Source organism: Sphingomonas kyeonggiensis, assembly GCF_030812785.1.
Classification (GTDB): domain Bacteria; phylum Pseudomonadota; class Alphaproteobacteria; order Sphingomonadales; family Sphingomonadaceae; genus Sphingomonas; species Sphingomonas kyeonggiensis_B.
Window position 1 is genome coordinate 1 of record NZ_JAUSTJ010000003.1, and the last position, 112,603, is coordinate 112,603.

Genomic DNA, 112,603 nt, shown 5'->3' on the forward strand with positions numbered 1-112,603 from the left:
CCCAACTTCGTCGGTGGCGCGGGATGGAGCAGCCCGGTAGCTCGTCAGGCTCATAACCTGAAGGTCGTAGGTTCAAATCCTACTCCCGCAACCAACACAACAAGACACCCGTCAGCAACACACGCTGGCGGGTTTTTTTGTGCCTAGCGTACATCGTCGAGGTGTTTCGCCGGGCCCGCTGACGGCTTCGCCGTTGACAGCGGCGCCGCCGCACGGCTTTCTCCGCCGCGATGAAGCGCATCCTCCTCGCAATTGCCGCCCTCGCCGTGCTCGCCGCGGGCGTCTGGTTCCTTTTCCTGCGCACGACCGGCATCCCGGTCTATGCCGTGACGGTCGCCGCCACGCATCCGCACGATCCGACCGCCTTCACCGAAGGGCTCTTCTTCAAGGATGGTGCGCTCTACGAGAGCACGGGCGAGGAAGGGACCTCCTTCATCCGCAAGGTCGATCCGGCGACCGGCAAGGTAAGCCAGCAGGTCGACCTGCCCGCGCCCTATTTCGGTGAAGGCATCGTCGCATTCGGCGACAAGCTCTACCAGCTGACCTGGAAGGACCAGACCGGCTTCACCTACAATCTCAAGGACATGACGCTCGGCGATACCTTCGCCTATCAGGGCGAAGGCTGGGGCATGACCCAGGACGGCAAGAACATCATCATGTCGAACGGCAGCGACGAACTGCGCTTCCTCGACCCGAAGACAATGCAGCAGGTCTCGACGCTCAAGGTCACCGCCAATGGCTGCCCGGTCAAGCAGCTCAACGAGCTTGAGTGGATCGACGGCGAGATCTGGGCGAATATCTGGCAGAGCAACCTGGTCGCGCGGATCGATCCGGCCACGGGCAAGGTAACGAGCTTCCTCGACGTCAGCGCGCTCGGGCCGAAGAATCGCGGCGTCGACGATGTGCCCAACGGCATCGCCTATGACGCCGCGGGCAAGCGCGTGTTCGCCACCGGCAAGCGCTGGCCGCAGCTCTACGAAGTGAAGCAGGGCGCCGCGGTGACCAACAATGCCGATGCGGCGCGGCTGACGACCTGCGCCGGTTGAGCGTGGAGCCAAGCAGCGGCACGATGCCGATGGGGCGGCGATAGGCCGCTTTCTTGCTGCCGGCGGTCGTGTGCCGCGCCCAGCGGACCGCCAGCTATCGGCGAGGTAGGCGTTGTGCTTGCCTCGCCCAAACCCGAGGTAGTCGGTACGCGGCTGGGCGGTGGCCGGTCCTTGGCGGGCGGTACGCTGATCGGTCGTTATGTGCGTGCCTGGCAGCACTAGGCCAGAGGTTGGCGCCTGCTGGTCGATCAGTTCGTGCCGTTGCCGCCCAGGTCCGAGGCCAGGGCTGGCGACGCTTTCCAGCCAACCCGCGGATCGTCGAAGTCCAACACCTCGCCAAGCTCCCAGACATTGGGATAGCCATAGCCGACCAAGTTGATGAAGGTCTGGATGTTGAGCGCGAGCGGCGCCGATTTGAGCGGCACCGGCGGGCGGTGGTTCGAGAAGTTGTTGTTGCAGTAGATCAGCACCGGACGGCCCCGATCGGCGCCGATCACCGCCGCGAGCGATTCCGCCGTGAAGTCGGTGAGCGGCAGGTTGACCGCGCCTTCGATATGGCCGCGGGCAAAGGCGTCCCTCGAGCGCGCATCGAGCAGCAGCGCGTTCTTTTGGCCCGCCATGGCCTGGAAGCGTTCGAAGGACAGCAGCCGCTTGGCCCGCAGTCCGCTCACATCGCGCGTGAGCGTGGTGAAGCCTGCGTAATCGATCTGGGGATTGGCGGGCGCCTCCTGCGGCGTGGCGAGGCTTAGCGCGAGGGCAGTGAGCAGCATCATCGGCATTCTCCCAGGCCAGTCGGATGCGCAACGATCGCCCCGGGCGGCTGCACCTTCGCTGAACAAATGCCCTGTCCTGGCGCGGGGTTCGCCCGCCCAAAGTGAAGGGAGTCGACCAACATGGTTTCACTTTGCCGCCGCTGCCCCGTCGCCGGCTGAAACGGGCGAGGCAGGAGTCGGGCGTCATGTCGAGGACGTAACCACGCAAAATCCTACATTGGAAGCCCCGGACGCGGCGCGAAACAAAGTTGCGCATGCTTCACATCGCGCTACACCTCTCGGCCAAGAGAGAGGGGATGTCAGATGGCCAGCCTGTTCCGGTTGAAGCAGATCGTCGCGGACGAGGACCGTCCGCCCGAGCATCGGCTCGCGCGCACCCTGTCCTGGCCGCATCTCGTCGCGCTCGGCGTCGGCGCGATCGTCGGGACCGGCATCCTCACCCTGATCGGCGTCGGCGCGGACCGCGCCGGCCCGGCGGTGATCCTGTCCTTCGTCGTCGCCGGCGCGATCTGCGCCTGTGCCGCGCTCGCCTATGCCGAGCTGGCGACGATGATCCCGGCCTCGGGCAGCGCCTATACCTATAGCTATGCCTCGCTCGGCGAGATCGTCGCCTGGGTGGTGGGCTGGAGCCTGCTTGCCGAATATACGCTGGTCGTTGCCACGGTGGCAGTCGGCTGGTCGGGCTATGCGACGCCTTTCCTGACCGGGCTGGGGGTGCCGGCGGAGCTCACCCACGGGCCGCAAATGGCGGGCTGGCAGATCGCCCATTGGGGCGTGAACGTGCCGGCGCTGTTCGTGGTCTGGCTGGTCTCGGGGCTGCTCATCGCCGGCACCCGCGAGAGCGCGACGATAAACGCGTTCCTGGTGGTGGTGAAGCTGATCGCGCTCGCTGTTTTCGTCGCGGTGGCACTACCCTATTTCAACGCCGCTAATTTCGATCCCTTCGCACCCTTCGGCTTCGCCAAGCACATGAGCGATGGTGGCGTGGAGCGCGGCGTGATGGCCGCGGCTGCGATCATCTTCTTCGCATTCTACGGCTTCGATGCGATCTCCACCGCGGCGGAAGAGGCGAAGAACCCCGGGCGCGACCTCGCCATTGGCATCGTCGGATCGATGGTCGTCTGCGTCATCATCTACATGGTCGTCGCGCTCGCCGCGGTCGGCGCGCTTTCCTATACCCGTTTCGCCGACAGCCCCGAGCCGCTGGCACTGATCCTGCGCGAGATCGGCCAGCCGGGCGTCGCCAAGTTCCTGGCGCTGAGCGCGATCGTCGCGCTGCCCACGGTGATCCTAGGCTTCCTGTTCGGCCAGAGCCGCATCTTCTTCGTGATGGCGCGCGACGGTATGCTGCCCAAGAGCCTGGCCAAGGTCTCGCGGCGCGGCTCGCCGGTGCGCATCACCATCTTCACTGCCTGCGTGGTCAGCGTGTTCGCCGCCTTCCTGCCGATCGACGAGATCGCCGCGCTGGCCAATGCCGGCACGCTGACTGCCTTTGCCGCAGTGGGCCTGTGCCTGCTCGTCATGCGCCGCCGCGCGCCGGACATGGTCCGCCCGTTCCGGACGCCGCTTCCCTGGGCGGTCGGGCTGGGAGCGATCCTGGGCTGCCTCTATCTGTTCATCAGCCTGCCGACCAAGACGCAGATCTGGTTCGGCTGCTGGAACCTCTTGGGTTTGGTCGTCTACTTCGCCTATGCACGCCGCAACGCAGCAAAGGGGTAAGTGATGGCTGGCTGGACGATCGGGATCATCGGCGGATCGGGTCTCTACGATGTCGAGGGCATCGAGGATGGCGAGTGGCTCTCGACCGAGAGCCCCTGGGGCAAGCCTTCCGATGACTGTTTCGTCGGCTGGGTCGGCCATGTCCGCGTGGTGTTCCTGCCGCGCCATGGCCGCGGCCACCGTATCTCGCCTTCGGACCTGAACGTCCGCGCCAATATCGACGTGCTGAAGCGCCTGGGCGTGACCGACGTGCTGGCGATCTCGTCGGTCGGTTCGCTGGCCGAGGAGCGGGCGCCGGGCACCTTCACCATCGCCGACCAGTTCATCGACCGGACCAAGGGCCGGCCCTCGAGCTTCTTCGGCGCAGGCATGGTCGCGCATGTCTCGATGGCCGATCCGGTCTGCCCGCGGCTTTCGGCGCTGGCGGCGGATGCGGCCAAGGCGGCGGGCGCCACGACCCATGTCGGCGGCACCTATCTGGCGATGGAAGGCCCGCAATTCTCGACTCGCGCCGAGAGCAACCTCTATCGCAGCTGGGGCTGCGACATCATCGGCATGACCGGGATGCCCGAGGCGAAGCTCTGCCGTGAGGCCGAGCTGCCCTATGCGCTGGTCGGCATGGTCACCGACTATGATTGCTGGCGCGAGGGCGAGGAAGCGGTCGACGTCGCCACGGTGATCGCCCAGCTCGGCACCAATGCCGACAAGGCGCGCAAGCTGGTGATGCACCTGCTGCGCAACCTGCCGGAAGAGCGCCCGGCCTCGCCGATCGATACCTGCCTCGATTTCGCGCTGATCACTGCGCCGAATGCCCGCGACCCGCATCTGCTGCGCAAGCTCGATGCCGTTGCCGGCCGCGCTCTCTCCAACTGAGGATCGAACATGTCGTTTCTTGCTGCCCTTGCCCTGCTCGCCGTGCAGGACGCGCCCGCGCCGGACCGCTCGCAGGACATGGCGTACCAGAGCCAGCAGATGCTGGCGCTCGCCAAGCTCAATGGTGCGCAGGGCTGGAACAGCACCCCGGAAGGGCTGCGCTGGCGCCGGATCAAGGGCGATGGCTCCGGCAAGCACCCGACCGTGGCCGACACGGTAACGCTGCACTATGCCGGCACCTTCATCGACGGCGAGACGTTCGACAGCTCCTATGACCGCGGCGAGCCGGCGACCTTCCCGCTCGCCCGACTAATCAAGGGCTGGCAGGTCGCAGTGCCGCTGATGGGCGTGGGCGACACGTTCGAGGTCGCGATCCCGGCCAATCTTGGCTACGGCTTCGAGGGCAAGGGGCCGATCCCCGGCGGCGCTACCCTGCTGTTCAGGATCGAGTTGCTCGACATCCCCGCCGCCGGCTGAGCCGGAGGCATTTTCCGGGCGCATCTTCGCCCGGACCAGGCACAAAAAAAGGGGCGGTACCCAAAGGTACCGCCCCTAGTTTTTGTTGCTCCGTTTAGAACTTGATGTTCGCGCCCGCGCGGAACGTCCGGCCGATCAGGCCGGCGGAGTGCCACGAGGTCAGGGTGTTCACCTGGCTCGGATAGGCCGTGTTCGCGAACAGCGGCGCATGCGAGTTGGTGACGTTGCCGACCAGGCCGAAGAAGCTGAACTTGTCGTTGACCTTCACCGTCAGGTTCACGTCCGTGTAAATGAAGCTGTTGATGTGGCAGAAGCTCGCCGAGCCGGTGGTCGGCTTGTAGATCGCCGAAGCGCACGAAATGTCGCCATTGATCGAGCTCGCCTGGTCGGCCGCAACCGCCTTGATCGAGCCGACATAATAGGTCGTCGTGCTGAGCGAGAACTGGTTGTAGGTGAAGGTGTTCTGCCAGTTGCCGCGCCAGCGCGGCGTACCACCGCCCGACGACAGATCTTCCGGACCCACGGTGCCGGCATAGCGCTGCACGGGCTGGCCCCCGCCGGGGTGGAGATCATACTTCAGCGTCTCCTGCACGTCGACACGGCTCTCCCAGCGGAAGTCCTCGCTGAACTTGATGCGCGCATCGGCGGTGAACTCGAGCCCGGCGATGACCATATAGGCCGTGTTCACATAAGGCGCGTTGACGACCAGCAGGCGCGGCAGTGCGTTGGGGGCGAAAGGATCGGCCCCGTCGACCACGTTGCACGAATAGCCGGTGCCGACCGCCGCCACCGCGGCGCAGCCCGCGGCCGCGGCAGCCGCGGCGTTCGGGAAGGTTTGTCCCGCAACCGAGTAATAGGCGTTGATCGCGTCCGGCGTCTTCGGGCCGGTGACGATCAGGTTCGACTTCTTCACGTTGAAATAGTCGGCCGTGAAGCTCAGCCACGGGGTCGGCTCGAAGATCGCGCCAAGGGTGAAGCTGCGCGACGTTTCCGGCTTGATCGCGGAGTTGCCGACATAGCCACGGCCCAGGCTGTACGGGGCGATGTAGGTCGGGTTGGCCGCGTGCGCGGTGACGAACGCACCGGTCGGCGTATAGCCGACGAAGCCGGAATAGGAGCTGCGCGGATCCGATTCCGCGAAGGTCGGTGCGCGGAAGCCCTCCGAATAGGTGCCGCGGATCGCGAGCTGCTTGATCGGCTGGAACTTTGCCGTCGCCTTGGGCGAGAAGCGGCCGATGCCGGTCGAATAGTGGTCGTAGCGGCCGGACAGGTCGACATTGAGCGAATCCAGCACCGGCACATCGACTTCGAAGAAGCCCGCCCACACCGACCGGTCACCATAGGCCTGCGCAGTCGAGAGGCCCGGGATGTCGAGGTTCGGGTTGGCGCTGTTGTTGGTCAGCTTCTCCTTGCGATACTGGCCGCCCACGGCGAGGCGCACATCACCACCCGGCAGCGCGAAGAGGCTGCGGCTGATCGATGCGTCCACGGTCAACTCGCTCGAATTCGAGCGGGCGGTGATCGGCGGAAGCACCGAGTTGCGGACCGCGGCGGTGTTGAGGCTCGGATTGACGAAATTGTACGAGCCGGTGTTGATCGCCTTGATCAGGCCGTTGAGGTTGGCCCAGCCATATTGCGTCAGGTTCAGGTCGGCACGCGAGTAGCCCGCCTCGACATTCCAGTCCCAGGTGTCGGCGATAGTGCCGTGCAGGCCGCCGGTCACGCGGTACACTTCGTTGATGCGCTCGCTGCCCGAACGGACGTCGCCGAACAGATAGTAGAGGCGTGCAGCGCCGGCGGCGGGGTTGAGGGCGTAAGCCGCCGCATAGGGGTTGTTCGGGTTGAGCTGGCGATCCGCGGCGGTCGCGCAGTTGATGCCCGACGAGCAGATATAGACCGGCAGCACGATGCCTGGGTTGGTCGTCGAGGTCGACGGAGCACCGCCGAATGCCTGGGTCTGACGGATCGCACGCGGCGGCGAGATGATGTCGACGCGGCTGTGCGCGAAGCTGCCGGCGACATAGCCCTCGACATTGCTGCCGACGCGGAAGCTCAGCCGTGCGACGGCGTCATAGCGCTCCTGCAGCGGCGTGACCTGCGCATATTCGCGGGTGTTGTCATGCTTGCAGGCGGTGCCCACGCGCGTGCCGTTTTCCGAATAGGTCCCGTAGGTGCAGTTCGCGAGCGGCGTCAGCGAGGTGAAGATCGCCGGCGAAGTGGCGTTCGCCACCGAACCCGCGAGCGGATTGTTGAGATCGGTCTGGGTCACGCGGGTGACGACCGCGTCGGTCGTCGCCGTGCCGAGCGTGTCGTCGGCGCGGTTGTTGTCGTTGCCGCCGATCCCGCGGAGATCGAGCGTGTCGAAGGGGAAACCACGCGAGGCAGCCGAGATGCGGCCGCCATATTCATAGTCGCCGCCGACATAGATATTGAAGCCCTGCGTGTCATAGTCGCCATAACCGAACAGCAGCTTCGCGCGGTACTTCGCGCCGTCGCCCTTCTCGGTGGCGCCGCCTTCGATGCCGGCCTCGAGCCCGGTCATCGTCTTGCGGGTGATGATGTTGACCACGCCGCCGATCGCGTCCGCGCCGTACAGCGAGGATGCGCCGTCCTTGAGGACCTGCACCTGCTGGACGTTGACCATCGGGATGCTGTTGAGGTCGACATAGGAGTTGTGGCCGTCGTCGCTCAGCGGGAAGTTCGTCGAGCGGAGGCCGTCGACCAGGATGAGGGTGGACGAGACGCCGAGGTTGCGCAGCGAAACGGCGGCGCCGCCGGCGGAGAAGCCGCTGGTGAAGCCGTTACCGATCGAGCCGGCGCCGTCGGCCGAGGCCGAGCGGATCGCGTCGGTCACGTTGGTGATGCCGGCCCGCTCGAGATTCTCGGCGGTGATGACCGTCACCGGCAATGCGGTGTGGGTGTCCGACTGGCGGAAGATGGTGCCGGTGACGACGATCTCGCCGTCGCTGGCAGGAGCCTCTGTCTGAGGCGCGGTGGCGGCGGCTGGCGTGTCCTGCGCGAAGGCGGGCGCGGCAAACAGCGAGCCGGCGAGCACGAACGCGGACAGGGCCGCTCCGGTGCGCAGGCGTGCGATCTGAGTCTTCTTCATTTCTTCCTCACTCTCCATGGATCTGCCCAAGGCAGTCAGTGGAATTTCCCCGAATCTTCGTCGCCCCGTCCCCTGGGGCTTGATGGCGAAGCTGCGGTGAGGATGTGAGAGTGTCTGATTTGTGTAAAGCGCCTGCGATTGTTGCTCCTCTGTTTCTCGATTGTGTGTTTCTGAAAAGCAACACATGCGAGGCGGCGCACGGTGCCGCGGTCATCCGGGGGCGGTCCGGCCCGCGGCCGCCGGCCTCCAGGTCTCTCTCCTCCGGGCACAAAAAAGGGGAGGGCACTGCCGCCCTCCCCTTGCTGTACCTTGTCGTGCCGATCAGGCGGCGAGCTTGCGCAGCACGTAGTGCAGGATGCCGCCGTTGAGGAAATATTCCAGCTCGTTGACGGTATCGATCCGGCAACGGGTGAGGAAGGTCTCCTTGGTGCCGTCCTCGCGGGTAAGCTCGACCTCGACGTCCTGACGCGGACGCAGGCCCGCGACGTTCTTGATCGTGAAGGTGTCGCTGCCCTTGAGCTTCAGCGTTTCGCGGGTCACGCCGTCGGCGAACTGGAGCGGCAGGATGCCCATGCCGACCAGGTTCGAGCGGTGGATGCGCTCGAAGCTCTCGGTGATGACGGCGCGGACGCCGAGCAGGTTGGTGCCCTTGGCCGCCCAGTCACGCGACGAACCGGTGCCATATTCCTTGCCCGCGACGATGACGAGCGAGGTGCCGTCGGCCTTGTGACGCATTGCGGCGTCGTAGATCGGCATTACCTGACCGCCATAGCGGGTCATGCCGCCCTCGATGCCGGGCACCATTTCATTTTTGATGCGGATATTGGCGAACGTGCCGCGCACCATGACTTCGTCATTGCCGCGGCGTGCGCCGTAGCTGTTGAAGTCCTTCTTCGAGACCTGATGCTCCTGCAGGAAGGTGCCTGCGGGGCTGTCGGCCTTGATCGAGCCGGCCGGGGAGATGTGGTCGGTGGTGATCGAGTCGCCGAGGATGGCGAGGGGCTTGGCTTCGATGATGTCGGTGACCGGGGCGGGGGTCATCGTCATGCCCTCGAAATAGGGCGGGTTGTGGATGTAGGTCGAGCCGGAGGGCCAGCTATAGGTGTCCGAGCCGACCACGTCGATCTTCCGCCAGTGATCGTCGCCAGCGTACACGTTCGCGTAGCGCGAGCGGAACATGCGGTCGTCGATGTTTGCGGTGATCAGCCCCGCGACCTCCTCGTTCGACGGCCAGATGTCCTTCAGGAACACGTCCGCGCCGTCCGAGCCCTGGCCGATCGGGGTTTCGTACATGTCCTCGGTCACCGTGCCCTTCAGGGCATAGGCGACGACCAGCGGCGGCGAGGCGAGGAAGTTGGCGCGCACGTCGGGGCTCACGCGGCCCTCGAAGTTGCGGTTGCCCGACAGGACCGAGGCGGCGACGATGTCGTTGCCGTTGATCGCCGCCGAGATCGGCTCGGCGAGCGGGCCCGAATTGCCGATGCAGGTGGTGCAGCCATAGCCGACCAGGTTGAACCCGATCGCGTCGAGATCCTCGGACAGGCCGGTCTTGTTGAGATAGTCGGTCACCACCTGCGAGCCCGGCGCCAGCGAGGTCTTCACCCAGGGCTTGCGGGTCAGGCCCTTCTCGCGCGCCTTGCGGGCGACGAGGCCGGCCGCGATCAGCACCGAGGGGTTGGACGTATTCGTGCACGAGGTGATCGCCGCGATCACCACGTCGCCGTCGCCGATGTCGTGGTCGCGACCTTCGACGTCCACACGGACCGCATGGTCCTTCTTGTAGACCTTGGTCAGGTCGCCGTTGAACACTTCGTCGACGCTGTCGAGGCTGACCCGGTCCTGCGGACGCTTCGGGCCGGCGAGGCTCGGGCGGACGCTGCTCATGTCGAGCTCCAGCGTGTCCGTGAAGATCGGCTCCTCGGCCGTGACGTCGTGCCACATGCCCTGCGCCTTGGCATAGGCCTCGACCAGCGCGACGGTCTCGTCCGGACGTCCGGTGAGGCGCATGTAATCGAGCGTCTTGTCGTCGATCGGGAAGAAGCCGCAGGTCGCGCCGTACTCGGGCGCCATGTTGGCGATCGTCGCGCGGTCCGCCAGCGTCATCGCGTGCAGGCCGGGGCCGTAGAATTCGACGAAGCGGCCGACCACGCCCTTGGCGCGCAGCATCTGGGTGACGGTCAGCACCAGGTCGGTCGCGGTGATGCCCTCGCCGAGCTTGCCGGTCAGCTTGAAGCCGACGACCTCGGGGATCAGCATCGACACCGGCTGGCCGAGCATCGCCGCCTCGGCCTCGATGCCGCCGACGCCCCAGCCGAGCACGCCCAGGCCGTTGACCATCGTGGTGTGGCTGTCGGTGCCGACCAGCGTGTCCGGATAGGCGATCGTCGCGCCGTCGCCGGTGACCGACGACCAGATCGACTGCGAGATATATTCGAGGTTCACCTGGTGGCAGATGCCGGTGCCCGGGGGAACCACCGAGAAGTTGTTCAGCGCCTTGGAGCCCCACTTGAGGAACTCGTAGCGCTCTGCATTGCGCTCATATTCGAGCGCGACATTGTCCTCGAACGCCTTGGGCGTGCCGAACTCGTCGACCATCACCGAGTGATCGATGACGAGGTGGACGGGGACCTGCGGATTGATCTTCTGCGCGTCGCCGCCGAGCTTGGTGATCGCATCGCGCATCGCGGCAAGGTCGACCACGCAGGGAACGCCGGTGAAGTCCTGCATCAGCACGCGCGCCGGGCGATACTGGATCTCGCGGTTCGAGCGCGCGTCCTTCTGCCAATCGACGATCGCCTGGGCATCGTCCTTGGTGACGGTGACGCCGTCCTCGAAGCGCAGCATGTTCTCGAGCAGCACCTTCATCGAGAAGGGCAGGCGGCTGATGTCGCCGAGCTTCTTCGCCGCCTTGGGCAGCGAGAAATAGTCATAGCTGGCGGTGCCGACGGTGAGCGTGTCGCGGGTGCCGAGGGTATCGTTGCCGATCGCGGTCATGAGGCGCGGGGTCCTTTCTTTTGTCCGGCCGGGCGCTCGGGGGACGTGGCTCCTTGAAGGGCCGCGCGGGCGCACCGGAGTGCTGCGAATGCGAAGATTCGCGGGTGCCGCTAGCACGCGGGAGGGGGGAGGGGAAGGGGAGGTCTCTGTAAACGATGCCCTAAGGCGCTCGGCCAAAACGTCCACTCGGAGCGGTAAGGAAATATCGATCGATCACGAATGGAGAGCATCCAATCTCAGAACTGCTATGCTTGTCCAACCCAATGACGAATGATAGCGATTCTATCTGACCTGCTGAGACCGAACGCTGCGACAATGGATACCTACCTTACTTTGGCTGAGCGAATTTTGGCTGAGCAGAAGCGCGCGCTTTCTGCGTTGGAGATCATTCGAATCGCTTATCGAGAGGAGATTGCTCCGGCCCATCTTACTGGGCGTACCCAGCACAAGACTCTTCAGGCTCGTTTGAGCGAGGATATCCTGCGATTTCGTGCTGGAAGCAAATTCTACCGGACGGCACCAGGGAAGTTCTTCCTTCATGCCCTCAAAGACGATCCGAGCGTTCCAGAGGGTGATCGGCGGCCGATGATTGCTCGGCGTCGGAAAAGAGACTTGCCCAAGCATCGTGCCCTCGCCTTCACGAAGCCGATTATCGCGGATGCTGCTGCGCCTGGCGGTGAAGTCTCAATGGAATCTTTCATCGGGCTCATAAAGCAAGGTTGCTATCATTATGCTGCGAGTTCGAAGCGGCTGAGCAAAGATGAGGTGCTGGTCTGGTCGTTTGGTGTCGTGTTGAAGGCGGGGCACGTGCTGACCTATCGGGCTGGCCCATACCGTGAGCAGCGCGATAGCTTCATGAGCAAGCGCGTCATTGGCTTCTATTCTCCAGTTGTCGAAAATGACCTCACTCTCTTCGATCAGGCCGATCATGGAGTGCTTTGGAGCGGAGTGAAGGCGCTCGCAAGCGATCTGGATTTGTATGAGGATGATGCTTGGCGAGCGTTAAATGCTAACAGTAAGCTCCAGGCAGTCGTCTATCCCGATCAGCAGGGGGAAGAGGCGAGCTTACTGGCGGTCGTCAGCTTTTTGTGCCCTGAGTGGTATGAGCCCACTTCTAGTCGGCTGGCAATCAACGACCTTGAGTGGCTCGACCTTAGAAGCCCAATGAATCATCTTGAAGATTTTGATCCTTGGTCCAGAACTTTGCTACCAGTGGCGCGAAGACTCGCACTTGGAGGGTAGCTTGGGGGATTGGTGAGGGGTAAAACTGGCGCGCGCGCTCGAGGGCGCGCAAGAGGTAGTCTGCGACCCGAGGAGCAGCGCTTCTTGGAAATCATGATCCAGCAAGGATCGGACGCCAACAAGAAGCAGGCGCTGCAACGGCTGTGTCTGCTTACGCGGAGGGGTTTTCGCTCCATAGCGCCGGTGCAGATGAAGTCTGCAGTACTCTACGCTTTAGGATCAGACGACCTGAAGGTGCGTCGGTGGGCATTTAATGCATTGGCGCTCATTGGCGACGAGCGGGACATTCCTGTTATGGAAGCCTATTGGCGCAGGAGCTTCAACGACCCCGATGTCTTCGAGGCTGGCCTCACGGCATTGGCTCAAATTCTGGATAAGCCTACGCTACTCAAAACCCTGAGTTCGGCCGGTGTTGCGCTCTCTCCCAGAGTAGTAATGGCGTTGGCGCAGCATCCAGGGGCCTTTGATGAGGAATTGGCAGGTCTCCGCCTAGATCTTAGTAAGGCGAGCGCAGGGGATCTGCGATCTGCAACGCTGCTTGTGGGTTTGCAGCGCGCGCCGGATACGCTTTTCTCGGATAGACACCCGGTTAGTTCTGTAATCGGTGATCTTAATACCCATGATGACGGGATTGTTGCTCAATATTCATTTTGGGCAACGGTTGAGCATCCTGATTTAGATTTAGGCAGTGTCAGCGTGCCGCCAGCGGTTTTCAGTCAGCTCCGGCCTAATGTCCAAGCGTGGGCTTATAGAGTTCTTACCAAAGACAATGTCACAGCAAAGAGGCACTATGACCTAATCGTTGAGGGTTCTGAGAGCGATTACGCGGACGTGCGCGAAGGCGTAGCGATGGGACTTCGGGATATCTTCTACGATTCGCTCGATACGATCGTGATCGACTGGTCTCTAACGGAGGAGGACATTGTAATCCGTGAGAAGCTTTGGGAGCATATGGCTGTGAATGCCGAATATAGCCCAGGCTATAGAGAAGAGGCTGAGAAAGCGTACCGTTCCTCTTCCGCAAACTCCGCGCTACGTGCGCGGCTTGAGGCCGCTGGGAAAGACCAAGGTCTATTATTGACCTTCCGTAAAATAGCACTTCAAACAGGTGATCCTGATCTGTTTACACAAATTGCAGGGAATACGGTGACTAACAACATCCAGAATTTCCAAGGGCCGCTTCAGGCCGGAGCGATATCCAATGCCGGACCGGGCAATACAGGTACGGTGAGTATTGGGCAGCAACAGCAGGCGGTAAGCTCTATAGAAGCGGACCTGAAACAGCTGCTGTCCGATCTGCAGCGAACCCAGACATCTCCGGAGCAGGAGAAAGTTGTTGCCGCAGTCGAGGATGCGATCAAAACGCCAACCCGGGGTAGGGTGGGAAAGGTGCTCGATTGGCTAAAGTCTGCGAAAGAGGGGATGACCTCGATAGCAGATTTCACAGAAAAGGCGGGCGCGCTTTACACGAAGATGGCACCGGCCCTCGAGCATCTGCCCGATGTCCTTGGCTAAGGCAAAGATAGTTCCATATTTGTTCTTCCAAAATAGGAAAATCCCCCATAACTGACTCCGCTCCTGCAGCAGCGGAGCGAGTCGGATGGCGGGCGAATTCGGGCGGCAATTTTGGTCGGGGGCGGTGCGGGAGGCGTTTCTGCGCGGGCTCGCGACGCATGGGTCGGTGCGGCGGGCGTGCCGCGAGACGGGGATGAGCGTCGCGGGCGCCTATGGCGTGCGCAAGCGGGATGCGGTCTTTGCCCGGCTCTGGGAGAAGGCGGTGGCGCGGGCCGGGGCCGAGCGGGTGGCGCGGCTCTCCGGGGCGGCGGCGCGGGCCGGTAGGCGCGACGGCATGTTCGGCGACTATCGCAAGCGACATGACGGCTGGACCGAGATCCGCACGCGCATCTTCCTGCGGGCGCTCGCCGAGACCGGCTGCGTGCGCGATGCCTGTGCGCGGGCGCATATCTCCGACCAGTCGGCCTATCGGATGCGGCGGCGCGACGCGAAGTTCGCCGCGGCCTGGGAGAAGGCGCTCGACGAGAGCGTGCCGACGCTCGAGCAGGCGGCCTGGGAGCGTGCGGTGGAGGGCTGGGACGAAATCGTGTGGAAGGACGGCGTCGAGGTCTCGCGCAAGCGACGCTATTCGGACGGGCTGCTCAAGTTCCTGCTCGATCGCCGCGGGGCCGCCGGGCTGCGGGTGCCGGGGCGGAATGCCAGCCGGAAGGAGCTGGTCGCCTTTGCCGAGGCGGCGGCCAAGGCGGCGGGCGGCTTCTTCGGCGAGCGCGCGGACCCCGAGGATACCAACCGGGCGATCCTGAAGAAGCTCGAGATGATCGACCGGGCGCGGGCGATGGAGGCCGCGGAGGACGCCGAGCGGGAGGCGGCGCGGACGGCCGGGGCCGGGGAGCGGGACGAGGTGGAGGACTGGGAAGCGGAAGGAGAAGAAGAGGCGGTGGTGGCTCCGCCGCCGCCTGCCGTGCTCCCGCGGATCACCGGGTGTCCGGGGGGATAGTGTTGGTCTTTCTTTTCCGAGGGCCGGGCCCGGTCTCCGCCGGACTTTCAAGTCTGGGCCCCGGCCTTCGCCGGGGAAAGAAGGTGTGCGGAAGGGGGCGGGACGGTGGCGCGGTAAGGGCGCGGGCCGGAGCCCGCGCCCACCGATGGTGACCGACGGGTGGGAAACCCGACAGCCCGCTTGGCCGCCGCATTGGGACGGCGGCCTTGCCTCTGGGGAGCGACGTCATGCCGCCCGAGTCCCTCGATTTGGGCCGGCTATTGGCGCGCGCGGCACTGCCCTCAAGCGAGTCGCTGCCCATTTTGGCGGAAGTGGTGCGCCGGCGGGCGCCGGATGCGATCAGTCGAAGGAAACCGGCTCGGGACGGCCGATCAGATAGGCGCGGGCGGGGTCGTGGAGCGGGAAGCCGTTCACCCCGAGCCGGGCGAGCAGCAGGCGGACGGTGGAGAAGCTGCGGGTGCTGGTGTCGATCGCCTCGGGCCGGTTGAGCCAGGCCTCGGACACCAGCAGCTTCTTGCCGATACGCTCGAGCCGGCCGTCGTCGAGCAGGCGGACGAGGCGGCGGCGGACGGTCGCCTCGGGCAGACCGAGCGCGCGGGCGACGGCGCTGGTGCGCACCGGCTGGCGCAGGTGGGAAGGGGGCTCCTTGCGGCCGTCGGCATAATGCCAGGCGAGCTCGCGATCGGCGTTGAGCAGGCGCGAATTGGCGGCGTAGATCGTCGAGAACAGGACGAGCTCGAGCCAGTCGGCATGGGCGCGGCGATTGGTGTCGATCACCGCGAGCATCAGGTCGATCGCGGCCTGGACGCCAGCGGCATGGTGATAGGGGCGTACGGTGCCGACTTCGGGCATCGGCACGCCGGCGCGGGCCATGTCTGCGACGAAGCGGACCGCGGCGTCGTGGACCAGGGTGAGGAACGCGGTCAGGTCGGGCGACTGGATCTCGGCATGGTTGGCGTGGACGCCGTCGGCGCCGCGCTTGCACCAGCCGGCATCGACCAGCGCATGGACGTGGCGGCGGACGGTCTCGTAGGGGCGCGACAGCGACATGGCGAGCGAATGGGCCGAGACGGTGGGGGCGAGACCGGCGCGCGCGTCGAACGGATAGGTGTCGCGGGCGATCACCGCGAAGATCGTCACCCGGTCGAGGTCACCGTCGAACATGCGGATCGCGCGGGCGAGCACAGTGGTCTGCAGCTCGGCAAGCAAGCGGGTCATGAGCCGGATCGGCGGGGGATCGAGAGGCAGACGGATCGACATGCTTCGGTCCGATCTTTGCCGCTGCGTGCGTCCGCAGCTAGTCCGGGGATTCCGCAATTCGCCATTTTGAGTAGCAGCAAATGTCGGATTCCCTAGGGAAATCCGTCTGGAGGCGCCGAATCGGTAACCATGTTTTGCGGCGCTTGCGGCGGCGGGCCGGGCGGGGGAGTATCCGCGGCGAGGAGACGGGCATGGGGATGAAGGGCTTGGTCGCGGGGGTGCTGCTGGGGCTGGTGGCGGGCACGATGCCGGCGGCGGCGCAGGTCGCGGCGCCTGCGGCTCCGGTGCCGCCCGCGCGGCCGGCGTGCCGCGAAGTGGCGGACCTGCCCTTCCTGAGCATCGACGCCGACAGCGCCGCGCGGCTGGGCGGGATCGGGCTCGACCGGGCGGCGATCTTCGCGCAGATGCACGAGACCTCGATCCCCGAGACGATGGGCTGCTGGGCGATGCCGGTGGGCAATTTCGACAGCCAGCTGGTCTCGGTCGGCATGGCGCAGTGGAATTTCGGGACGGGCAGCCTGCAACCGCTGCTGAAGGCGTGGAAACAGGCGCGGGGCGGCAGCTTCCGGCGCGCGCGCAAGGCGCTGATGCCGGTCTATGGCCGGCTGGTCTTCTCGCGCGACTGCCTGGCGGTGCCGGTGAAGGCGAAGTGCCGGGAGAAGATCCTCGCGGCGCATGGCAGCGACGGCAAGCTCGACCCGGTGCTCTGGGGCGAGTTCAACGCGCTGTTCGAGAGCGACGCGATGCTGCAGGTGCAGCTCGACAGCTACCTGGTGCTGCTCGAGGGGGTGCGGCAGGACCTGCTGCGCGTGTTCCCCGAGGGGCCGATCACGCGCCGGAAGGTGCGCTGGGCGGTGGACACCAAGGTGCAGCAGGGCGGCTTCCCGCTCGACGAGGACCTCGCCCGGCTGCGGCGCAAGCTCGCCGCCATGCCCGAGGGCGAGCGCTGGGAGCGGCTGGGGGCGATCTTCGCCTGGTATGGCGCGCTGGCGCGGAGCATCGACCAGGACGGGGTGCAGCGCGACTGGGCGTGGAACCTGGACCGCTGGCAATGCCTGCTCGACCAGCGGCGGATCGATCCGGAGCAGTACGAGATGCTCCACCTCACCTTCCTGAGGAGCCGCACCGCGATCGGCAATTCGGGGCGCTGGCAGGCGCTGACCTTCGAGCGGCGGGCGCGGATCATCCTTGGGGTGGGCAGCGTCTCCGGCAAGACGGACGGAGAATGTTTGCGCTGACCCCTTGGAACCGGCGGCCCCGACGGCCATTACGTGACGGGAACATTTATCCGGAGTGCGGGCGATGCGCGGTTTGCTGATTGTGGCGAGTATGTTGGCGGTGGCGGGTTGCGCGAAGCCCGAGAAGAATGCGCGCTACATGGCCGGCCATTTCCGCGCCCAGGCGGACCTGAAGATGGCCGACGGCACCGATGTCGGCAAGGCGATCGCCGAGGAAGTGGACGGCGCGATCCGCGTGATGGTCGAGGTGCACGGCATGACCAAGGGCGTGCACGGCACCCATGTCCACACCGTCGGCAAGTGCGAGGGCCCGGACTTCGCCAGCGCCGGCGGCCACTGGAACCCGACCGGCCACCAGCACGGCAAGGACAATCCGGCCGGCCCGCATGCCGGCGACATGCCCAACCTCTCGGTGGGCGACGACGGCCGCGACCGCACGATCTTCACGCTGCCGGGCGGCACCTATGCATGGCTGCTCGACCAGGACGGCGCCGCGCTGGTCGTCCATGCCAATGCCGACGACTACAAGACCGACCCCTCGGGCAATTCGGGCGGGCGCATCGCCTGCGGCGTCTTCCACGCGATGTGATCGCGCGGACGGGGGAGTAGGGGTGACGTCGGTCCTGTTCGTGTGCCTGGGCAATATCTGTCGCTCGCCGCTCGCCGAGGGCGCGCTGCGGGCCGCGGCGGAAAATGCCGGGCTGGATATCGAAGTGGATTCGGCAGGGACCGGCGGCTGGCATGCCGGCGACCCGCCCGACCGCCGTGCTCAGGCGGCGGCACGGCGGCACGGCACCGACATCTCCGGGCTGCGCGCGCGGCAGGTGCGGCCCGAGGATTTCCGCCGCTTCGATTTCGTCTTCGCGCTCGACCGGCAGAACCTGCGCGACCTCGGGGCGATCGCGCCGGCGGATGCGAGCGCCGAGCTGGGCCTGCTGATGGACCAGGTCGCGGGACGCGAGGGCAGCTCGGTCGCCGATCCCTATTATGGCGAGGACCGGGACTTCGACGTGACCTGGGCGGATGTCAGCGCTGCGGCGGACGCGCTGGTGGCGCGGTTGCGCGATCCGCGCGACGGGCCGCCTCCGGCGTAGCGGAGGCCCGGAAGCTATGGCATGCTGCCTTCCCGAGGGAGGCAGGTTGGCATGGCATATGATGGGGCGATGCTGCTCGCGTCGATCGTCCTCTTCATCCCCATCCTGGCGATTGCGGCGATACTCCATCTGATCCTTCGCAAGCTGCGCTTCGTGCCGGCGGCGCGCGCGGGACTGGCCGGCTATGCGCTGGTGGCGCTGGGTGGCTATGCCCTGCTCTTCCTGGGAAGCGCGCTGAACCTGCTCGTGCTGAAGCCCGCGCATTTGCAGGCGAAATATCTGGGCCGTGCCTATGGCACGCCGCTGGCGCTGCGCAGCTTCGAGCATTCGGGCTTCCAGGACCCGGCGGACGAATGGCACTACCTGCTGGACGAGACGGACCTTGCCGCGCTGAAGCGGAGCTGCATCGTGCAGCCACCCGTCGCAAAGGGACCCGAACCTTGCGTGCTTTATGCCGACAGGGACGAGCGCTGGTTTGCCGAGGTCTGGCTGGAAGGAAGTGAGTTGCGCATGATCGACGGGCTGCACTGATGGCCGTTCCCTCCCGGCGCGGCGTGTTCCTGCTTCTCGCCGCCATGCTCTCCATCCTGTCGGTGGGGGTAGGAGCCTGGTTGTTCTGGCTGTCGGGCGCGCGGCACCTGCTGCTCGTCGGCGGCCTGATGCTGTGCCTGACCGTGCTGACCTGGATCTGGTGGCGCCGCCTGCCGGCGGAGGTGGTCGCGCCGTCGCGGCGGACGTAATGTGGTGTGGCGTCGAAGGGCCGCTTTCGGCTTGCTCGTCATCCCGACGAAAGTCGGGATCTCGTGCAGCTCTTTCCCTGCGCCTTCGCCTGAGATCCCGGCTTTCGCCGGGATGACGGATTTAGCTGCGGCTGCGGAAAGAGGCCGGGGATGACGATTGGGAACGGAAAGGACGCCCCGCCAGCTTGACTTGCGCCGCAAAGACCCGGAATTGCGGGCGCATGGGGGCGGCGGTCTCCCCATGAGGCGTCAGCCAAAGTATCGCGTCCAACTCCAGAAGCGGACGCAATAGCGTGCATCTTCCCCGATATCTCCTTGCTCTGACCCTGTTGCCGGCACCTGCGCTCGCGCAGGATCTCGACGTATCGGGCACCGTCCGCATCCGCTACGAAGCGATCGAGAACCAGCCGCGCGCCGGCTTCAATCGCGACGACGACCTGGTCAATCTGCGCACCACGCTGCTGGCCAAATATGACAGTGGCCCCGTGATCCTGGCGGCCGAGCTCTGGGACAGCCGGGTTTATGGCGGCGATGCGGGGACGCCGGTGACGACCGGGGAAACGAACACGCTCGAGCTCGTCCAGGCCTATGCCTCGGGCGAGGTTTCGCTCGGGCGCGGATCGAAGGCCGTGATCCGGGGCGGGCGCTTCCTGCTGAACATCGGTTCGCGCCGGCTGGTCGCCGCCGACGATTATCGCAACACCACCAATGGCTATACCGGGCTCAACGCCGAGATCACCGCAAGGGGAGGCGTGACGGCGAGCCTGATCTACGTCCTGCCGCAACAGCGCCGGCCCGATAATGCCGCGTCGCTGCGGCACAACGCCGTCGCGCCCGATCGCGAGGGCTTCGACCTGGTGCTGTGGGGCGGCACGCTGGCCAAGGCCCGTGCGTTCGGCCCCCTTCTGCTCGAGGGCAGCTTCTACCATCTGGGCGAACGCGACATGCCGGGCCGGCCGACGCGCGACCGTTCGCTCAATACCTATGGCGGGCGCGTGCTGCGCGATTCCGCTCCGGGGAAGCTCGATGCCGAGATCGAGGCATTCTACCAGTCGGGACGGATCAGCGCCTCGACCGCGGCGAATGCAGTGACGCTTCCGGTGTCCGCCTGGTTCGTCCATGGCGATGCGGGATATACCTTCCGCGCCGGCTGGCGGCCGCGGATCGCCGTCGAATATGACCGCGCCAGCGGCGACCGCCCCGGCAACCGCTATGGCCGCTTCGACACGCTGTTCGGGATGCGCCGCGCCGATCTTGCGCCGTCGGGCCTCTACAACGCGGTCGGCCGCGCCAACATCTCCTCCGCGGGGATGCGCGTGGAGGTGACGCCGTCGAAGCGGCTCGACGGCCTTGTCAGCTATCATGCGCTCTGGCTGGCCGAGCCGAGGGACAGCTTCTCCACCACCGGCGTCCGCGACGCGACCGGCCGGTCCGGGCGTTTCGCGGGGCATCAATGGGACGCAAGGCTGCGCTGGTGGGTCAGGCCTGCCGCGCTGCGCTTCGAGGCGGATGCGGTGGTGCTTGCGAAGGGGCGGTTCCTGGAAGAGGCGCCCAATGCCAATCGCGGCGGCACCACCCTGTACGGCTCGCTGAACCTGACCGCGAGCTTCTAGCCGGCGGTTCCCGCTTCAGCCGCCGAGCGCGCCCAGCCCGCTCGCCATGCCGGGCAGCCACATCCGGTTGGCGAACTGCCAGGTGGCGAGGAGGATGAAGGCGCTTGCCCCCAGCAGCGCCGCCACTGCGCCGATGCGCAGCGCAGGCGCGGCATCGGCGCGCCGGGCGCGGATGAATGCTTCGGCGACGGCGAGGTTGGGCAGATAGAAGGCGAAGTCCATCACCAGATCGAAGCCGCCGCGGAAATCGGGGGTATGGCCAGCGGTGCCGAACAGCAGGAACCAGAAGCCATATTCCATTCGGTAGAGCCAGGAGCCGATCGCCAGCGCGAACAGCCGGATCGCCCAGGCGCGGTGGCGCTCCAGCCGGCGGGCGCGGCCATTGGTGAAGGCGAGCGCGGCGCAGAGCACCATCAGCGCGCCGTACAGGCCGAAGCCGATGTCCATGGCCGGGCCGCCCACCGTGCCCTTGGCCAGGATGAAGCCGAGCCCGCCCAGTCCGGCGATTGCGGCGGCGAGGACATAGAGCCGGCCGAGCCAGCGGTGGAGCGCGGGGATACGGTTGCGGACCGCCGCGATCAGCTGGATGGGGCCGAGCAGCAGCAGGATGCCGCCGGTGACGAAATGCGCGCCGATCGCGATCGTGGCGAAGGGCGTCGCGGCCTCGTGCAGGCGGGGCAGGTTCTCGTTCCAGCGATCGGGCGCGCCGCCCGCCAGCGTGCCGCCATAGAAAGCGAGGATATAGGCGCCGAACAACGCGGCACTCAGCCAGCTCGCCGCGACGAGCAGGATCGCCGTCCCGCGCAGCGCCGTATCGAGCGTGCCGCGGGATGTCCGTTCCGGGATGGCATCCGCCAGTGTCGCCATGCCGCGCCTCCGTCCTGGTCTTTGTCCCGCCCTGTATCGCGCCGCGGCGGCGGGGGACACTGTAAATGGTGCTAGCCTGCGGTTCCAAACCCTTGCCGGCGAGCGCTTTCGCCGTCTTTTCCTGCTTGGCTTTCGCTGTATAAACCATGCCCGGGCGGGGGCCTATGGGGAGCATGGATGGGCAATGCCGACACCGCCTGGCCCGGCCATGGCGGCGAAACCGGGGAGATGCTGCGCGCGCCGGGCTTCGCGGTGCCGGAGCTGGGGCCGATCGCGGGCTGGCCGCGCGAGCTGCGCGTCGCGCTCGACCTGATGCTGGCCTCGCCGCAACGGGCCTTCGTCACCTGGGGCCCGGACTATCTCTTCTTCTACAACGACCTGATCCTCGACGCCTATCGCGACGAGAACAAGCGGATCTTCGGCCGCTCCTATCGCGATAGCTGGCCCAAGGTGTGGGAGGATGTCGGCGCGATCTTCGAGCGGGCCTATGCCGGCGAGCCGGTGCTGCGGCCCGGGCTGCACGTGCAGAGCGTGCGCGGCAGCGGCGAGAAGATCGACATCCGCGTCGACCTGGCGATGACGCCGATCCGCGGCGAGGACGGCAGCGTGCTCGGCATCTTCGGCACCAGCGCCGACCGCACCGAGCATTACGATATCCAGCAGCGCGAGCACGCCGCGATCGAGGCGCTGGAGGAGAAAAGGCGCACGCTGGAGGTGGTCAACCAGGCGGGCGCGGCGATCACTGGCGAGCGCGACAGCGCGCGGGTGGCGCAGACCGCGGTGGACGCGGGCGTGGCGCTGATCGGGGCGAAGTTCGGCGCCTTCTTCTACAACAGCACGGACGAGACCGAGGGCGAGCGCTACATGCTCTATGCCCTGGCCGGGGCGCCGCGATCGGCCTTCGACAAGTTCCCGATGCCGCGGATCACCCGGCTGTTCGAACCGACCTTTGCCGGCACCGGGATCATCCGGGTCGACGACATCACGGTCGATCCGCGCTATGGCCAGAGCGGGCCGTTCCTGGGCATGCCCGAGGGGCATCTGCCGGTGCGCTCCTATCTCGCCGTGCCGGTGCGGACGCCGGCAGGGAACGTGATCGGCGGGCTGCTCTATGGCCATCCCGAGCCCGGCCGGTTCGGCGCGGCGGCCGAGGCCAGCCTGGTGAGCCTGGCGGGGCAGGCGGCGCTGGCGATGGACAATGCCCGGCTGTTCGAGACGGTGGAGCGCGAGCTGGTGCGGCGCTCCCAGGCCGAGGAGGAGCTGCGCGTGCTCAACGAGCGGCTCGAGGCGCGGGTCGCCGAGGCGGTGGCCGAGCGCGAGGCGGCGTTCGCGGCGCTCCACCAGGCGCAGAAGATGGAGACGATCGGCAAGCTGACCGGCGGCGTGGCGCATGACTTCAACAACCTGCTCCAGGTTATCTCGGGCAATCTCCAGCTGCTCGCGCGCGACGTGCAGGGCAGCGACAAGGCCGAGCGGCGGGTGGCGAACGCGCTGGCCGGGGTGCAGCGCGGATCGAAGCTGGCCAGCCAGCTGCTCGCCTTCGGCCGGCGCCAGCCGCTCGAGCCGCGGGTGCTCAATATCGGCAAGTTCCTGGGCGGGATGGACGACATGCTGCGCCGCGCGCTGGGCGAGGCGATCGGGATCGAGGTGATCACCTCCGGAGGGCTGTGGAACTGCCAGGTCGACCCGGCCCAGCTCGAGAATGCGATCCTCAACCTGGCGATCAACGCGCGCGACGCGATGCAGGGGACCGGCAAGCTGACGATCGAGGCGGCCAATGCCTCGCTCGACGACGACTATACCCGCGGCCTGGCTGACGTACCGGCCGGGCAATATGTCATGTTGGCGGTGACCGACACGGGCAGCGGCATCGATCCCGGACTGATCGAGCAGGTGTTCGAGCCCTTTTTCTCGACCAAGCCCGAGGGGCAGGGATCGGGGCTGGGGCTGTCGATGGTCTATGGCTTCGTCAAGCAGTCGGGCGGGCATGTGAAGATCTATTCGGAGATCGGCCACGGCACGACGGTGAAGCTGTACCTGCCGCGGGTGCGCAAGCGCGAGGAGGTGCTGGCCGCCTCGCCCGAGACGGTGGCGATGCGCGGCGGCACCGAGACGATCCTGGTCGCCGAGGACGATCCCGACGTGCAGGCGACGGTGGTCGAGTTGCTCGGCGAGCTCGGCTATACCGTGCTGCGGGCAAACGATGCGCAGAGCGCGCTGAGCGTGATCGAGAGCGGGGTGGCGATCGACCTGCTGTTCACCGACGTGGTGATGCCGGGCACGCTGAAGAGCCCCGAGCTGGCGCGGGTGGCGCGGGCGCGGCTGCCGGAGCTGCGCGTGCTGTTCACCTCGGGCTATACCGAGAATGCGATCGTCCATGACGGGCGGCTCGACGCGGGGGTGGAGCTGCTCTCCAAGCCCTACACGCGCGAGCAGCTGGCGCGGAAGGTGCGCGCGGTGCTGGAGGCGAAGCGGCGGTAGCTCGGGCGGGGCGTCAGCCGTCCAGCCGGTACCGCTCCACCGCCTCGTAGCGCGCGCCCTCGTGGCCGAGGCTGCTTTCGAACAGGTAGAAATGGTCGAGGGTGAAGGCCGGGCTCGCCAGGCCGGCATGCGCCTCGAGGAAGCGGTCGGCGGCTTCGGCGGGGCTGTTCATCCGGGCGAGGGTGATATGGGGGAGATAGGCGCGGCGCTCGGGCTCCTGGCCGGCGCGGACCAGGGCCTGGTCGATCTTGCGGTGGAGCCCGGCAAGCGCCTCGCGCGGGCGGATGCCGGCCCAGACGGTGTGGATCCGGCCGCGCTTGTCGAAGGTGCCGACGCCCTCCACGGCGATCTCGACCGGCGGCCAGTGCACCGCGGAGAGCGCCAGCGCGGCATCCTCGGCGGCGCGCTCGTCGACGTCGCCGATGAAGCGCAGCGTGATGTGGAGCTGCCCGTCGTCCTGCCAGCGCGCGCCGGGGATGCCGCCGCCGAGCGCGAGCAGCTGGGCGCGGATGGGGGCGGGAAGGCGCAGGCCGACGAACAGGCGGATCATACAGAGGGACTAGCCGCCCGGGTTTCGCTTGAAAACACCCCGTATCAGGGCGATATTACACCCATCCGGCAGGTGCCGGGCAAAGGAGTTTTGAAATGGCTGAATGGTCGGACCCCCGGACGGGCGCGCCCTATGTGGCCGGCGCGGGCGCGGAAGCGCGCGACGCGGGGCTCAGGTCGTACATGCTGTCCGTCTACAACTACATGGCCTCGGGCGTGCTGCTGACGGGCGTCGTCGCGCTGCTGTTCGCGATGAGCGGCGCGATCGACACGCTGTACGCGGTGCAGGCGAGCGGACGCGTCGGGCCGACGGCGCTCGGCTGGATCGTGATGCTGGCGCCGCTGGGCATCGTGCTGCTGATGAGCTTCGGCCAGATGCGCCTCTCGACCCCGGCGATGCAGGCGCTCTACTGGGTTTACGCCACCGTGATGGGCATGTCGCTGTCGACGATCTTCCTGATCTATAGCGGCACGTCGATCGCCCAGGTGTTCTTCGCCACGGCGGCGGGCTTCGCCGGCCTGAGCCTGTGGGGCTACACGACCAAGCGCGACCTGTCGGGCTTCGGCACGTTCCTGATCATGGGCGTGGTCGGCCTGATCGTCGCCTCGATCGTCAACCTGTTCCTGAACTCGGGCCCGCTGAGCCTGGCGATCAGCGCGATCGGCGTGCTGCTGTTCGCCGGCCTGACCGCCTATGACACGCAGAAGATCAAGAGCATGTACGCCTATGTCGCCGGCACCGACATGCAGGGCAAGGCCGTGGTGATGGGCGCGCTGACGCTCTATCTCGACTTCATCAACATGTTCCTGTTTCTGCTGCGCCTGTTCGGCAGCCAGCGGAACTAAGTGCTTTTTTGGTGACGCTGCGCTGAGCAGCGGCACCGGCCCGCTCCCCCACCCGGCCACCCATAGAATACTGCCGTTGGGTGGCCGGGTGGGGGAGCGGGCCGGCACCGAAGCCCTTGAAAAACGGCCCGGCGGGGAAACTCGCCGGGCCGTTTTCTTTTGCGCCCCGTTGGTTTCCGGCGCGGGAACGCGAATCGAATTGTGTTCGTTACATCAGGGCAACGCTCAGGAGAGTGACCATGAACGCGAACCCGATCGACCCGGCGCTGGACCGCATGTCGGTGGCACCGGGACCGGATGAAGAGACCAAGCGCACGCCGGCCCAGTCGGCGGACGCCGGCACGGACGAATCCATCGCCGAGCGGCTCTACCGCAATCCGGAAAGCAAGGAGGCGCGGCTCGACCGTGCGCTCGACGAGTCGATGGACGCGTCGGACCCGCCCGCATCGACCCAGCCTGTGCACAGCCACAGCGCCAGCGAGCTTCCCGAAAGCTCGGGCTATGACCCGAAGAAGGAAGCCAGGCTCGCCAAGGGCGGCGAGGAGAAGGGCGTGGTCGGCAGGATCCTGTCGAAGATCGGCCTCGGCTAAGGCTAGTGGCGGCTTCGCCCGCAGCGTCAGGCTGGCGCGCCAACATCGTCATCTATGCGGCGCTGGCCGCAAATCTCGGGATCGCGGTCGCCAAGTTCGTGGCGGCCGCGATTTCCGGTTCTTCCTCGATGCTCACCGAAGGCGTGCACAGCCTGGTCGACACCGGCAACCAGGGGCTGCTGCTCTACGGTCAGTATCGCGGCAGGCGGCCGCCCGACCGCGACCATCCCTTCGGCTATGGCCGCGAGCTCTATTTCTGGGCCTTCATCGTCGCCATCCTGATCTTCGGGCTGGGCGCCGGCGTCTCGGTCTATGAAGGCTGGAAGCACATCGCCGCGCCCGAGGAACTGCGCGACCCGCTGATAAACTATGTCGTGCTCGCCATCGCCTTCGCGCTGGAGGGAACGAGCTGGTGGATCGCGATGCGCGAGTTCGCCAAGCGCAAGGGCGATCTCGGCTGGTGGCAGGCGATCAAGGAATCCAAGGACCCGTCGGGCTTCATCGTGCTGTTCGAGGATTCGGCGGCGCTGGCCGGGCTGGTCGTGGCGGGCGCGGGCGTATGGGCGAGCCATCACTGGGGCGACCCGCGCATAGACGGCTGGGCCTCGATCGTGATCGGGGTGATCCTGGCCGGAGTGGCGATGCTGCTCGCACGCGAATCCAAGGGGCTGCTGATCGGCGAGCGGGCCAACCCGGACATGATCGCGGCGATCCGCGCGCTGCTCGAGGCCGAGCCGTGCATCACCCATGTGAACCATGTCCGCACGATCCACACCGCGCCCGACCGCGTGTTTGTCGCGGTGAGCGCGGACTTTGCCGACGCGCTGCCGATGGGCGAGGCGGAGGCGCTGATCGAACGGCTAGAACACCGGCTGAAGGCGCAGGAGCCCAAGCTCAGCTCTATCTATATCCGGCCCGAGAAGCGCGAGGATGCAGTGGACGCGGTGGCGATGGGGTGAGTTTCTGGCTTCAGGCGTGCTCCCCTCCCTGAAAGGGAGGGGTCGGGGGTGGGTTGCGAGCGTAGCGAGCCCAGCCAACCGTGACGTTGAATAGAGAAAAGGCCGGGCATCGAGCCCGGCCTTTTCTAACCCACCCCTAGCCCCTCCCTCTCAGGGAGGGGAAGTTTCTAAATCCGCCCGCAGTCGTTCGGCGGTCGTTGCCCCGCAAAGCGTGCGTCGAGCCAGTCGAGCGTGACAGCGGCGCTGCCGCGGGTGACGCCGGCATGGCCGCCCGAGGGGAGCGCGACATAGCGCAGCGGCGCGCCGCTGCGGCAGCGCTGGACGGCGAAGCTGCGGGTGACGGCGGGGGCGACCACCGTGTCGTCGCTCGCCTGGGCGATCAGCAGCGGGCCAGGCACGGCGCGCGGGAGGACGCTGTTGGCGCGGGCGATGCCGGCCCAGGGCTCGATCCGGCCCATGTCCTTGCTGCGCAGCGCATTGCGGATGGAAAGGATGCCGAGGATCGTGCCGATCCGCGGGTTCTTGCCAAGCTCGACGCAATTGTTGCGGGCCAGCCGCGTGGCGACGCCGGCATTGGTCTTGTTGAACAGGCTGGAGAGCGGATGATCGAAATGCTGCGACCAGCTATAGGCCGCATAGGCCGCCAGCATCGCGCGGACATTGAGGTCGCTGCCCGAGCGGAGATTGGCCGCGAGATCGGTGGGCGGCGCGGCGGCGGCGGTGCCGACCAGGCGAAGTTCGGGCGCGTAGCGGGCGGCTTCGGTAGCGGTCCACAGCGCGGCATGGCCGCCCTGGGATTCGCCCCAGACCGCGAAGTCGCGGCTGGCACCGGCCTCGGGCAGGGAACGCGCGGCGCGGACCGCGTCGAGCACGGAGCGGGCAGTGTCGGTCCCGACCAGATAGGGATGCGGCATCGGCGAGCCGAGGCCGGGATAGTCCGGCGCGACGACGAGATAGCCGCGCGCGAGCATGTCGCTGAGGGCAGGGGTGGCGTTCCAGAAGTTCGCGCTCAGCGAGGGCGCGCAACGCTCGACCACACCCCAGGTGCCGTGCGTCCAGGCGATCACCCGGCGGGGTGCCGGCGCGCGATCGCGCGGGGCAACGACCATGCCGGTGACCCGGATCGCACGGCCCCGCGCGTCGCTGGACCAATAGGCGATGCGCCAGGACCGGCTCGCCTCGGGCCCGCCAGGTACGGGATCGGCGGAGATCAGCGTGCCGGGCGTCTGGGCCAGCGCGGTGGCGGGCAGGGCGGCGAGGAACAGGATCGCGGACAAGAGGATGCGCAGCATGTCGGGCCTCCTTTGGCCGCAGCGTTATTCCAGATCGGCCGGGCGCCCTCAACCTGCAGGCTCCCGATCCATCGCTTGTGGAACGATCTATTTGCCGGCGCGGGCGCAGCGTGCGCTATCTACTGCGTCGATGGCATGCTATGACCAAGCCATCGCGAGCAGTTCCGACATGTAGGCGCCCGCGGCTGAGAGACTTGTGCGCTCCCGCTTACAAGCTGCGGAGGCACATCATGGATCTCAATTATCTCCTTCACCGCCACCAGATATCGCTGATGCGCGCAGGCGCCGCCGCATCGGTGGAAGCGCGCCATGCCCATGAGGGACTGGCACGCGGCTATGCGAAGCGGATCGCCGGACTGCGCGCGCTGCTGGCTGCGAACCAGCCGATCCTGGCTGCCCAATGAGCGAGGCGAATGCGCCCGCCATGGCCGAGGAGGCGCGTATTCCGGCCAAGCCCTTCCGCAAGCAGTACAACACGGTCCGGCTCGATCCCGAATCCGCCGAGCGGCAGGGCCGCGCGGCGCGCCTGGCCTTCGAGGCGCTGGGCCGGGACGCGGCGACGAGCTTCCTCAACGGACATGATGCGGCGCTGGGCGGGCGACCGCTCGACCTTGCCGTGGCCAGCGCGGAAGGGCTCGCCGCGGTGGAGCAGGCGATTGCCGCACGAAAGGCCGAGGCATGCTGAGCGGGACGGTCTATTTCTACCATGCCTCCGCCGGCTTCGGCGTGATCCGGGCGGACAAGGGCGGCGAGGATGCCTTCGTCCATGAAAGCGCGCTGCGGGTCTGCGGGCTCGATCGCCTCGAGCCGCACCAGCGCGTCACCTATAAGCTGCGCACCGACGCGCGGGGGCAGACCTGCGCGCACGACCTGAAGCTTTGCGGCTGAGCGCCTGGAGCGGGGAACTCGCCCGCGCGCATGTCACGCTGGAGCGCGGGGCGCAGTTCCTGGGGCGGGGACTCGATGCCGGCGCGGCGCGGACGATCGCGGGGCCGTACCGCGCCAAGGTGATCGGCAATGGCCTGCGCGAGCTCGACCGCTTCCTCCAGCTGCTGGTGCTGGCGATCGCGGCGGCGCGGGGGATCGCGCTGCCCGAGCAGGAGCGGCACACTGCCAATCTGGTGGCGCGGCTGCGCGAGACGCTGGGCGTGGCCGACCCGGACCGGGCGCGGCTGCTCGCGCTGGGGCGCACGCGCGATTGCCTGTTCCATTGCGGCGGCTTGGTGCGGCGGGGCGATGCGCGCGGCGGCGCGGTGATGACCATTGGCTGGCACGGCGCCGGCGGCGGCACTTTGCTCCGCGTCGCGGTGGGCGAGCGGCTCGACCCGTCGGCGCGCCAGCTGCTCGACATATGCCTCTATTATCGGGCGCTGGCTGCCGCGTTGCTCAGCGAGGCGGGGCTGGCAGTTCCGCCAGAATCCATTCGCGAAACGCCGCCATTGCCGGGCTCGGGCTGCGCGACTGGAGCCAGGTGAGCCAGTAGCGGCCGGTGCTGACTTCGAGGGCGAAGGGGCGGATGAGCCGGCCTTCGCCGAGATGGCGGGTGAGCATCGCCGGCGGGGCGAGCGCGACGCCGGCGCCCTGGACGGCCGCCTCGGCCATCGCCAGCGAGCTGTCGAACACCGGCCCGCGCAGCGTGGGCGGCGCGATACCGGCCTGGGCGAACCAGCGCGGCCATTCGTCGGCGCGGTAGGAGCGCAGCAAGGGCAGCGCGAGCAGGTCGGCGGGGGTGGCGAGACGCGCGGCGAGTTCGGGCGTGCAGAGCGGGGTGAGCGGCGTCTCGATCAGCGGCACCGCCTCGGTGCCGTGCCAGGCACCGGCGCCGAAGCGGATCGCATAGTCGAGCCCCTCGCCGGCCAGATCGACTCGGTTGTTGTTGGTGAACAGGCGGAGGTCGATGCGCGGGTGCGCGGCGTGGAAGCCGGGCAGGCGCGGCAGCAGCCAGCCGGTGGCGAAAGTGCCGACCGCAGCGACCGAAAGCAATTGCGCGGCGGTGCCGCTGGCGATCCCCTCGACCAGCTCGGCGATGCGATCGAAGCTGTCGCCGAGCGCGGGGAGCAGGGCCAGCCCCTCGTCGGTGAGCGCCAGCCCACGCGGCAGGCGGCGGAACAGCTGCGCGCCGAGCCGCTGCTCGAGGCCCTTCACCTGGTGGCTGATCGCCGCCTGGGTCACGCACAGCTCGATCGCAGCGCGGGTGAAGCTCAGATGCCGCGCCGACGCCTCGAAGGCGCGCAGGGCGTTGAGAGGGAGGTGGGGGCGGACCATCGGGGCGGAAGCATAAGTTCAGCTAATGGCGGGCGCCAGATGGCGTGGCGGGTTTACTGCGCGCGAATATACCTATAGGGGGTATGGGTATATGGCACATCTATCCCATGACAATGCCGCGCTGCTGGCGCGGGTGCGGCGCATCGGCGGGCAAGTCGGCGCGGTCGAGCGGGCGCTGGAGGGCGAGGCGGGTTGCGCCGAGGTGCTCCAGCTGGTCGCTGCCGTGCGCGGTGCGGTGAACGGGCTGCTCGACGCCATCATCGCCGACCATCTCGAGGCGCATGTCGCGGCGCCGGGGCTCAGCGATGCCGAGCGCGCGCAGGGAGCCGAAGAGCTGCTGGCGGTGATCCGCCGCTATTCGAAATAGGATCCCTCATGGCCAGCCTTCCCGAAATCGAAGCTTCCGCGCACGAGCATGTCTTTCTGGGCGCTTCACATGACGACAACGCCCGGCGGACTTTGTGGGTGGTGGCGCTGACCGCGGTGATGATGGTCGGCGAGATCGTCGCCGGTTACTGGACCGGGTCGATGGCGCTGCTCGCCGACGGCTTCCACATGGCGACGCATGCCGGGGCGCTGGCGGTGGCTGCCATCGCCTATTCCTATGCGAAGAAGCATGCGCGCAACGCCGCCTACAGCTTCGGAACCGGCAAGGTGGGTGACCTGGCCGGCTTCGCCTCGGCGATGGTGCTGGGGCTGATCGCGCTGGGGATCGGCGTGGAATCGGTGCTGCGGCTGTTCGAGCCGACGGCGGTGGCGTTCGGCGAGGCGGCGATCGTCGCGGTGCTGGGGCTGGCGGTGAACCTGGTGAGCGCGGCGCTGCTCTCGGGCGGGCATCATCATCACCATCATCACGGGCATGATCATGATCACGGGCATCACCACCATCACGGCCACGACAACAACCTCCGCTCGGCCTATGTCCATGTCCTCGCCGATGCGCTGACTTCGGTGCTGGCGATCGCGGCGCTGCTCGCCGGGCGGTACCTGGGCTGGGGCTGGATGGACCCGGCGATGGGGATCGTCGGCGCGGTGGTGATCGCGCGCTGGTCCTGGACCCTGATGCGCGACACCGCGGCGGTGCTGCTCGACCGGACGGACGCGCATGTCGCCGGGGAGGTCCGCGAACTGCTCGGCGACGTGCGGATACTCGACCTGCATGTCTGGCGGGTCGGGCCCGAGGCGCGGGCGGCGATCGTCAGCGTGGCGGGCATGGATGCCGACACGGTCCGCGCACGGCTGGCGCAGGTGCACGAGCTGGCGCACCTCACCGTGGAGTGCCGGCCCTAATTGGCGGTGGACAGCTTCATCAGCACCAGGCCCGAGACGATCAGCGCGGCGGCGCCGAGGCGCATCAGGCTGGCCTGCTCGCCGAGCACGACGACGCCCACCGCGAAGGCGCCGACCGCGCCGATGCCGGTCCACACCGTATAGGCGGTGCCGAGCGGCAGGCTGCGCATCGACAGCGAGAGCAGGCCGAAGCTGGCGCCCATGGTGACGAGGGTGACGATCGAGGGGACGAGTTTCGTGAAGCCTTCGGACTGCTTCATGAAGAAGGCCCAGACGACTTCGAGCAGACCGGCGATAACGAGAATGAACCACACCATGGCAGCCTCCTTGAACAGAGCTGCCGGGCCGTCCCGGTCTTGAACCTCCCGGGTGGGAGACGGGAACGTGGTCGCCGCGCCGGTCATCTAGGGCGGGGCGGCGACCGGATCAAGGCGGGGTCAGTCGATCGCCTCGATGCCCTGCGCCTTCAGCCGCGCGAGCGCGTCCTTCATGTGCTGCAGCTGCTCGGGCGCATGGCCCTGCCATTGCTCGACCTCGCCGGTGACGCGCAGCGGTTCGCGCGAGCGGTAGGAGAGGGTGGGATTGCCCGGGAATTTCTGGTCGGTGAGGTTGGGATCGTCGGCGAACTCGCCGGTCGGCTCGACGATGTAGATCCGCTCGCGGCCTTCGCCCTGGGCCAGCTCCGCACCCCAGATCGCGGCTTCGAGCGTGCCGGCGAAATAGACCCAGGGATTGGCTTTGCGCGCGCCATAGTTGGAAGCGTAGCCCGCTGCGATCAGGTCGCCGGGGCGAAGGTCCGCGCGGGTGCCGTGATAATAGATCATGTGCCGTTGCTCCTCGTCTGCGAATCGAGGGCAGCCATATGCAACAGGGACCCCGGCTTGCCGCAATCCCGGTTCCGGGTTAGACAATGATAGTGGGAAGAGGCCGCGACGACTCGCTGGCGCCCCGCACTTCCAATTCCAGAGCGTGATCCGGACAGTTCCGTCCCTCATTCCGTCATCCCCGCGCAGGCGGGGATCCAGAGCCACGAACCGGGCGCGTGCGGTTTGCTCGGGCTGGGCCGGTGACGGTGTGCTCGATGGCCCCGTCCGTCCTCGCGCTACCCTGGATCCCCGCCTGCGCGGGGATGACGAGGGGGAAGCGGAGATGCGGGAGGAATAAGTCGCTCCACTCCCGGCTTTCGCCGGGGAACAGGGCATTCCTGTGCGGCGCGAGCTACTTCTTCAGGATATCCAGCGCCGCCGCGGTCATCGCCTCGGTCGCGGTGCCGACCACGGCCTCGGCATCGGGCGCCCAATAGGCGCTGTGGAGCGAGGGCAGGGGCTTCTTGCCATTGTCCGACGCCGCCCATTTGTCGGCCGGTACTCCGCCGACCCAGAAGATCAGGCTCTGGATCGAATTGTCGGCGAGCCAGTAGCGGCTGAAATCCTCGCCGCCCATCACCGCCTTGGTCTCGACCACCCGGTCCTTGCCGAAGCGCGCCGTCCACAGCGCCTTCATCCGGTCGGTGATCGGCTGGGTGTTGAAAGTGGCGGGGGTGAAATTGTCGCGGACCTTGACCTCGGGCATCCGGTCGTCGGGCACGCCCGCGGCGATCGCCTCGCCCCTGGCGATGCGGGCGATGCCGTCGAGCAGCAGCTTGCGCACCTCGGGCTTGAAGCTGCGCACGGTGAGCAGCATCGTCACGTCACTGCCGATGATGTTGTGGGTCGAGCCGCCCTTGATCATGCCGACGGTGACCACCGCGGCTTCCTGCGGATCGACTTCGCGGCTGACCAGGGTCTGCAGCGCGCCGACGATGCGGGCGGCGAGGACGATCGGGTCCTTGGTGGTCTGCGGATAGGCGCCGTGCCCGCCGACGCCCTTCACGGTGATGTCGACCGAATCGACATTGGCGAGCGCATAGCCGGGGGTGACGCCGATCTGGCCGGCGGGGGCCCCGGCGCTGTCGTGGAAGGCGAGGGCGAATTGCGGCTTGGGGAAGCGGGTGAACAGCCCGTCGTCGAGCATCGCCCGGGCACCGAGCCCGCGCTCCTCGGCCGGCTGGGCGATCATCACCACGGTGCCGTGCCATTTCGCCTTCATCGCCGCGAGGTTGCGCAGCGTGCCGATCCAGCTCGCCATGTGGGTGTCGTGCCCGCAGGCGTGCATCACGCCGCTCTCGATCCCGTCGTCATTGGTGGTGCGGACCTTGGAGGCGAAGGGCAGGCCGGTCGCCTCGGTCACCGGCAGGCCGTCCATGTCGGCGCGGATGAGGAGGACCGGGCCGGGGCCGTTCTCGAGCACCGCGACGACCCCGGTGCCGCCGACCTTCTCGGTGACCTTGTAGCCGGCCTTGCGCGCTTCCTCGGCAAGCTTGGCGGCGGTCTTCACCTCATGCGTGCTGAGCTCGGGATTGGCGTGGAAGTCGCGGTAGAATTCCATGAGCTGGGGAAGCGCGGCCTGGGTCGCGTCGTGTACCGGATCGGCGATGGAAGGCGTGGTGAAAGTCATCGCAGTGGCGAGAAGAAGCGACCGGAGCATATGGTTCCCCCTGATGGAGGCGCGAATGTCGCTTGGGGATGGGGGCGTGTCAAACCTCTGGCTCGCCTGAGGCGAGGCCCCCTCCACCACGCGCTGCGCGCGCGGTCCCCCTCCCCCGCTTCGCGAGGGAGGAACTTTCCAGTATGTTGGCGTTCGCACATTCCTCCCTCGCTCCGCAGGAGCGGGGGAGGGGGACCGCCGCCGAAGGCGGTGGTGGAGGGGGCGAATGAAGCTCAAGGGCTGGTCGGGCGGCAGGCCGTATGCGCGCAAGCTTCGACGCGAAATGACGCTGCCCGAAGTCCTGCTGTGGCAGGAACTGCGCAGGGAGCCGGGCGGCTGGTACTTTCGCCGACAGCACCGGGCGGGGCCGTATTTCCTCGACTTCTACTGCGCCAGGGCGAGGCTATGTGTCGAGGTGGATGGGGAGATTCATGGCCGGGGCGACCAACCGGCGCGGGATGCGGCCAGGGACGCATGGCTGGTGGAGCGTGGCGTGTGCGTGTTGCGAGTGCCTGCGGTCGAGGTGCTGCGGGATCTGGACGCGGTGTTGCGGCACATTCTCGACGTGGTGTCCGGCCGATAGGCCCCCTCCACCACGCGCTGCGCGCGCGGTCCCCCTCCCCCGCTTCGCGAGGGAGGAATTTTAGGCCGGGGTGAGTTCGATGATGTCGAGTTTGGATTCGAAACCGGGATAGGGGAGGACAAGCCGCCAGCGGTTTTCGTCGATGCGCTCGATATAGCCGATCATGTCGCGCTTGCGATCGACGCCGTACCGCAGCGGCGCGGTCTCGTCGCCGAGGACCATGACGCCGATGAACATCGCCCGCGCATCGGTGTTCATGTAGATCAGCCCGTCGGGGCGCTGCTGGCCGTCGAGCCGGACGAAATGCGTCTCCTTGCCCTGCACGGTGATCCGGCACTGGCCGGCGGGATAGGCCGTGAAATATTGCGTGATCGGCTGCTGCGAGCCGAGTTTCACCGTGCGGCAGCGATAATCGCCCGCCGGGGGCAGGGCATGGGCGAGCGCGACGTCGGGATCGAACAGCTTGGGATCCGCCGCGATCGCCGCGGGCGACGCCGCCTTTGCCGGCGCGAGACCGTCGTCCCAGGCACGGCGCCACTGGCGGATGCGATCGGCATCCGCCTCGGACATCACCTTGCGCCAGCTCCAGCCGGCGGGCGGGCGCGTGGCGGTGGCGTCGCGATAGACGCTGCAGCCGGTGGTGAGGCCGATCGCGAACAATGCCGCGGCGGCGGGGATCCCCTTCATGCCTCTTCCCTTCTTCAGGCGCCAAGCCGCCTTAGGCGGCGGTCCAGCCGCCGTCGATCGAGTAATTGGCACCGGTAATCTGTGCCGCCTCGTCCCGGCAAAGGAAAAGCACCAGCGCGGCGACCTGTTCCGACGTGACGAACTGCTTGGTCGGCTGTGCATCGAGCAGCACGTCGTTGATCACCTGCTCGCGGGTGAGGCCGCGCGCCTTCATCGTGTCAGGGATCTGGTTCTCGACCAGCGGGGTCCAGACATAGCCCGGCGAGACGCAGTTGACGGTGACGCCATAGGTGGCGACTTCGAGCGCGATCGTCTTGGTGAGGCCGGCAATGGCATGCTTGGCCATCACGTACGCGCTCTTGTTCGGGCTGGCGACGAGGCTGTGCGCCGAGGCGGTGGAGATGATCCGGCCCCATTTCTGCGCCTTCATGAACGGCACCGCGGCGCGCGTCATGTGCCAGGCCGAGGACTGGTTGATCGCGATGATCGCGTCGTACTTCTCGACCGGGAAATCCTCGATCGGCGCGACGTGCTGGATGCCGGCATTGTTGATGATGATGTGCGGCCCGCCCAGCTCGTCATGGCAGCGCCGGACCATCGCATCGATCTGGTCCGGCTTGGTCATGTCGGCAGCGTCATAGAGCGCCCTGGCGCCGCTGGTCGCCTCGAGCGCGGCGCGCTCCTTCTCGATCGCCGCGGCATCGCCGAAGCCGTTGATCATCACGCTCGCGCCCTCGGCGGCCAGCGCCTTGGCATAGGCCAGGCCGATGCCCGAGGTGGAACCGGTGATGATGGCGGACTTGCCCTTGAGGAACATGGGGGACTCCTTTTCTTGCCTGTCGTCACCCCCGCGAAAGCGGGGACCCATCTCCCGGACGCGCAGCAATCACGACGGACGTGCTTGCGGATGTCGTAGGAGATGGGCCCCCGCTTTCGCGGGGGTGACGGCTGAAGGGGGTGGAAATGGCTCGCGTCATTTCTGGGTGAGATCGAAGGCGGCGGTGTGGCCGTCGAGGATGTTGCGGGCGACGATCTGGGCGTTCGCCATGGTCTCGGCCACCGCCATGCGGCCGGCCTGCCAATGCTCGTGCATCGAGCGCGCCGAGAATTCGAAGTCGCGGGCGCCGCCTTCCCAGGCATTGGCGCGGTAGATCAGCTGGACGAGGCTGACCGGAAATTCGGAGACGCGGGCGCGGACCGCCTGGACGTCGGGATCGTCCATCAGCTCGGGCGGCAGCTTGTCGAGCAGGCGGCAGACCATCTGCCGTTCCTGGCGCAGCCGCATCCGCTCGTCCGAGACGCTGCGGGTGCGGCTGGAGAAGCGGATCTCCTTCTCGCGCGCGATGACGTCGGTCATCGTGCGGGGCAGCTCGTCGGCGGCGGGGAACAGGTCGATCTGGAAGATCAGGGTCTCGGCGTCCTGCCGGTCGAGGACATGGGTGAGCGGGGTGTTGGAGACGAGGCCGCCGTCCCAATACCAGCAGCCGTCGATCTCGACCGGGGGCAGGCCGGGCGGCAGGGCGCCCGAGGCCATGATGTGGCGCGCGTCGAGCTTCTCGTCGCGGGTGTCGAAATAGCGGAAATTGCCGCTCTGGATGTCGACCGCGCCGACCGAGAGGCGGACCGGGCCGTTGTTGAGCAGGTCCCAGTCGACCAGCCGGTCGAGCGTCTCGCGCAGGGGCGAGGTGTCGTAGAAGCTCAGCGCCTCGGGCGTGCCGGGAAGTGCGAAGGCCGGGGGCAGCAGACGCGGGCGGAAGAAGCCGGGGACGCCGCCGAGCATGACCAGGCCGGCCGCCCATTCATGGCTGAGCTCGCGCGCGGCATCGTGCAGCGGCAGCGAGAAATCGGGGAGCGCGGCGGTGGCGTCCTCCCAGAAGGTGCGGATCGCAGCCAGCCGCTTCTCGGGCGGGTTGCCGGCGAAGAGCGCGGCGTTGACCGCGCCGATCGAGATTCCGGCGACCCAGTCGACCTCGATGCCGGCGGTGTGGAGCTCCTCGATCACGCCGGCCTGATAGGCGCCGAGCGCGCCGCCGCCCTGGAGGACCAATGCGACCGTATCCGGCAGCGGCAGGCCGGGGGCTTGGCGGCGGGGACGTGACTCGGCGTCTGCCATGCCGGTGCTGTGGCCGAAAGCCGGGGCCGAGGGAAGTGCACATTTTGGTATGGCTTGTACGTGCAACGCAACGCCAGTTCGGGCATTGTTGCGATGGCTAAATAAAGAGGATCGCCATGCGGCTCGACGATATCGACCCTACCGACAATGCCGACGACCTGGGGAGCGGCGGTGGCGGCGGCGGTGGTGGCTTCGGGCTGCTCGGGCTGCTGCCCCTGCTGCTCGGTCGCGGCATGGGCTGCGGCAGCATCGCGATCATCGGCCTGATCGCCATCGCCTGGTTCGCGATGGGCGGTGGCGGCGGGCTGCTGAGCGGCGGCGGCGGGAGCGCGGGCACCGGCCAGTCGCCGACCGCGGGCAAGAGCGGACGGCAGGTATGCACCGGCGAACGGCTCGAATCGTGCCGGGTGATGAAGCTCGCCGACACCACCTGGGAGACGATCTTCCGCGAGGCGGGGCAAAGCTACCGGCCGGCGCGGATCCGCTTCTACCAGGGCAATGTCGATTCGGGCTGCGGCGCGGCGAGCTCGGCGGTGGGGCCGTTCTACTGCCCGGCGGACAATGGCGTGTATCTCGACACCAGCTTCTTCCAGGAGCTGGAGCAGCGCTTCGGTGCCAAGGGCGACTTCGCCCGCGACTATGTGATCGCCCACGAGATGGGCCACCATATCCAGAACCTGCTCGGCACCTCGGACAAGGTGTCGCGGCTGCAGGCGCGGGCGAACCAGGCCGAGGGCAATGCGCTGTCGGTGCGGCTCGAGCTGCAGGCGGACTGCTTCGCCGGGGTCTGGGCGGCGCGCAACAAGGACCGGATCGAGCCGGGCGACATCGAGGAAGGCATGACCGCGGCCAATGCGATCGGCGACGATACGCTCCAGCGCCAGATGCAGGGCACGGTGGTGCCCGAGAGCTTCACCCACGGCACCTCGGCGCAGCGGACGAAGTGGCTGAAGAAGGGGCTGGACAGCGGCGACCCCGGCCAGTGCGACACCTTCTCGGGCGCTATCTGAGGCGGATGGGCGCTAGTCGATGCGCACCGGCCGGGAGCGCTTCGACACGCCATTCTCGTCGAACGCCTCGACCGCGACCCAATAGCCGACCCCGGCATTGAGCGCGCGCAGGTCGAGCGCCGTGCCCTGATCGGCCCAGCGCTGATAGGTCAGTGACAGCCGGTCTGGGCGCACGCCCCACAGGATATTGTAGCCGACGGCCCCCCTGACCGGCTTCCAGGTCACGCGCGCGTTGCGGACGTCGCTGTCGCGCTTCGCCGTCACGCCGGCGGGCGTGGCAGGCGCCTTGCCGTCTGCATTGCCGAACACGCGCAGGTCGCTGATCGCGAGGTTGGCGCCGCCGACATGGCCATGGACATAGCGGACGAAGCGCGCCCGCACCGGCGCCGGCAGCTGGAAATAGGCGTTTGGCCGGTCGCGGCGCGGCGCCTCGGTCTTCGCGAGCGGGCTCCAGCTCCTGCCGTCGAGCGAGGATTGCAGCGCGAACTCGGTATAGATGTCGGGCGCGTCGCCGAAGCGGCCGGCCTTGTAGTCGGCGAAGTTGACCTGCACCGCGCGCAGCGTCCTGGCGCCGCCCAGATCGACGGTCAGCGTCTCGCCCGGCTTGTTCTGGCCCGCCACCCAGAAGGTCCGCGGGTTCTCGTCGGTCGCGCGGCCGGCCGCGAACTCGCCGGAGGTCGAGGAAGCCACCGCCGCCTTCTTGTACGAAAGCAGCATCCAGCCGGTGAACAGGCTCTCCGGATCCTCGACCTTGCCGGTCGGGGCGTAGTGGGGGAAGTCGCCGAAGCGGGTCGAGACCGCCATCTGCCCGTCTGCCCAGAACCGTGCCGGCCACATGCCGATGCGCCGCTCGAAGGTCCAGTTGTGGCCGATCCACGGCGTGCCGGTGTTCCACCAATTGCCGTGGACGTCCTCGAAGGTGGAGCCGTGCCCCGCGCCCTGGACGAAACCGCCGGGCTTGTAGGCGACCGGGTTCCACGGCGCGTACTCGAACGGCCCCAGTGGCTTGTCCGAGACATAGGTGCCGTTGGCATAGGCGTTATATTCGGTGCCCGGCGCGCCGTACTGGAGGAAGTAGCGGCCACCCACCTTCGTCATCCAGGCGCCTTCCATGAAGGGCTTGATCGGCGTGCCGTCGGGCAGGGTGCCCGAATGGTCCTGGCCGAAGCGCTCCCAGCCATGCTGCTCGGGATGCAGCGCCAGCATCGGCCTGGGTTTGCCCTTGTAGGCCAGCTTGCCGTCCTCGAACGCGATCTCGATCCCGTAGAGCGGGAAGACGTTGGACGAGCCCCAGTAGAGGTACCATTTGCCGTCATCGTCCTTGAACAGCGCGGGGTCCCAGGGGCCGGGCGGGACCTTGTCCTCGCCGGGGGCGGGGACATGGCCCTCGCCGACCGAATCGACCAGTTCGGGCATGCGCCGCACGAAGAAGTCGAGCTTGCCGCTGTCGGGATCGCTGGTCGACAGGATCGATTCCGCCCGGGTCATCGAGGGCTGGATCAGGATGCGCTCGCCATCGCTCCACACCGCGGGCGCGACGATCGAGTTGAACGGCCAGCGGCTGGGCGTGACGAAGGTCCAGTGGACCAGGTCGCTCGACGACCAGTAACCGTCCGCCAGCGTCTGGAAGAGATAATATTTGCCCTTGAAGGTGACGACCGCCGGGTCGGCACCGGTGCGGTAGGAGACGCCCTGGTTCACCTGCTCGAAATTGTAGCGATAGTCGATGTCGATCGGGTTGGCATAGGTCTGGCGCGTCTCCTGCGCCTGTGCGGTGCCGAGGGCGAGCAGGCCGGCGCCAAGCGAGAACAGGATACGCATCTATCTTCCCCGGAATGAAAAGGGGGAGGGGAGCCTGCCGGCTCGCCTCCCCCGAAAGTGACCGTTCGAACCCGGCTTAGAACTTGTAGCCCAGGCGGAACTGGATGCGCCGTGGCAGCGTCAGCGTGTTGGCGCCGATCCGGCCCGGATCGAGCGGATCGGTCGCGCTGAAGAAGCCGTCGAAATCCTTGAAGTTCTTGTTGTTGAACAGGTTCAGGACGTCGACCGCGGCCTCGAGATTGTCCCTGCCGAGGATCTTGAAGTCCTTGGCGAGCGAGACGTTGACCTCGCAGAAGGCGAACAGGCCCTCGATGCAGTTCTTCTCCGGATAGGCCGTGGTGAACCGCAGCGCGCCGGTGTCGAAGCCCTTGGTCGCATCGGTCACCTGATAGCCCGCGCCGCTGCTCAGCGTGGTGAGCGTCGAGAAGCGGAAGCCGAACGGCAGGTCGACCATGCCCGAGATCACGATCCGGTGACGCTCGTCGCCGGCCTTGGGACGCCAGCCGTAATTGTCCGGCGTCAGGCCGTCGAGGCTGAACAGGTCGTTGCCGTTCTGCTCCGCCTTGGAGAGCGTATAGGCGATGTTCAGGCCCCAGCCCGAGGACTTGGTGTAGTTCTTGTCGAGGGTGAAATAGAGCGCCTTGTAGCGCGTATCGAGCCCGTCATAGCCGATGATCACATTGGCATAGCCGAACGGGATCACCGGCGCGGTGTTGCAGCAATTGCCGAGGCCATTGTTCTGCCGCGTCGCGAACAGGTTGGTATAGCCGTTGCGGCCGCGCTGGTACGAGCCGGTGATCGAGGCTTCGAACACGCCGATGCGCTGGCGCACGCCGAGGCTGAACTGGTCGTTCACCGGGGGCTTGGCGTTGTTCTTGACCGCGAACAGCTCGGGCAGGCCGGCGCCCTGGGCGCTGGCGACCAGCGCGAGCAGGCCTTCGCGGGTCGCGTAGGACGGGTTCCACACGATGGTGGGCAGGCCCGAACGCGGCAGGCCGTTGCGCGAGAAGCGGAACACGCCGATCGGGTTGATCGTGCGCGACAGCTCGTCGACCGTGTTGTTGAAGTTGTTGCGGTCGTAATAGCGGCCCGCGCCGCCGAAGATCACTGTCGAGCGATCGCCCTTGATATCCCAGGAGAAGCCGAAGCGCGGTGCGATCGCGCCGCCGAACGGCTTACGCTGGCTACCGTCGGTGATGTAGTTCTCGGGGTCGAAGTAGAAGGTCTTCGGCAGCGCGCGCAGCGCGGCCGCGGCGGCGGCCGGCGTGCGGTAATGGTTGTTGAAGCCGTTGGTCTCGTAATCCCAGCGCACGCCCAGATTGAGCTGGAGCCGGCTGGTGACGTTCCAGTCGTCCTGCAGATAGAGGCCGACCTGGGTGTTCGACGCGTTGATCTTGCCGCTGCCCAGGCCCAGCCGCGCCTCGGCCGGGATGGAGAAGTCGGTGTCGTCGCTCGGGTCGAGCGGCGTGCCGGCATCGTCGATGCGGTAGGTGTAGCGCGGCTGGATATAGGCGTTGTTGTCGAACTGGATGTCGGTCACCTCGACGCGCCCGCCGAACTTGATCGCATGCCCGTCGAACCCGGTGAAGGTGAAGTCGTTGCGCAGCGTGTAGCTGCTCTGCGTCTCGTTGCGGGTCGAATCCTTGCCGCCGAACAGGATCACGCTGGCATAGTCGTACGACGGCAGCTCGGGGTGCAGCGAGGTCGGGTTGAAGTTGTAGTTCAGATAGCTGGCGTTGAATTCATTGGTGAAATTGTCGCCGTTATATGCCCATTTGAACAGGTAGGTATCGACCTTGTTCTTCTTGTTCTCGGCATTCTCATAGGCGGTATTGCCTTCGAAGCCCTGGATGTCGGTTTCCTGGCGGCGGCTGAACGACAGGTCGAAGGTCTGGCGATCGTCCGGCGTCAGGGTCAGCTTGCCGAAATAGAAGTCGCCGCGGAACGGGCTGACGAACGCGCCTTCGAACTCACTCAGCTTGCGGCCCGAATATTGCTCGAACTGCTGGATCGCCGCGGCCGAGCCGGTGCTGTCGACATTCTTCGAGCGGTTCTGGTCGTTGCCTTCATAGGCGGCGAAGAAGAACAGCCGGTCCTTGATGATCGGGCCGCCGAGCGAAATGCCATATTGCTTGCGCTCGAACGGGGGCTCCGCGCGGTTGTTGCGCTTGTCGAGGTACGACTTCTCGCTCAGACCCTTGTCGGTGTACTGGCCGAAGATCTCGCCGTGGAACTCGTTGGTGCCCGACTTGGTGAGCGCCGTGACGATCGCCGCACCGGCCTGCTCATACTCGGCCTTGTAGTTCTGGGTGAGGACGCGGAATTCCTGCACGGCGAGCTGGCCGAACGGGTTGCCGCGGCTGTTCTGCTGGCCGGCGATGCCGCCTTCGCGCAGCTGGTTCTTCAGGCTGACGCCATCGACGAAGACATTGACCTGGCTGGCGGTCGAAGCGCCGGAGGTGAAGCCCTTGTCGGTCTCGCTGTCGTTGTACTTCACGCCCGGGGCGAGCGCGACGAACGACAGGAAGTTGCGGTCGGTCTGCGGCAGGCGCTGAATCTGCGTCACGCTGACATTGGTCGCGACTTCGCTGGTACGCACTTCGCGGGCACGGGTGCCGGTGACGACGATCTGCCCCTCGGGCACCGCCGCGGCTGCACCGCCGATGGTCAGGTCGAGCGTGGCGGACTGGCCGATGGCGACCACCACGAGCTGGCTGGTCGTCTCGGTGCCTGCGGTCGCGGTGACTTCATATTCGCCGGGGCGCAGGCCGGTCAGCTGATAGGCGCCGCCGGCATCGGTGGTGGCGCGCCAGGTCTGGTTGGTCGCGGTGCTGCGCGCGGTGATCTGCGCGCTTGCGGCGGCGCTGCCGTCGGCACCGGTCACCTGGCCGTTCAGGCTGGCGGTGCTCACCTGTGCCGATGCCATGGTCGGCACCAGCACGGCGCCAGCCGCGAAAACGGTCGCGGCGGCCATCGCCGTCGCCGAGATGCCGCGCGTCAGGACGCCACGCTTCGAATTGGAAATCGCCATTCATTCCTCCCCAGCCCAAGGCTGTAATCGGTTACAAGCTCGGGTCTGCATTGTTCTTGTTTTCGTTCGCAGACAGAAACGTCCCCTGGAACCGGTTACATGTAACTGTCAATCCCATGTTTGCGTCAGCGTTGTCGGAGGCGAGTTTTGCTGCGCTGCGATGTGTCCCGCATGCAACACTCGTCCCCGGCTGGCGCGATCGACCGGTCATCGGGAGTCCCTCTTGCGGCGCAGGCGGGGTGTTCCCCATATCGGCGCCATGAGCGAAACAAACGCGTGGCACGGCACGACGATCCTCTCCGTGCGCAAATCCGGCAAAGTGGTGATTGCAGGTGACGGACAGGTGTCCGCGGGCAACACCGTGATGAAGCCCAACGCCCGCAAGGTGCGACCGCTGGGCGATGGCAAGGTGATCGCGGGCTTTGCCGGCGCCACGGCCGATGCCTTCACCCTGTTCGAGCGGCTCGAGGCCAAGCTGGAGCGCCACAACGGCCAGCTGCTCCGTGCCGCGGTCGAGCTCGCCAAGGACTGGCGGACCGACAAGTATCTCCGCAACCTCGAGGCGATGCTGATCGTCGCCGACGCCGAAGTGACGCTGGTGGTCACCGGCAATGGCGATGTGCTGGAGCCCGAGGGCGGCGTGGCGGCGATCGGATCGGGCGGCAATTTCGCCCTGGCCGCAGCGCGGGCGCTGGTCGATTACGAGAGCGATCCGGAGAAGATCGCACGGGCTGCGATGAAGATCGCGGGCGAGCTGTGCGTCTACACCAACGATCGCCTGACGGTGGAAGTGCTGGACAGCGCGAACTGACCCCTGCATCGGCGGCGGCATGAAGTTCCGCATGGAGTATGACGCCGCCCGCAACCGCATCCTGGTCGAGATCCGCGATTTCTGGACGGTCGAGACGGTCCAGGCCTTCGCCGCGGCGGCCGGTGCCAAGGCGCAGGAAGTGCGCGCGATCCGCAGCGACTATGACGTGCTGATCGATTCGCGCGCCTTGCCGGTCCAGGCCAACGACGTCGCCGACCTGCTGCCGAGCATCGCCGAGGCGGGGCTGACGCTCACCTCGGGCCGTGCGGCTTCGGTGGTGGGCAGCGCGCTGAACAAGCTCCAGGCCGAGCGCACCCAGACGCATCCACGGATGCGGATCTTCATGACGATGGAAGAGGCGGAGGGTTGGTTGGGGGAAGCCCGCTAGCCCTCACCCTTCCTCATATCCCTCATCCCTTGCTCCCCACTCGTCATCCCGGCGAAAGCCGGGATCTCGTGCGGCTCTTGTCCCGCGTCGTCGCCTGAGATCCCGGCTTTCGCCGGGATGACGGATTTGGCGTGGGGCGGATTGGCGCTGTTAGACGGATTTGACGGCGGCATGACGGATTGGTGCCCATGAGCCCAGTTCATGCCTCTCCCAAGCAAATCGAGGTTGAGCCGGGGCCGGCGGCGCCTAGGCTGGGCCGATGCAGATCGCCCGCCGCCCGCTGATCGCCTCCGCCGCTGCGATGGCGCTGCCCGCCTGCTCGGCGACCAAGGCCCGGCCGCGGCTTGCCGGCCCAGCGCGCTGCCTGCCGGCCGTCAACGTCTCGCCTGCCCGGGTCATCCGCACCGTCGCCGGGTTGCGCCCCTATCGCCCCTCCGGCTTCGTCGTCCGCGGCGAGACGCTGGGCGACAAGCGGCTCGTCCATAATTACGGCCATGGCGGCTCGGGCATCACCCTGAGCTGGGGCACTTCGCGCCTCGCGCTCGACCTGGGGCTGCCCGGGCATGGCGGTCCGGTCGCGGTGCTCGGTTCGGGGATCGTCGGGCTCACCACCGCGCGGCTCCTCCAGGAGGCGGGGTTCGCGGTGACCCTCTACGCCGCCCAGCTGCCGCCCCACACCACCTCGAACATCGCGGGCGGGCAGTGGCACCCGGCCGGCCTCTACACCGACGGCATGGTCACGCCCGCCTGGCTCGGCCAGCTCAAGGCGGCGATGGACTATAGCTGGCGCCGCTTCCAGATCATGACCGGCGAGGAATATGGCATACGCTGGCTGCCCACCTATCTGCAGCTGCGCGACGACCCGGCTGAGGATAACACCGAGCCCGATCCCGAGAATGCCTATGAGGTCGATCCCGAGAATGCCTATGAGGTCGATCCCGCCATCCTCGGCCCCGGCGAGCATCCCTTTCCCGTCCGCCGCGTCCGCCGCTTTTCGACCATGTATGCCGAGACCGGCCATCTGCTTCGCCAGCTGATGCGTGACGTCCAGCTGGCCGGCGGGAAGTTCGTCGTACGCGGCTTCGATACGCCCGCCGATGTCGCCGCGTTGCCGGAGCGCCTGGTCTTCAACTGCACCGGGCTCGGCGCGGGCAAGCTGTTCGGCGACACCGAGATCGAGCCGGTGCGCGGCCAGCTCGCCGTGCTGCTCCCGCAGCCCGAGGTGGAATATGCCTTTGCCGGCCGGATGGGCTATATGTTCCCGCGTGCCGACGGCATCATCTGCGGCGGCACCTTCGAGCATGGCGAATGGGACCCGACGCCCCAGCCCGACCGGATCGCCACGATCCTCGAGCGCCACCGGGCCTTCTTCGCGGACATGAGCTGCACGGCTTGAAGCGGCGGGGCCGGCCCCCAACATCGGGGTTCGAAACGAACCAGAGAACCCATTTCCCCAAATGAACGAGAATCTGACGCCCAAGGCGATCGTCGCCGCCCTCGACGCGCACATCATCGGCCAGAAGGACGCCAAGCGCGCCGTGTCGGTGGCGCTGCGCAACCGCTGGCGCCGCCAGCAGCTCTCCGCCGACCTGCGGGACGAGGTCACGCCCAAGAACATCCTGATGATCGGGCCGACCGGCTGCGGCAAGACCGAGATCAGCCGCCGACTCGCCAAGCTCGCCGACGCGCCCTTCGTGAAGGTGGAGGCGACCAAGTTCACCGAGGTCGGCTATGTCGGCCGCGACGTCGAGCAGATCGCCCGCGACCTGGTCGAGGAATCGATCCGGCTCGAGAAGGAGCGCCGCCGCGCTGCGGTGAAGGACAAGGCCGAGGAGGCGGCGATGGGCCGCCTGCTCGATGCGCTGACCGGCAAGGATTCGTCCACCGCCACGCGCGAGGCGTTCAGGCAGCGCTTCCATGAGGGCTCGCTGGACACGAGCGAGATCGAGATCGAGGTCGAGCAGGCCTCGCCGGCGCCGTTCGAAATCCCCGGCGCGCCGATGCAGATGATCAACCTCGGCGAGATGATGAAGGGCCTGGGCGGCGCGCCGCTCAAGCGCCGCAAGCTCAACGTCCGCGCCGCCTGGGAGAAGCTCGTCGAGGAAGAGGCCGACAAGCGCCTCGACCAGGACGAGGTCAGCCGCGTCGCGCTGGCGGATGCGGAGGCGAACGGCATCGTCTTCCTCGACGAGATCGACAAGATCGCGGTGAGCGACGTGCGCGGCGGTTCGGTCAGCCGCGAAGGCGTGCAGCGCGACCTGCTGCCGCTGATCGAGGGCACCACGGTCGCCACCAAATACGGCCCGATGAAGACCGATCATATCCTCTTCATCGCCTCGGGCGCCTTCCACGTCGCCAAGCCGAGCGACCTGCTTCCCGAACTCCAGGGCCGGCTGCCGATCCGCGTCGAGCTGAAGGGGCTGACCGAGGAGGACTTCGTTGCGATCCTCAGCGACACCAAGGCGAGCCTGGTGCAGCAATATGCGGCGCTGCTCGGCACCGAGGGCGTGAAGATCGACTTCACCGACACCGGCATCCGCGCGGTGGCGCGCATCGCCGCCGAGGTGAATGCCGAGGTCGAGAATATCGGCGCCCGCCGGCTCCAGACGGTGATGGAGAAGCTGCTCGAGGACATCAGCTTCGGCGCCGAGGACCGCAAGGGCGAGACGCTGGTGATCGACGGCGAATATGTCGACAAGCAGCTGGCCGCGGTGGCGCGGAACACGGATTTGAGCCGCTACGTGCTGTAGTTCTGTAAATTCCTCCCTCGCGAAGCGGGGAAGGATTTCTAGTTCACTTCGCCTTCTCGTAGGGCGTGAACTTGCCGAACATGCAATAGGTGCTCGGGATGGTCGATCCCGGATCGAGCACGCGGAAGCGGTCGTTCCGGCAGAGCTGCGATCCGTGCACCTCCACGATCAGCGTGGTGTAGGGCCGCAGTCCCGGGCAGCTGCTGCCCAGGTCGTTGCGCCATACCGTCCTGCCCAGCGGCTTGTAGACGATCGTCTGGTTGTCGATGATCTGCGGGCTGTCCGAATCGGTCACCGAGATGCAGTCGCGCGGGGTGCCGGCGACGCGGCCGTCCAGCACCGCGGCAAGATCCTTCTGCGCCTCGGCCGCCTGCGAGGCCTGGATTTCGCTGCTCGCGGCACAGCCTGCCAGGGCCAGTGCTGCAGGGACGACAAGGGCAAGGCTGCGCATCGTCGCGTTCCTCACTTGCTATAGGGCACGAAGGGGCCGAGCGCGCAGGCGCCGGTCAGCATCCCGCCGATGCGCGCACGGGTCTGCACGCGGTCGCCCCGGCACATCCGGCCCGAGGTGCTGGTGATGACCGGCAGGTCGCCGCGCGAGAGGCCGGGGCAGGTGCCGACCAAGTCGCTGCGCCACACCTTGTTGCGCCCGCCGACGAACAGGATGGTGCGGGCATAGCCCTGGGTCTCGGCGAACCGGTCGCGCGGCAGGCAGTTCTGCGGCTTGCCCGGAGTCAGGCTGGCGAGGCGCTTGGCGATCTTGGCGTCGTCGCCGCGATTGGCGCCGCGCTGGGGTGCGGCATTGGCGGTGCAGGCGAGGACAAGGATCAAGGCGGCGGGAATGGCGAAGCGGACCATGTTCATTCTCCTGTCGCCCCCGACGGTGCGACTATAGCGCGCGATCGTTCAAAAGACATCCTTGGCCGCACGCCGTTCGGCGAGCTGCTCGGCAGTTTCCGCGCGCAGGAAGGGATTGGTCGCCAGCTCGAGTGCGATCGTCGTCGGCACCGTTGCCTCGCCCGTCGCGCGGGCCAGGTTCACCGCGTCCATCCGTTCGCGGATGGCCGTATTGTCCGGCTCGGCGACCAGCGCATAGCGGCCGTTCGACTGAGTATATTCATGCGCGCAATAGACCGCGGTCTCGCCCGGCAGCTTCGCCAGACGCTGCATGTTGGCGAACATCTGTGCCGCCGTCCCCTCGAACAGCCGGCCGCAGCCCATCGCGAACAGCGTGTCGCCGACGAAGATCGCCGAGTCCTCGGCGAAATGATAGGCGATGTGACCGGCAGTATGCGCCGGCACCTCGAGCACCGTCGCGACGCGGTCGCCGATGCGCACCGTGTCGCCTTCGCCGACCGGCCGGTCGGCCGTGGGGATCTTCGCCGCCTCGGCCGCGGGAGCGATCACCGTGGCGCCGGTGCGCGCCTTGATCGCGGCATTGCCGCCGGTGTGATCGGGATGCCAGTGCGTGTTCCAGATCGCGCTGATTGTCCAGCCACGCTCATCGGCTTCCTCGAGCACCGGCTCCGCCTGGGCGGGATCGACCACGATCGTCTCGCCCGAGGCGGGATCATGGACGAGCCAGATATAGTTGTCGCTGAGGGCGGGGATGCGGACGATCTGGAGCATGAACCCAGATTAGGAGCGCGCATGCCCATGCGCCAGTGCCACGCTGTCCGATCGTTCCTTGCGGATACGCGCATAGCCGGCGCGAAGGCGGATCGGCTGGCAGCCGGCAAGATCGGCGGCTTTGGCGGCGATGCACACCGGCGCGCCGGGTCCGACATGCTTGAAATGCCGCATCTCGCCGACCTGGAGCACCGCCCGGCGCGGCGTCACCCCGCGGAAATCGATCTGACAGGTTTTGCCGGTCGAGGCGATGCACTTGGCGCTGGTGAAGCCGCCCGCGGCATCGACGTCGAACGCCACGTCGACGCTTACCCGGTCAGGATCATGGCATGCGGTCAACGCGAGAAAGGAAAGCAGAATACGCAGCCGCATATATGCGCAGGCCCTGAAGTGTGTTATTTGAATAATACGGTCAGGCGCGCTTGGATGCAAGCGCGCCGGCCAGCTGCCGGACCAGCGCTTCCGCCCCGGTTGGCCGTACCCGTGCCACGCCCGTTCCCGCCCAGAGCGGCGAATAATCGCCCCGGCCATCGGCCTCCGCATGCGTACGCAGCGGCGCCAGCGCGTTGGAGCCATAGGGAAAGGCGGGGACCTCGTCGCGGATCGCTCCCAGGTCGCGCATCAGCCGGTTCTCGATCCCCTGCGCCTCGCGGCCGGAGAAGAGGTTGGTGAAACGGGTCGCCACCTCGGTGCCGAGCAACGCGCGGAAAGGCGCCGAGATGCTGCTCTCCGGGGTGGCGAGAAAGGCGGTGCCGAGCTGGACGGCGCTTGCGCCCGCAGACAGAGCGCGGGCGATATCCGGGCCGTCGATGATCCCGCCGGCGGCGATCACCGGCACGGGGATCTTCTCGGCGAGCAGCTTGGCCAGTTGGGTGGGGTTGTGCCGGTCACCAAGGAACCAGCCCGAATGTCCGCCCGCCTCGGCGCCCTGCGCGATCACCGCATCTACGCCGCGCCGGGCGAGCCAGTGCATCTCTTCGGCCGTGGTCGCGTTGCCGAACACCAGCGCGCCGGTGCCCCGTACCCGCGCGAGCAGCGATTCCTCGGGCAGGCCGAAATGGAAGCTGACGATCTCGGGCCGCACCCTTTCGACCGCTTCGCAGAGTGCCGCGTCGAACGGCCGGCGCAGCGGCGGCGGCGGGCCGGGCTGCACGCCCTCCTCGGCATAATAGGGGGCGAGCAGGGCCCGCCAGGCGCTTTCGTCCGGGGTGGGCTCAGGCAGATGGTGGCAGAAGAAATTGAGGTTGAGCGGCCCCCGGACGGCGGCCCGCACTTCGGCGACCTGGCCGGCGAGCTGCTCGGGCGTCAGCATCGCGCAGGGGAGCGAGCCCACCGCGCCGCCCCGGATCGCCGCGATCGCCAGCTTCGGGCCGCCGGCACCCGCCATGGGCGCCTGCACGATCGGGGCCGAGGCCCCGAGCGCTTCGAGGAATCCTACCACTCGCCTGTATTGGGCATCGATGCCCAAGGCTCGGCCGGGGCTAGCGGTTCGCCCGCCTGGAGCAGCTCGATCGAGATGTTGTCGGGGGTGCGTACGAACGCCATGTGGCCGTCGCGCGGCGGGCGGTTGATCGTCACGCCGCCGTCGCGCAGGCGCTGGCAGGTCTCGTAGATATTGTCGACGCGGTAGGCGAGGTGCCCGAAATTGCGCCCGCCGCTATAGGTCTCGGCGGGGCTGCCGTCCTCGGCCGGCCAGTTCCAGGTCAGCTCTACCTCGGCATCGGCGCGCTTGCCCTCGCCCTTGCTGTCCTCGTCGGCGGCGAGGAAGATCAGCGAGAACCGCCCCTTCTCGCTGTCCATCCGCCGGACCTGCTTGAGGCCGAGCAACTCGAAAAAGGCGATGGTGGCGTCGGGATCCGTCACGCGGATCATCGTGTGGAGATAGCGCATGGGCGGCGAGATAGGGAGCGCCGGCGGCGAGCGCCACCCCTACCAAAGCCCCTCCCTGGAAGGGAGGGGTCGGGGTGGGTGGAGTGCTCGCGATATGGGATGGCCGGGCGATCTGGCATCCGTATTGCCCGGACGGGACCCACCCCTCGATCCCCTCCCTTTCAGGGAGGGGAAGCAAAGCCCTATTTCTCCGTCGCGGAGAATTGTTCGAGCGCCTTGCGGGCGGCAGTCGCGATGCCCGTGCCAGGGGCCAGCTCGATCGCGCGGGTCCAGGCGGTGCGCGCGTCGGCCTCGTTGCCGCTCGCCGCGGCGATATTGCCCGCCTCGAGCTGGACCGAGGGATCGTCGCCCGACAGCTTCAGCGCCTGGGTGATGTCGTTCGCCGCGCGCGGCAGGTCGCTCGCGCGCCGTGCCAGCGTTGCCGAGAGCAGCCAGGCGAGCGGGTCCTTGTCGGCATAGGTCAGCGCCTTGTCGATGTCGCTGCGCGCGGTGTCCATGTCGCCGAGCGCGACCATCGCCCGTGCCCGGTCGAGATGCGCCTCGCCCAGGTCGAGCCCGGCCAGCGCGCCGGTGGCCAGCGCCGCGTCGATTGCCGCGCGGCCCTTGGCGGGCTCGCCCGCAGCGATCCAGGCATTGCCGGCCGAGGCCCAATAATTGGGCGCGCGGGGATCCTTGCCGGTCTCCGCCTCGCGCGCAGCGTCCTCGAACGCACCTGCCGCCGCGGCCCATTTGCCCTGATTGGCATAGGCGACGCCCAGACATTGCCGCGCCAGCACGCCGCCGCCCTCGGATCGCCACTGCACCGCATCGGCGATCGCCTTGGCAGGATCGCCGGTCGCCAGGTCCATGCACTGGGTGAAGCGCGGCGGCTCCTTGCCCGGTGCGGCCGGTGCGGCAGCGGCCGGGGCGGGAACGGTCTGGAGGGCGAGGATCAGGAACGGGAGCATAGGGCGAGCACTTCCTCGAGCGCGCGCACGATCAGGGCGAGGTCCTGTTCGCGCGAGAAACGATGTTCCGCGTCCTTGACCAGCAGAGTCTGCACCATGTCTGAACGGATCGCCGCGGCCAGGCGCGGGGCGTGCTCCCAGGGCACTTCCTTGTCCTTCTGGCCATGGAGCAGCCGCACCGGCCCGCCCCAGGCGATCGGCTGGACCAGCACGCGGTTCGCCTCGCCCGAAGCCCAGAAGGCGCGGGTGGTGACGGTGGGCGTGTCGCCATAGTCGTTGGGCTGCTCGATCCGGCCGTTCTGGAGCAGCGCCAGCTTCTGCTCCATGGTGAAGCCCCAGTCGGTGAAGTCGGGCGCCGCGGCGATGCCGATCATGCCGGCGACCATTTCCGGCCGTGCCTTGGCGATCATCGCCATGATCCAGCCGCCCATCGACGAGCCGACCAGCACCACCGGGCCCTGTACGACCGTGTCGATCATCCGCAGGGCATCGTCACGCCAGGTCGCGAGCGTCTCGTCCTCGAAATTGCCTTCGCTCTCGCCGCAGCCCGAATAATCGAAGCGCAGGAAGGCGCGGCCATTCGCCCTGGCCCATGCCTCCAGGTGCAGGGCCTTGGTACCATTCATGTCCGAGGCATAGCCGCACAGGAACAATACCGTCGGGCCGGCGCCCGGCGTATGGCGATAGGCGAGGGCGGGGCGCGGCGGCGCCTCGGGGGCGGCGGTCTCGGGCGTGTCGGTCATGCCCGAGCCTTAGCCATTCCGTCCGCCCGGCGGAAGCCGGAGCTAGGCCAGCCAGCCACCGGTGAAGCCGGCCAGCTTCAGGCCCTTCCGGATCGGCGCGCAGGACCGCATCCGCTTCCAGACGAAATCGCTGCGATAGTTCGCCGCCTGGAGGAGGATCGGGCCCTGGTCGATGCCGATATAGTCGGTGTCGTACCAGCCCCTGGCCGGATCGACGCGGCCGTTGCTCAGCTTCCTGTCGGTCCAGCGGAAGCTCGGGTTGAACGAATCGAAGAAGCCGTATTTGCCGTAGAGCAGGTCGCCATGCTCGCGGCGCATCGCCTCGGCGGCGGGGATGACGATCTCCGGCGCGAAGGGCAGCGCGCCGAGCGCGGCGGTGGGGGCGAGGGTGCCGTCGTCGCGGCCGTCGGGCTGTCCGAGCGGACCACGCGCCGAATAGCTGAAGAACTCGGTCGGCTTGCCCTTGAACGTAATCTTGAAGTCGCCCGGGCCGTCACAGGCGGTGAGGCCCCATATGTCCTTCGACCAGCCGTCCCAGCCCTGGGGGTTGGCGATGCAATAGGCGCGGGCGGCATAGGTGGCGCGGCGGCTGTTCTCGAAATAGTCCATGCCGGCCTCGCGCATCACTGCGTCGCGGATGCCGCGGAAGTCGATCCATATCTGGCTGTACTGGTGGCCGAACAGCGGGGCGAAGGCGATGTGGCGGGTTTGGCCCTCGCCGCGCCACGAATGCGGATAGGTGGCGGTCCACACGTCCCAGCTGTCGGCGGGCAACGCGTGCACCGGCGCGCCCAGGCCGAGGATGTAGACGAACATCCCTTCGTTATAGCCGGTCCAGCTGCTCGGGATCAGGCCGCGCTCGGGGTGCCAGCCCATCGACACGGGCTTGCGGCCGTCGGCGCGGAAGAAATTCCAGTCGGCCCGGGCATAGAGCTTCTGCGCCAGGTCGCGGATCTCGCGCTCCTTCGCATCCGCCCGGTCATAATATTGCCCGGCGAACAGCACGCCCATCAGCAGCAGGGTGGTGTCGACGCTCGAGAGCTCGGTCTTCCCGAAGCGCTCGCCGCTGATCATGTCGATGAAGTGGTAGAAGAAGCCGGCATGGCCGATCCTGCCGCTCGGCTCGGGCCCCTGCGGCGCCTCCCAGAAGAAGCGCAGCGTGGTGAGGGTGAGGTCGCGCGCCTCGGCCCGGGTGATCCAGCCGCGCTCGACGCCGACCGGATAGGCCGTGAGCGCGAAGCCGACCGAGGCGATCGAGCAGAAGCTGGGCGAGGGGTAGCGATCGGGGACGAGGCCGTTGTCGCGCCGCGCCGTCTCCCAGAACCAGCGGAAGGTACGGTATTCGATATCCTCGTAGAAGGGCGGCAGCGTGCGGACCGCGGTGCCCTTGTCCCGCGATTGCGCCGCGGCCGCACCGGGAAGCGCCGAAGCGGCAAGCAGCAGCGAAGACCGCGAAAGGAGCGCGCGCCGGTCGATCATGTCCAAGGCCTCATACATGAGAGAAAGCGAAGCGGTTCCACCCCCGGCATCGAAAAATTGGGGGCGGCACGCGCGGCGCCGCCCCCGAGGCGGGGTGTACCCGAAGCAGGCGGAGCCTTGGAACCGGTTACAGTCCAGAGCCAAAAAGAAACGGAGCCGCGGTCACGCATGCGCGGCTCCGTCCTGGTGAGCGGCACGCGGCGCCGTGGTGGCGCGCATCACCAGTTCGGGGGTGAAGGTCTCGCTGTCGCGCTTGAGGTCCTTGCCTTCGAGCAGGTCGATCAGCCGGGCGACGGCGCAGGCGCCCATCTCGGCGATGTTCACCCGGACCGTGCTGAGCGAGAGATAGCGGGCGAGAGGCACGTCGTCGAAGCCGGCCACGGCGATCTGCTCGGGCACGGCGGTGCCGGCGCTGCGCAGCGTGTGGAGGCAGCCGATCGCCATCATGTCGTTGGCGGCGAACACCGCGTCGGTGAGCGTGCCGCTCGCCAGGATCTCGCGTGCGGCGGCCTCGCCGGCCTCCTCGTTGAAGTCGCCGGCGATGATGCGCGGGGGCAAGGCATGGCGGGCGCAGGCGGCGAGATAGCCCTCGGCGCGCTGGGCGGCGTCGAGATTGCCCTCGGGACCGGCGATATGGACGATGTGGCGATAGCCATTGGCGACGAGATGCTCGACCATCGCCTCGGCACCCGCGCGATTGTCGAAGCGCAGCGCCGGGCGGCCGGCGAGCTCGGCATGGCTGTTGAGCAGCACCGAAGGGATCGCCGGCGGCAGGGCGTGCTCGAGCGTCTCGGGCGCGATGTGCGGGGCCATGACCAGCAGCCCGTCGACCCGGCCGCGCATCGCGCGCAGCGCCACCGCCGCCTGCTCGCTGTCGTCATGCATGTTGGAGAGCAGCAGGAGGTAGCCGCGGCGGCTGGCTTCCCGGTCCATGCCGCGCACGCATTCGGAGAAGAACTCGCCGTGCAGGTCGGGCAGGACGACGCCGATCGCATGGGCGCGGGCGAGGCTGAGGCTGCGCGCGCCGGCATGGGGGACATAGCCGAGCTCGTTCGCCGCCTTGATCACCTTGTCGCGGGTTTCGGCGCGGACATTGTCGAGGCCGTTCAGGGCGCGCGACACCGACGCGACCGAAACCTCGGCGCGGCGTGCGACATCGCGGATGGTGGCCTCGCCCATTTCTTCCCTTCTCCCCCGGTCCCCGGACATGGGAACGCATGTTTCCTGCGTTTCAGACCGCTTCGGCGATTGCAATACAAGCCGTGTCCGAGTTATGTAACCGGTTACGGTTCGCCGCGACAAGCAAAAAAGTTTCGTGGTGGACATCTGTAAGACAATGCTCGCGGGTGGTTGGCCGCGGCGTGTTCAGGAGAGGAGTAGCAATGTTCGACACCAGGATTTCGCGGCGCGCGGCTCTGATGGGAGCGGGCGCAGTCGCGGCCTGGGCCGCGAGCCCGGCGCGCGCGATGCTGCAGGCGGCGGGGCGCCTGCCGGTGCCCGCCTTTATCGATGCGCTGATCCAGAAGATGACGGTCGAGGAGAAGGCCGGCCAGCTGACCATCCTGCCCGCGGCCTGGGGCGGCGGCGTCGCCACCGCGCTCAACCCGCCGACCAACGGCCCGAGCTTCGAGGAGCAACTGGCCGAGGTCGAGAAGGGGCGCCTGACCGGCGTGTTCAACGGCAATGGCGCCGAGATGGCGCGCCGCATGCAGACCGCGGCGATGACCAAGTCGCGCCTCAAGATCCCGCTGCTCTTCGCCGCCGATGTGATCCATGGCCACCGCACGATCTTCCCGGTGCCGGTGGGCGAGGCGGCGGCCTTCGATCCCGATCTCGCCGAGCGCACCGCGCGCATGGCCTCCTATGAAGGCGCCGCGGCAGGCATCGACTGGACCTTCGCGCCGATGGTCGACATCGCGCGCGACCAGCGCTGGGGCCGCACGATGGAAGGCGCGGGCGAGGACGTGCTGCTCGGCGAGCTGATCGCCGCGGCGCGGGTGCGCGGCTTCCAGGGCAAGGATCTGAAGGCGATCGATTCGATGCTGGCCTGCGCCAAGCATTTCGCCGCCTATGGCGCGGCCGAGGCGGGTCTCGATTACTCGACCGTCGACGTTTCCGAGCGGACGCTGCGCGAAGTCTACCTCCCGCCGTTCAAGACCGCGTTCGACGAAGGCGCGCTCTCGGCTATGGCCTCGTTCAACGAGATCTCCGGCGTGCCTTCGACCGGAAACGAATGGCTGATGCGCAAGATCCTGCGCGACGAATGGGGTTTCGAGGGCTTTGTGGTGTCCGACTACACGGGCGACATGGAGATGATCGACCATGGCTTCGCCGCGGATGCGCGCGAGGCGGCCAAGCTCGCCTTCCTGGCCGGCGTCGATATGAGCATGACCAGCGGCTATTACCGCGATCACCTGCCCGACCTCGTCGCCAAGGGCGAGGTGCCGATCAGCCTGGTCGACGAATCGGTGCGCAAGGTGCTGGCGATGAAGGCACGGCTCGGCCTGTTCGAGGACCCGTTCCGCCGTATCGACGCCAAGCGCGAAAAGGCGCGCTCGCGCACCAAGCAGGCGATCGCGCTGTCCCGCGAGGCCGGGCGCAAGTCGATCGTGCTGCTCAAGAACGACGGCGACCTGCTGCCGCTGCCGAAGAGCGGCAAGAAGATCGCGATCATCGGCCCGTTCGCCGAAGGGCAGCACGACATCAACGGGCCCTGGGTGGTCTATGGCGACAACAAGCTGGCGATCGACCTGGCGACAGGCGTGCGCGGCGCGGTGGCGGACAAGAGCGCGGTGAGCGTGACGCTTGGCTCGAAGGTCGAGGAACCGCTTGCCGGCGGGATCGAGGCGGCGGTGGCCGCGGCGAACGCGGCGGACGTGGTGATCCTGGCGATCGGTGAGAGCGAGAACATGTCGGGCGAGGCGCAGTCGCGTGCCGAGATCGTCATCCCCGCGCCGCAGATGGCGCTGGCCGAGGCGGTGGCGAAGACCGGCAAGCCGGTCGTGGTCGTGCTCAAGAACGGCCGCGCGCTGGCGCTGGACGGCGCGGTGCTGAACGCGCCGGCGATCCTCGTCACCTGGTTCCTCGGTTCGGAAGGCGGCAATGCCACCGCCGATGTGCTGTTCGGCGATTACAGCCCGGCCGGCCGCCTGCCGTGCAGCTTCCCGCGCTCGCCGGGCCAGCAGCCTTATTACTACAACCACAAGGCGACCGGCCGGCCGAACCCGGAAGGCGCGCTGCAGCCCTACAAGGCGCATTATCGCGGCATCCCGAACTCGGCGCTGTTCCCGTTCGGCCACGGGCTGACCTATGGCAAGGTAGGCTATTCGGACCTGTCGGTGCCGGCAACCCTGGCCTGGGACGGCGAGATCACCGTCTCGGCGAAGATCACCAATTCGGGTTCGCGTGCGATCGAGGAAGTGGTGCAGCTCTATATCCGCGACCGGGTGGCGAGCGTCACCCGGCCGGTGCGCGAGCTCAAGGCCTTTCGCAAGCTGGCGCTGGCTGCCGGGGCAAGCGAGACGGTGACGTTCAAGCTCAAGCGCTCGCAGCTGCTGTTCATCGGCCGCGACGACAAGCCGACCGTCGAGCCGGGTCTGTTCGACGTCTGGATCGCGCCCTCGGCCGAGGCGGACGGCGTGCACGCGCAGTTCACGCTGACCGCCTGATCCATTCCTCCCTCGGCAAAGCCGGGGGAGGGGGACCGCCGCCGAAGGCGGTGGTGGAGGGGGCCTAGCCCCAGGCGGTATCGCTCGCGGGAATGCCCCCTCCACCACGCCGCTTCGCGTCGCGGTCCCCCTCCCCCGCTTCGCGAGGGAGGAATTTCAGGGAGCTTCCCGCTCCTCCAGGTCCTTCACGATCTTGGCATGCTCGCCCTTGCCGAGCGGGTTGAGCAGCATCAGCAGGCAGGACAGGGCGAGGAAGGCCAGCGGCACCACTGCGATGGTGAAGCGCATCGTGGCGAGCGTCGCCTCGCTCTGCCGGACATTGGCGACGAAGCCTGCTGCGTCGAACCCGGTAGCGAGCAGCGCGGTGGCGAGGCCGATCGCGATGCGTTGGAGCAGGGCGGCCATGCCGAATACCGCGCCCTCGACCCGCAGTCCGGTGGCGCGTTCGCCATATTCGACCGTGTTGGGCAGCATCGCCCAATAGGCGAAGTGCAGCCCGACGATCACTGCCTGCATCGCGACCAGGAACAGCTGCATCGGGCCGGCCTTGTCGATATGCACCATGACGAACAGGCTCAGCCCGGCCATGCAGGCGCAGGCGGCGAGGAACCACAGGCCACGCGTGCCCAGGACGCGCTGGAGCAGCATCCATAGCGGCACCGCCGCCGCGCCGACCACGCCCATCCAGGCGAGCGCGCTCTGCCCGGCCACGTCGTCGCCGACGAAATATTTGAAATAGTACAGCACCGATTTGTTGAGGATCGTCGCCGCGACGATCATCGCCATCATCGCAAGGTTGAGCGTGACGAAGGCGCGGTTGGCGGCGAGGCTGCGCAGGCTCGCGGCGATCGAGGGCGGCTGGGTGCGGACCGGCACCACCTGCTCGCGATAGGTTGCCCCGACCAGCATCAGGATCGCGGTGCCGAGGATGGCGAACAGGATGGCCGCCCAGAGATAGGCCTGGGCCGCGACCGCGCTGCCGCTGAGCAACGCGCCGAGCGGCAGCGTGCCACGGGCGACCAGCACGGCGGCCATGGTGCCGAACAGCATCCGCATGCCGGCGAGGAAGGCGCGGTCGCGGCTGTCGCTGCTCACCCGCGCGCTCATCGCCAGATAGGGCACGTTGACCGCGGCATAGGCGGTGCGGAACAGCAGATGGCCGATGAAGATCGTCGCGATGCCCCACCAGCCGGTGGCGAGCGGCGGCGCATAGGTCAGCACGAAGGCGAGGCCGAGCGGCACGCTGCCCAGCATCAGGAACCGGCCATAGCCGCGCCCGGGCTCGCGCCGGTCTGCCACGGCGCCGGCAAGGAAATTGGCCAGCCCGTCCCAGACCGAGGCGATGGTGTAGACCGCGGCGGCGGTCGCCACCGGCAGGCCCAGCGCCTCGGTATAATAGAAGAGCAGGAAGAGCATGATGCTCTGCCAGTAGAGATTGAAGGCGAAGTCCCCGAAGGCGAAGAGCAGCAGCCGTGCGTGGGCAGGGGCGGCGCGGAGACGGGCGATCACCATGGGGTGGACCGTCGGTACCAGGCACCGTCATGCTGAACTTGTTTCAGCATCCAACTCTCCCCAGGCGGAATCCCTTGTGACGCGTTGGACCCTGAAACAAGTTCAGGGTGACGATGGGGATTGGTCCGGGCTCCTGGCGTCATCACGATCCTATGCGTTCTTGCCTTCGTCAAAGTCGAGTACCAGCGCACGGCTTGTCGCAGCGCCGCACTGCGACGAACGGATCATCTCGTATCCGGCACGTGCCCGCGCTGGCGGCTTGCATAACCTAACCCCGAAGTCATGTTGCGTCGCAGCAAGCTCGCGTATTTGAGCTTAGGGAGTGTTGCATCCCATGACCAAGATCGACTTGGCGATCCAGGGGGTACCTATCCGCACGCCGCTGGCCAAGGCGGCGCGGCGCAACGCCAAGATATGGCTCTGCCTCTGGCTGATGGCGGCGGACGCGGTGGCGCTGGCGTTCGGCTTCGCAGTCGCGCTGGTGGTCGAGGAGCCGCGGACCATCTCCGACGGGCTGTGGACCGCGATGGCCGGGGCGCTGTTCGTCCATGCCGCGATCGCCTTCCAGAACCAAGCCTATAATCCGCGATGCCTGACCAAGCCGAGCAAGAGCTGCCGCCAGGCGCTGCTCTCCTTCGCAACGACCTTGCTCGTCTTCCTGCTCGTCGCCTTCTCGCTCAAGGTGACCGGCAAGGTGCCGCGCTTCGCGCTTGGCATGGGCATGGTCACCGCGCTGACGCTGCTGCTCTCGCAGCGGCTGCTGATCTGCCATGTGGTCAGCAAGACCTTCGGCAAGCTGACCGCCGAGCTGGTGATCGTCGACGGCGCGAACGTGCCCGACGGCTATCTCAACCGCGAGATCGTCGACGCGCGGGCCTCCGGCCTGCGCACCGATCTCGACGATCCGTACATGCTCGACCGGCTGGGCACGGTGCTGCAGGATTACGACCGCGTGGTCATCGTCTGCACGCCCGATCACAAGGCCGAATGGGCACGCGCGCTGAAGGGCGTGAACATCGTCGGCGAGATCGTGATGCCCGAGATCGCCGAGCTCGGCCCGCTCACCACGCGGCAGCGCGACGGGGTGACCACGGTGGTGGTCTCCTGGGGCCCGCTCAACCGCGCCAACCGAGTGAAGAAGCGCGCGCTCGACCTGGCCGTCACCATCCCGGCGCTGCTGATGCTGCTGCCGGTGCTGGTGATGGTGGCGATCGCGATCAAGCTCGATTCGCCGGGGCCGGTCTTCTTCCGCCAGGAGCGGATGGGGCGCGGCAACCGGATCTTCCAGATCCTCAAGTTCCGCAGCATGCGGGTGGAGACCAGCGACGCGACCGGTGCGCGCTCGGCGAGCCGCGACGACGACCGGATCACCCGGGTCGGCCGCCTCATCCGCATGACCAGCATCGACGAGCTGCCTCAGCTGATCAACGTGCTGTTCGGCGAGATGAGCCTGGTCGGCCCGCGCCCGCACGCGCTGGGGTCGACCGCCGGGGACGAGCTGTTCTGGCGGGTCGACCGGCAATATTGGCACCGCCACGCGCTCAAGCCCGGCATCACCGGCCTGGCCCAGATCCGCGGCTTCCGCGGCGCGACCAACACCAAGCGCGACATCCTCAACCGGCTCGAGGCGGACCTGGAATATCAGCATGGCTGGTCGCTGGTCCGCGACATCTCGATCCTGGTGCGGACCGCGCAGGTGCTGATGCATCACAACGCGTACTGAGGCGTCCTACGGCGCGGGCCGGCGGGACTCGGCAAAGTACACGAAGTTCACGCCGGGAGCGGGTTTTCGCGGGCGCTATTTTCCCTGTTTTCCCGGGAATGGCCTGCATCTCGCAAGATGGTTGCGTGGCGGTGGTCCTATCTTTCCTACCGGGTCAAAGAGCGGCCGGGTTGTTGCCAGGCCGGGTGAGGGAAGCAGGGGGAATCCTATTTTGCAACCAGTCCGGGATAGCGATCGGGGCCGGCACTTTCCTCCCTTCGTCATCCCCGCGAAGGCGGGGATCCAGGGTGGCAGAGCGGTGACCCTTTTGACTCTGGATCCCCGCCTTCGCGGGGATGACGAATAGAGTGCGGGGATGGCGGCGGGGGGCGGAGAAGAGGCTACCGCTCTCGTCCTGCCGTCGTGCGGATCTCGTCGATCGGGCTTAGCAGGTAGCTCGCCAGCGAGCGGCGGCCGGTGCGGATGTCGGCGGTTACCGCCATGCCGGGGGTGAGCGGCACGTTGGCGCCGTCGCGCCGGATCGTCGCGCGGTCCAGCGTCACCCGGGCGGTGTAGATCAGTCCCTGCTTCTCGTCCTGCACCGCATCCGAGCTGATCTGCTCGAGCCGGCCCGGCACCGCGCCGTATCGGGTGAAGGGAAAGGCCTCGACCTTGAGCGCGACCGGCTGGCCGGCGCCGACGAAACCGACATCCTTGTTGGCGATCGTCACTTCGGCGACCAGCTTCCCGCGCGCCGGCACGATCACCATGATCGGCTTGGCCGCCTCGACCACACCACCGACCGTGTGCACCGCGAGCTGGGTGACGGTGCCGTCGACCGGGCTGACGAGGCGTTGGAGGCTGGAGCGTTTCGTGGCCTTGGTCAGCTCCTCCTGGCGCAGGCGCGCGTCGCTCTCTGCCTTGGCGAGGTCGGCGAGGATGCGGGCGCGGGCCTCGGCGGTCGACTGGCTCGAATTGCCGCCAGCCACCGCGATCTGCGCCTCGGCCTTGCGCGCGGTGGCGAGCGCGGCGTCGCGGTCGCGCGCGGCGGCGAGGCGCTGGCGGCGCATCTCGATCACCTTGAGCTTCGAGACATAGCCCTTCGCCAGCAGCGTCTCGTTGGCAGCGATCTGCTCGTCGAGCAGCGGCAGCGTCTCGCTGAGCTTGGCGGCCTGGATCTGCGCCTCGGCCCGGGCGGCACGCGCGGATTCGGTGTCGGCGGCACGCGTCTGGCTGCCTGCCTGGATCTCGGCGAGCTGGGCACGGGCTAGCGCGGCCTGGGTGGCGGCAACCTCGGCCGTGGTGCCGGCAGGCGGGGTGAAGCGCAGCCCCTGGCCGTCGAGCGCCGAGAGGATCGCGCGCAGCCGCGCGGCGTCGAGCTGGGCGGTCTCCAGCGCCTTGCCCGCCTGGGCGGCATCGGCATCGGAGACGGTGGGATCGAGCTCGACCAGCGGCTGGCCGGCGCGCACGCTCTGGCCGTCGCGGACCAGGATCGCGCGGACGATCCCGCCCGAGCCCGGCTGGATCAGCTTGACGTCGTCGGCGGGGACCAGCCTGCCCGGCGCCGAAGCGACGACATCGACCCGGCCGAGAAACAGCCAGAGCAGGGCGACGACGAGCAGCCCGAGCAGCGCCCAGGCGGTGACGCGCGCCGTCGGCGAGACCGGGCGCTCGACCACTTCCAGCGCGGCGGGGAGGAAGTCGGTCTCCTCGGTGCGGAGGACCGAGCGGGAACGCGCCCGCTCATTGTCGAGCGCGTCGCGCACGGCGGTCCAGTGTCGAGTGACCGCGTTCATGCCGCCGCTCCCGCCTGCACGCCGATCTGGCGATGATGGAGCGCGGCATAGCGGCCGCCGAGATGGAGCAGCTCGTCATGCGTGCCGCTTTCGACGATATGGCCCTTGTCCATCGTCAGGATGCGGTCGCACTGGCGGATCGCCGAGAGGCGGTGGGCGATGATCAGCACGGTGCGGCCGGCGGCGATCGCCTTCAGGTTGCGCTGGACGATCTCCTCGCTCTCGGCATCGAGCGCGGAGGTTGCTTCGTCGAGGATCAGGATGCGCGGATTGGTGATCAGCGCGCGGGCGATGGCGAGGCGCTGGCGCTGACCGCCCGAGAAATTGACCCCGCGCTCCTCGACGATCGTGTCATAGCCCTGGGGGAGGGCGAGGATGAAGTCGTGCGCGCCGGCAAGGCGGGCGGCGGTCATCACCCGCTCGATCGGCATGGCCGGATCGGCGAGCGCGATATTCTCGCGGATCGAGCGGTTGAACAGGATGTTCTCCTGCAGCACCACGCCGATCTGGCGGCGGAGCCAGGCCGGGTCGATCTGGGCGATGTCGACGCCGTCGACCAGCACCCGGCCGGCAGCGGGAAGGTAGAGGCGCTGGAGCAGCTTGGTCAGGGTCGACTTGCCCGAACCCGAGGCGCCGGCGATGCCGAGCGTGGTGCCGGCGGGCAGGTCGAGGCTGATCTCGTCGAGCGTCCAGGGGCCGTCGGCGGCATAGCGGAAGCGGACATTCTCGAAGCGGACATGGCCGGCGAGCGCGGGCAAAGCAGTGCGCGATCCGGCGCCGGGCTCGGTACCGGTGTTGAGGATGTCGCCCATCCGCTGGACCGAGAGGCGGACCTGCTGGAAGTCCTGCCAGAGCTGCGCCATGCGGATGACGGGGCCGGAGACGCGCTGGGCGAACATGTTGAACGCGACCAGCCCGCCTACGGTGAGCGTGCCGGCGATCACCGCCTGGGCGCCGAAGAACAGGATCGCGGCGAGGCTCAGCTTCGAGATCAGCTGGACCGCCTGGCTGCCGGAATTGCCGAGGTTGATCACCCGCTGGTTGGCGGCGCTATAGGCGGCGAGCTGGCGCTCCCAGCGATCCTGCCATTGCGGCTCGACCGCGGCGGCCTTGAGCGTCTGCATGCCCGAGACGCTCTCGACCAGCAGCGAATTATTGGCGGCGCCGCGGGCGAACTTCTCGTCGAGGCGGCGGCGCAGCGGGCCGGTGACGGCGAGCGAGACGATCACATAGGCGGGCAAGGTGAGCGCGACGATCACGAACAGCGTCGGCGAATAGAGCCACATCGCGACGAGGAAGACGATCGTGAACAGCGGATCGACCAGCACCGTCAGCGAGGCATTGGTCATGAACTCGCGCACCGTCTCCAGCTCGCGGACCCGGGTGACGGTGTCGCCGACGCGGCGGTTCTCGAAATAGGCCATGGGCAGGCGGAGCAGGTGGCGGAAGAGGCGGCTGCCCAGCTCGACGTCGAGCTTCTGGCTGGTCTCCGAATAGAGCCGCGTGCGCAGCCAGCCGAACGCGACTTCCCAAAGCGAGACCAGCACCAGCCCGAGCGCGAGCACCTGCAGCGTGGCGAGGCTGTTATGGGCGAGCACCTTGTCGACAACGTTCTGGAAGAAGAGCGGGGCGGCGAGGCCGAGCAGGTTGAGCGCCAGGGTGATCAGCAGCACCTCGCCGATCAGCCGGCGGTACTTGACGATCTGGGGGATGAACCAGGTGAAGTCGAAGCGCTGGGCGGCGACCTGGGCGGAATCGCGGGTGGTGACGAGGAGCAGCTGGCCCGACCAGCGGGCCTCGAGCGCGGCGCGGTCCCAGCGCTCGATCTCGGCGCCGGGGCGCTGGACCGCGACGGCATCCTCGCCGACCCGGCCGATGACGAACCAGCCCTCGGCGCCGCTGGCCAGCACGGGCAAAGGCAGGCGGCGGAGGCGTTCGAAATCGCCTCGGGTGGCGCGGGCGCGAACGCCGGGGATGCGCCGGGCGAGGCGAAGCAGGTCGTCGGCCCCGGCCGGATCGGCATGGCCGAGATCGTGGCGCAGCTCGGCCGGATCGGCGGCGACGCGGTGCATCGCGAGGATCAGCGCGAGGGCGGCGAGCCCGTTGTCGGCGGGCTCCGGGGCGGGGTCGAAGGACAGGTCCTGCTTCACGGTCCCTCCTCTGGGTGCGGGCTCCTCAGCCGGTGACCATCTGCGGGGTGCGGCAGGCCAGCGCGGTGGCGAAGCCCTCGGCGCGGCTGGTGGCGCGCAGCAGGCCGGCATAGTCGCCGGTCCACTGGTCGGCGAAGCCGGCGACCTTGCCGTAGCTGTTGTCGAGCAGCACGTGCGGGATATCGAGCAGCAGCGAGAGGATGTGCGCGTGGAGCCGGTCGGTGACGACCAGCTCGCCCGAGGACAGCATTGCCAGGCCGCGCTGGAAGCGCCATTCGGCGAGGCGGCGCTGGCGGGCGAGGCGCTGGGCCATCGGATCGCGGGTGACCAGGCGGCCGAGCTTGAGCGAGAGGCGCAGGAAGCGCTTCTGGGCGCCGTCCTCCTCCAGCCAGTCGTCGACGGCCACGCCGGCGGGCACCGCGGCATCGTCGGCGGAGCGCTCGTGATCGGTGCGCAGCAGCGCGAAGACCGGCACGGTGGCGGAGGAACGCTGCTGGCGGCCGAGCATCAGCGCGGCATCGGGGCACAGATGGATCTCGCAGTCGAAATGTTCGCGGGCAAAGGCGAGCGAGCGGGCGTCGCGGACCAGCAGGGTGAAGGCGCCGTGGTCGCGGATCGCCTCGGCCATCTCCTTCGCCGCGGCGGGGTCGGCATAGTGGATCGACTCGGGCATCTGGACGATCGGCCGGCCGCGATGGGTGCGCAACAGGTGCAGGCGAAAGGCTTCGTGCTTGGGCCAGAGCGTGCCCATGTTGCCGCCGCCATGGATCAGGATCGTGCCGTCATTGCCGATCGCGGCGCGGCAGGCCGCATCGTCGAAATCGGCGATCGCGGAATAATAAGCGGGCAGCCGACCGCGCTGGCGCAGATAGGCCATCTCGCCGAGCCAGATGGCGGAATCGCCGACATTGGAATGATCGGGGAAGTCGACCAGGGCGAGCTTGCCCGGGGGCAGCACGGTGTCGAGGACCTGGGCGAAACGCTGGGCGAGTTCGCCGACAAGCTGGTCGGCGGTCTTGATGGTCATATCCGGCCCTTTCTGAGGCGTCTGGACAGGGTCAGGAGGCGGCCGCGCCACGGCCGCGAGATGGCGAGCAGCACGATCCCGTAGAAAAGCGCGCCCGATGCGCTGAGCAGGAGCAGCACGCTCCAGCCCGAGAGATGGGTGTCGAGCAGCCGCATCGCGACCGCCAGCGCCACGCCCATCAGCGTCGAGGCGACGAGCGGGGCACCGACCGCGCGCCAGGTATCGACCGGGCGGATGCCCGAGGCGCGGCGGAGCAGCAGGATCTGCATCGGCAGGGTAAGGTACGCGCGCCCGACATAGGAGATGGCGACGGCGAGCAGGCCATAGGGGAGCGCCGCCAGCGTCAGGATCACGCCGAGGACGAGCTGGGTGGTCGACAGCGACATCAGGCTGCGCGAGGCGCCGAGGACGCTGAGCGAGGGCGAGGCGAAGAAGTTGAGCGTGAAGGGCACGGCCATGAACGCGAAGATCTGGGCGAGTTGCCCGGCCTCGTCCCATTTCGCGCCGAACACGGTGGGGATTGCGACGGGTGCCAGCGCGCCGAAGCCGACCAGCGCCGGAAAGGAGATTGCCGAGGCCTGGGCAATCATCCAGCGATATGCCTGGCGCAGCTCGGCGGGCTCGTCCTTGACCCGGGCGAGGGTCTGCACCGCGACCTGGGTGAAGGGCTGGATCGCGCCGCGGCCGATCAGCTCGACGGTGCGCCAGGCCGTGCGGTAGACGCCGACCGCGGCCAGGCCGATGCCCGCGCCGATCGCCATTTCCTGCACGCGCACGGTGGCGAGGAAGACCAGCTGGACATAGATCAGGCTGGCGTTGAGCATGAGGTTGCCGCGCAGGATCGGCATCTCGAACTTCCAGCCCGGCTTCCAGTCATAGGAAGCGCGCGACAGGAACACGCCGGCGATCTCGGTGACGAGACGCTGGATGACCAGGCTCCACAGCCCGAGCCCGGCAAAGGCGGCGACCACCGCGCAGGTGCCGCCGATCAGTCCGCCGACGACCGAGCGCAGCGCCGTGGTGCGGTGGCCGAACTCGCGCAGGCGCAGGGCAAGGTGGGTGCCGCCGAAGGAGGAGATCGGCAGGACCAGGCTCATCACCGCGAGCGGCAGGGCGATGGCCGGCGCGCCCATCAGGTCGGCGATCGGCTGGGCGAGCGCGACGATCAGCGCGGCGGAGAGGAAGGAGAAGCCCTGCTGCGAGCGGTAGATGGTGTCGAGGAACTGGGGAGTGAGCTCGCGCCTGCGGGCGATCGTCTGGACCAGCCCGGCAGTGGCGATGATGCGGAAGGCCTCGGCGGTTACCGCCATCACCGCGAACGCACCGATGTCCGCGCGGGTGAGCAGGCGCGCGAGGATGACGAAGACGATGAAGGAGAAGAGCTGGTCCGACAGGAAGCGCGTGATCGTCCAGCCGATCGAGCTGCGGCTGCGCGCGCGCAGGCCGTCGTCGAAGCGCGCGGGAGTCTCAGCGTTCAAGCAGGCGCCTCGCTTTCAGCATGCGCATCCGCGTGCGCTCGATATGGCGCCAGGCCTTCTGCTTGACCGAATGATAGAGCGGGTCGCTCTTCGGGCCGAAGCGCGAGGGGCCGATGTCGGAGACGATCGCCGCCTCGAGGATCGGCGCGGGGAACAGCGCGAGATTGGGCAGGCCGTGCGCCCAGCTGCGGTCCATCTCGTCGTCGATCGGGCGGCGGACGGTGCGGCAATGCGCGACCAGGCGGCGCGCGCCCTCCAGCGTGATCGCATAGCCCTGGGTGCCATAGGCGGGGCCGACCAGCTCGACGATGGTGCGCGAATGCTGGAGGAAGTCACGCTTCACCACGCGCTGCCAGGTCGGGCGCTTGGCGTAGAGGCGCAGATAGTCGATGCCCTGGGCGTGGAGATCGGTGGCGGCGAGCGGCTCAAGATAGGCCCAGTCGACCAGCGTGTCGTCCTCGAGTACGATCGCCTGGGGCACGCCGAGCGCGACCATGTCGCGCCAGATCGAGAAATGGCTGGCATAGCAGCCGATCTCGCCCTTGCTCATCGCCCGGCCCTTGTTGCGGCGGATCGCGGGCTCGTCGATCGTCATGCCCTGGGCCGGGGCGGTGCACGCGTCGAAGAAGCGCCAGGCGAGCGAGGTGCCCGCCGCACGCGCGGCAAAAGCCTCCCGACGGGCGGTGGCGGTTTCGAGCGAGACCACCGCGATCTCGGTGGCGATGCTCGATTCGGGGCCCGATTCGGGCTGGAATTCACGCACGGGTACACGCCTCCTGCTCACGGTCACTGCATCGCTTGTGCGGTGCAACAACAACGATTGGTCCGGCGTGATCCTTGGTAGCGGGCAATTATTCGAGAGCGAAGGCGCCCCGGGCTCCGGTCACCCGGCCAAAGGGGCGGCTCGTCTTTCGCAGGCGCGGCATGCGGTTGACCCGGGCAGTGCGGCGGGCTGACTGAGCCGCGACTAGCACTGGACAGGCGTATCTATGTTTCAAGTCGCAGTCGTCATACCTGTGTGGAACGGCGAAGCGGTGCTCGGCCGCTGCCTGGATGCGCTTGCGCGCCAGACGCTCCCGCGTGACGCATATCAGATCATCGTCGTCGACAATGGGTCGAGCGACGCCACGCCGGATATCGCGCGGCGCTATCCGGGTGTCGAGCTGCTCGAGGAGAAGCGGCCCGGCTCCTATGCCGCGCGCAACCTGGCGATCGGGCATGTCCGCGCGCCGATAACCGCCTTCACCGATGCCGATTGTGAGCCCGCGCCCGACTGGCTCGAGCAGGTGCTGCGGGCCGCGGCGGTCAATCCGGGCTTCGGCGTGCTCGCCGGCAGGATCGAGCTGTTCGACGAGATCGCGCAGGAGCGCGAGGTATTCGGCGATTATGAGAGGCTCTTCTCCTTCCCTCAGGCGCATGCGGCGCGTGGCAATTGCGCGACGGCAAACTGGGCGAGCGAGACGGCGCTGCTCAAGGAGTTGGGCGGGTTCGACGCCGGGCTGAAGTCGGGCGGCGACCGGCAGATGGCGCTGCGCATCAAGGAAGCCGGCCATCCCCTCGTCTATGTCCCCGCGATGGTCGTGCGCCATCCTGTGCGCGCGAGCCGGGCCGAGCTGGTCCACAAGCGCCGGCGGCTGAGCGGCGGGCGCTGGGACCGTACCGCGAAGCGCCCGCGGCTCGTTCATGTGCTGGGGATCACCGCGGTCGATACCGTGCGGCGGCTGCGCCGCGCGGCAATCTCGCGCGAACTGACGATGCGCCGCCGGCTGGCGGTGATGCTTCTGACGCTGGAGCTTGCCGGGGTGGCGGTGGGCGAATTCCTGCAACTCGCCGGGGGCAGAAAGGCAGCACGCGACTGATGACCGTCCCACATTTCTCCGTGGTCATGCCGCTCTACAACAAGGCCGCGCATGTCCGCGCCGCGATCGAGAGCGCGCTCGACCAGACGCTAGCGCCGCACGAGATATTGGTGATCGACAATTGCTCGACCGATGGCGGGCGCGAGCTGGTCGCGGCGATCGGGCATGAGCGGATCAAGCTGCTTGACCTGCCGACGCCGGGGCCGGGCGGCTATGCCGGGCGCAATCTGGGCATCCATGCGGCGAGCGGCGACTGGATCGCCTTCCTCGACGCCGATGACCTGTGGCAGCCCGATCACCTCGCCGTGTTGGCCGAGGGGATCGCAGCCGACCCGCAGGTCCATGCGGCGGCAACCCGGTTCGACCATGTGTTCGAGGACCGCACCCAGCCGCAGCGCATCGTGCACAAGCTGGAGGAAGCGCAGACGCTCGACCTTGCCGGCTTCCTCTCCGCCTGGCTGGCGGTGCGCGAATGCCCGATGTGGACCGGGGCGATCGCGATCCGCCGCGACGCGCTGTTCGAGGCCGGGCTGTTTCCCGAAGGCCGGGCGGTGCGCGGCGGCGACAAGGATCTGTGGCTGCGCGTGCTCGCCCAGGGCACGCTGCGCTACGACCCGCGCGTTACCGCCGTGTTCCACCGCGACAGCGACAACAAGGTCAGCAAATCGACCACCACGCTCGACCTGCCCTGCCTGGTCGAGACCGCGCGGACCATCCTCGCCGGGGCGACCGGGCGCGAGGCCAGCCTGCTCCGGCGGCTGGTGAACCAGGAGATCGCCCATTATGCCCGCTACGCGATGAAATATCCGGGGCGGACCGCGATCAGGCTGGGCGACATCTATCTGCCCGAAGGGACGGGCACCGCGGCGCTGCTGCTTGCCGCCAAGCTGATCCCCGCATCGATCCGGCAATCCGGCCATGCCCTGCGCAATCGGCTGCTCGCCCGCGCGTGAGGCTGGTCCGGGCCCTGGGCACCCTGCTGATCGGCGGGGGCGGTATCGCGGCGTGGCTGTCGCTGGCGGGCGGCATGGACCCGATGCTCGACGTCATCGCCTCGTTCCTGCCGCTGTTCGGGCTGGCGATCCTGCTCGGCCTGGCGCTGCGCTGGCGCCCGGGCGGCTGGGCGATCGCCGGTGCGCTGGTCGCCCTGGCGCCGGTGGCGATCGGCATGGTGCCCGAGCTGCTGCGCGACCAGCCCCGGGCGCGATCGGGCATGACGCAGGTGCGGGTGCTGACCCACAATGTCTGGCACGGCAATCCGGACCCGGCCGGCACCGCCCAGGCGATCCTCGACGCCCGGCCCGATGTGGTGATGCTGCAGGAAGTCGATCTCGGTTTCCGCCCGATGCTCGCGGCGCTGCGCCAGCATTTCCCCTATGGCACCAAATGCCCGCGGGGCTGCGATCTCGCGATCTTCTCGCGCTGGCCGATCGCCGACAGCGACTATTTCCTCGAGGATGCGAAGGGCCGCAAGTTCGGCCCGCCGGTGCTCTGGGCACGGATCACCGCGCCGGACGGCCGGCCCTTCACCGTGATCACGCTCCACTATCCGCGGCCGACCTCGAGCGACCAGGCGGTCGACCGGCAATCGGTCGCGCAGGCGCTGGCACGGATCAATCGCGACCCCCTCATCGTTGCAGGCGACATGAACCTCACTCCATGGGCGGCCGCGATGCGCGAGCAGGACCGCGCCTTCGAACCCCTCACCCGCATGACCCGGGCGCTGCCGAGCTGGCCGCGCCTCGTTCCCGTGCTGCCGATCGACCAGCTCTATGCCGGGCCCGACTGGGGGCTGGTCTCGGCACAGGCATTGCCCGCGACCGGATCGGACCATCGCCCGATCCTCGTGACTTTGGGCCGCCGGTGAAGCGCGCCGCCTTCCTTGCGCTGCTGGTCTCCGGCAGCTTCGCGGCGCCCGCGCTCGCCCAGCAATCGGATGCGACCGACGGGCTCGGCTCGGTCTCGACCGAGAACAGCTTCGGGCGCGACCGCAACGTCAGCGTGCTCGAGCGGCGGCGCCCGGCCTATACGCCCGAGCCGATCCGGGTGGGCACGTTCGAGCTGCTGCCGCGCGTCGCGATCGGCGCGGGCTATGACGACAATCTCTATGCCCAGCCGAGCGACCGGATCGGCGACGCCTATGTCCGCATCCGCCCCAAGGTCTCGCTGGTGCGGCCCTCGCCAACGCTCAAGCTCAACTTCGACGCCGAGCTCGACCTGCTGCGCTATGCCAATCGCGCGAGCGAGAACGCCACCCAATATGCGGTGAACGCGGGCGCGCTCTACACGATCAGCAGGTCTGACACGCTGAACGTGGCGCTGCGCAACGGGCGCTACAGCCAGGAGCGCGTCTCGCCCGATTCGCCCAGCCAGGCCTCGCGCCCGATCCGCTTCACCCTGAGCGGGGCGAACCTGGCCTACACGCACGTCTTCAACCGGTTGCGGGTGCGCGGCGTGTTCGATGTCGAGAACCGCAACTACGCCGACAGCGTGACGCCGGGCGGCGCGCCGATCGACCAGGATTTCCGCGACCACACGACGTACACGGGCACCGCGATCGGCGAATATGCGCTGAGCCCGAGCATTGCCTTCTTCGTCGCGGGCACGCTCAACCAGCGCGACTATCGAGAACGGACCGGGCCGGTGCCGGCGCGCGATTCCAGCGGCTTCGAGCTGGCCGGCGGCGCGAGCTTCGAACTGGGACGAAAGGCGCGCGGATCGCTGCGGCTCGGCTATCTCCAGCAGGACTACAAGCCGGCGCAGTTCAAGGACATTTCCGGCTTCCTCGTGCGCGGCGAACTGGCCTATTTCCTCACCCCGCTGGTGACGATCACCGGCACGGTCGATCGCGGCATCCGCGAGACCGGGGTCAATGGCGCGACCGGCTATCTCGCTACCAACTTCACGCTGCGCGCCGATTACGAGCTGTTGCGCAACCTGATCCTGGGCGTCGGCGGCGAGCTGGAGAAGCGCGACTTCAACGACATCGACCGGCGCGACGATCGCTGGACCTGGCGCGCCGGCGCTTCCTATCTGGTCAGCAAGCGCATGGCGCTGCGGCTCGATCTGCAGCGGCGCACCCAGTCGAGCGGCGGGGCAAGCGCCGGGCGCAACTTCGCGGACGACCGGATTTCAATGGGGGTGACCTTCTCGGGCCTATGAGGAGACCCTGGCCATGCCCATACTCTACATCTCGCCGACCGGCACCGGCTCGGGCGATGGCTCCAGCGCGGCCAATGCCGCGACGCTGAAGGACCTGCCGAAGCTGATCGCCGCGGCCGGGCCGGGCGGTCAGGTGCTGATGCTCGCCGACCAGGGCGCCTATACCGCACCGACCGAGGCGCTGGCGATCGTCGCGGGCGGCACCGCCGCGGCGCCGGTGACGATCCGCGGGGTCGACAGCGCCGGCAATGCGATGGCGGCGACGATCACGGGCACCCGGCTCGAGCCGTTCGATCCGGCCAATCCCGCGGGCGAGGAAGTCTTCCGCCTGCTCGGCGGGGCGAACAATTTGCGGTTCAGCGACCTCGCCTTCGAGAATGTCGGCACGGCAATCCGCGTCGGCGGAGACCTGAGCAACCTGACGATCGAGCATGTCACGGCGGGCAATGTCGCGCGCTTCTTCGACGACGTCGCTTCGGGTGCCAACGCCAGCGCGAGCATCGCCGGGCTGACGATCCGCGACGTCGCGGTGGACGGCTATTCCAAGGGCGCGATCCGCGTCCAGTACAACAGCAGCAACGTGCTGATCGAGGATGTCCGCGGCGACAGCCAGTTCCAGGACGGCGACAATTTCGCGATCGGCGTGCATATCGACGGCACCGCCCACGACGTGCTGGTCGACCATGTCGCGATGCGCAACGCGCTCGACACGGTGAACGACTATCGCAACGGCGACGGCTTCGCGACCGAGCGCGGCACCTACAACATCACGCTGCGCGACGTGATCGCCACCGGCAACAGCGATGGCGGGCTCGACCTGAAGAGCAACGGGGTGGTGGTCGACGGGGCGATCGTCTCGGGCAATGGCCGCAACATCCGCCTGTGGGGCACCGGCGCGCAGTTGAGCAACATCGTCAGCCTCGATGCCGGCGCGCCGCTCGCCGGGGGCAATCGCGAGCATATCTGGCTGGCCGAGGGCGCCAGCGCGACGATCGACGGGGCGTTCTTCTCCGATCCCGGCTCGCCGACCCTGTTCAACCTGGCCGAGAAGAACGGCGCGCTGACGGTACGCGACTATGGCCTCGCCATCGGCACGGGCACGGTGACCACCAAGAAGGGTACCGGATCGGTGCTGACCCTGGACGGGCAGCACTTGGTGGTGACGGCGGGGACTTCGGGCGACGACATGGTCGGCGGCAGCGCGAGCGCGGATGTGCTGCTGGGCGGCGCGGGCAACGACATGCTGGTCGGCAATGCCGGCGACGATGTGCTGGCCGGCGGTGCGGGGGCCGACATCCTCGTCGGCGGGGCGGGGCGCGACCTGCTCAGCTATGCCGGCAGCACCGCCGCGGTGCGGGTCGACCTGACCCGGCTCACCGCCAGCGGCGGCGATGCCACGGGCGATCTGTTCGACGGGTTCGAGGACGTCGAGGGATCGGGCTTTGCCGACACGCTGGCGGGCGATGCCGGCGCGAACCGGCTGTTCGGCGGCAATGGCGACGACATGATCTCGGGCGGTGCCGGGGACGACATGCTCGATGGCGGTGCGGGCGCGGACCTGCTCGATGGTGGGGCCGGGATCGACCGGGTCGATTATGGCAGCAGCGCCGCCGGGGTTACGGTCGACCTTGCCAATGGCGCGGCGAGCGGCGGCGAGGCGGCGGGCGACCGGCTGAGCGGGATCGAGGCGGTGGAGGGATCGGCATTCGCCGATATCCTCTCCGGCAGCGAAGGCGCCGACTGGTTCGGTGGCGGCGCGGGCGACGACCGGATCGACGGGCGCGGCGGCGACGATTTGCTGGTCGGCGGGGCGGGGGCGGACACGCTGACCGGCGGTAGCGGGTTCGACAGTGCGGACTATTCTGGCAGCGGCGCGGCCGTCACGATCGACCTTGTTGCGGGTACCGGCACGGGCGGCGATGCCCAGGGCGACCGGCTCGGGGGGATCGAGCGACTGGTTGGCTCGCGTTTCGACGATGTGCTGACCGGCGATGCGTTCGACAATGTCCTGGTCGGTGGTGCCGGCGCGGACCGGCTGACCGGCGGCGCGGGGATCGACACCGCCGATTATGCGTCGAGCAGCGCGGGGGTGACGGCCGTGCTGGGCGGCAACGGCAGCGGCGGCGATGCGCAGGGCGATGTGCTGGCCGGGATCGAGAACCTGGTCGGCTCCAGCTTTGCCGACGTGCTGGTCGGCGATGGCGCGGCCAATGCGCTATCGGGCGGTGCAGGCAACGACCGGCTGGTCGGCAATGGCGGTGCGGACCGGCTCGATGGCGGCGCCGGCGTCGATGCGGCGGACTTTTCGAACAGCGCGAGCGCAGTGACGGCGGACCTGGCCACGGGCACCGCCTCGGGCGGAGCGAGCCTGGTCGGGATCGAGGATTTGATCGGCTCGGAATTCGACGATGTGCTGAGCGGCGATGCCGGCAGCAACCGGCTGACCGGCGGTGCCGGCGCGGACCTGCTCGACGGGCGCGAGGGCTTCGATACCGCGGACTATTCGGGCTCGGCGACGGCAGTGCAGGTCGATCTTGCCCTGTCGGTGCAGGCCAGCACCGGCGATGCGGCGGGCGACCGGCTGGTCGGCATCGAGGGTCTGACCGGCTCGGCCTTTGACGACATTCTGTCGGGCACCGGCATTGCCGAGGCGCTCTATGGCGGCGCGGGGGCGGACCGGCTCGACGGGCGCGGCGGCGATGACCTGCTCCAGGGCGGTGCGGGTGCCGATGTGCTGATCGGCGGCGATGGGGTGGATACGGTCGACTACAGCACCAATGCGGTGGCGGTTTCGATCAACCTCCAGACCGGCGCGAGCAGCGGCGGCGATGCCGAGGGCGACCGGTTCGACGGCGTGGAGCGCTTCATCGGCACCGGCTTTGCGGACACGCTGATCGGCGATGGTGGCGACCAGATCCTGGTCGGCGGTGCGGGCGGCGACCGGATCGATGGAGCGGACGGGTTCGATACCCTGGTCTATTCGGGCAGCGCCGCGGCGGTGAAGGTCAACCTTGCCACCGGCGCGGTGTCGGGCGGCGATGCGCAGGGGGACAGCATCTCCGGCATCGAGGCGGTGGTCGGCAGCGGCCTTGCCGACACGCTCACCGGCGACGCGAATGCCAACCGGATCGAGGGCGGCGGCGGCAGTGACACGATCGATGGCGGTGCGGGCGCCGACCTGATGATCGGTGGCGCTGGCGACGACAGCTATGTGGTCGACAATGCCGGCGACCAGGTGATCGAGGCGCTGGGCGGCGGGACCGACATCGTCCGCACCAGCCTCGCGATGCTGACTCTCGCCGAGGGGGTCGAGGACCTCAGCTATACCGGGAGCAGCGCCCTGGCCGGCACGGGCAATGCGCTCGACAACAGCCTCTACGGCAAGGCGCTGGGCGATGCGCTGTACGGGCTCGACGGCGACGACAAGCTGGTCGGCGGCGCGGGCGCGGACTTGCTCGACGGCGGGGCGGGACGCGATCAGGCAGACTACACCAAGTCCACCGCGATCACGGTGAACCTGGCGACCAATGACAATCATGGCGGCGAGGCCGAGGGCGACCGGCTCTTCAACATCGAGACGGTGATCGGCTCCAACTATGCCGACAGCATCACCGGCAGCGACAATGTGCTGGTCGGCGACATGCTCTATGGGCGTGGCGGCGATGATGTGCTGGTCGGCGGGGCGGGCGACGACCAGCTCGACGGCGGCAGCGGCAATGACGTGCTGCGCGGCGGCACCGGCAACGACCTCTATGTCGTCTTCGAGGCCGGCGACCAGGTGATAGAGGCGGCAGGCGAGGGCCGCGACCGCATCCGCACCGCCGCCAACAACTACACGCTCGGCGCGAATATCGAGGAGCTGGTCTATACCGGCACGGTCGGCGCGACGCTGACCGGCAATGCGCTCGACAATTTCCTGGTCGGCGCCGGCGGCGAGGACCGGCTGACCGGCGGCGACGGCGCGGACATGCTGCGCGGCGGATCGGGCGGCGACGTGCTCGACGGCGGGGCCGGGGCCGACACGGTCGACTATGCCGGGTCGCTGGGCGGGGTGCTGGTCAATTTGCGTAGCCAGACCGCGACGGGCGGCGACGCCACCGGCGACAGGCTGGTCGGCATCGAGAATGCGCAGGGCTCGTCCTTCGACGACACGCTGCTCGGCAGCGCCGGCGCCAATGTGCTGACCGGGGGGGCGGGCGCCGATACGCTGTCGGGCGACGACGGCAACGACACGCTCTGGGGCGGGATCGGCGCCGACCGGCTCGACGGCGGCAAGAACGAGGATTTGCTCTACGGCGAGGATAGCGGCGACACGCTCTATGGCGGGCAGCAGACCGACAGGCTCTATGGCGGGGCCGGCAACGACCTGCTGGTCGGTGATAGCGAATGGGTCTCGTCACTCGCCGCCAAGGACACGCTCGACGGGGGCGACGGCGACGACGTGCTGGTCGGCGACGGGATGAGCATGACCGCGAGCGGGGTCGGCGGGGCGGACACGCTGATCGGCGGGCTCGGCAACGACGTGCTCTACGGCGATGCCGTGAACATGGCTGCCGGCGCCAAGGGCGGCAACGACAAGCTGACCGGCGGCGGCGGGAGCGACCGCTTCGTCTTCGCGCCGGGGTCGGGTGCCGACGAGATCACCGACTTCACCCGCGGCGGCGCCGAGGCCGACCGGATCGACCTCAGCGCCTTCGATATCGCCTATGAACAGCTGCGCTTCACCACCAGCAGCGCAGGGGTGACGATCCAGCTGGGTGGCACCGACACGATCTTCGTGCGCGGCGCCACCGCGCTCGATCAGGCGGACTTCGTGTTCGGCTGACCCTCGCGCCAGCCGTGCAGCGCGCCCTCGCACGCGGCGAGCAGCTCGGGCGGGGCGAGACGGTTGATGTACCCGTCCGAGCCCTGGTCGGAGAGCAATTTGGCGGGAATGCCGCCGACCACGCCGCGCTCGGGCACGTCCTTGGTCACCACCGCATTGGCGCCGATCGCCGCTTCCGCGCCGACCTGGATCCCGCCGATCACCTTGGCCCCCGAGCCGAGGAAGGTCCGGTCCCCGATCACCGGCGCCCCGCGCTTGGCGCCGCGGTTCATGTATCCCAGCACCACCCCGTGGGTGATGTTGACGTTGCTGCCCAGCACCGTGTCGCCATGGAAATAGAAGCCGCCGAACCGGTTGAGGAACAAGCCCGGACCGATCTCCATATATTCGGGGATAGCGAAGCCATATTTGTAGCGGGCGCGCAGCAGCAGCCACTTGGCCAGCGGATAGAAGCCGAAGGCCTTGGCCGGCTTGAGCCTCAGCCAGCCGGCGGTGCGCATCAGCACGGTGTATTTATAGCCGGGCGTGAAGGCATAATGCTTGAGGAAGGCGCCCGCGCTGACCCGGCCGGCATAGCGGTACAGGTCGGCGGCGAGCAGCGCCTTCAGCTTGGCGAAGCTGACCGGGCAGCCGCGCAGATGGGGCTTGCCGCTTTCGGGCAAGGGCTCGGCTAGCGCCAATTCGGGCGCGAGCGATGCGGTGGCCATGTCCATCAGAAATAGCGCTCGCCGAAGCGGATCGTGTCGCCGGGCAGCACCGCGAAATCGGCGGTCAGCGGATAGGCGCGCTCGCCGGGCTCGCCGGTGCGCTTGAGGAAGACGCGCTTCTCATTGGCGCGGTAGGTGAAGCCGTCCGCCTTGGCGACCGCGCCGCGGATGGTGAGGCCCTGGGTATAGGGATATTCGCCGGGCTTGTTGACCTCGCCCAATATGTAGACCGGGCGGAAGCTGGCGACCTGCACCGAGACCTTGGGCTCGAGCAGATAGCCTTCGCGCAGCTGGGTCTCGATCGCCTTGGAGAGCTGGTCGGGCTGCATGCCGGCCGCCTTGACCTCGCCGATCAGCGGGAAGGCGATGGTGCCGCCGGGCGAGACTTCGAAATCGCCGGTGAGCGAGACTTCGCCATAGGTGGCGACCTTCACCTTGTCGCCCGGCGAAAGAGTGAAGGCGGCGGCGGGCGGCGGGGCGTCGCCGCGGCCGGCAAGCGGAGTCTGGCCGGCGCATCCGCCGAGTAGCGCCAGCGCCCCCGCCAGCGCGATCTGCATGTGCCACTTCATCGATTTGCTCCCTGAACGCGACGTACATTGTCAACGGGTTGCGGGCGGGACGGCGCGGCGAGCGCGGCTTCGATCCTGGCCCAGTAATTGGCCGCCGCCTGCTCGACGCCATACGCCCGCGAGCGGGCACGCGCACGCACGCCACAGGCGCTGCGGCGCGGCTCGACGAGCACGCGGCGGAGCGCCGCAGCGAAAGCATCGACATCATCGGTGGGGACCAATGCGCCGGCATCGACATCGATCCCGCCGATCACCGCGCTGCGGGGGCGGTCCGCCAGAATTTCGGAGGGGCCCGAGGCGCAGTTGGTCGCGACCACCGGCACGCCGCAGGCCATCGCCTCGACCAGGCCATTGGGGAAGCCCTCGGCATTGGAGGGCATGGCATAGGCCTGGGCGCGGGCGAGCAGCGCGAAGGGATTGGCGACAAAGCCCGGCATGTCGATCCGGCCGGCGATGCCGAGCGAGGCGGCCAGCCGCTCGAGCGCCGGACGTTCCGGGCCCTCGCCGAGGATCACCAGGCGGGCGCCCGGATCGGCCTTGGCATAGGCGCGCAGCAGCAGCGCCATGTTCTTGTTGGGCACGAGCCGGCCGGCGGCGACGATATAGGGGCCGGCGGGGGTGAAGGCCGGCGGCTCGGCGGCGAGCGCCGCGATCTGGTCATGGTCGATCGGATTGGCGATTGCCGACATGCGGGCGCGGGCGACGCCGAAATTGTCGGCGAGATCATCGACCACGCCCTCCGACACCGCGATGACGTGCGCGGCGCGGGGATAGGCGATGCGGACCATCGCTTTGGCAGCGATCGCTCCGCGGCCCTTTCCGAGATGCGCGCTGGTGTTGACCCGCTCGCTGATCAGCCAGGGCCGGCCGCGCCCCGCCATCGCCCAGGCATTGGCGACATTGGCACGCGTGAGGAAGCTCAGCGTCGCATCGGGCGCGAGCCGGTCGACCAGCGCGCGCATCTGCTTGAGGCTGGGCAGCAATTTGTGCCGTGCATCGAGCTGGTGGACCTCCACCCAATCGGGCACCGGATAGGCGCGCGGCTCGTCGTCGAGCAGCGCCAGGTGCACGTCGTACCGGTTGCGCCACGGCGCCGATCCGCCGAGCAGGGTGGTGAGCACGCGCTCGGCGCCGCCGCCGGCGAGTGAATTGATCGCGAAGACTATTCGCTTGTTGTCCGGCATCGTCCCTCGTGCGCTTCCGCGCGAAATCCGGCCCCCTTGCCCAAGGGCGTACCACGCGGATTTGCTGCAATGCACCACGTGCGCGACCGCCCTGTCGCCCCGGTGGGGCAACTGACCGCTTAGGCGGCGCGCGGGCCCCGGATGCCCCGCTAACAACCGGGTGTTCAGGGACGATTTCGGAGAAGCATCATGGCCATTCGGCGAGTCGAATGTCTCGACGGGTTGCGCGGCCTGGCGGCTTTATGGGTGCTGATCGGGCACATGATGATCCTCACCGGCTTCCGCCTGCCGCTGGTCAGCAAGCCGGACCTGGGCGTGGACCTGTTCATCCTGCTCTCGGGCTTCCTGATGGTGTTCCAGTATCAGCTGCGCGCCGGCAGCGAGGACTGGAGTGCGCCCGGCACCTGGACGGCGTTCTGGACGCGGCGCTTCTTCCGGCTCGCGCCACTCTTCTATGTGACGCTGGCGGCGGCGCTGATCGCCGGGCCGGCCATCTATGAGAGCCGGGTGGCGATCGACACCTTCCTCGGCCAGGCGCTCCAGCCGCACGAGCGCTACACCGATGCCAGCCTGGCCAATATCGCCGCGCATCTGAGCTTCGTCTTTGGGCTGCTGCCCGACTATGCTTTCCGTACCGCGCTGCCCGACTGGAGCCTGGGGCTGGAGATGCAATTCTACGCGCTCTTCCCCTTCCTGGTGCTGCTCGCCCGGCGGATCGGCTGGATGCCGATGGCGCTGGTCGCGGCGGCGGGCGGGGTTGTCGTGGCGCTGCTCGCAGGCGCGGCCGGGCTCGACTGGCCGATGCCGTCCTTCCTGGCGCTCAAGCTCCAGCTCTTCCTGTGCGGCATGCTGATCGCCGCCGATCCGGGCGAGGGACGCGGGCGGAGCTGGATGCATCTCGGCCTGGCCTTGCTGCTCGCGGCGATCCCGATCGGCGGCGAGCAGGACCTGCTCCACTTCGCGGTGCGCGAGCTGCTGGTGCTCGGCTTCTTCGCGCTGGTCCATCTGCGCTCGCTGGGCGTGGTCGACGGCGTCTCGCGGCTGCTCGGGAGCCGGCCGTTCCACTGGCTGGGCGAGCTCAGCTACGGGACCTATCTGATCCACCTGCTGATCCTGCAGCCGGTGGCGGCGGCGGTGATCGGCCATTTCGGTACCGGGCTGGGCGCGGCCGGGCGGTTCGTGCTGACCGGGGCGGTGGTGGTGCCGGTCACCTATGCGCTGGCGTTCGTGACCTACAAGCTCGTCGAGCTGCCCGGGCAGAAGCTGGGCAAGGCGGTGATCCGAAGGGCTACCGGCAACGCGGTGCGGTCGCGGCAGACGGTGCCGGAGGAACTGGCGGCGCCTTGAGGATTACTCCCGTCATCCCCGCGAAAGCGGGGACCCATCTCCTGCACGCGCCACCCGATCCGACTGCTGGTGTGACCGCGGCATCTCCCCGAGATGGGTCCCCGCTTTCGCGGGGATGACGATGGAAGGACCTAGCCGAACACGAAATCGTTCGCGCTTACGCTCTGGGTGCCGCGCAGGAAGATGCTTTCGGCGCCCACCCCGATACGGATTCCCTCCGCGCTCGTGGTGAAACTGAGCTGCTCATAGGCGATATCGAAGGCGCTCAGGTCGATATGGTCCTGGCCCGAGGCGAAGTCGCCGATCTCGTCGGCGCCCGAGCCCGGTTCGAAGACGAACCAGTCCGCGCCGCCGCCGCCGAACAGCTGGTCGTTGCCGCCGCCGCCCATCAGATGGTCGGGGCCGTCGCCGCCATAGAGCTTGTCGGCGCCGCCGGCGACCGTCCCAGTCGAATCGCGACCGTCGCCATAGAGCCAGTCATTGCCGTCGCCGCCCTCCAGCGTGTCGGCGCCGCCCCTGGCATTGTCCTTCATCACGTCGCCGTCGCCGATCAATATGTCGTCGCCTGCGCCGCCGGTCAGCTTGTCGTTGCCGCCCTTGCCGCTGCCATAGATGTTGGCGGCGTCGCCGATCAGCAGGTCGGCATCGTCGCCGCCGTCGAGCCGGTCGTTGGCGCCCTGGCTGCTCAGCCATTCGAGATCGCCGACCAGCCGGTCCGCCCCCGTCCCGCCGATCAGCGTGTCCGACTGCCAGCCGCCGAGCAGGCTGTCGGCGCCGGCTTGGCCCTGGAGCAGATCCTCGCCATTGCCGCCGCTCAGCACGTCGGCGCCCGAATTGCCGGCGATGTCGTCATTGCCGTCGAGCCCGCTCAGCGTGTCGCTGCCCGCGCCGCCGATCATCATGTTGCCAAGCGCATTGCCGGTGCCGGTGAAGTCGGCCGCGCCGCGGCGGATCAGATTCTCGATGTTGCTGCCCAGCGTGTAGCTGGCGAGCGTCGTCTCGACCCGGTCGATGCCGGCATTGGCGGCTTCGGTGATCCGGTCGCCGGCATGGTCGACCAGGAAGATGTTGTCGCGCGAGGTGCCGGTCATGGTGTCCGCGGTCGCGGTGGCGGGCAGGGGCAGCAGCGCGACATAGCTGGTCGCGCCGGGCGAAGCGGCGCCCTGGTCGACCGCCAGCGTCTCGCGGATCGTTGCGGCGCCGGTGAGGCCGGGCAGGCTGGCCTGGGTCGCGAGGATCGACAGCTCCGAATGGGTGATCTCGACGCCCTGCAGCGTGAGCTTGCCATTCGACGAGATCACCTTGGTGCGCGATCCGGCATCGTCGAAATGGCCGCCGATCACGGTGACGTTGGCCGCGGTATCGAGCCAGAGCTGGTTCTGCTCGGAGATGCCGCCGCGCAGCACCGGGTTGCGGCCGGTCGGGTCGATCAGGGTCGCCTCGCCCCACAGCCGGAAGTTGCGGCCATTCTCCTCGCTGAGCGCACGGACCAGCACGGTGCCGGTCGACTTGAGGTCGTATCCGCCATCGCTGTTGCCGCGCGCGACCGTGTCGATGAAGCGCACGTCATAGACGCCGCGCTCGGTCGCGAAGCCGTCGCCGTTGAAATAGGCGCCGGCGGTGCTCTGGACATTCTCCATGGTCACCTGGTTGAGCGTGACATTGTGGACGGTGCCGTCGAGATGCACGCCTTCGGGCAGGTCGTCGCCCAGTTGCCCGGCCATGTCGGCGCGGACATTGTCGATCAGCACGTTGTTGGTGTCGTACTGGAGGCGGATCGCCGCCTTGGAGAAGCCCTTCACGTCGATGTCGCGCAGGGTGAGCCCGGTGATCGTCGCGGTGCCCGAGGCCGCGCTCGAATAATCCTCGAAGAAGCGGCGGACGTTGCTGGCGTCGACGCCCTCGATGCGCAGGTTGCTCAGGTCGGCGGTGACGCGGAAGGCAGTGCCGACATTGTCGATCTGCAGGTCGCGGAACACCAGGTTGCTGGCGCCGGTGCCGAGCTTGAACAGCTCGTTGCCGGCGACGTCGCCCGCCTGCCAGTCGGTCGGGCGCGAGCCGCTGAAATGCGCTTCCATGGCATTGCCGGCGGAATCGATACCGCGAACGGTCACCGGATTGCCGTCGGTGCCGCCGCGCGTGATGCCCAGGATGCCGGTGACGCCATAATCGCCCTGGTCGGCGAGCAGCAGCACTTCGCCGCCCGGTCCGGCCTTTCCGATCAGCGTGTTGAGCGAACCGATCGACGCTGCGTTGTTGATGTCCCGGCCGCTTTTGTCTCCGGATCCGGCAGGCGAAATGTACAGGCTGGGCATGGCTCGGCGACCCCGTGGTTGTTCGATGCTTAACATCGATCAATTTAGATGCCGTGGTGCATCGCAGCGTGGTTAAGCCGGGATTATGCTGATCAGCCGAGGGGTTATTGCGGTGGACCGTCGGGAACTTATCGTTTCGATTACGGGACTTGCAGCGGGAAGTGCATGCGCTGCACGGCTCCCGGACGGCGATGCTGCGCTGCGTCCGAGCCTGGTCGTGGAGGCCGAGGGGCCGGGCCGCTGGCGGATCCGCAGCTGGCAATGGCGCGGCGATGCCTGGCGGCCGGCGATCGCGCGGGCGGTGCTGGGGGCTGGCGGGATTGTGGTGTCAGGGAAGATCGACGCGGCGAGCCGGGCGGAGGTGCTGGGTCGGTTGCGAGCCTAGGGCTCTCCCCGTCTCCAATCGTCACCCCGGCCTTGGGCCGGGGTGACGTTTTTGAGAGGGGTTAGCCCTTAGCGACACCCGGCTGCCCGGAAGCACGCGGCGTCTCCCGCCCCGGCGCCAGTGCGCTGCGATAGACCGCCAGCGTGTCCTCCGCCGCCTTGTCCCAGCTGAACCGCGCCCGCACCGTGTCGCGGTCGACCTGGAACTCGGCGCAGTCCGCATCGAGCCGATCGGTCAGCGCCGCGACGTCGCCGACCGGGAAATAGTTGCGCGCGTCCAGGGCGATATCGAGATTGGCGGGGATGTCGCTCAGCAGCATCGGCGCGCCGCAGCTTGCCGCTTCCAGCGCTGCGATCGGCAGGCCCTCGTGATAGCTCGGCATCACGAACAGCGCGGTGTTCTCGTAGAGGCACTTGAGCGTCGCGCGCGACTGGACGCCGGCGAAGATCACCCGGTCGCCGGCGCGCTCGATCAGCGCGCGGGCATAGTCGCTCTCGTGATCGGTGGCGCCGGCGATGACCAGCTTCGCATCGGAGCCGGACGCCTCGAACGCCTCGATCAGGTCGTGCAGGCCCTTTTCCGGCACCAGCCGGGCGACGGCGAGCAGGAACTTGCCGCGCTCCACGCCGATCCGCTCGAGCACCAGATCGGGATCGGCATCGCCGGGCAGGTCCGACGTGCCGTTGGGGATGTAGCTGATCGTCTGCGCGCGGGCCGGGAACTGGCGCTTGAGCTGCGTCGCCAGCGAGGGCGAGACGGCGATTACCCGGTGGGCGAAGTTGAGCGCCAGCCACTCGCCGCTGCGCAGCGCAGTGCGGGCGACCTTGCCCCATTTGGCGCGGTGATAATCGGTGCCGTGATGCGTCACGACCACCTTGAGCCCGAGCAGCCGGGCGAAGGGCGCCAGCAGGCCCGGGCCGATCGCATGGATATGGATCAGGTCCGCGCCGCGCTTGCGGGCGGAAAGCACCGCGAGGAAGGTCGAGACGATCGCCTCGAGATGCTGTTGGCGCGGGCAGGGGATGCCGACGATCTCGACGCCGCGATGCTCGTTCACGGCCTCGGGCAGATAGGGTGCGCGGCCGAGCACCACCGAGCGGTGATCGGGCCATAGTGCCTTGATCCGCGGCAGCAGCTCCTCGCAATGGCTCTCGATCCCGCCCATGACATGGGGGAAGCCGCGCAACCCGGTTACGCAGATGGTCGGCGGGCCATCGGCACCGCCGGTAGACGCACTTGTCCGTTGCAGCATGTCGATACTCCGTACTCGCCCGGCCGGTTTTCCCGGCTCAGGCCACCGCTGCCATCGGCCCTCTTCCACCCTGTTCGATCTCGCTCAGATACCAGTCGACGAACCGCTCGATGCCCTGGGCGAGCGAAACCTTGGGACTGTATCCGGTGAGCGCGCGGATCGCCGAGATGTCGGCGAAGGTCGCGGTCACGTCGCCCGGCTGCATCGGGCGCATCAGCTTCACCGCCTGGCGGCCGAGCGCGCGCTCGAGCGTGGCGATCATGTCCATCAGGCCGACCGGATCGCAGTCGCCGATGTTGAGCAGCCGGTGCTCGCCCGCTGCCGGCGGCTTGTCGAGCACGCCGACCACCCCGTCGACGATGTCGTCGATATAGGTGAAGTCGCGCGCCATCCGGCCCTCGCCATAGACCTCGATCGGCTGGCCGAGCAGGATCTTCTGGGCGAAGCCGAAATAGGCCATGTCGGGCCGGCCCCAGGGGCCATAGACGGTGAAGAAGCGCAGCCCGCTCATCCGCAGGCCGTAGAGCGTCGCATAGCTCTGGCTCATCAGCTCGCAGCTGCGCTTGGTCGCCGCATAGAGCGAGACCGGCGCGGTGCAGGGCTCGTCCTCGCGGAAGCCTTCGCCGCCCAGTGGCCGCTCGCCATAGACCGAGCTCGACGAGGCATAGACGAGATGCTCGACATTGCCGGCCTGGCGTGCCGCCTCGAGCACCGCGAGATGCCCCTTCAGGTTGCTGTGCTCATAGGCGAAGGGGTTCTCGATGCTGTAGCGCACCCCCGCCTGTGCCGCGAGATGGACGATCCGGCGCACGCCGTTCCCGGCCACCAGCTCGGCGAGCAGCTCGGGGCTGGCGATGTCGCCGCGGACCAGGCGGAAGTCGAAATTGTCGACCAGCCGCGCGACCCGCGCCTCCTTCAGCGCGACGTCATAATAGTCGGTGAAATTGTCGAGCCCGATCACGCGCTCGCCGCGCGCGAGGAGCCGCTCGGACACCGCATGGCCGATGAAGCCAGCGGCGCCCGTCACGAGGACGGGGCCGCCGGCGCTCACGCTGCCTGCCTGTCGTTCGCGGCTTCGGCGTCTTCCTGCTTGCCCGGCCGGCCGACGCTGACATAGCGCAGGCCCACTTCCTCCGCCTGGGCGGGCGGATAGATGTTGCGCAGGTCGACCAGCACCGGCTCGGCCATCGTCGTCGCCAGGCGCTTGAGGTCGAGCGCGCGGAAGGCGTCCCATTCGGTGACGATCACCGTCGCCGCCGCCCCTTCGGCCGCGGCATAGGGCGAGGTGGCATATTCCACGTCCTTCAGCACCGCCTCGGCGGCGGACATGCCCTCGGGATCATAGGCGCGGATCTTCGCACCGGCGTCCTGCAGTGCCTGGATGATCGCGATCGACGGCGCGTCGCGCATGTCGTCGGTATTGGGCTTGAAGGTGAGGCCGAGCACCGCGACCGTCCGGCCGCGCACGCGCCCGTCCATCGCCGCCAGCACCTTTCGGCCCATGGCGCGCTTGCGCTGGTCGTTGACCGCGATCGTCGCCTCGATCAGCCGCAGCGGCGCGTCGTGGTCCTGCGCCGTCTTCATCAGCGCCAGCGTGTCCTTGGGGAAGCAGGAGCCCCCATAGCCCGGGCCGGCATGGAGGAACTTGGCCCCGATCCGGTTGTCGAGCCCGATGCCGCGCGCGACTTCCTGGACGTCGGCGCCGACCTCCTCGCACAGGTCCGCCATCTCGTTGATGTAGGTGATCTTCATCGCCAGGAAGGCGTTGGCGGCATATTTGATCAGCTCGCTGGTCCGCCGGCGGGTGAAGACGATCGGCGCCTTGTTGAGCGAGAGCGGGCGATAGACCGCCTCCAGCGGCGCGCGGGCGCGGTCGTCCTCGATGCCGATGACGACGCGGTCGGGCCGCTTGAAGTCCTCGATCGCGGCACCTTCGCGCAGGAATTCGGGGTTCGAGGCGACGGCGAACTCGGCCGCCGGATTGCACTCGCGGATGATCCGCTCGACCTCGTCGCCGGTGCCGACGGGCACGGTCGACTTGGTGACGATCACGGTGAAGCCGTTCAGCGCGCCGGCGATCTCGCGGGCGGCGCCATAGACATAGGAGAGGTCGGCATGGCCGTCGCCGCGCCGGCTCGGCGTGCCGACCGCGATGAACACGACGTCCGCCGCGCCGACGGCTTCGGAGAGCTCGGTGGTGAATTCGAGATTGCCCGCCGCGACGTTGCGCGCGACGAGCTCGTCCAGCCCGGGCTCATAGATGGGGATTCCGCCGGCGCGGAGCCGGGCGATCTTGTTCGCGTCCTTGTCGACGCAGGTCACGTGATGGCCGAAATCGGCAAAACACGCGCCCGAAACCAGCCCGACATAGCCGGACCCGATCATAACGATACGCATTACGCACTGCTCCCTGATACGCGGAGACGATACTAATTCTGTTGCGCCTGCGAACACTCATCCTGTGCCGTGGCGCCGTCAACTTGCCAGCTTTGAGCTGAGAGAAATCGGCGGCGAAATGAATTGTGCTTCATTTTGCCGGTCGATTGGGTTGCGGTGCACAAATATTGCGCCTTCGCAACGAATGGCTTGCGCCTCTGCTAGAACGGCGGCGTGGCAATTCGGCTCCGCCCGTCGCAAACGCTTCGCCCTGATCTTGCCACGCATGGGCGGCGGAGTAGGATCATCTGCGACAAGCCGTGGGACGATGAGGATGCTCGAAGCGCAACGCGCGGCGTTTTTCGCCGAGCTGCCGGTATCGCCGGCGATCCGCCGCGATCGGCTGCGGCGCGCCGCGCTGATGATCGAGCAGCATGCGCCGGCACTCTGCGCCGCGCTTGCCGGCGACCAGGCGAATCAGGATGCCGAATCGGCGATGCGCACTGAGGTCGCGCCGGCGCTCGCTGCCCTGCGCGAGGCGATGGCGAATGTCGGTGCCTGGATGCGGCCGGAAGGCGGGCGGGGCCTGCGCGCCTGGCTGGGGCTGGGCGGCGACTATGTCGAATATCAGCCGATCGGCGTGGTCGGGATCGCGGCGCCGGCGGCGCTGCCGCTGTTCCGCACCGCGAGCATCCTGGCGAGCGTGCTCGCCGCGGGGAACCGGGTGGCGCTCGGCTTCGACGCCGCGCCGCGGCTGGGCCGGCTGGTTGGCGAGCTTGCGCCGGTGTTCTTCGATCCGCTCGAGCTGGCGGTGGCCAGCGACCTTGCGGGGGCGGACCTGCTGGTGACGAGCGAGCCCCAGGCCGAGGGGATCGCGATTCCCCGCTCGGGCAAGTCGCCGGTGATCGTCGGGCGCTCGGCGGATTTCCGGAAGGCGGCCGGGCAGGTGATCGCCGCCAAGCGGGTGAAGGGCGGGCGCGTGCCGCTGGCGCCCGATCACCTGCTGGTGCCCGAGGAGCAGGAGGAGGCGGTTGCCGACTGGCTGTGGCGCGCGGCGATGCAGCCCGGCGAGGCGGGAGCATTGTCCGGGGAAGAGCAGGCACGGGTGGCGCGGCTGCTCGATGATGCCCAGGCGCGGGGCGGCGAGGTGCTGACCGCCGAGCCGCGCGGCGGCGGGATGGCGCTCCACATCATCCGCCATGCCAGCGAGGACATGCTGGCGATGCGCGAGGAGATCGCCGGGCCGGTGCTGCCGCTGCGCAACTATGCCGGGATCGGCGATGCGATCGCCGCGATCCATCGCCGCCCGCCGCCGCTCGCCATCTATTATTTCGGGCGCGACGCGGCCGAGCGCCGGCATGTGCTGGAGCGGACGCTCTCTTCGGCGATCGCGATCGACGCGGGTGCGGTCGGCGCGCGCAAGGCGGGAATGACGCTCAACATCGGCGAGGGCGAGGCCGGGTTCCGCCGGTTCAGCCAGGCGCGGCATGTCTACCGCGCGCCGCGCCCGCGCGCGTCCCCGCGCGAGGGCGGCGACGATCTCGGCGGAGCGGCGCCCGCACTGCACTGACCCCGGCGGCGCCACGCCGCGCCGCAAGCGGCTGGCGTCCCCGTCCAGCGCCTGACTAGCCCAGTGCATGACTTCCCGCCTGGTCCGGATCGCCGCCGAGGGCGAGCCCGTCTATGTCGTCCATTCAGGCGCGGCCTATCGCGGCGTGCATGCCCGCGACGTCGGCAACGGCCTGTTCGTGATCCGCGATTCGGTGCGCGGGGTGCAGATCTCCGATGTCGAGGTCGCCGGCGGCTACCGGGTGATCGAGAATACGTCGGTGCCGCGCGAGGCGGGGGCGGACATCGTCGGCCTGCGCGTCCAGGGGGCGAAGGCCAGCTTTCTCCGGCGCAGCTTCGCCCGCATCCGCTATGGCAGCCATGACGGGGTGATCGCCGACGTCACCGCCAGCGGCACGCTGACCACCGGGGCGCACGACCTGCCGGTCGGCATTTCCTTCGCCGACACCGCGCACGACTTCCGGTTGGAGCGCTGCACGATGCGCGGCTTCCGCTGGAAGCGCGGTGACAGTAAATACTGGAACGGCGACGGCTTCTCGACCGAGCGCGGCAATGCCCGGATCCAGTTCAAGCAGTGCGCCGCCTGGGACAATAGCGATGGCGGGTTCGACCTGAAATCGACGGACAGCCTGCTCGACGACTGCACCAGCGGCCGCAACGCGCGCAACTTCCGGCTCTGGTCGAGCATCCGCGCCACGCGGCTGACCAGCGTGAACCCGCAGAAGATCGGCGGGATCGGCGACACCAACCATTTCGCGATCATGGCGGCGCAGGGCCTGCGCGTGCCGCTGGTGATCCATATCGAGCATCTGGTGGTGCGGAGCGACAAGGCCTGGCCGATCTTCGACGTGCATGATGGGCCGGCGCACATCGTCATCGGCTCGCATGACATCCAGGTGCCGCCGGGCACGCCGCTGGTCCGCCCGCGCGGCAAGGGATCGGTGCCGGGCGGCGTCTCTTTCGCAGGCGCCCCGCCAAAGCTCTGAATATGCTTCGAGATGGTCCGGACGCAGTTCGGACACGCTTCGACGCCAGCCCCTTGCTGCAATGCAGCGGAAAGGCGCAGCGTTTGTTTGTCAGGGCTTGGCGATCGTGTTTGTGGATCCGACTGACCTGTATGGGTTGCGTATCTGCGAGTTCGGCTCGCCCTGATGGATGTTGCTGGTCTTCCGGGGGGACCCAGCACCCATGAAAGGGTGGAAGATGCGAAGAGTACGCAAAGCGGTTTTCCCCATTGGTGGCCTCGGAACCCGGTTCCTTCCGGCGACCAAATCCATGCCGAAGGAGATGCTACCGGTCGTCGACCGGCCGCTGATCCAGTACGCCGTCGACGAGGCGCGCGAGGCGGGTATCGAACAGTTCATCTTCATCACCAGCCGCGGCAAGAGCCTGATCGACGACCATTTCGATCATGCCTTCGAGCTGGAAGAGACGATGACGCGGCGCGGCAAGTCGCTCGACGTGCTGCACGGCACGCGGACCTCGCCGGGCGACATCACCATCATACGCCAGCAGGAGCCGCTGGGCCTCGGCCATGCCGTGTGGTGCGCGCGCAGGATCGTCGGTGACGAGCCCTTCGCGGTGCTGCTGCCCGACGACCTGATGGTCGGCGAGCCCGGCTGCCTCAAGCAGATGATCGACGCCTATTCCGAACTGGGCGGCAACCTGATCTGCACCGAGGAAGTCGCGCCCGAGGACACCCGCAAATACGGCATCGTCACCCCGGGCGCGCGCAACGGCGCGATCACCGAGGTGAAGAGCCTGGTCGAGAAGCCGGCACCGGAGGTGGCACCGTCCACGCTCGCCATCATCGGCCGCTACATCCTCCAGCCCGAGGTGATGGAGATATTGGGCAGCCAGGAGGAAGGCGCGGGCGGCGAGATCCAGCTCACCGACGCGCTGGCGCGGATGATCGGCCAGCAGCCGTTCCACGGCGTCACCTTCCAGGGCAAGCGCTATGATTGCGGCGACAAGAGCGGGTTCGTAACCGCGACGCTCGCGCTTGCGCTCGCCCGGCCGGACATTGCGCCGGCGGTGCGCGCCTTCATGGCCACGGCGTGATATGGACGCAATCACGAGGCGCCCGCCGCCCCGCATCGAGGCGGATCCGCAGGTCGATCGCGGTGCGTTGATCGACCTGCGCCGTGTCGGCGCGGTGCTGCGCCGGCGATGGATGATACTCTGTGCGGCAATGGTCGCGGCGATCGCAGTCGCCGCGGCCGCCTATCTGGTCGCCGAGCCGCGCTACCTCGCCACCGCGCAGGTAGCGCTGGAGCGCACGGCCGAGCGGGTGATCAACGTCGATTCGGTGGTGCCGACCACCGATCCCGATTCGGCCGCGGTCGATACCGAGGTGCAGGCCCTGCGCTCGCCCGAGCTGATCGGGCGGGTGGTCGATCGCCTGCGCCTCGATCGCGATCCCGCGTTCAACAAGGCGGTGGTGCCGGGCCAGCCGGCGCCGGCCCAGCCCGACCTGATCGGCCGCCAGCGCGCGATCGGCACCTTGCTGGGCGGGCTGACCGCCAAGCGCGACGGCCTGTCCTATGCGATCAGCGTGTCGTTCGAAGGTAGCACCCCGGTGCAGGCCGCGCAGATCGCCAATGCGATCGTCGACGACTATGTCTCCGGCCAGGCCGGTTCCAAGGCCGATGCGACGATGCGCGCGCGCAAGTTCCTCGAGCAAAGGCTCCAGCAGCTGCGCACCCAGGTGCTGGGTGCCGAGCGGGCGGTCGCCGATTATCGCTCGGCGCACAATCTCTTCGCCGTCTCCAATGCGAGCACGGTGACCCAGCAGGAGCTGTCGGGCCTCTCGACCCAGCTCGCCCAGGCCAAGGCGGAGAATGCCGCGGCCCAGGCGCGCCTCTCGGCCGCCAGGGCGCAGCTGCGCGGCGGGCGCAGCGGCGAGGAGCTGGGCGATTCGCTCGATTCGCCGGTGGTCAGCCAGCTGCGCTCGCAGCGCGCCGAAGTGGCGCGCGAAGTCGCGGCGCTGGAGAAGCGCTATGGCCCGCGCCATCCGGACCTGGTCCGGGCGCAAAGCCAACTCCGTGTCGCCGACCAGGCGATCGCCGCGGAAGTGCAGCGCATCGTCTCCAACGTCTCGATCCAGGCGAACATCGCCAGCCAGCGCGCGGCTTCGCTTGCCGGCTCGGTGGCGCAGTCGCAGGGCAAGCTGGCCAGCGACAATGAAGCGTCGGTGCGGCTCGGCGAGCTGGAGCGCAACGCCGAATCGTCGCGCACGCTCTACCAGGCATTCCTCGACCGCTATCGCCAGACGGTCGCCCAGTCGGGCCTGGAGCGCAGCGATTCCTACATCGTCAGCCGGGCGCGGGTGCCCAACGCGCCGAGCTCGCCCAACGCGCTGATCTATGCGGCGATGGCCGTGGTCGGCGGCCTCGGCATCGGCGTGCTGCTCGTGGTGCTGCTGCAGCTGCTCGAACGCGGGCTGGAGACCAGCGACGCGATCGAGGACACGCTGGCCCTGCCGACGCTCGCCTCGATCCCCGATGCGAACACGCTGCCGGGCTATCGCAAGTCGGGCCCGCCGGCGCCGCCGGCGGAGCTGCTGCTCAAGCGGCCGCAATCGACCTTTGCCGAGGCGTTCCGGACCTTGCGCACCTCGATCCAGTTCGCCGAGGCGAGCAAGCCGATCCGGGTGGTGGCGATCACCTCCTCGGTGCCGGGCGAAGGCAAGACCACCACCGCGATGGGCCTGGCCCGCGCGGCGGCGGCGGCGGGCAGCAAGGTGCTGCTGATCGATGCCGATGCGCGCCGGCGCGCGTCCAGCCGCCAGTTCACCGACAATGTGAAGCTGGGGCTCGACGAAGTGCTGGCGGGCAGCGCCACGCTCGAACAGGCGATCGTCAAGGACAGCCTGTCCGATGCCTGCGTGCTGCCGCAGCGGCTCGATTCGAAGGGCATCAGCCTGGCCGAGAGCCCGAGGCTGGCTCAGCTGATCGAGCAGGTGCGCGAGCGCTACGACCTGGTGATCCTCGACACGCCGCCGGTGCTGCCGGTCGACGAGGCGCGCGTGATCGCCAGCATGGCCGACGGCGTGGTGCTGCTGGTGCGCTGGCGCCGGACGCCGTCCAAGGCGGCATCGGTGGCGCTCAGGCGGCTCTACGACGTGCATGCCGAGCTGCTCGGCGCGGTGCTCACCCTGGTCGACGTGCGCGAGCAGGAGCGGGCCGGATACGAGCATGGCGGCAACTTCATGAAGGCCTACCGCCATTATTATGCCGACTGATCGGGCGGCGTCGTGAACGCACAGGCGCTGCCCTATGGCCCGGCCTTCGGGCTCGGCGTGCTGCTACCGGTCACGGCGCTGCTGCTCGTCCCCCTCGTCATCGCGGCGCGGCGGGCGGGCAGCGTGGCCGGCGCCTTCGTCGTCGTGGCGCTATGGCTGCGCTACATCGCCGGCGCCTATCACCTCTACATGTTCAAGCCGTTCGCGGCAGGGCTGTCGGGCAATGCGCTGCTCTCGATCGGGGTGACCGGCTTCGGGCTGCTCTTCGTCGTGCGGCCGGCCAACCTGGCGCTCAAATGGCTGCTGCCGGTCTATGCGCTGGTGGCGCTGGCGCTGGTCAGCGCGGCGCTCAACGGCGATCCGGCGGGCGGCATCAATGCCGGCGTGAAATATGCGTACATGACCGTGATCATCGTCGCGGTGTTCCAGGCGCTGCGCATCGACCCTGCGGCGCGCTTCCTCAGCTGGGCGATGGTCTCGTTCCTGCCTTTGCTCGTCTTCCAGGCGCTGTCGCTGGCGCTGCACCTGCCCAAGGGATCGGAGGATGGCGACGGGCTGGTGTGGATCGGCGGCTATAATCACGAGGCCGCCTTCTCGGTCGCGATGATGACCGGCTTCCTGGTCGGCTGCTTCGCCAAGTCGGCGCCGCGCCCGATTCGGGTGGCGTTCCTCACCGCGACCTTTCTGGGCATCCTGCTCGCCGGCTATCGCACCACGATCCTCGCTTTCGCCCCGCTGGCGCTGGCGGTGTTCCTGAGCGGGCTGACGCTGAGCGTGCGGCGCGACCAGCGCGTGCCGATGGCGGTCACCGCCGCGGTGGGCGGGCTGCTGCTCGTCTCGGTCGGCGTGCTGCTCTACAGCGCCAAGTTCGCCGACCTCGGCGCCTTCCTTTCGGACCCGACCGCGCTGATCAAGCCGCCGCGCGACTTCGACTATCTCGAGCGCCAGGTGATGTCGGCCCGCCCGCTGATCTGGAGCAGCTACATCTATGCCTGGGCCGACGGCACCCCGCTCCAGCATCTGTTCGGCTTCGGGCCGGAGAGCTGGGAGGGGCTGTTCAAGGTCTATCCCCACAATACCCTGGTCGGCACGCTCTACGAGCTGGGCTGGTTCGGCGTGGCGGCGATGCTGGCGTTGTGGACGGTGATGTTCACAGCGGCGATCGCGGCACGCGGCGAGCGGTTCAAGCTGCTCGCGGCGCATTTCGCCTTCTTCCTGCTCAACATGGCGACGATGCCCTTCTGGCAGGTGGAGGGGCTGGCGATGTACGGCCTGCTCTGCGGCTACACGATCTACGCCGCGCGCACTGCGCAGGTGCCGCGCCCGGGGCCGATCCGCCTAGTCTATGCTTGACTGGGCGGGAGCCCCCTAAGGGGCTGTCTTGGCTTGATTTGTTGTAATGGTCGGGGCGACAGGATTCGAACCTGCGACCCCCACACCCCCAGTGTGATGCGCTACCAGGCTGCGCTACGCCCCGACCGAGGGAGCGGCCTCTAGGCCGGACCGGCGCGGGATGCAAGCCATTGGCGACAATAGTTGCGCCGACCTGTGCCGCATGTTAGCGCGCCGCGCTTGAACGGAGGCGGATTCCACCGCCCACGAAAGACATCATCAGGACCTCATGCTCATCACGCCAGCACATGCACAGGCCGCAGGCGCGGCAGGACAAGCCAGCCCGATGGGCGGTATCCTCGGCCTAGCGCCGCTCGTCCTCATCTTCATCGCCTTCTACTTCCTGATGATTCGCCCGCAGCAGAAGCGGATGAAGGATCTTCAGAGCGCCGTGAACGCGGTGAAGAAGGGCGACCAGGTCGTCACCGGCGGCGGTCTCGTCGGCAAGGTGACCAAGGTCGACGAGAACGAGGTCGAGGTCGAGCTCGCCCCGAACGTGAAGGTCCGCGCGATCAAGGCCACGCTCACCAGCGTGATGCCCGCCGGCGGCGCCAAGCCCGCGAACGACTGATGCTCGACTTTCCTCGCTGGAAGATCATAACGATCCTCACCGGCATCGCGATCATGATCGCGCTGTCGGTGCCGAGCTTCTTCCCCAAGAGCGCGCGCGATCATTGGCCGAGCTGGGTGCCCAAGCCCGCGATCAACCTCGGACTCGACCTCGCCGGCGGCAGCTTCCTGCTGTTCGAGGCGAACACCGATGACGTGCGCCAGGCCAAGCTCACGCAGATGCAGGAGCAGGTCCGCACCGAAATGCGCCGCGATCCCAAGATCGACATCGGCGACATCTCGATCCAGGGCGGCAAGGTCAGCTTCATGCTGCGCGATCCCAGCAAGGTCGATGCGGCCCGCGAGAAGCTGCTCGCGATCACCGGCACGGGCGTCGGCAACACCGGCCAGCGCCAGTGGGACGTCGCCGTGGTCGATTCGAGCCGGTTCGTGCTGACGCCGACCGATGCGGGGATCACCGAAGCGATCGACACCGCGATGAGCGATGCGCGCGAGATCATCGAGACGCGCATCAACGCGCTCGGCACGGTCGAGCCGACCGTGATCCGCGAGGGCAGCAACCGCATCGTCGTCCAGGTGCCCGGCCTGCAGGATCCGAAGGCGCTCAAGGAACTGGTCGGCAAGACCGCCAAGCTCGAGTTCCGCCTGGTCGATACCACTGCGGACCCGAACGCCGTCCAGCGCGGCGAGGCTCCGGCCGGCTCGGTGATCATGCCCCATCAGGGCGGTGGCAACATCGCCGTGCAGCGCCAGGTGATGATCACCGGCGACATGCTCGTCGACGCCAAGCAGAGCTACGACCAGCAGAGCGGTGCGCCGGGCGTCACCCTCGAGCTCAACGGCGCCGGCACCAAGCGCTTCGCCAAGGTGACGCAGGAGAACAGCGGCAAGCCGTTCGCGATCATCATCGACGGCGTCGTGATCTCGGCCCCGAACATCAACGAGCCGATCCTCGGCGGCAGCGCCGTGATCAACGGCGGCTTCACCGTCGACAGCGCCAACCAGCTCGCCATCGCGCTGCGTTCGGGCAAGCTGCCGGTCGAGCTCAAGGTCGTGCAGGAATCGACGGTGAGCCCCGAGCTCGGCGCCGACTCGATCCGCGCCGGCATCACTGCCTCGATCATCGCGATCGTCGCCGTGATCGCCTTCATGATCCTCACCTATGGCCGCTTCGGCATCTATGCGACGCTGGCGGTGACCATCAACGTGCTGATCATCCTGGCGGTGATGGGCCTGATCAACGCGACGCTGACGCTGCCGGGCATCGCCGGCTTCGTGCTGACCATCGGTACCGCGGTCGACGCAAACGTGCTGATCAACGAGCGCATCCGCGAGGAGCGGCGGCGCGGGCGCAGCGTGAGCCAGGCAGTCGAGCTGGGCTACAAGGAAGCCAGCCGCACGATCTTCGAAGCGAACGTCACCCACGCCATTGCGGGCCTGATCATGGTCATCCTCGGTTCCGGCCCGGTGCGCGGCTTCGCGATCGTGCTGCTGATCGGTATCGCGACTTCGGTGTTCACCGCCGTCGTGTTCACCCGCATGCTCGTCACGATCTGGTTGCGCCGTAACCGGCCGACCGAAATCCACATTTAACGGAAGCGACGCGCATGCGGCTCCTCAAGATCATCCCGGACAACACGAACATCGGGTTCGTACGCGTCCGCTTCATCGCCTTCGCGATCACCATGCTGCTCACCATCGCCGCCGTGGCGCTGGTGGGCGTGCGCGGGCTCAACATGGGCGTCGACTTTGTCGGCGGCGTCTCCATCGAGGAGCAGTTCCAGAGCCCGCCGCATCTCGACCAGGTGCGCGAGACGGTGAACGGGCTCGGCTTCGGCGAGGCTGCGCTCCAGCAGCTCGGCGGCGCCAACACGGTGACCATCCGTCTGCCCGTGCCCCATTCGACTGCGCCCGACGCCGTCGACAAGATGGTGGAGACAGTGAAGGCGGCACTGGCGGCCAAGTTCCCCGGCGCGAAGTTCAACACCTATTCCACCGTCTCGGGCAAGGTCTCGGGCGAGCTGGTCAACAAGGGCGTGCTGGCGGTGATCCTGGCGATCGTCGGCATCGCGATCTTCTCGTGGTTCCGCTACGAATGGCAGTTCGGCGTGTCGACCGCGGTGGCGATCATCCACGACGTGCTGATGGCGCTCGGCTTCTTCGCGCTCACCCGCATGGTGTTCGATCTGAACATCGTCGCCGCGGTGCTGACGATCATCGGCTATTCGATCAACGACAAGATGGTGATCGACGATCGTATCCGCGAGAACATGCGCAAGTACCGCAAGATGGGGATGAGCGAGCTCATCGACCTCTCGGTCAACGAGACGCTTCCGCGTACCGTGATGACCTCGCTGACGATCATGCTCGCGCTCGCCTCGCTGCTGATCTTCGGCGGCCCGGTGCTGCGCGGCTTCACCGCGGCGATGATGCTCGGCATCGTCGTCGGCACCTATTCGTCGATCTACGTCTCGTCGTCGCTGCTGATCACGCTGGGCCTGAAGCCCGGCCCGCGCGAGGAAAAGCCTTCGCTGGCGAGTGGCGCCGAGCGCGTAGGCCCCTGAGCCGATGGAAGTGAAGCGCGCCAGCGCGGAGGGGCCGGTCATCGCCGGCTTCTCCGGGCGCGGGTTCCGCGTCGACGAAGGCGTGTATGAGGGGCTGCTGATCACCCCCGAGCGCGCCGATGGCTGGACGCCGCCGCCGATCGAGGAGCTGACCGAAGCCGATCTCGTGCCGGTGCTGGGGCTCGATCCCCAGCCCGAATTCCTGCTGCTCGGCACCGGCAAGACGCTGGTCCGCCCGCCGCGTGCGCTCACCGCGGCGCTGGGGGCGAAGGGGATCGGGATCGAGGCGATGGACAGCCGCGCCGCCGCCCGCGCCTGGGGCGTACTGCGCGCCGAACTGCGCTGGATCGCCGGCGCGCTTTACCCGCTGGATTGACGATTTAGATCCTCCCTCGGCGAAGCCGGGGGAGGGGGACCATTTGCGTAGCAAATGGTGGAGGGGGCATCTCCGCGGGCAATGTCGCCTGGGGCCAGGCCCCCCTCCACCACTTGCCTTCGGCAAGCGGTCCCCCTCCCCCGCTTCGCGAGGGAGGATTTTAGGGTTAGGTTCCCTCCAAAGAGAGAGGGAGGGACCAGATGATTCTCGCGCTTGCGCTGGCCATGGCCGCTGCGTCGGATACGCCCGACTATCGCAACACCGCCAACTGGCTCTGCCGTCCGGGCCGCCAGGATGCCTGCGCCGCCGATCTCTCGACCACGGTGATCGCGGCCGACGGCAAGCGCAGCGTCGAGCCGTTCAAGGCCGCGACCGATCCCAGGTTCGATTGCTTCTACGTCTATCCGACCATCTCGCTCGACACGACTCCGAACAGCGACCTGGTGCCCGGGCCCGAGGAGCAGCGTGTCGCCCAGTTCCAGGTCGCGCGTTTCGCGAAGAACTGCCGGGTGTTCGCCCCGGTCTATCGCCAGGTGACGCTCACTGCGCTGCGCAGCATCATGGGCGGCGGCACCCCGGCGATCGACCGCGAGATGGCCTATGCCGACGTGAAGGCGGCGTGGGACGATTATCTGGCCCATGACAACAAGGGACGCGGCGTCGTGCTGATAGGGCACAGCCAGGGTTCGCTGGTCCTCACCCAGCTGCTCGGCCGCGCGATCGAGGGCACGCCGGCGCAGAAGCAGCTGGTCTCGGCGATGCTGATCGGCAGCTCGGTGCCGGTGCCGGTCGGCAAGGATGTCGGTGGGCTGTACCGGACGATCCCCTTGTGCCGCAGCGCCGACCAGGCCGGCTGCATCGTCACCTATGCCAGCTTCCGCGCCGATTCCCCGCCGCCGCCGACCAGCCGCTTCGCCAAGGGCGACCGGCCGGGCGTCGAGGCGGGCTGCACCAACCCCGCGGCGCTGGGCGGCGGCAAGGCGGCGGCGCATGCCTATCTCAATGCCGGCGGCAACATGCTGGTCCAGGGACCGGCCGAGGCGTGGAGCAAGGACGGCGGGGCGGTGACGACGCCCTTTGTCAGCCTGCCCGGGCTGATCTCCACCGAATGCGTCAGCAAGGACGGGTTCAACTATCTTGCGGTGACGGTGAACGCCGACCCCGCCGATCCGCGCACCGACACGATCCCCGGCGACATCAAGGTGGGTACCGCGATCCTCAAGGACTGGGGCCTGCACCTGATCGACATGAACGTCGTGCAGGGCGACCTTGTGGACCTGAGCGCCCGGCAATACCGCGCCTGGGCGAAGACGCGCTGAGGCCTCGCCACGCGGCCGACGAATCCCACCACACCGTCATCCCGGCGAAAGCCGGGATCTCAGGCGAAGGCGCGGGACGAGGGACAAGAGCCGCACGAGATCCCGCCTTTCGCCGGGATGACGGATATGCTCGCCGCGCGCGTCGCCTAGGGTTGCAATGTAGGATTCCGTCTGTTGCACTCCGCCAGCCGGCCCCTTGGCCCGGCCGCTCTTTGAGGCAGTAGGAAAGATAGGATTCCGCCCGCGCAACAAAGCTGCGAGATGCGGCGCGCTCGCGGCAACCGTGTCAATTTACGCACCGCGAAAACCCGCTTTGGGCGTGTACTTTATGGACTTTGGCGAGTCGGTGCGGCGCGCGCTGTTGGAGATCAGCGCGCCGGGATGATCCGCACCAGCAGCAGGCGCCACAGCGGGATGGTGATCAGCATGACCTGGCCGAGCGGCGGCACGAACAGGCTCGTCACGAACGCGGTCAGCGAGCCCAGCAGCGCCGCCAGCCCGCGCAGGCGGATCAGCCGGGGCTGCTCGGCGGGAATATGTTCGTCCACCACCGGCGGCGCGGTGAGGATGCGCTGGACCAGGATGTTGAAGATCGAGATCAGCACCATCCAGCCGCAATAGAAGGCGGCCGGCACGCGGTGGCCATAATATTCCGACGCGAAGGCCGTGAAGAAGGGCATCGCGGCGATCGCGCTGAGCAGCAGCAGGTTCGGCCCGAACAGCTTGGGGCTCCAGTGGCGCGCACAGGCAAAGGCGCGGTGATGGCCGATCCAGAACAGGCCGATCGCGAAGAACGACACGAAGAAGCCGATGAAGTTCGGGAGAAGCTTGGCCAGCCCCTGCAGGAACGCCTGGTCGGTATAGGGCGCCGCGACATGCGGGACATGGATCTCGATCACCAGCAGCGTAATCGCGATCGCGAACACGGCGTCCGAAAAGAACGCCATGCGCTCCAGCCCGTGCGCCGGCGCGACGGCGTGCGGCGTGTCCCCATCCTGCATCGATCTGCCCCCTGTTCGGCCTTGTGCCTAGCAGAGGATCAGCGCGTAGTCTTGGGCGGCGTTGCCTTGGTGCGGCGGGTGGTGGCGCGGGGCTTGGCGGCGGCCGCCTTGGCCGTCGCCGGCTTGCGCGGCTTGGGGGCGGGCTTGGCCGCCTCGACCGTCGCCACGGCTGCTTCGGCCTTGGTCGCTGCGGGGGCCTTGGCGGCGGCGGCCTTCGGCGGCTTCGCGTCTGCCTTGGGCTTGGCAGCCGCCCGGGGCGGCGTGGGCTTGGCCTCGGCCTTGGCGGCGGGTGCCTTGGCAGGCTTCGCAGCGGCCGGTTTGGTTGCTGTCTTCGCCGGGGCCTTTGCTGCGGGCTTGGCTTCCGCCTTGGCAGGGGCGCTGGCGGCGGGCTTGGCGGCCGCGGGGGCCTTGCGGGCACGCTTCACCACCGGCTTCGCCTCGGCGACGGCCGGCTGGGGAGTCGGGGCCGGAGCGGCTTCCGCCGGCTCGGCTTTCCTGGCTTCGGGCTTGAGCTTGGCGGCGAGCGCGACCAGCCCTGCGGCGAGCAGGTCGTTGACCACCGGATGCTTGGCCAGCGCGTCGAGCTGCTTGCGCAGTTCCTTGGGCAGCTTCAGTCCGCCGATGCTCTTGGGAAGGAAACCCTTCTTCTCGGTCTTCGGCTCGCCGGCCTTCTTGTCCTTCTTGCCCGCCATCACTCGGTCTCCACCGCAAGTAACCTGACTGTCATGAATGTCATGGAGCGGCGCGGGCTAGTCAACGCGGAAATGGATCATTCGTCGTCCGCGTCGAGATCGGGATCGAATTCGAACTCGATCTCCAGGTCGCCGGGGCCGATCGGCGCCTCCTCCTGCGGCAGGATGTAGTAGACAATCGGCGGCCCCTCGGCGGGCGGCAGCGTCAGGTTGCGAAAGGGATTCATCGACTTTCTCTCCGTCCCGCCCCGGGAACGAACGGCGAGTGGGGCTAAGCGGTTCCGCCACGGCTCGCGAGGCGGCTGAGAAAGGCGTGGAGCCGGGCGCTGTTGGCACCCCAGGTGAAGGGCTCGGCGACGGCGCGGGTGTCGGCGGAGGCAGGCGGCGTGGCGATCAGTTCGGCCAGCGCGTCGGCAAAGGCAGGTGCGGTGCGCGGGACGATACGGCCGGCCGCTGGATTGGTCACCACCTGCCGGGCGCCGCCGACATCGGGGATGACGATGGGGGTGCCGCTCGCCAGCGCCTCGAGCCAGGCATTGGCGAGGCCCTCCCGCTCCGAGGCGAGTGCCATCGCGTCGGCCGCCGCCAGCGCTGCGGCGACCCGCTCGGGCGGGACGGAGCCGAGCATCCGGACCCGGTCGCCAAGGCCCAGCCGCTCGATCTGCGCCTCGAGCCGCTTGCGGTCGGGGCCTTCGCCGGCGATCCACAGCGAGACGCCGGGCAGGGTAGCGACCGCGTCGACGACGATGTCATGCCCCTTGAGCGGGATCAGCGCGCCGACCGAGAGGACCAGCGGGCTGGCCACACCGAGCTCGGCCTTGGCGGCGACACGGTCGCGCGGCGTGAAGCGGGCGAGGTCGACGCCGGTGGCGATCGCCTCGATCCTGTCGCCGGGGATGCCCATGGCGATCATGTCGTCGCGCATCGCCTCGCTCACCGCCAGCATGCCCTGGGCAGCCTGGCCGGCGGCAATCACCTGCGGGCCGACATGCCTGCGCCGGCCCCAGTCATGGATGTCCGACCCTCGCGCCTTTATCGAGACGGGGATGCCGAAACGCTTGCCGAGCACGACTGCGGCAGGACCGTCGGGGAAGAAGAATTCGGCGGAGATCACGTCGAAGGGGAAATCCCTGCGGATCTCCTCGAGCAATGGGGTCAACGCCGCGGCCAGGGCGCGGGCATGGAAGCGGCCGCCGGTGCCGGGCAGGTTGAGGAAGCGGGGGCGGTCGACCGTCTGGCCCTTCCACTGCTCGCGCCGGGGCAAAGCGGCGAGCGGGGCGTAGCGGGACAGGCGGGAGAGCGGGAAGGGGGGCAGGCCGAGTGGGGCGACGACGCGCAACTCGACATCGTCCCGTGCGGCCAGCGAGAGCGTCTGGCGCTCGACGAAGATGCCGAAATTGGGCCGCGACGCATCGGGGAAGAGCGTCGAGAGGACGAGCACGCGGAGCATGGCCCAGCGCTATAGCGCGCAAGGGTTAATGTCCGCATTCCCGGGAAAAGCGGCCCACCCGGCGCGGTGCCGGGCGGGCTGCCTTCATGCCGCGCTTAGCGGCACTTGCGATCGCCGCTCCGCTCGATCTCGCGGCCTGCCACCGCGCCGGCGGCGGCGCCGAGCAGCGTACCGACGGTGCGGTCGCCGCGGGTGTCGATGGTGCGGCCGACCAGCGCGCCCGCCACGCCGCCGACCACTAGGCCGGTGGTGCCGTCGGGCTTGCGGCAATAGCGACGGCCGTCACGGCCCTTCCACTCGCGATAGGCATAGCGCTTGCGATAGCGGCGGTCCTGCGAATAGGCGCCGTCGGCACCCGCCTTGGCGATGGGGGCTGCATTGGCCGCGACCGGCACGACACTGGCCGAAGGCAACGCCACGGCGAGGGCGCCGAGCGCCAGAATCAATTTACGCATGTCTCACTCCTGATGGTGCAGTTTCGGGCAAACCGGACCATGAACGTTTCGTATCCGGTCTGGTTTCATTAACCGAAAACAACAAGCCGTTCATCCCGGAGGCAGCTATGGACGAAGCAAGGGCGATCATCGAGCGGCTGGACCTGGCACCGCATCCCGAGGGCGGCTGGTACCGAGAGACCTGGCGTGCGGCGCCGGGCGGGGACGGGCGGTCGAAGGGCACGGCGATCCATTTCCTCCTCGAGCAGGGCCAGCGCTCGCACTGGCACCGGGTGGATGCCGACGAATGGTGGCTCTGGCATGCCGGCAGCCCGCTCGATCTGCACATCGCCGATGCGGCGGACCAGGATCCGGTGACGACCCGGCTTGGCGGCGACGTGATCGCCGGCTATGCGCCCCAGTGCCTCGTCCCGGCGAATCGCTGGCAGGCGACCGAGGCGCCCCATGGCTGGGCGCTGGTGAGCTGCATCGTCGTCCCGGGCTTCGATTTCGCCGGGTTCGAATTGGCGCCTCCACATTGGGCTCCCCGCAAGATTATTACCTAGTTCTCCACGTTATCCACAGTCTTCACAGGTTTGAAGATGCGAATCCTGCTTTGCGCGACTCGGGTTCGATGACACCATCATACCTGTAAGCAGAACGGTCCGGCGGAGGGAAACCAAAGCAAGATCAGAAACTTACACGAGCCGGAAACGGTGCAGGTGCCTTCGGGAAACCGCATTGGGAACGGTTCGGGGATGCGAAGTTCCTGCAGGTTGCGAGACCGAAGTGCCGCCCAGGCGCTGCCGAGGTTTCGAGGACGGCGGAGCCCGGCTCGACTGGAAGCAGAAAGCGGCACGCAAGTGCGGCTCGAAGCGAGAAGGACGGAACGGAAAGGGACGATGTCCCGGTTCGCGGAAACGGGTGCGCAAGTGCCCGGCTTCGGGGGCGGGGAAACGGACCACTGCGAGATCGGCCAGCCGGAAGCAGCGCGCAAGCGATGCGGAGGGACCTGGAAGGATCGAGCGGAGAAAAAGCATCCAGCAAGGCTTCCGACTTCCGGCCCCCGGCCGGAGAGACGAAGCGGGCCGCCGGGGCTGGTAACCGCAACTCCCCTTCGGGGTGAGTGGAGAACGGCCAGCCTCGACGACCGACCCGAAGCTCGCATGCCCTTGCCGGCGCGAGTGGAGGAGCCGCCGAAACCATGCCGAAGATCCGTCCGGGTCCACGGCAGCAGTCCGGCGACACGGGGCCTGGCAGCAATGCCGGGCCCCTTTTGCGTTCTGCGGCGTGGCGGTTGGCCGGGCGCTCGGGGGGCGGCCTTCTCGCTCTCTTTCGCGGCGAAGGCTGGTGGCTTCGGAGGCCGTTCCGCACGCCGTGCGCGCCACCGATCTGCGCAAGAATTCGCAAGTCTGGGCCCCGGCCTTCGCCGGGGAGAAGCTTGTCCGAAAGACTGCCGCCTGCCCCATGGCACCGGCAAAGCAGGCGAAATCCTACATTGCAAGCGCCATGGGGCGGGGTGCCTCAGAGCAGGGTGGCGTCGAGCTTGCTCTCTGCCTTGAGCAGCTTGGAGACCGGGCAATTGGCATGGGCGCCGGCGGCCAGCGCCTCGAACTGCTCCTGGGCCAGGCCGGGGACGCTGGCCTTGAGGGTCAGGTCCGAGCGGGTGATAGTGAAGCCGTCGCCGTCCTGCTCGAGCTTCACGGCGGCGCTGGTCTCGATACTGCCCTCGCTGAAGCCGGCGCGGGCCAGGGCGAAGCTGAGCGCCATGGTGAAGCAGCCGGCATGCGCCGCGGCGATCAGCTCCTCCGGATTGGTGCCGGGCTCGTCGCCGAACCGGGTGTTGAAGCCGTAGAACTGGTCCGTCATCACGCCCGACTGGGTGGTGATGTGGCCCTTGCCTTCCTTGCCGAAGCCTTCGTAGCGGGCAGTGGCGGTACGGGTCGTCATGTCTCGGTTCTCCCTCATGGCCGGGCCCCTGATCTAGGGCATCAGGGCCCCGGCTTGAAGGTCCCCGTTCGGGTTAGCGGCAGCGCATCTCGCCCTTGTCGACGGAGGTGCCGACCGCACCGCCGGCCGCCGCGCCGATCAGCGCGCCGAGCACTTCGGAGCCACCCGGGGCAATGATCGCGCCGAGCACGCCACCCGCCGCTGCGCCGACCACCAGGCCGGTGGTGCCGTCCGAGCGGCGGCAATAATAGCGGCCGTCCTGGCCCCGATAGACCCGGTCGTTGCGGCTCAGCCGATACTCGCGGTAGCTGCGGTCGTCGCGATAGTAGCGATCGGCATAATAGCCGCCATAGGACGGATCCGGGCGGTTATAGTCATAGCTGGAATAGCCATAGCCGCTGCCGGGGCGGCCGCCATAATCGGTACAGCCGGCCAGTGTCGCCGCGGCGGCGAGGCCCAGAATCAGGATACGCATCTCTCTCCTCCTCCATGGACCCGCTCGCATTGGGGAATGCACGGGGAGGCCGAAAGGTTTCGCAGCCATTACAAAGACTCCGCACCCGGGCCGGCGGTGGCAAGGGCGGGGCGGAACTGCTCGCGCTCTGCGGCCGGGACCGGGGCGGTGGGATCGGGGCGGAAGGCGTCGAGGGCGCGCTCCGACCCGTCGGGATGGGTATCGCCCATCAGGTCGGTCGGCTCGGTGCCCTCCGAGGGGCGGCGCAACAGCCGCCATGTCCCGAACGCCGCCGCACCCAGCACCGCCACGGCGAGCGCGCCGAGCGAGGCGACGCCCGCCGAATGCGCCGTGCGGTTCGCCGGGGCCCTGCTCGCCGCCGGAGTCTTGGCCCTGGGCTTGCGGGCCACCGGCTTGGCGGCGGTGGTGCGGCGTTTGGCAGGGGTGCCGGTGGAAGGCTTGCGCGGGGTCGCCATCGAAATTCCTTTCTGACTCAAGGGATTTCGACGGGAAACGGGCGGGCGGGGCGAGCGTTCCCGGCCCCGCCGCCCGGCGACCCATTGGCTTTGTCAGCCCTGTTCCTTGCCCGTGCACTCGCCGGTGCGCCTGGCATCGACAGTCGCCGAGAATTTGGCGCCGTCGCCCTCGGTCTTCACTTCGGTGTGATAGGTAGTGGCCGAGTAGTTGCCCTTCACCGTCATCACCTGCTTCTTGCCCTCGCGGGTGCAGGTCATCTTGGCGTCGATGGTGCCGCCGGCCAGGGTGAAGTGATCGTAGCGGCAGCTCTGGTCGCCGCCGAACATGCCGGCCTTGGGCGACTTGACGTCTTCCGGAGTCACGCAGCTGGTGACCGTCTGGCCCTGCTGCATCTTCTCCTTCATCGCCTTCGCCATCTCTGGCGGCACCTTGTCCATGTTCGGCATGTCCATGTCGGCGACGATCTTGCTCTCCCAGGCGCCGGGAGAGATGAAACTGCCCGATGCCGCCGCGGCGGCGACCTTGTTGGAGACTTCCTCGACCGAGGCATTCTTCGCCGTGACATTCGGCCCGGAATTGCAGGCCGCCAGCACCAGCGGCAACAGCATGACGATATGCTTCATGGACATCCCCTTTTTCATTGGAACATGCCCCCACCCCCGGGGCGGACCATAGGCTGCAAGGATGTGCAGGCGAAACCATTGCCGTGCACGGCTGGTCGCACCAGGATACCGGACCGACCGATGCGGCGGGCAGCACAAGACCCCCTTCCACGCGCATCGCGGAAGGGGGTCGAGAGGGTCTGGAGGTCAGTTGGCCGCGGTGCCTTCGCGCCGGGCGCGGGCAGTGGCGACCTGTTCCTGCCGTGCCGCCATGTCGAGCCATGCGGCTTCGGCGCGCAGGCATCGCTCGCGGACATTCTCGAGCGTGGCGAGGTCCGCTTCCGCCCTGCAACGGGCGGCCTGGGCGAGATAATCGGGCTGTGCCATGTGGCGCTGCTCCTGCCGGGAGGGGAGGAAAGGCGGCACTCCGGCAAGCGGAGGCCGCCGGCCCGGCCTATTCCGCGGCGGAGAGGTTCGCCGCCGACGGGCGGCCGCGCTTGTCCTCTTCCAGATCGTAGGTCACGCGCTGGTCCGGGTTGAGCGTCGACATGCCCGAGCGCTCGACCGCGCTGATATGGACGAAATGGTCCTGGGTGCCGCCGTCCGGCTTGATGAAACCGAAGCCCTTGACGGCATCGAAGAATTTTACGGTGCCGGTGTGGCTCATGGTAGATACTCCTGTGCGGCGCGCCAGAAGGTGGCGCGCTTCGCGCTGCAAGGGGCAGAAGGAGGGTCAAGGGAGCCGCAGGGCGCCGGAGGCCGTCAATGTGCGACTGAAGCGATGTGTCATGTGGGCGTAAACCGCCCGAAAAGCAAGGGCGGGGGCCGGAACGCCCCCGCGACCACGCCTGTTTTAGCCGAGAACCTCGATCGCCGCGGCGCGGGCCACGGCGCAATTGCGCGGGCTGGCGAGCGGGAAGAGCCGACGATGCGGCGGCACGAATGCCTGGAACGGGTTCTTGCTGGTACGGGTAATCTGGGTTTCGTGGATCTTGTCGAAAAAGTTCATGTGTTTCCTTGTTTATGGTTCTTGGCTCATCGCGCTGAAGCGGGTGCACGGCCGGGACGGCGCATGGCGCTCGCACAGGCGGATAAGCGGTGAAAAGGCGCTGCGGTTCCGTATCGCGGAAACGGTTCGCCGCACAAAAGCGGTGGGCGCCTGAAGACCATATAGCGAACATCGCCGGATTTTTCAAGCCGGGGCCAGATTCCTCCGATCCGGAGATGGTCGCCAAGCCCCCGCACCAAGCGGCTTGTTGCGCCGCCAGAACCGCTTTCGCCACGGGATCGGATGCATCCCTTGCTGCCCGCAAGCCACGGAATCGATAGGGGAATGGCCGAGCGGGGCGACTCTGGGAGAGACTCATGACGACCGCGAACACCGCATCCGCCGTGATCACCAACAACAGCAGCAGGACCTTCGTCTCGATCGGCCTGTCGCACAAATATAGCGACGTATATTCGAGCCAGGCGAGCTGGGAGAACCTGGCCCCCGGCCAGACCACCAGCCCGGCACTGGCCGTGGAATATAATACCGGCTTCGGCACCACCGGCGAGGACTGGTGGTTCCTCCTCGCGGTCGATAGCCAGGGCAATGTCTGGAACACCGATCCCTCCAATGCCCGCTGGCTGTGGGACAAGACCGACTGGGGCATCGCCCATTTCGGCGACATCATCGCCACCGCGCTCGAGGTCGCCGGGCCCGAGACGCTGGGCGCGGGCGACATCGCCGGCGGGCTGGTCGACGTGCTGACCGCGGCGACCAACGACACCTCGGTCGAGGGATACAAGGAGTTCCTGCTGCGCGACGAGGATGCGGGTGGCACGGTGACGATCACGCTGACCGACGACACGATCCAGTTCAGCGCGCCGAGCGGCACCGCCGACACGCCGCTGGCCCTGGCCCAGGCTGCGCCCAAGCCCGCCACCGCCTGACGCATGCCGGTCCGCGCCGTGGCCCCGGAGGTGGGTCATGGCGCGGATTGCTGGGGGAGCGCAGGGAGGGGCGCGGCGGCATCGGCCGGCGGGATGGCGAGCGCGGCGAACCAACGGTCGCGCGCCTCGGTCTCGACGCGGCGCCGCGCCTCGAGCCGGGCGCGCATCGACGCATCGACCGCTTCCTCCTCTTCCGGGCTCAGCTCGCGCTCGTAATCGGGCTGGCCATATTCGCTTGCCTCGTCGCCGTAGAAGTCGCGGGGCGGCGGGAAATGGGTGTGCCAGACGCGGAGATTGTCGTCCCACCAGACCGGCTCGTCCTCGTCCTCCACGCCCTGGGCAAAATCTTGAATCTCTTGAATCGCCATCGCGGGTGCGGGGGCGAGCGAGACCAACCCGGCGGCCTCGGCGCGGCGCCATTGTTCGCCGCTCCAGGCCTGGCGGGCATCGGGATCGAGATCGTCGAGCGCGAGCGGCTCGGCGAGATCGGTATGGGTGCGCAGCCAGCTATCGGCGCGGGCGAGCGCGCGGATGGGAGCGAGATCGTCCTCGCCGGCCGGCTCGACCCGGCGGGCGAGGAACAGCCCGGCGCGGGCCGGCCCGGCATCGCGCTCGATCAGTTCGAGGAACGGCTCGAACTCCTGCGCGACCAGCCGCGCGGCGGCATGGGTCGTCTCCTTCGCCGCCTTGTCGGCCATGCGATCGAGCCGGGCGAGCATCGCCATGCCGAGCCGGTTGTCGAAGCGGTGGCGCTCGACCTCGCTGCCGTCGGGCCGGGTGATCGTCTCGACCGTGCCGTGGAGCGCGCGCTCCATCAGCGTGTCGGCGAGGTGGTTGCGGGCATGGAGCGCCGCCGCCTGCCAGCCGATGCCGAACTGCGCGCCGCGGGCGGAGTGGCGAAAGGCATAGGCGGATTGCTGGGTAAGCCCGACCAGCCGGCACGCCTGGCCGACCGTCGCCCCGTCGGCGATCGCACGGAGGAACCGCGCCTGGTTCGCGCCGGACCAGCCGGCGATCCGCTGGGAGGGGGACTTGGTGTACTCTTCGACCGCCAGCTCGACGACGTCGTCATCGCCGTACGGGGGGAGGAAGTTCTGGTGCCTGGTCATGGGGTGGTCCTCTCGAGTCGGTTTGAGGACCGGTTAGGTATGCTGGATTGGGGGCTGTAGGACAGGGTTTTCTTGTTTTGTTCTTTTTTGGTTCGCGCAGAGGGGATTGGGCGCGGGGCTCGGAAGCGGATTTGCCAGAGCCGATCCCCGGCGAAGGCCGGGGCCCAGCCTCGGCGAGCTCTCGATGGCGCGGGAACCTAACGAACGAGGCTGCAACTGGGCCCCGGCCTTCGCCGGGGAGCTGAAGGGGAGCGCTAGGGATAGGGCTGGCGCGCGTGGATCAGCGTGAGGATTTCGATGGCGTGCGGAGTGACGCGGTAGATCAGAAGGTAATTGGGATGCACGACCGCCTCGCGCGTTCCGGCGATACGGCCGGGGCGATGGAGCTCGGGATAATCGGGAAGGCGCTCGGCCGCGTGCATGATCGCGGCATGCAGGCGGATCGCGGCCGGCTTGTTGCTGGCACCGATATAGTCGAGGATTTCGAGCAGTGCCGCTTGGGCCTCGTCGTCCCAGACGACCGGCAGACTCACTTGTACTTGTCGAGGATCGCCTGCGCCTTCGCCATCACCTCGTCATGCGGGATACGCGGCTTGGTCGAGGCAAGCGCCTTCTCCACCTTGGCGCGAACCCAGGCATCATGCGCTTCTTCCTCCTCCGTGGAGGCGAACTCCGAGACGATGGGCGAGAGCTTTGCCATGGGGGGGAATATAACGAAGCGGGGGTGGCGGGGGAAGGCGCGGGCGGCGGGATGTGTCCGGAATGGAGAAAGTCAGGCCTGACCGATGGTTGTCGCTCTTCAAACTTCTGAGGGGAGGCCGTCTGCTTTCTCCCAAGCAAGCCGACGATACGCTGCGAAGCAGCTCCCGGCGTGTTGGGCAAAATGAGGAGAATGAAGCACCGAGCCTAATTAAGCTCGCCGACTTCCCTCCAAATAGCGTCCGCAGAGGATTTCAGTTCTTCCATCATCGCCTTCATTCTCCCGGCCTCGGACCGATTAGGCACGTATATCGTACCCTCCTTTCCGGGAGCTGCAGTAATGATTCCCTCTCGAAGAAGTAGCTTAAGTACTCTATCGCTCAATTTCTTGGAAGCGGATTGGCCAAACCCTCTAAGTAAGGCTTCCTCTTTTCTTCCTGATCCTTTCTGGAAAAAGGTCTTTTTGACAATTGTGGCCAGTATTTCGTGGGCGGGGCTTAGGCCTGCATCTCTAATCTTCGAAACAGTTTGAGTGCTATCAAAATAGTCAACTGAATCTAGCGCCAGCCAAGTTGGAAGAGCGGCTTTCGATGCTACACCGGATACGCGACCGGCAAGACATCCTAGAAATTTTGTACCTTTCGGAGGAGAGGAAGGGACGACAATATTACTAAATATGCTCGAAGATATAACAATGTTGTCAGGTATGGTCTTGGACATATCAAAAAGACTAAAGGTGGCATTGGATATATTCAAACCCTCAAAGTCTATTCTATCGCTGCCAGTAAGCATGAATGAAGATGAAATGTCTGCAGCAAGTGTAGTGTTTTCTGATTTTGCCGACCGATTCAATAGCGAGCGCATGCGATTAAAATTGCTGGATATATAGTCCGATACAATCTTCTGTCCCAAAAACTCTATCGGATTTGACCATTGCGAATCGAATACGTCCTTCTTTTGTGGCTCAGAGTATGATTCCATTCGCACTATATCGAGCGCCCTTAGCCCATCTAAAATGTAATTATCCACAAATTTGCGCTCCTGAGATTCTTGCTTTTCTCTCCCAAGTGAAGGAAGGCGCTGAAGCATTACCGATGCTTCTTGGACGGGCGGGGTGCCAACAGTAACCTCAAACGCTTTATCAAGGTCGGCCAAGCTAATGGGGCCAACATTAGCTGGTTTGGTTCTGGTGAATCGTGCCAGCAAAATGAAAACGCTCTTAATCGTTTCCTTGTCGAATGCGGGATGTATCGAGGCGTCGCGAGCGCAGATAGTGTCAATTAAATGATTCCAAAAGGCAACCTCATCGCTCCCAAACCCAAACATACTAAGGCGATCTTCCTCACTGAGTGAGGCAATCGTTTGGCATATTAGCGGTCGTCGGGGCAGCCAGCTCGGAAGATCTACATCGATGCCGGCCACATCAAAGTAGGACTGAATTTCCTCTTCTGAAAACTCCTCTTGGGCGCGTACAATTATTGCAGAATTTTTATCTAGGCCGAGAGAGGAAAACATTTCATCATTCGAGCTAAAATAGTGTTCTCTTCCCGCAACCAAGCATCCTTTTGGAGAGTGGCTGACTAGATCATTGACTGCTGCAAGGGCGGTGGCGCGCAGCATTTTCTGTTTGCTGTCGTCGGTGCTCCATGACTGGATTCCGATTTCGTCGAATCCGTCTAAAAGATATATGGCTCCGCCGCGATTAAATACACCAACCGCTTTTCCTTCTAAATCATCCAGACCAAGATCTAGAATGTGTCTACGAATTATTTCTTCTTTTCTGGTAAGTCCCCAGCAATCTCTGAGATTTACCGCAAATGGAAATGTAAAATTCTCTTGCCACCTGCCTGAGAGAGATAGAAATAGCTCTTGGATGCACCGGCTCTTTCCGCTCCCGTATTCTCCCAATAATACAACGCTTTTCCCTGACATTAGTAAACGTGATATTTCATCTATAGAAAGGAGTCTTTTGTCGTTCTCGCTATAATATTTCACATGAACATATGGTGTTTCATCCTTCAGGCCGGTCGCTGGTACAACCGAGCTTCCGAAGGTTTTTGCCGTTCTGGCGACACGGTATCGTTCATACTCGAAAAATAATGCGGCGAACGAACTGATTGAACACGCGATAATACGTTGACCCTCAGCAGTTTCGATCATCGAAGCTGTAGGATCATCATCGAGAACAATGTAGCTTCTTGCTAGAACACCTTTGC

Annotated in this window: 104 protein-coding genes and 2 tRNA genes (1 of these 106 cut by a window edge); 50 read left to right on the top strand and 56 right to left on the bottom strand. The window is 67.6% G+C overall.

Annotated elements, in window-relative coordinates; all coding sequences use genetic code 11:
- The first annotated feature begins 17 nt into the window (after positions 1-17).
- Both J2W22_RS17795 and J2W22_RS17800 read left to right on the top strand, forming a co-directional pair.
- Positions 18-94: transfer RNA gene (locus J2W22_RS17795), tRNA-Met, on the top strand.
- A 136-nt stretch (positions 95-230) separates the two neighbouring features.
- Positions 231-1,046 carry a glutaminyl-peptide cyclotransferase gene (locus J2W22_RS17800; protein ID WP_307119616.1) on the top strand — a complete coding sequence of 272 codons (816 nt, stop codon included), beginning with the start codon at positions 231-233 and terminating at the stop codon, positions 1,044-1,046.
- A gap of 248 nt (positions 1,047-1,294) precedes the next feature.
- Here the strand turns inward: J2W22_RS17800 and J2W22_RS17805 are convergent, their stop codons facing one another.
- Positions 1,295-1,819, bottom strand: a complete 525-nt coding sequence (locus J2W22_RS17805) for a rhodanese-like domain-containing protein (RefSeq protein WP_307119617.1) — start codon at positions 1,817-1,819, stop codon at positions 1,295-1,297.
- Positions 1,820-2,122: 303 nt separating this feature from the next.
- On the opposite strand from J2W22_RS17805, the gene J2W22_RS17810 reads away from it, so the two are divergent.
- The 3 genes from J2W22_RS17810 to J2W22_RS17820 are packed head-to-tail and all read left to right on the top strand — an operon-like array spanning position 2,123 to position 4,888.
- Positions 2,123-3,538 (top strand): amino acid permease, encoded by a 1,416-nt coding sequence (locus J2W22_RS17810; protein ID WP_307119618.1) that lies wholly within the window; start codon positions 2,123-2,125, stop codon positions 3,536-3,538.
- Positions 3,539-3,541: 3 nt separating this feature from the next.
- A complete protein-coding gene (mtnP, locus tag J2W22_RS17815; protein ID WP_307119619.1) occupies positions 3,542-4,411 on the top strand; it encodes an S-methyl-5'-thioadenosine phosphorylase in 870 nt (289 codons plus the stop codon).
- A gap of 9 nt (positions 4,412-4,420) precedes the next feature.
- The gene (locus tag J2W22_RS17820) at positions 4,421-4,888 is read left to right on the top strand and encodes an FKBP-type peptidyl-prolyl cis-trans isomerase (protein WP_307119620.1); all 468 of its coding nucleotides are present in this window, start codon (positions 4,421-4,423) and stop codon (positions 4,886-4,888) included.
- 94 nt (positions 4,889-4,982) lie between these two features.
- On the opposite strand, the gene J2W22_RS17825 is transcribed toward J2W22_RS17820, so the two are convergent.
- Both J2W22_RS17825 and acnA read right to left on the bottom strand, forming a co-directional pair.
- On the bottom strand, positions 4,983-7,997 hold the full coding sequence (locus J2W22_RS17825; protein ID WP_307119621.1) for a TonB-dependent receptor plug domain-containing protein: 3,015 nt from the start codon (positions 7,995-7,997) through the stop codon (positions 4,983-4,985).
- A 321-nt stretch (positions 7,998-8,318) separates the two neighbouring features.
- Entirely contained in the window at positions 8,319-10,991 is a 2,673-nt protein-coding gene (gene acnA, locus J2W22_RS17830; RefSeq protein WP_307119622.1) for an aconitate hydratase AcnA, read from the bottom strand.
- A gap of 315 nt (positions 10,992-11,306) precedes the next feature.
- Here acnA and J2W22_RS17835 point away from each other — a divergent pair, with 315 nt between their 5' ends.
- The 3 genes from J2W22_RS17835 (at position 11,307) to J2W22_RS17845 (ending at position 14,745) form a co-directional block, all read left to right on the top strand.
- Positions 11,307-12,233, top strand: a complete 927-nt coding sequence (locus J2W22_RS17835) for an HTH domain-containing protein (RefSeq protein WP_307119623.1) — start codon at positions 11,307-11,309, stop codon at positions 12,231-12,233.
- Between the two features lie 84 nt (positions 12,234-12,317).
- Positions 12,318-13,748, top strand: a complete 1,431-nt coding sequence (locus J2W22_RS17840; protein WP_307119624.1) for a HEAT repeat domain-containing protein — start codon at positions 12,318-12,320, stop codon at positions 13,746-13,748.
- A 193-nt stretch (positions 13,749-13,941) separates the two neighbouring features.
- Positions 13,942-14,745, top strand: coding sequence for a hypothetical protein (locus tag J2W22_RS17845; protein ID WP_307119625.1), 804 nt, complete (start codon positions 13,942-13,944; stop codon positions 14,743-14,745).
- A 339-nt stretch (positions 14,746-15,084) separates the two neighbouring features.
- On the opposite strand, the gene J2W22_RS17850 is transcribed toward J2W22_RS17845, so the two are convergent.
- Complete coding sequence (locus J2W22_RS17850; protein ID WP_307119626.1) at positions 15,085-16,005, bottom strand: hypothetical protein; 921 nt, start codon at positions 16,003-16,005, stop codon at positions 15,085-15,087.
- 191 nt (positions 16,006-16,196) lie between these two features.
- Here J2W22_RS17850 and J2W22_RS17855 point away from each other — a divergent pair, with 191 nt between their 5' ends.
- The 6 genes from J2W22_RS17855 (at position 16,197) to J2W22_RS17880 (ending at position 20,690) form a co-directional block, all read left to right on the top strand.
- Positions 16,197-17,243 carry a hypothetical protein gene (locus J2W22_RS17855; RefSeq protein WP_307119627.1) on the top strand — a complete coding sequence of 349 codons (1,047 nt, stop codon included), beginning with the start codon at positions 16,197-16,199 and terminating at the stop codon, positions 17,241-17,243.
- A gap of 91 nt (positions 17,244-17,334) precedes the next feature.
- The gene (locus J2W22_RS17860) at positions 17,335-17,832 is read left to right on the top strand and encodes a superoxide dismutase family protein (RefSeq protein ID WP_307120681.1); all 498 of its coding nucleotides are present in this window, start codon (positions 17,335-17,337) and stop codon (positions 17,830-17,832) included.
- Between the two features lie 22 nt (positions 17,833-17,854).
- Positions 17,855-18,337: a low molecular weight protein-tyrosine-phosphatase gene (locus J2W22_RS17865; RefSeq protein WP_307119628.1), complete on the top strand. Its 483-nt coding sequence runs from the start codon at positions 17,855-17,857 to the stop codon at positions 18,335-18,337.
- A gap of 51 nt (positions 18,338-18,388) precedes the next feature.
- Positions 18,389-18,868, top strand: a complete 480-nt coding sequence (locus J2W22_RS17870; RefSeq protein WP_307119629.1) for a hypothetical protein — start codon at positions 18,389-18,391, stop codon at positions 18,866-18,868.
- The gene (locus J2W22_RS17875) at positions 18,868-19,077 is read left to right on the top strand and encodes a hypothetical protein (protein WP_307119630.1); all 210 of its coding nucleotides are present in this window, start codon (positions 18,868-18,870) and stop codon (positions 19,075-19,077) included. Before J2W22_RS17870 ends, J2W22_RS17875 begins: the two co-directional genes overlap by 1 nt.
- Positions 19,078-19,370: 293 nt before the next feature.
- Positions 19,371-20,690, top strand: a complete 1,320-nt coding sequence (locus J2W22_RS17880; protein ID WP_307119631.1) for an alginate export family protein — start codon at positions 19,371-19,373, stop codon at positions 20,688-20,690.
- A 15-nt stretch (positions 20,691-20,705) separates the two neighbouring features.
- Here the strand turns inward: J2W22_RS17880 and J2W22_RS17885 are convergent, their stop codons facing one another.
- Positions 20,706-21,557, bottom strand: a complete 852-nt coding sequence (locus tag J2W22_RS17885) for a DUF2306 domain-containing protein (RefSeq protein WP_307119632.1) — start codon at positions 21,555-21,557, stop codon at positions 20,706-20,708.
- Between the two features lie 177 nt (positions 21,558-21,734).
- On the opposite strand from J2W22_RS17885, the gene J2W22_RS17890 reads away from it, so the two are divergent.
- Positions 21,735-24,038, top strand: a complete 2,304-nt coding sequence (locus J2W22_RS17890) for an ATP-binding protein (RefSeq protein ID WP_307119633.1) — start codon at positions 21,735-21,737, stop codon at positions 24,036-24,038.
- A 13-nt stretch (positions 24,039-24,051) separates the two neighbouring features.
- On the opposite strand, the gene thpR is transcribed toward J2W22_RS17890, so the two are convergent.
- The gene (gene thpR, locus J2W22_RS17895; RefSeq protein WP_307119634.1) at positions 24,052-24,588 is read right to left on the bottom strand and encodes an RNA 2',3'-cyclic phosphodiesterase; all 537 of its coding nucleotides are present in this window, start codon (positions 24,586-24,588) and stop codon (positions 24,052-24,054) included.
- A gap of 95 nt (positions 24,589-24,683) precedes the next feature.
- Here thpR and J2W22_RS17900 point away from each other — a divergent pair, with 95 nt between their 5' ends.
- The 3 genes from J2W22_RS17900 to J2W22_RS17910 all read left to right on the top strand — a co-directional run bounded on the left by J2W22_RS17900 (position 24,684) and on the right by J2W22_RS17910 (position 26,982).
- Positions 24,684-25,433 (top strand): Bax inhibitor-1/YccA family protein, encoded by a 750-nt coding sequence (locus J2W22_RS17900; RefSeq protein WP_307119635.1) that lies wholly within the window; start codon positions 24,684-24,686, stop codon positions 25,431-25,433.
- Positions 25,434-25,672: 239 nt separating this feature from the next.
- Positions 25,673-26,023: a hypothetical protein gene (locus tag J2W22_RS17905; RefSeq protein ID WP_307119636.1), complete on the top strand. Its 351-nt coding sequence runs from the start codon at positions 25,673-25,675 to the stop codon at positions 26,021-26,023.
- A 5-nt stretch (positions 26,024-26,028) separates the two neighbouring features.
- Positions 26,029-26,982: a cation diffusion facilitator family transporter gene (locus tag J2W22_RS17910; RefSeq protein WP_307119637.1), complete on the top strand. Its 954-nt coding sequence runs from the start codon at positions 26,029-26,031 to the stop codon at positions 26,980-26,982.
- A gap of 167 nt (positions 26,983-27,149) precedes the next feature.
- Here the strand turns inward: J2W22_RS17910 and J2W22_RS17915 are convergent, their stop codons facing one another.
- Entirely contained in the window at positions 27,150-28,274 is a 1,125-nt protein-coding gene (locus J2W22_RS17915) for an alpha/beta fold hydrolase (protein WP_307119638.1), read from the bottom strand.
- Positions 28,275-28,504: 230 nt separating this feature from the next.
- Here J2W22_RS17915 and J2W22_RS17920 point away from each other — a divergent pair, with 230 nt between their 5' ends.
- From J2W22_RS17920 to J2W22_RS17935, 4 genes are read left to right on the top strand one after another with little or no spacing between them, the layout of a single operon-like run.
- The gene (locus J2W22_RS17920) at positions 28,505-28,678 is read left to right on the top strand and encodes a hypothetical protein (protein ID WP_307119639.1); all 174 of its coding nucleotides are present in this window, start codon (positions 28,505-28,507) and stop codon (positions 28,676-28,678) included.
- Positions 28,675-28,959: an antitoxin Xre/MbcA/ParS toxin-binding domain-containing protein gene (locus J2W22_RS17925; RefSeq protein ID WP_307119640.1), complete on the top strand. Its 285-nt coding sequence runs from the start codon at positions 28,675-28,677 to the stop codon at positions 28,957-28,959. Before J2W22_RS17920 ends, J2W22_RS17925 begins: the two co-directional genes overlap by 4 nt.
- A complete protein-coding gene (locus tag J2W22_RS17930) occupies positions 28,953-29,162 on the top strand; it encodes a cold-shock protein (RefSeq protein WP_307119641.1) in 210 nt (69 codons plus the stop codon). The genes J2W22_RS17925 and J2W22_RS17930 overlap by 7 nt, the downstream gene beginning before the upstream one ends.
- Positions 29,153-29,749, top strand: coding sequence for a hypothetical protein (locus J2W22_RS17935; protein ID WP_307119642.1), 597 nt, complete (start codon positions 29,153-29,155; stop codon positions 29,747-29,749). The genes J2W22_RS17930 and J2W22_RS17935 overlap by 10 nt, the downstream gene beginning before the upstream one ends.
- Here J2W22_RS17935 and J2W22_RS17940 read toward each other — a convergent pair.
- Positions 29,661-30,539 (bottom strand): LysR family transcriptional regulator, encoded by an 879-nt coding sequence (locus J2W22_RS17940; protein WP_307119643.1) that lies wholly within the window; start codon positions 30,537-30,539, stop codon positions 29,661-29,663. The genes J2W22_RS17935 and J2W22_RS17940 overlap by 89 nt on opposite strands.
- 91 nt (positions 30,540-30,630) lie before the next feature.
- On the opposite strand from J2W22_RS17940, the gene J2W22_RS17945 reads away from it, so the two are divergent.
- Together J2W22_RS17945 and dmeF are read left to right on the top strand one after the other, a co-directional pair.
- On the top strand, positions 30,631-30,906 hold the full coding sequence (locus tag J2W22_RS17945; RefSeq protein ID WP_307119644.1) for a metal/formaldehyde-sensitive transcriptional repressor: 276 nt from the start codon (positions 30,631-30,633) through the stop codon (positions 30,904-30,906).
- Positions 30,907-30,914: 8 nt separating this feature from the next.
- Positions 30,915-31,829 (top strand): CDF family Co(II)/Ni(II) efflux transporter DmeF, encoded by a 915-nt coding sequence (dmeF, locus tag J2W22_RS17950; protein ID WP_307119645.1) that lies wholly within the window; start codon positions 30,915-30,917, stop codon positions 31,827-31,829.
- Here the strand turns inward: dmeF and sugE are convergent.
- From sugE to J2W22_RS17965, 3 genes are all read right to left on the bottom strand, one after another.
- The gene (gene sugE, locus J2W22_RS17955) at positions 31,826-32,146 is read right to left on the bottom strand and encodes a quaternary ammonium compound efflux SMR transporter SugE (RefSeq protein ID WP_307119646.1); all 321 of its coding nucleotides are present in this window, start codon (positions 32,144-32,146) and stop codon (positions 31,826-31,828) included. The two genes, dmeF and sugE, sit on opposite strands and share 4 nt — an antisense overlap.
- 120 nt (positions 32,147-32,266) lie before the next feature.
- Positions 32,267-32,653, bottom strand: a complete 387-nt coding sequence (gene arr / locus J2W22_RS17960) for an NAD(+)--rifampin ADP-ribosyltransferase (protein ID WP_307119647.1) — start codon at positions 32,651-32,653, stop codon at positions 32,267-32,269.
- A 394-nt stretch (positions 32,654-33,047) separates the two neighbouring features.
- A complete protein-coding gene (locus tag J2W22_RS17965; RefSeq protein WP_307119648.1) occupies positions 33,048-34,355 on the bottom strand; it encodes an amidohydrolase in 1,308 nt (435 codons plus the stop codon).
- A 226-nt stretch (positions 34,356-34,581) separates the two neighbouring features.
- On the opposite strand from J2W22_RS17965, the gene J2W22_RS17970 reads away from it, so the two are divergent.
- The gene (locus J2W22_RS17970) at positions 34,582-34,938 is read left to right on the top strand and encodes an endonuclease domain-containing protein (RefSeq protein WP_307119649.1); all 357 of its coding nucleotides are present in this window, start codon (positions 34,582-34,584) and stop codon (positions 34,936-34,938) included.
- Between the two features lie 60 nt (positions 34,939-34,998).
- Here the strand turns inward: J2W22_RS17970 and J2W22_RS17975 are convergent, their stop codons facing one another.
- From J2W22_RS17975 to J2W22_RS17985, 3 genes are all read right to left on the bottom strand, one after another.
- Entirely contained in the window at positions 34,999-35,625 is a 627-nt protein-coding gene (locus tag J2W22_RS17975) for a DUF4893 domain-containing protein (protein ID WP_307119650.1), read from the bottom strand.
- 31 nt (positions 35,626-35,656) lie between these two features.
- Positions 35,657-36,442 (bottom strand): 3-hydroxybutyrate dehydrogenase, encoded by a 786-nt coding sequence (locus J2W22_RS17980; protein WP_307119651.1) that lies wholly within the window; start codon positions 36,440-36,442, stop codon positions 35,657-35,659.
- Positions 36,443-36,598: 156 nt separating this feature from the next.
- Positions 36,599-37,738 carry a patatin-like phospholipase family protein gene (locus tag J2W22_RS17985; protein WP_307119652.1) on the bottom strand — a complete coding sequence of 380 codons (1,140 nt, stop codon included), beginning with the start codon at positions 37,736-37,738 and terminating at the stop codon, positions 36,599-36,601.
- Positions 37,739-37,854: 116 nt separating this feature from the next.
- On the opposite strand from J2W22_RS17985, the gene ypfJ reads away from it, so the two are divergent.
- Positions 37,855-38,748, top strand: a complete 894-nt coding sequence (gene ypfJ / locus J2W22_RS17990) for a KPN_02809 family neutral zinc metallopeptidase (protein WP_307119653.1) — start codon at positions 37,855-37,857, stop codon at positions 38,746-38,748.
- Between the two features lie 12 nt (positions 38,749-38,760).
- On the opposite strand, the gene J2W22_RS17995 is transcribed toward ypfJ, so the two are convergent.
- Both J2W22_RS17995 and J2W22_RS18000 read right to left on the bottom strand, forming a co-directional pair.
- On the bottom strand, positions 38,761-40,569 hold the full coding sequence (locus tag J2W22_RS17995; RefSeq protein WP_307119654.1) for a family 43 glycosylhydrolase: 1,809 nt from the start codon (positions 40,567-40,569) through the stop codon (positions 38,761-38,763).
- A 76-nt stretch (positions 40,570-40,645) separates the two neighbouring features.
- Positions 40,646-43,600, bottom strand: a complete 2,955-nt coding sequence (locus J2W22_RS18000; protein ID WP_307119655.1) for a TonB-dependent receptor — start codon at positions 43,598-43,600, stop codon at positions 40,646-40,648.
- 259 nt (positions 43,601-43,859) lie between these two features.
- Here J2W22_RS18000 and hslV point away from each other — a divergent pair, with 259 nt between their 5' ends.
- The 4 genes from hslV (at position 43,860) to hslU (ending at position 47,549) form a co-directional block, all read left to right on the top strand.
- Positions 43,860-44,411 carry an ATP-dependent protease subunit HslV gene (gene hslV, locus J2W22_RS18005; protein WP_307119656.1) on the top strand — a complete coding sequence of 184 codons (552 nt, stop codon included), beginning with the start codon at positions 43,860-43,862 and terminating at the stop codon, positions 44,409-44,411.
- Between the two features lie 19 nt (positions 44,412-44,430).
- A complete protein-coding gene (locus J2W22_RS18010; protein ID WP_307119657.1) occupies positions 44,431-44,799 on the top strand; it encodes a hypothetical protein in 369 nt (122 codons plus the stop codon).
- 259 nt (positions 44,800-45,058) lie between these two features.
- Positions 45,059-46,195: an FAD-dependent oxidoreductase gene (locus J2W22_RS18015; protein WP_307119658.1), complete on the top strand. Its 1,137-nt coding sequence runs from the start codon at positions 45,059-45,061 to the stop codon at positions 46,193-46,195.
- Positions 46,196-46,256: 61 nt separating this feature from the next.
- The gene (gene hslU, locus J2W22_RS18020) at positions 46,257-47,549 is read left to right on the top strand and encodes an ATP-dependent protease ATPase subunit HslU (protein WP_307119659.1); all 1,293 of its coding nucleotides are present in this window, start codon (positions 46,257-46,259) and stop codon (positions 47,547-47,549) included.
- 43 nt (positions 47,550-47,592) lie between these two features.
- Here hslU and J2W22_RS18025 read toward each other — a convergent pair whose 3' ends face one another.
- From J2W22_RS18025 to J2W22_RS18070, 10 genes are all read right to left on the bottom strand, one after another.
- A complete protein-coding gene (locus J2W22_RS18025; protein WP_307119660.1) occupies positions 47,593-48,000 on the bottom strand; it encodes a DUF6491 family protein in 408 nt (135 codons plus the stop codon).
- Between the two features lie 11 nt (positions 48,001-48,011).
- A complete protein-coding gene (locus J2W22_RS18030) occupies positions 48,012-48,407 on the bottom strand; it encodes a hypothetical protein (RefSeq protein WP_307119661.1) in 396 nt (131 codons plus the stop codon).
- A gap of 48 nt (positions 48,408-48,455) precedes the next feature.
- Complete coding sequence (gloB, locus tag J2W22_RS18035) at positions 48,456-49,178, bottom strand: hydroxyacylglutathione hydrolase (protein WP_307119662.1); 723 nt, start codon at positions 49,176-49,178, stop codon at positions 48,456-48,458.
- 9 nt (positions 49,179-49,187) lie between these two features.
- Positions 49,188-49,478 carry a hypothetical protein gene (locus J2W22_RS18040; protein WP_307119663.1) on the bottom strand — a complete coding sequence of 97 codons (291 nt, stop codon included), beginning with the start codon at positions 49,476-49,478 and terminating at the stop codon, positions 49,188-49,190.
- Between the two features lie 112 nt (positions 49,479-49,590).
- Positions 49,591-50,619: an NAD(P)H-dependent flavin oxidoreductase gene (locus tag J2W22_RS18045; RefSeq protein ID WP_307119664.1), complete on the bottom strand. Its 1,029-nt coding sequence runs from the start codon at positions 50,617-50,619 to the stop codon at positions 49,591-49,593.
- Positions 50,613-51,068 carry a VOC family protein gene (locus tag J2W22_RS18050; protein WP_307119665.1) on the bottom strand — a complete coding sequence of 152 codons (456 nt, stop codon included), beginning with the start codon at positions 51,066-51,068 and terminating at the stop codon, positions 50,613-50,615. Before J2W22_RS18050 ends, J2W22_RS18045 begins: the two co-directional genes overlap by 7 nt.
- 182 nt (positions 51,069-51,250) lie before the next feature.
- A complete protein-coding gene (locus tag J2W22_RS18055) occupies positions 51,251-52,015 on the bottom strand; it encodes a tetratricopeptide repeat protein (protein ID WP_307119666.1) in 765 nt (254 codons plus the stop codon).
- On the bottom strand, positions 52,000-52,758 hold the full coding sequence (locus J2W22_RS18060; RefSeq protein WP_307119667.1) for an alpha/beta hydrolase: 759 nt from the start codon (positions 52,756-52,758) through the stop codon (positions 52,000-52,002). Before J2W22_RS18060 ends, J2W22_RS18055 begins: the two co-directional genes overlap by 16 nt.
- 42 nt (positions 52,759-52,800) lie before the next feature.
- Complete coding sequence (locus tag J2W22_RS18065) at positions 52,801-54,237, bottom strand: glucoamylase family protein (protein WP_307119668.1); 1,437 nt, start codon at positions 54,235-54,237, stop codon at positions 52,801-52,803.
- A gap of 162 nt (positions 54,238-54,399) precedes the next feature.
- Positions 54,400-55,416 (bottom strand): LacI family DNA-binding transcriptional regulator, encoded by a 1,017-nt coding sequence (locus J2W22_RS18070; protein ID WP_307119669.1) that lies wholly within the window; start codon positions 55,414-55,416, stop codon positions 54,400-54,402.
- A gap of 203 nt (positions 55,417-55,619) precedes the next feature.
- On the opposite strand from J2W22_RS18070, the gene J2W22_RS18075 reads away from it, so the two are divergent.
- A complete protein-coding gene (locus J2W22_RS18075; RefSeq protein ID WP_307119670.1) occupies positions 55,620-57,905 on the top strand; it encodes a glycoside hydrolase family 3 N-terminal domain-containing protein in 2,286 nt (761 codons plus the stop codon).
- Between the two features lie 156 nt (positions 57,906-58,061).
- On the opposite strand, the gene J2W22_RS18080 is transcribed toward J2W22_RS18075, so the two are convergent.
- Complete coding sequence (locus tag J2W22_RS18080; protein WP_307119671.1) at positions 58,062-59,417, bottom strand: MFS transporter; 1,356 nt, start codon at positions 59,415-59,417, stop codon at positions 58,062-58,064.
- A 334-nt stretch (positions 59,418-59,751) separates the two neighbouring features.
- Here J2W22_RS18080 and J2W22_RS18085 point away from each other — a divergent pair, with 334 nt between their 5' ends.
- Positions 59,752-61,140: an exopolysaccharide biosynthesis polyprenyl glycosylphosphotransferase gene (locus J2W22_RS18085; RefSeq protein ID WP_307119672.1), complete on the top strand. Its 1,389-nt coding sequence runs from the start codon at positions 59,752-59,754 to the stop codon at positions 61,138-61,140.
- A 380-nt stretch (positions 61,141-61,520) separates the two neighbouring features.
- Here the strand turns inward: J2W22_RS18085 and J2W22_RS18090 are convergent, their stop codons facing one another.
- Genes J2W22_RS18090 through J2W22_RS18110 form a run of 5 tightly spaced genes read right to left on the bottom strand, consistent with a single transcriptional unit; the run spans position 61,521 to position 68,333 of the window.
- Positions 61,521-62,915, bottom strand: a complete 1,395-nt coding sequence (locus J2W22_RS18090; RefSeq protein ID WP_307119673.1) for an HlyD family type I secretion periplasmic adaptor subunit — start codon at positions 62,913-62,915, stop codon at positions 61,521-61,523.
- Complete coding sequence (locus tag J2W22_RS18095; RefSeq protein WP_307119674.1) at positions 62,912-65,065, bottom strand: type I secretion system permease/ATPase; 2,154 nt, start codon at positions 65,063-65,065, stop codon at positions 62,912-62,914. Before J2W22_RS18095 ends, J2W22_RS18090 begins: the two co-directional genes overlap by 4 nt.
- A gap of 25 nt (positions 65,066-65,090) precedes the next feature.
- The gene (locus J2W22_RS18100; protein WP_307119675.1) at positions 65,091-66,092 is read right to left on the bottom strand and encodes a polysaccharide pyruvyl transferase family protein; all 1,002 of its coding nucleotides are present in this window, start codon (positions 66,090-66,092) and stop codon (positions 65,091-65,093) included.
- On the bottom strand, positions 66,089-67,570 hold the full coding sequence (locus tag J2W22_RS18105) for a lipopolysaccharide biosynthesis protein (protein WP_307119676.1): 1,482 nt from the start codon (positions 67,568-67,570) through the stop codon (positions 66,089-66,091). Before J2W22_RS18105 ends, J2W22_RS18100 begins: the two co-directional genes overlap by 4 nt.
- Positions 67,560-68,333, bottom strand: a complete 774-nt coding sequence (locus J2W22_RS18110) for a glycosyltransferase family 25 protein (RefSeq protein ID WP_307119677.1) — start codon at positions 68,331-68,333, stop codon at positions 67,560-67,562. The genes J2W22_RS18105 and J2W22_RS18110 overlap by 11 nt, the downstream gene beginning before the upstream one ends.
- A gap of 226 nt (positions 68,334-68,559) precedes the next feature.
- On the opposite strand from J2W22_RS18110, the gene J2W22_RS18115 reads away from it, so the two are divergent.
- From J2W22_RS18115 to J2W22_RS18135, 5 genes are read left to right on the top strand one after another with little or no spacing between them, the layout of a single operon-like run.
- The gene (locus J2W22_RS18115; RefSeq protein WP_307119678.1) at positions 68,560-69,429 is read left to right on the top strand and encodes a glycosyltransferase; all 870 of its coding nucleotides are present in this window, start codon (positions 68,560-68,562) and stop codon (positions 69,427-69,429) included.
- A complete protein-coding gene (locus J2W22_RS18120; RefSeq protein WP_307119679.1) occupies positions 69,429-70,382 on the top strand; it encodes a glycosyltransferase family 2 protein in 954 nt (317 codons plus the stop codon). Before J2W22_RS18115 ends, J2W22_RS18120 begins: the two co-directional genes overlap by 1 nt.
- A complete protein-coding gene (locus tag J2W22_RS18125; RefSeq protein WP_307119680.1) occupies positions 70,379-71,296 on the top strand; it encodes an endonuclease/exonuclease/phosphatase family protein in 918 nt (305 codons plus the stop codon). The genes J2W22_RS18120 and J2W22_RS18125 overlap by 4 nt, the downstream gene beginning before the upstream one ends.
- A complete protein-coding gene (locus tag J2W22_RS18130; protein WP_307119681.1) occupies positions 71,293-72,591 on the top strand; it encodes an outer membrane beta-barrel protein in 1,299 nt (432 codons plus the stop codon). Before J2W22_RS18125 ends, J2W22_RS18130 begins: the two co-directional genes overlap by 4 nt.
- A gap of 13 nt (positions 72,592-72,604) precedes the next feature.
- On the top strand, positions 72,605-77,416 hold the full coding sequence (locus J2W22_RS18135) for a calcium-binding protein (protein WP_307119682.1): 4,812 nt from the start codon (positions 72,605-72,607) through the stop codon (positions 77,414-77,416).
- Here the strand turns inward: J2W22_RS18135 and J2W22_RS18140 are convergent.
- The 3 genes from J2W22_RS18140 to J2W22_RS18150 are packed head-to-tail and all read right to left on the bottom strand — an operon-like array spanning position 77,392 to position 79,876.
- Complete coding sequence (locus J2W22_RS18140; protein ID WP_307119683.1) at positions 77,392-78,129, bottom strand: serine O-acetyltransferase; 738 nt, start codon at positions 78,127-78,129, stop codon at positions 77,392-77,394. The genes J2W22_RS18135 and J2W22_RS18140 overlap by 25 nt on opposite strands.
- Positions 78,129-78,692, bottom strand: a complete 564-nt coding sequence (locus J2W22_RS18145; protein WP_307119684.1) for a polysaccharide biosynthesis/export family protein — start codon at positions 78,690-78,692, stop codon at positions 78,129-78,131. The genes J2W22_RS18140 and J2W22_RS18145 overlap by 1 nt, the downstream gene beginning before the upstream one ends.
- Positions 78,689-79,876 (bottom strand): glycosyltransferase, encoded by a 1,188-nt coding sequence (locus tag J2W22_RS18150; RefSeq protein ID WP_307119685.1) that lies wholly within the window; start codon positions 79,874-79,876, stop codon positions 78,689-78,691. The genes J2W22_RS18145 and J2W22_RS18150 overlap by 4 nt, the downstream gene beginning before the upstream one ends.
- 189 nt (positions 79,877-80,065) lie before the next feature.
- Between J2W22_RS18150 and J2W22_RS18155 the strand changes: the two genes are divergently transcribed.
- Positions 80,066-81,223, top strand: coding sequence for an acyltransferase family protein (locus J2W22_RS18155; protein WP_307119686.1), 1,158 nt, complete (start codon positions 80,066-80,068; stop codon positions 81,221-81,223).
- 131 nt (positions 81,224-81,354) lie between these two features.
- Here J2W22_RS18155 and J2W22_RS18160 read toward each other — a convergent pair whose 3' ends face one another.
- From J2W22_RS18160 to J2W22_RS18175, 4 genes are all read right to left on the bottom strand, one after another.
- Entirely contained in the window at positions 81,355-83,538 is a 2,184-nt protein-coding gene (locus tag J2W22_RS18160; RefSeq protein ID WP_307119687.1) for a calcium-binding protein, read from the bottom strand.
- Between the two features lie 446 nt (positions 83,539-83,984).
- Entirely contained in the window at positions 83,985-85,175 is a 1,191-nt protein-coding gene (locus J2W22_RS18165; RefSeq protein ID WP_307119688.1) for a glycosyltransferase family 4 protein, read from the bottom strand.
- A 37-nt stretch (positions 85,176-85,212) separates the two neighbouring features.
- Positions 85,213-86,226, bottom strand: coding sequence for an NAD-dependent epimerase/dehydratase family protein (locus J2W22_RS18170; RefSeq protein ID WP_307119689.1), 1,014 nt, complete (start codon positions 86,224-86,226; stop codon positions 85,213-85,215).
- Positions 86,223-87,572: a UDP-glucose dehydrogenase family protein gene (locus J2W22_RS18175; RefSeq protein WP_307119690.1), complete on the bottom strand. Its 1,350-nt coding sequence runs from the start codon at positions 87,570-87,572 to the stop codon at positions 86,223-86,225. Before J2W22_RS18175 ends, J2W22_RS18170 begins: the two co-directional genes overlap by 4 nt.
- Before the next feature lie 307 nt (positions 87,573-87,879).
- Here J2W22_RS18175 and J2W22_RS18180 point away from each other — a divergent pair, with 307 nt between their 5' ends.
- The 5 genes from J2W22_RS18180 (at position 87,880) to J2W22_RS18200 (ending at position 94,716) form a co-directional block, all read left to right on the top strand.
- Complete coding sequence (locus J2W22_RS18180; protein ID WP_307119691.1) at positions 87,880-89,121, top strand: aldehyde dehydrogenase family protein; 1,242 nt, start codon at positions 87,880-87,882, stop codon at positions 89,119-89,121.
- Between the two features lie 67 nt (positions 89,122-89,188).
- On the top strand, positions 89,189-90,106 hold the full coding sequence (locus J2W22_RS18185; RefSeq protein ID WP_307119692.1) for a hypothetical protein: 918 nt from the start codon (positions 89,189-89,191) through the stop codon (positions 90,104-90,106).
- A gap of 217 nt (positions 90,107-90,323) precedes the next feature.
- Positions 90,324-91,181 (top strand): UTP--glucose-1-phosphate uridylyltransferase GalU, encoded by an 858-nt coding sequence (gene galU, locus J2W22_RS18190; RefSeq protein ID WP_307119693.1) that lies wholly within the window; start codon positions 90,324-90,326, stop codon positions 91,179-91,181.
- A 1-nt stretch (position 91,182) separates the two neighbouring features.
- Entirely contained in the window at positions 91,183-93,363 is a 2,181-nt protein-coding gene (locus J2W22_RS18195; protein WP_307119694.1) for a GumC family protein, read from the top strand.
- Between the two features lie 12 nt (positions 93,364-93,375).
- A complete protein-coding gene (locus J2W22_RS18200) occupies positions 93,376-94,716 on the top strand; it encodes a hypothetical protein (RefSeq protein ID WP_307119695.1) in 1,341 nt (446 codons plus the stop codon).
- Positions 94,717-94,763: 47 nt separating this feature from the next.
- Here the strand turns inward: J2W22_RS18200 and J2W22_RS18205 are convergent.
- A tRNA-Pro gene (locus J2W22_RS18205) sits at positions 94,764-94,840 on the bottom strand.
- Between the two features lie 144 nt (positions 94,841-94,984).
- Here J2W22_RS18205 and yajC point away from each other — a divergent pair.
- From yajC to J2W22_RS18230, 5 genes are all read left to right on the top strand, one after another.
- The gene (gene yajC, locus J2W22_RS18210) at positions 94,985-95,326 is read left to right on the top strand and encodes a preprotein translocase subunit YajC (RefSeq protein WP_307119696.1); all 342 of its coding nucleotides are present in this window, start codon (positions 94,985-94,987) and stop codon (positions 95,324-95,326) included.
- Complete coding sequence (secD, locus tag J2W22_RS18215) at positions 95,326-96,918, top strand: protein translocase subunit SecD (RefSeq protein WP_307119697.1); 1,593 nt, start codon at positions 95,326-95,328, stop codon at positions 96,916-96,918. Before yajC ends, secD begins: the two co-directional genes overlap by 1 nt.
- Positions 96,919-96,932: 14 nt before the next feature.
- Positions 96,933-97,889: a protein translocase subunit SecF gene (gene secF / locus J2W22_RS18220; RefSeq protein WP_307119698.1), complete on the top strand. Its 957-nt coding sequence runs from the start codon at positions 96,933-96,935 to the stop codon at positions 97,887-97,889.
- Between the two features lie 4 nt (positions 97,890-97,893).
- Entirely contained in the window at positions 97,894-98,265 is a 372-nt protein-coding gene (locus J2W22_RS18225; protein ID WP_307119699.1) for an Mth938-like domain-containing protein, read from the top strand.
- Positions 98,266-98,465: 200 nt separating this feature from the next.
- Entirely contained in the window at positions 98,466-99,584 is a 1,119-nt protein-coding gene (locus tag J2W22_RS18230; RefSeq protein WP_307119700.1) for a DUF3089 domain-containing protein, read from the top strand.
- 368 nt (positions 99,585-99,952) lie between these two features.
- On the opposite strand, the gene J2W22_RS18235 is transcribed toward J2W22_RS18230, so the two are convergent.
- From J2W22_RS18235 to J2W22_RS18255, 5 genes are all read right to left on the bottom strand, one after another.
- Positions 99,953-100,585, bottom strand: coding sequence for a TMEM175 family protein (locus J2W22_RS18235; protein WP_307119701.1), 633 nt, complete (start codon positions 100,583-100,585; stop codon positions 99,953-99,955).
- 38 nt (positions 100,586-100,623) lie between these two features.
- The gene (locus J2W22_RS18240; protein ID WP_307119702.1) at positions 100,624-101,277 is read right to left on the bottom strand and encodes a hypothetical protein; all 654 of its coding nucleotides are present in this window, start codon (positions 101,275-101,277) and stop codon (positions 100,624-100,626) included.
- A gap of 77 nt (positions 101,278-101,354) precedes the next feature.
- Positions 101,355-101,504, bottom strand: coding sequence for a hypothetical protein (locus J2W22_RS18245; RefSeq protein WP_307119703.1), 150 nt, complete (start codon positions 101,502-101,504; stop codon positions 101,355-101,357).
- 44 nt (positions 101,505-101,548) lie between these two features.
- Entirely contained in the window at positions 101,549-102,727 is a 1,179-nt protein-coding gene (locus tag J2W22_RS18250) for a glycosyltransferase (RefSeq protein WP_307119704.1), read from the bottom strand.
- 95 nt (positions 102,728-102,822) lie between these two features.
- A complete protein-coding gene (locus tag J2W22_RS18255; RefSeq protein WP_307119705.1) occupies positions 102,823-103,182 on the bottom strand; it encodes a glycine zipper 2TM domain-containing protein in 360 nt (119 codons plus the stop codon).
- Between the two features lie 107 nt (positions 103,183-103,289).
- On the opposite strand from J2W22_RS18255, the gene J2W22_RS18260 reads away from it, so the two are divergent.
- The gene (locus J2W22_RS18260; RefSeq protein ID WP_307119706.1) at positions 103,290-103,727 is read left to right on the top strand and encodes a cupin domain-containing protein; all 438 of its coding nucleotides are present in this window, start codon (positions 103,290-103,292) and stop codon (positions 103,725-103,727) included.
- Between the two features lie 958 nt (positions 103,728-104,685).
- Here J2W22_RS18260 and J2W22_RS18265 read toward each other — a convergent pair.
- The 7 genes from J2W22_RS18265 to J2W22_RS18295 all read right to left on the bottom strand — a co-directional run bounded on the left by J2W22_RS18265 (position 104,686) and on the right by J2W22_RS18295 (position 107,653).
- Positions 104,686-105,111, bottom strand: coding sequence for an OsmC family protein (locus tag J2W22_RS18265; RefSeq protein WP_307119707.1), 426 nt, complete (start codon positions 105,109-105,111; stop codon positions 104,686-104,688).
- A 73-nt stretch (positions 105,112-105,184) separates the two neighbouring features.
- Entirely contained in the window at positions 105,185-105,586 is a 402-nt protein-coding gene (locus J2W22_RS18270; RefSeq protein ID WP_307119708.1) for a glycine zipper 2TM domain-containing protein, read from the bottom strand.
- Positions 105,587-105,654: 68 nt separating this feature from the next.
- Positions 105,655-106,041, bottom strand: a complete 387-nt coding sequence (locus tag J2W22_RS18275; protein ID WP_307119709.1) for a hypothetical protein — start codon at positions 106,039-106,041, stop codon at positions 105,655-105,657.
- Positions 106,042-106,134: 93 nt separating this feature from the next.
- Entirely contained in the window at positions 106,135-106,665 is a 531-nt protein-coding gene (locus J2W22_RS18280; RefSeq protein ID WP_307119710.1) for a DUF3617 domain-containing protein, read from the bottom strand.
- A gap of 186 nt (positions 106,666-106,851) precedes the next feature.
- Complete coding sequence (locus J2W22_RS18285) at positions 106,852-107,031, bottom strand: hypothetical protein (protein WP_307119711.1); 180 nt, start codon at positions 107,029-107,031, stop codon at positions 106,852-106,854.
- Positions 107,032-107,098: 67 nt separating this feature from the next.
- The gene (locus tag J2W22_RS18290) at positions 107,099-107,311 is read right to left on the bottom strand and encodes a cold-shock protein (RefSeq protein ID WP_307119712.1); all 213 of its coding nucleotides are present in this window, start codon (positions 107,309-107,311) and stop codon (positions 107,099-107,101) included.
- 186 nt (positions 107,312-107,497) lie between these two features.
- Positions 107,498-107,653, bottom strand: coding sequence for a hypothetical protein (locus J2W22_RS18295; RefSeq protein WP_307119713.1), 156 nt, complete (start codon positions 107,651-107,653; stop codon positions 107,498-107,500).
- A 356-nt stretch (positions 107,654-108,009) separates the two neighbouring features.
- Here J2W22_RS18295 and J2W22_RS18300 point away from each other — a divergent pair, with 356 nt between their 5' ends.
- Positions 108,010-108,579 carry a hypothetical protein gene (locus J2W22_RS18300; RefSeq protein ID WP_307119714.1) on the top strand — a complete coding sequence of 190 codons (570 nt, stop codon included), beginning with the start codon at positions 108,010-108,012 and terminating at the stop codon, positions 108,577-108,579.
- Positions 108,580-108,614: 35 nt separating this feature from the next.
- Here the strand turns inward: J2W22_RS18300 and J2W22_RS18305 are convergent, their stop codons facing one another.
- From J2W22_RS18305 to J2W22_RS18320, 4 genes are all read right to left on the bottom strand, one after another.
- On the bottom strand, positions 108,615-109,688 hold the full coding sequence (locus J2W22_RS18305) for a hypothetical protein (RefSeq protein ID WP_307119715.1): 1,074 nt from the start codon (positions 109,686-109,688) through the stop codon (positions 108,615-108,617).
- 254 nt (positions 109,689-109,942) lie between these two features.
- A complete protein-coding gene (locus J2W22_RS18310) occupies positions 109,943-110,221 on the bottom strand; it encodes a type II toxin-antitoxin system RelE/ParE family toxin (protein ID WP_307119716.1) in 279 nt (92 codons plus the stop codon).
- Positions 110,218-110,388 (bottom strand): type II toxin-antitoxin system RelB family antitoxin, encoded by a 171-nt coding sequence (gene relB, locus J2W22_RS18315; RefSeq protein WP_307119717.1) that lies wholly within the window; start codon positions 110,386-110,388, stop codon positions 110,218-110,220. Before relB ends, J2W22_RS18310 begins: the two co-directional genes overlap by 4 nt.
- 206 nt (positions 110,389-110,594) lie before the next feature.
- Positions 110,595-112,603, bottom strand: the 3' portion of a protein-coding gene (locus tag J2W22_RS18320; RefSeq protein ID WP_307119718.1) for a hypothetical protein. Its footprint extends 223 nt past the window's final position; the window shows 2,009 of its 2,232 coding nt (coding positions 224-2,232); its start codon lies beyond the right edge, outside the window; it ends in the stop codon at positions 110,595-110,597.

Bases quoted from the DNA above. Each gene is read 5' to 3' on its own strand.
- J2W22_RS17890 (WP_307119633.1), top strand. From the start codon at position 21,735: ATGGGCAATGCCGACACCGCCTGGCCCGGCCATGGCGGCGAAACCGGG.
- J2W22_RS18140 (WP_307119683.1), bottom strand. From the start codon at position 78,129: ATGGACATGGCCACCGCATCGCTCGCGCCCGAATTGGCGCTAGCCGAG.
- J2W22_RS18055 (WP_307119666.1), bottom strand. From the start codon at position 52,015: ATGCTCCCGTTCCTGATCCTCGCCCTCCAGACCGTTCCCGCCCCGGCC.
- J2W22_RS17870 (WP_307119629.1), top strand. From the start codon at position 18,389: ATGGCATATGATGGGGCGATGCTGCTCGCGTCGATCGTCCTCTTCATC.
- secF (WP_307119698.1), top strand. From the start codon at position 96,933: ATGCGGCTCCTCAAGATCATCCCGGACAACACGAACATCGGGTTCGTA.
- J2W22_RS17820 (WP_307119620.1), top strand. From the start codon at position 4,421: ATGTCGTTTCTTGCTGCCCTTGCCCTGCTCGCCGTGCAGGACGCGCCC.
- J2W22_RS18225 (WP_307119699.1), top strand. From the start codon at position 97,894: ATGGAAGTGAAGCGCGCCAGCGCGGAGGGGCCGGTCATCGCCGGCTTC.
- J2W22_RS18195 (WP_307119694.1), top strand. From the start codon at position 91,183: ATGGACGCAATCACGAGGCGCCCGCCGCCCCGCATCGAGGCGGATCCG.
- J2W22_RS18135 (WP_307119682.1), top strand. From the start codon at position 72,605: ATGCCCATACTCTACATCTCGCCGACCGGCACCGGCTCGGGCGATGGC.
- J2W22_RS17980 (WP_307119651.1), bottom strand. From the start codon at position 36,442: ATGTTCCTCAAGGGCAAGTCCGCCATCATCACCGGTTCCACCTCGGGC.
- J2W22_RS18060 (WP_307119667.1), bottom strand. From the start codon at position 52,758: ATGACCGACACGCCCGAGACCGCCGCCCCCGAGGCGCCGCCGCGCCCC.
- J2W22_RS17975 (WP_307119650.1), bottom strand. From the start codon at position 35,625: ATGAAGGGGATCCCCGCCGCCGCGGCATTGTTCGCGATCGGCCTCACC.
- arr (WP_307119647.1), bottom strand. From the start codon at position 32,653: ATGATCTATTATCACGGCACCCGCGCGGACCTTCGCCCCGGCGACCTG.
- J2W22_RS17800 (WP_307119616.1), top strand. From the start codon at position 231: ATGAAGCGCATCCTCCTCGCAATTGCCGCCCTCGCCGTGCTCGCCGCG.
- J2W22_RS18100 (WP_307119675.1), bottom strand. From the start codon at position 66,092: ATGACCATCAAGACCGCCGACCAGCTTGTCGGCGAACTCGCCCAGCGT.
- hslV (WP_307119656.1), top strand. From the start codon at position 43,860: ATGAGCGAAACAAACGCGTGGCACGGCACGACGATCCTCTCCGTGCGC.
- yajC (WP_307119696.1), top strand. From the start codon at position 94,985: ATGCTCATCACGCCAGCACATGCACAGGCCGCAGGCGCGGCAGGACAA.
- J2W22_RS18250 (WP_307119704.1), bottom strand. From the start codon at position 102,727: ATGCTCCGCGTGCTCGTCCTCTCGACGCTCTTCCCCGATGCGTCGCGG.
- J2W22_RS18075 (WP_307119670.1), top strand. From the start codon at position 55,620: ATGTTCGACACCAGGATTTCGCGGCGCGCGGCTCTGATGGGAGCGGGC.
- J2W22_RS18275 (WP_307119709.1), bottom strand. From the start codon at position 106,041: ATGGCGACCCCGCGCAAGCCTTCCACCGGCACCCCTGCCAAACGCCGC.
- J2W22_RS18260 (WP_307119706.1), top strand. From the start codon at position 103,290: ATGGACGAAGCAAGGGCGATCATCGAGCGGCTGGACCTGGCACCGCAT.
- J2W22_RS17825 (WP_307119621.1), bottom strand. From the start codon at position 7,997: ATGAAGAAGACTCAGATCGCACGCCTGCGCACCGGAGCGGCCCTGTCC.
- J2W22_RS17860 (WP_307120681.1), top strand. From the start codon at position 17,335: ATGTTGGCGGTGGCGGGTTGCGCGAAGCCCGAGAAGAATGCGCGCTAC.
- mtnP (WP_307119619.1), top strand. From the start codon at position 3,542: ATGGCTGGCTGGACGATCGGGATCATCGGCGGATCGGGTCTCTACGAT.
- gloB (WP_307119662.1), bottom strand. From the start codon at position 49,178: ATGCTCCAGATCGTCCGCATCCCCGCCCTCAGCGACAACTATATCTGG.
- relB (WP_307119717.1), bottom strand. From the start codon at position 110,388: ATGGCAAAGCTCTCGCCCATCGTCTCGGAGTTCGCCTCCACGGAGGAG.
- J2W22_RS18165 (WP_307119688.1), bottom strand. From the start codon at position 85,175: ATGCTGCAACGGACAAGTGCGTCTACCGGCGGTGCCGATGGCCCGCCG.
- J2W22_RS17965 (WP_307119648.1), bottom strand. From the start codon at position 34,355: ATGCTCCGGTCGCTTCTTCTCGCCACTGCGATGACTTTCACCACGCCT.
- J2W22_RS18155 (WP_307119686.1), top strand. From the start codon at position 80,066: ATGGCCATTCGGCGAGTCGAATGTCTCGACGGGTTGCGCGGCCTGGCG.
- J2W22_RS18000 (WP_307119655.1), bottom strand. From the start codon at position 43,600: ATGGCGATTTCCAATTCGAAGCGTGGCGTCCTGACGCGCGGCATCTCG.
- J2W22_RS17930 (WP_307119641.1), top strand. From the start codon at position 28,953: ATGCTGAGCGGGACGGTCTATTTCTACCATGCCTCCGCCGGCTTCGGC.
- J2W22_RS18175 (WP_307119690.1), bottom strand. From the start codon at position 87,572: ATGCGTATCGTTATGATCGGGTCCGGCTATGTCGGGCTGGTTTCGGGC.
- J2W22_RS17875 (WP_307119630.1), top strand. From the start codon at position 18,868: ATGGCCGTTCCCTCCCGGCGCGGCGTGTTCCTGCTTCTCGCCGCCATG.
- J2W22_RS17915 (WP_307119638.1), bottom strand. From the start codon at position 28,274: ATGCTGCGCATCCTCTTGTCCGCGATCCTGTTCCTCGCCGCCCTGCCC.
- thpR (WP_307119634.1), bottom strand. From the start codon at position 24,588: ATGATCCGCCTGTTCGTCGGCCTGCGCCTTCCCGCCCCCATCCGCGCC.
- J2W22_RS18285 (WP_307119711.1), bottom strand. From the start codon at position 107,031: ATGGCACAGCCCGATTATCTCGCCCAGGCCGCCCGTTGCAGGGCGGAA.
- J2W22_RS17810 (WP_307119618.1), top strand. From the start codon at position 2,123: ATGGCCAGCCTGTTCCGGTTGAAGCAGATCGTCGCGGACGAGGACCGT.
- J2W22_RS17885 (WP_307119632.1), bottom strand. From the start codon at position 21,557: ATGGCGACACTGGCGGATGCCATCCCGGAACGGACATCCCGCGGCACG.
- J2W22_RS18295 (WP_307119713.1), bottom strand. From the start codon at position 107,653: ATGAACTTTTTCGACAAGATCCACGAAACCCAGATTACCCGTACCAGC.
- J2W22_RS17900 (WP_307119635.1), top strand. From the start codon at position 24,684: ATGGCTGAATGGTCGGACCCCCGGACGGGCGCGCCCTATGTGGCCGGC.
- J2W22_RS18090 (WP_307119673.1), bottom strand. From the start codon at position 62,915: ATGAACGCGGTCACTCGACACTGGACCGCCGTGCGCGACGCGCTCGAC.
- J2W22_RS18160 (WP_307119687.1), bottom strand. From the start codon at position 83,538: ATGCCCAGCCTGTACATTTCGCCTGCCGGATCCGGAGACAAAAGCGGC.
- J2W22_RS18240 (WP_307119702.1), bottom strand. From the start codon at position 101,277: ATGGCGGGCAAGAAGGACAAGAAGGCCGGCGAGCCGAAGACCGAGAAG.
- J2W22_RS17985 (WP_307119652.1), bottom strand. From the start codon at position 37,738: ATGGCAGACGCCGAGTCACGTCCCCGCCGCCAAGCCCCCGGCCTGCCG.
- J2W22_RS18070 (WP_307119669.1), bottom strand. From the start codon at position 55,416: ATGGGCGAGGCCACCATCCGCGATGTCGCACGCCGCGCCGAGGTTTCG.
- J2W22_RS18080 (WP_307119671.1), bottom strand. From the start codon at position 59,417: ATGGTGATCGCCCGTCTCCGCGCCGCCCCTGCCCACGCACGGCTGCTG.
- J2W22_RS18030 (WP_307119661.1), bottom strand. From the start codon at position 48,407: ATGGTCCGCTTCGCCATTCCCGCCGCCTTGATCCTTGTCCTCGCCTGC.
- J2W22_RS17945 (WP_307119644.1), top strand. From the start codon at position 30,631: ATGGCACATCTATCCCATGACAATGCCGCGCTGCTGGCGCGGGTGCGG.
- J2W22_RS18150 (WP_307119685.1), bottom strand. From the start codon at position 79,876: ATGCCGGACAACAAGCGAATAGTCTTCGCGATCAATTCACTCGCCGGC.
- J2W22_RS18015 (WP_307119658.1), top strand. From the start codon at position 45,059: ATGCAGATCGCCCGCCGCCCGCTGATCGCCTCCGCCGCTGCGATGGCG.
- secD (WP_307119697.1), top strand. From the start codon at position 95,326: ATGCTCGACTTTCCTCGCTGGAAGATCATAACGATCCTCACCGGCATC.
- J2W22_RS18255 (WP_307119705.1), bottom strand. From the start codon at position 103,182: ATGCGTAAATTGATTCTGGCGCTCGGCGCCCTCGCCGTGGCGTTGCCT.
- J2W22_RS17905 (WP_307119636.1), top strand. From the start codon at position 25,673: ATGAACGCGAACCCGATCGACCCGGCGCTGGACCGCATGTCGGTGGCA.
- J2W22_RS18245 (WP_307119703.1), bottom strand. From the start codon at position 101,504: ATGAATCCCTTTCGCAACCTGACGCTGCCGCCCGCCGAGGGGCCGCCG.
- ypfJ (WP_307119653.1), top strand. From the start codon at position 37,855: ATGCGGCTCGACGATATCGACCCTACCGACAATGCCGACGACCTGGGG.
- J2W22_RS18010 (WP_307119657.1), top strand. From the start codon at position 44,431: ATGAAGTTCCGCATGGAGTATGACGCCGCCCGCAACCGCATCCTGGTC.
- J2W22_RS18230 (WP_307119700.1), top strand. From the start codon at position 98,466: ATGATTCTCGCGCTTGCGCTGGCCATGGCCGCTGCGTCGGATACGCCC.
- J2W22_RS17920 (WP_307119639.1), top strand. From the start codon at position 28,505: ATGGATCTCAATTATCTCCTTCACCGCCACCAGATATCGCTGATGCGC.
- J2W22_RS18180 (WP_307119691.1), top strand. From the start codon at position 87,880: ATGAGGATGCTCGAAGCGCAACGCGCGGCGTTTTTCGCCGAGCTGCCG.
- J2W22_RS18290 (WP_307119712.1), bottom strand. From the start codon at position 107,311: ATGAGCCACACCGGCACCGTAAAATTCTTCGATGCCGTCAAGGGCTTC.
- J2W22_RS17850 (WP_307119626.1), bottom strand. From the start codon at position 16,005: ATGTCGATCCGTCTGCCTCTCGATCCCCCGCCGATCCGGCTCATGACC.
- J2W22_RS18300 (WP_307119714.1), top strand. From the start codon at position 108,010: ATGACGACCGCGAACACCGCATCCGCCGTGATCACCAACAACAGCAGC.
- J2W22_RS18305 (WP_307119715.1), bottom strand. From the start codon at position 109,688: ATGACCAGGCACCAGAACTTCCTCCCCCCGTACGGCGATGACGACGTC.
- galU (WP_307119693.1), top strand. From the start codon at position 90,324: ATGCGAAGAGTACGCAAAGCGGTTTTCCCCATTGGTGGCCTCGGAACC.
- J2W22_RS18185 (WP_307119692.1), top strand. From the start codon at position 89,189: ATGACTTCCCGCCTGGTCCGGATCGCCGCCGAGGGCGAGCCCGTCTAT.
- J2W22_RS17855 (WP_307119627.1), top strand. From the start codon at position 16,197: ATGGGGATGAAGGGCTTGGTCGCGGGGGTGCTGCTGGGGCTGGTGGCG.
- J2W22_RS18115 (WP_307119678.1), top strand. From the start codon at position 68,560: ATGTTTCAAGTCGCAGTCGTCATACCTGTGTGGAACGGCGAAGCGGTG.
- J2W22_RS17925 (WP_307119640.1), top strand. From the start codon at position 28,675: ATGAGCGAGGCGAATGCGCCCGCCATGGCCGAGGAGGCGCGTATTCCG.
- J2W22_RS18025 (WP_307119660.1), bottom strand. From the start codon at position 48,000: ATGCGCAGCCTTGCCCTTGTCGTCCCTGCAGCACTGGCCCTGGCAGGC.
- dmeF (WP_307119645.1), top strand. From the start codon at position 30,915: ATGGCCAGCCTTCCCGAAATCGAAGCTTCCGCGCACGAGCATGTCTTT.
- J2W22_RS18085 (WP_307119672.1), top strand. From the start codon at position 59,752: ATGACCAAGATCGACTTGGCGATCCAGGGGGTACCTATCCGCACGCCG.
- sugE (WP_307119646.1), bottom strand. From the start codon at position 32,146: ATGGTGTGGTTCATTCTCGTTATCGCCGGTCTGCTCGAAGTCGTCTGG.
- J2W22_RS17940 (WP_307119643.1), bottom strand. From the start codon at position 30,539: ATGGTCCGCCCCCACCTCCCTCTCAACGCCCTGCGCGCCTTCGAGGCG.
- J2W22_RS17835 (WP_307119623.1), top strand. From the start codon at position 11,307: ATGGATACCTACCTTACTTTGGCTGAGCGAATTTTGGCTGAGCAGAAG.
- J2W22_RS17970 (WP_307119649.1), top strand. From the start codon at position 34,582: ATGAAGCTCAAGGGCTGGTCGGGCGGCAGGCCGTATGCGCGCAAGCTT.
- J2W22_RS18265 (WP_307119707.1), bottom strand. From the start codon at position 105,111: ATGACGACCCGTACCGCCACTGCCCGCTACGAAGGCTTCGGCAAGGAA.
- J2W22_RS18235 (WP_307119701.1), bottom strand. From the start codon at position 100,585: ATGCAGGATGGGGACACGCCGCACGCCGTCGCGCCGGCGCACGGGCTG.
- J2W22_RS18065 (WP_307119668.1), bottom strand. From the start codon at position 54,237: ATGATCGACCGGCGCGCGCTCCTTTCGCGGTCTTCGCTGCTGCTTGCC.
- acnA (WP_307119622.1), bottom strand. From the start codon at position 10,991: ATGACCGCGATCGGCAACGATACCCTCGGCACCCGCGACACGCTCACC.
- J2W22_RS18270 (WP_307119708.1), bottom strand. From the start codon at position 105,586: ATGCGTATCCTGATTCTGGGCCTCGCCGCCGCGGCGACACTGGCCGGC.
- J2W22_RS18145 (WP_307119684.1), bottom strand. From the start codon at position 78,692: ATGAAGTGGCACATGCAGATCGCGCTGGCGGGGGCGCTGGCGCTACTC.
- J2W22_RS17995 (WP_307119654.1), bottom strand. From the start codon at position 40,569: ATGCGTATCCTGTTCTCGCTTGGCGCCGGCCTGCTCGCCCTCGGCACC.
- J2W22_RS18120 (WP_307119679.1), top strand. From the start codon at position 69,429: ATGACCGTCCCACATTTCTCCGTGGTCATGCCGCTCTACAACAAGGCC.
- J2W22_RS18280 (WP_307119710.1), bottom strand. From the start codon at position 106,665: ATGAAGCATATCGTCATGCTGTTGCCGCTGGTGCTGGCGGCCTGCAAT.
- hslU (WP_307119659.1), top strand. From the start codon at position 46,257: ATGAACGAGAATCTGACGCCCAAGGCGATCGTCGCCGCCCTCGACGCG.
- J2W22_RS17805 (WP_307119617.1), bottom strand. From the start codon at position 1,819: ATGATGCTGCTCACTGCCCTCGCGCTAAGCCTCGCCACGCCGCAGGAG.
- J2W22_RS17845 (WP_307119625.1), top strand. From the start codon at position 13,942: ATGAGCGTCGCGGGCGCCTATGGCGTGCGCAAGCGGGATGCGGTCTTT.
- J2W22_RS18050 (WP_307119665.1), bottom strand. From the start codon at position 51,068: ATGCGCTATCTCCACACGATGATCCGCGTGACGGATCCCGACGCCACC.